General features: G+C 67.7%; 92 protein-coding genes, 1 tRNA gene and 1 pseudogene (1 of these 94 running past the window's edge). 46 read left to right on the forward strand and 48 right to left on the reverse strand.

The window, feature by feature from the left end:
• The 10 genes from P2PM1_RS16390 to P2PM1_RS16435 form a co-directional block, all read right to left on the reverse strand.
• A protein-coding gene (locus tag P2PM1_RS16390) for an MFS transporter (protein WP_186399790.1) crosses the window boundary here: on the reverse strand, positions 1-1,377 show its 5' portion. It extends 207 nt beyond the left edge of the window; only the first 1,377 of its 1,584 coding nucleotides appear in the window; it begins with the start codon at positions 1,375-1,377; the stop codon falls past the left edge of the window.
• A gap of 47 nt (positions 1,378-1,424) precedes the next feature.
• Positions 1,425-3,275 (reverse strand): amidohydrolase, encoded by a 1,851-nt coding sequence (locus P2PM1_RS16395; protein WP_186399791.1) that lies wholly within the window; start codon positions 3,273-3,275, stop codon positions 1,425-1,427.
• Positions 3,276-3,453: 178 nt separating this feature from the next.
• Positions 3,454-4,143 carry a hydrolase gene (locus tag P2PM1_RS16400; protein WP_186395957.1) on the reverse strand — a complete coding sequence of 230 codons (690 nt, stop codon included), beginning with the start codon at positions 4,141-4,143 and terminating at the stop codon, positions 3,454-3,456.
• Positions 4,144-4,183: 40 nt separating this feature from the next.
• Positions 4,184-4,435 carry a DUF1427 family protein gene (locus tag P2PM1_RS16405; protein ID WP_186399792.1) on the reverse strand — a complete coding sequence of 84 codons (252 nt, stop codon included), beginning with the start codon at positions 4,433-4,435 and terminating at the stop codon, positions 4,184-4,186.
• 711 nt (positions 4,436-5,146) lie between these two features.
• Entirely contained in the window at positions 5,147-5,863 is a 717-nt protein-coding gene (locus P2PM1_RS16410; protein WP_186399793.1) for a GntR family transcriptional regulator, read from the reverse strand.
• A gap of 68 nt (positions 5,864-5,931) precedes the next feature.
• Positions 5,932-7,215, reverse strand: coding sequence for a TRAP transporter large permease (locus P2PM1_RS16415; protein ID WP_186399794.1), 1,284 nt, complete (start codon positions 7,213-7,215; stop codon positions 5,932-5,934).
• A complete protein-coding gene (locus P2PM1_RS16420) occupies positions 7,212-7,733 on the reverse strand; it encodes a TRAP transporter small permease (protein WP_186399795.1) in 522 nt (173 codons plus the stop codon). Before P2PM1_RS16420 ends, P2PM1_RS16415 begins: the two co-directional genes overlap by 4 nt.
• A gap of 52 nt (positions 7,734-7,785) precedes the next feature.
• The gene (locus P2PM1_RS16425; RefSeq protein WP_186399796.1) at positions 7,786-8,751 is read right to left on the reverse strand and encodes a TRAP transporter substrate-binding protein; all 966 of its coding nucleotides are present in this window, start codon (positions 8,749-8,751) and stop codon (positions 7,786-7,788) included.
• 65 nt (positions 8,752-8,816) lie between these two features.
• Entirely contained in the window at positions 8,817-9,227 is a 411-nt protein-coding gene (locus P2PM1_RS16430; RefSeq protein WP_186387799.1) for a hypothetical protein, read from the reverse strand.
• Between the two features lie 9 nt (positions 9,228-9,236).
• Positions 9,237-10,565, reverse strand: a complete 1,329-nt coding sequence (locus tag P2PM1_RS16435; RefSeq protein WP_186399797.1) for an aspartate aminotransferase family protein — start codon at positions 10,563-10,565, stop codon at positions 9,237-9,239.
• Positions 10,566-10,702: 137 nt separating this feature from the next.
• Between P2PM1_RS16435 and P2PM1_RS16440 the strand changes: the two genes are divergently transcribed.
• From P2PM1_RS16440 to P2PM1_RS16455, 4 genes are all read left to right on the forward strand, one after another.
• A complete protein-coding gene (locus P2PM1_RS16440) occupies positions 10,703-11,245 on the forward strand; it encodes a putative glycolipid-binding domain-containing protein (protein ID WP_186387797.1) in 543 nt (180 codons plus the stop codon).
• 15 nt (positions 11,246-11,260) lie between these two features.
• Positions 11,261-12,547, forward strand: a complete 1,287-nt coding sequence (locus P2PM1_RS16445; RefSeq protein ID WP_186399798.1) for a ribulose-bisphosphate carboxylase large subunit family protein — start codon at positions 11,261-11,263, stop codon at positions 12,545-12,547.
• Positions 12,540-13,847, forward strand: coding sequence for a four-carbon acid sugar kinase family protein (locus P2PM1_RS16450; protein ID WP_186399799.1), 1,308 nt, complete (start codon positions 12,540-12,542; stop codon positions 13,845-13,847). The genes P2PM1_RS16445 and P2PM1_RS16450 overlap by 8 nt, the downstream gene beginning before the upstream one ends.
• Before the next feature lie 490 nt (positions 13,848-14,337).
• Positions 14,338-14,796 carry a hypothetical protein gene (locus tag P2PM1_RS16455; RefSeq protein WP_186387794.1) on the forward strand — a complete coding sequence of 153 codons (459 nt, stop codon included), beginning with the start codon at positions 14,338-14,340 and terminating at the stop codon, positions 14,794-14,796.
• 545 nt (positions 14,797-15,341) lie between these two features.
• Here P2PM1_RS16455 and P2PM1_RS16460 read toward each other — a convergent pair.
• From P2PM1_RS16460 to P2PM1_RS16470, 3 genes are all read right to left on the reverse strand, one after another.
• A complete protein-coding gene (locus P2PM1_RS16460) occupies positions 15,342-16,358 on the reverse strand; it encodes a fatty acid desaturase (protein WP_186399800.1) in 1,017 nt (338 codons plus the stop codon).
• 10 nt (positions 16,359-16,368) lie between these two features.
• Positions 16,369-17,337: a fatty acid desaturase gene (locus tag P2PM1_RS16465; RefSeq protein WP_186399801.1), complete on the reverse strand. Its 969-nt coding sequence runs from the start codon at positions 17,335-17,337 to the stop codon at positions 16,369-16,371.
• A 114-nt stretch (positions 17,338-17,451) separates the two neighbouring features.
• Complete coding sequence (locus tag P2PM1_RS16470) at positions 17,452-18,558, reverse strand: amidinotransferase (protein WP_186399802.1); 1,107 nt, start codon at positions 18,556-18,558, stop codon at positions 17,452-17,454.
• Positions 18,559-18,715: 157 nt separating this feature from the next.
• Between P2PM1_RS16470 and P2PM1_RS16475 the strand changes: the two genes are divergently transcribed.
• Positions 18,716-19,912 carry a cytochrome P450 gene (locus tag P2PM1_RS16475; RefSeq protein WP_186399803.1) on the forward strand — a complete coding sequence of 399 codons (1,197 nt, stop codon included), beginning with the start codon at positions 18,716-18,718 and terminating at the stop codon, positions 19,910-19,912.
• 32 nt (positions 19,913-19,944) lie between these two features.
• On the opposite strand, the gene P2PM1_RS16480 is transcribed toward P2PM1_RS16475, so the two are convergent.
• The 5 genes from P2PM1_RS16480 to P2PM1_RS16500 all read right to left on the reverse strand — a co-directional run bounded on the left by P2PM1_RS16480 (position 19,945) and on the right by P2PM1_RS16500 (position 39,712).
• The gene (locus P2PM1_RS16480) at positions 19,945-20,760 is read right to left on the reverse strand and encodes a thioesterase II family protein (protein ID WP_186399804.1); all 816 of its coding nucleotides are present in this window, start codon (positions 20,758-20,760) and stop codon (positions 19,945-19,947) included.
• Positions 20,760-23,984: a non-ribosomal peptide synthetase gene (locus tag P2PM1_RS16485; protein WP_186399805.1), complete on the reverse strand. Its 3,225-nt coding sequence runs from the start codon at positions 23,982-23,984 to the stop codon at positions 20,760-20,762. The genes P2PM1_RS16480 and P2PM1_RS16485 overlap by 1 nt, the downstream gene beginning before the upstream one ends.
• A 25-nt stretch (positions 23,985-24,009) precedes the next feature.
• Positions 24,010-30,582, reverse strand: a complete 6,573-nt coding sequence (locus P2PM1_RS16490) for a non-ribosomal peptide synthetase (RefSeq protein ID WP_186399806.1) — start codon at positions 30,580-30,582, stop codon at positions 24,010-24,012.
• 11 nt (positions 30,583-30,593) lie between these two features.
• Positions 30,594-34,553 carry a non-ribosomal peptide synthetase gene (locus P2PM1_RS16495; protein ID WP_186399807.1) on the reverse strand — a complete coding sequence of 1,320 codons (3,960 nt, stop codon included), beginning with the start codon at positions 34,551-34,553 and terminating at the stop codon, positions 30,594-30,596.
• A gap of 62 nt (positions 34,554-34,615) precedes the next feature.
• Positions 34,616-39,712, reverse strand: a complete 5,097-nt coding sequence (locus P2PM1_RS16500) for an amino acid adenylation domain-containing protein (RefSeq protein ID WP_371636812.1) — start codon at positions 39,710-39,712, stop codon at positions 34,616-34,618.
• Positions 39,713-40,102: 390 nt separating this feature from the next.
• On the opposite strand from P2PM1_RS16500, the gene P2PM1_RS16505 reads away from it, so the two are divergent.
• The 4 genes from P2PM1_RS16505 to P2PM1_RS16520 are packed head-to-tail and all read left to right on the forward strand — an operon-like array spanning position 40,103 to position 44,183.
• A complete protein-coding gene (locus P2PM1_RS16505; protein WP_244301561.1) occupies positions 40,103-42,067 on the forward strand; it encodes a SidA/IucD/PvdA family monooxygenase in 1,965 nt (654 codons plus the stop codon).
• Positions 42,064-42,282 carry an MbtH family NRPS accessory protein gene (locus P2PM1_RS16510; RefSeq protein WP_186387783.1) on the forward strand — a complete coding sequence of 73 codons (219 nt, stop codon included), beginning with the start codon at positions 42,064-42,066 and terminating at the stop codon, positions 42,280-42,282. Before P2PM1_RS16505 ends, P2PM1_RS16510 begins: the two co-directional genes overlap by 4 nt.
• A 43-nt stretch (positions 42,283-42,325) precedes the next feature.
• Positions 42,326-43,297: a phytanoyl-CoA dioxygenase family protein gene (locus P2PM1_RS16515; RefSeq protein WP_186399810.1), complete on the forward strand. Its 972-nt coding sequence runs from the start codon at positions 42,326-42,328 to the stop codon at positions 43,295-43,297.
• A gap of 25 nt (positions 43,298-43,322) precedes the next feature.
• Positions 43,323-44,183, forward strand: a complete 861-nt coding sequence (locus tag P2PM1_RS16520; protein WP_186399811.1) for an aspartyl/asparaginyl beta-hydroxylase domain-containing protein — start codon at positions 43,323-43,325, stop codon at positions 44,181-44,183.
• 18 nt (positions 44,184-44,201) lie between these two features.
• Here the strand turns inward: P2PM1_RS16520 and P2PM1_RS16525 are convergent, their stop codons facing one another.
• Together P2PM1_RS16525 and P2PM1_RS16530 are read right to left on the reverse strand one after the other, a co-directional pair.
• Positions 44,202-45,338 carry a hypothetical protein gene (locus tag P2PM1_RS16525; protein ID WP_186399812.1) on the reverse strand — a complete coding sequence of 379 codons (1,137 nt, stop codon included), beginning with the start codon at positions 45,336-45,338 and terminating at the stop codon, positions 44,202-44,204.
• A 53-nt stretch (positions 45,339-45,391) separates the two neighbouring features.
• Positions 45,392-45,925: a cupin domain-containing protein gene (locus P2PM1_RS16530; protein ID WP_186399813.1), complete on the reverse strand. Its 534-nt coding sequence runs from the start codon at positions 45,923-45,925 to the stop codon at positions 45,392-45,394.
• Positions 45,926-46,290: 365 nt separating this feature from the next.
• Between P2PM1_RS16530 and P2PM1_RS16535 the strand changes: the two genes are divergently transcribed.
• Genes P2PM1_RS16535 through P2PM1_RS16560 form a run of 6 tightly spaced genes read left to right on the forward strand, consistent with a single transcriptional unit; the run spans position 46,291 to position 56,488 of the window.
• Positions 46,291-46,983, forward strand: a complete 693-nt coding sequence (locus tag P2PM1_RS16535) for an HAD family phosphatase (RefSeq protein ID WP_186399814.1) — start codon at positions 46,291-46,293, stop codon at positions 46,981-46,983.
• Positions 46,980-47,750 (forward strand): tryptophan synthase subunit alpha, encoded by a 771-nt coding sequence (locus P2PM1_RS16540; protein WP_186399815.1) that lies wholly within the window; start codon positions 46,980-46,982, stop codon positions 47,748-47,750. The genes P2PM1_RS16535 and P2PM1_RS16540 overlap by 4 nt, the downstream gene beginning before the upstream one ends.
• Positions 47,747-49,597: a non-ribosomal peptide synthetase gene (locus P2PM1_RS16545; protein WP_186399816.1), complete on the forward strand. Its 1,851-nt coding sequence runs from the start codon at positions 47,747-47,749 to the stop codon at positions 49,595-49,597. Before P2PM1_RS16540 ends, P2PM1_RS16545 begins: the two co-directional genes overlap by 4 nt.
• Complete coding sequence (locus P2PM1_RS16550) at positions 49,597-54,237, forward strand: non-ribosomal peptide synthetase (RefSeq protein ID WP_186399817.1); 4,641 nt, start codon at positions 49,597-49,599, stop codon at positions 54,235-54,237. The genes P2PM1_RS16545 and P2PM1_RS16550 overlap by 1 nt, the downstream gene beginning before the upstream one ends.
• A gap of 14 nt (positions 54,238-54,251) precedes the next feature.
• Positions 54,252-55,358, forward strand: coding sequence for a hypothetical protein (locus tag P2PM1_RS16555; protein WP_186399818.1), 1,107 nt, complete (start codon positions 54,252-54,254; stop codon positions 55,356-55,358).
• Positions 55,355-56,488 carry a hypothetical protein gene (locus P2PM1_RS16560; protein WP_186399819.1) on the forward strand — a complete coding sequence of 378 codons (1,134 nt, stop codon included), beginning with the start codon at positions 55,355-55,357 and terminating at the stop codon, positions 56,486-56,488. The genes P2PM1_RS16555 and P2PM1_RS16560 overlap by 4 nt, the downstream gene beginning before the upstream one ends.
• 103 nt (positions 56,489-56,591) lie before the next feature.
• Here the strand turns inward: P2PM1_RS16560 and P2PM1_RS16565 are convergent, their stop codons facing one another.
• A complete protein-coding gene (locus P2PM1_RS16565) occupies positions 56,592-57,356 on the reverse strand; it encodes a hypothetical protein (RefSeq protein WP_186399820.1) in 765 nt (254 codons plus the stop codon).
• Positions 57,357-57,610: 254 nt separating this feature from the next.
• Between P2PM1_RS16565 and P2PM1_RS16570 the strand changes: the two genes are divergently transcribed.
• Together P2PM1_RS16570 and P2PM1_RS16575 are read left to right on the forward strand one after the other, a co-directional pair.
• Positions 57,611-58,144 (forward strand): 2,4'-dihydroxyacetophenone dioxygenase family protein, encoded by a 534-nt coding sequence (locus P2PM1_RS16570; protein WP_186399821.1) that lies wholly within the window; start codon positions 57,611-57,613, stop codon positions 58,142-58,144.
• Positions 58,145-58,195: 51 nt separating this feature from the next.
• Positions 58,196-59,020 (forward strand): SDR family NAD(P)-dependent oxidoreductase, encoded by an 825-nt coding sequence (locus P2PM1_RS16575; protein WP_186387770.1) that lies wholly within the window; start codon positions 58,196-58,198, stop codon positions 59,018-59,020.
• Here the strand turns inward: P2PM1_RS16575 and P2PM1_RS25710 are convergent.
• The 3 genes and pseudogenes from P2PM1_RS25710 to P2PM1_RS16590 form a co-directional block, all read right to left on the reverse strand.
• Positions 59,017-59,205, reverse strand: a pseudogene (locus P2PM1_RS25710) (transposase); the annotation flags it as partial. The gene P2PM1_RS16575 and the pseudogene P2PM1_RS25710 sit on opposite strands and share 4 nt — an antisense overlap.
• A gap of 365 nt (positions 59,206-59,570) precedes the next feature.
• Positions 59,571-59,867 (reverse strand): hypothetical protein, encoded by a 297-nt coding sequence (locus P2PM1_RS16585; protein WP_186399822.1) that lies wholly within the window; start codon positions 59,865-59,867, stop codon positions 59,571-59,573.
• Between the two features lie 3 nt (positions 59,868-59,870).
• Positions 59,871-60,479: a TetR/AcrR family transcriptional regulator gene (locus tag P2PM1_RS16590; RefSeq protein ID WP_186399823.1), complete on the reverse strand. Its 609-nt coding sequence runs from the start codon at positions 60,477-60,479 to the stop codon at positions 59,871-59,873.
• 116 nt (positions 60,480-60,595) lie between these two features.
• On the opposite strand from P2PM1_RS16590, the gene P2PM1_RS16595 reads away from it, so the two are divergent.
• The gene (locus P2PM1_RS16595) at positions 60,596-61,609 is read left to right on the forward strand and encodes an NAD(P)-dependent oxidoreductase (RefSeq protein ID WP_186387768.1); all 1,014 of its coding nucleotides are present in this window, start codon (positions 60,596-60,598) and stop codon (positions 61,607-61,609) included.
• A 394-nt stretch (positions 61,610-62,003) separates the two neighbouring features.
• Positions 62,004-62,165: a hypothetical protein gene (locus P2PM1_RS16600; protein WP_244301541.1), complete on the forward strand. Its 162-nt coding sequence runs from the start codon at positions 62,004-62,006 to the stop codon at positions 62,163-62,165.
• On the opposite strand, the gene P2PM1_RS16605 is transcribed toward P2PM1_RS16600, so the two are convergent.
• The 4 genes from P2PM1_RS16605 to P2PM1_RS16620 form a co-directional block, all read right to left on the reverse strand.
• Positions 62,136-62,212: transfer RNA gene (locus P2PM1_RS16605), tRNA-Arg, on the reverse strand. The two genes, P2PM1_RS16600 and P2PM1_RS16605, sit on opposite strands and share 30 nt — an antisense overlap.
• A 199-nt stretch (positions 62,213-62,411) precedes the next feature.
• Complete coding sequence (gene trpB, locus P2PM1_RS16610; protein ID WP_186387767.1) at positions 62,412-63,626, reverse strand: tryptophan synthase subunit beta; 1,215 nt, start codon at positions 63,624-63,626, stop codon at positions 62,412-62,414.
• A complete protein-coding gene (locus P2PM1_RS16615; protein ID WP_186399824.1) occupies positions 63,623-64,315 on the reverse strand; it encodes a phosphoribosylanthranilate isomerase in 693 nt (230 codons plus the stop codon). Before P2PM1_RS16615 ends, trpB begins: the two co-directional genes overlap by 4 nt.
• A 14-nt stretch (positions 64,316-64,329) precedes the next feature.
• Positions 64,330-66,612, reverse strand: coding sequence for an NADP-dependent malic enzyme (locus P2PM1_RS16620; RefSeq protein WP_186399825.1), 2,283 nt, complete (start codon positions 66,610-66,612; stop codon positions 64,330-64,332).
• Between the two features lie 183 nt (positions 66,613-66,795).
• Between P2PM1_RS16620 and mutS the strand changes: the two genes are divergently transcribed.
• On the forward strand, positions 66,796-69,558 hold the full coding sequence (gene mutS / locus P2PM1_RS16625) for a DNA mismatch repair protein MutS (protein WP_371636876.1): 2,763 nt from the start codon (positions 66,796-66,798) through the stop codon (positions 69,556-69,558).
• 7 nt (positions 69,559-69,565) lie between these two features.
• Here mutS and P2PM1_RS16630 read toward each other — a convergent pair whose 3' ends face one another.
• Complete coding sequence (locus P2PM1_RS16630; protein WP_186400060.1) at positions 69,566-70,462, reverse strand: methylated-DNA--[protein]-cysteine S-methyltransferase; 897 nt, start codon at positions 70,460-70,462, stop codon at positions 69,566-69,568.
• A 248-nt stretch (positions 70,463-70,710) separates the two neighbouring features.
• Here P2PM1_RS16630 and P2PM1_RS16635 point away from each other — a divergent pair, with 248 nt between their 5' ends.
• On the forward strand, positions 70,711-72,534 hold the full coding sequence (locus P2PM1_RS16635) for a hypothetical protein (RefSeq protein WP_186399827.1): 1,824 nt from the start codon (positions 70,711-70,713) through the stop codon (positions 72,532-72,534).
• A gap of 37 nt (positions 72,535-72,571) precedes the next feature.
• Here P2PM1_RS16635 and P2PM1_RS16640 read toward each other — a convergent pair whose 3' ends face one another.
• Complete coding sequence (locus P2PM1_RS16640; RefSeq protein ID WP_186399828.1) at positions 72,572-73,114, reverse strand: DUF2244 domain-containing protein; 543 nt, start codon at positions 73,112-73,114, stop codon at positions 72,572-72,574.
• A 22-nt stretch (positions 73,115-73,136) separates the two neighbouring features.
• Here P2PM1_RS16640 and nth point away from each other — a divergent pair, with 22 nt between their 5' ends.
• Positions 73,137-73,904: an endonuclease III gene (gene nth, locus P2PM1_RS16645; protein ID WP_186387761.1), complete on the forward strand. Its 768-nt coding sequence runs from the start codon at positions 73,137-73,139 to the stop codon at positions 73,902-73,904.
• Positions 73,905-74,015: 111 nt separating this feature from the next.
• On the opposite strand, the gene irrA is transcribed toward nth, so the two are convergent.
• The gene (gene irrA, locus P2PM1_RS16650) at positions 74,016-74,426 is read right to left on the reverse strand and encodes an iron response transcriptional regulator IrrA (protein WP_371515084.1); all 411 of its coding nucleotides are present in this window, start codon (positions 74,424-74,426) and stop codon (positions 74,016-74,018) included.
• Between the two features lie 396 nt (positions 74,427-74,822).
• Between irrA and fabA the strand changes: the two genes are divergently transcribed.
• The 3 genes from fabA to fabI all read left to right on the forward strand — a co-directional run bounded on the left by fabA (position 74,823) and on the right by fabI (position 77,662).
• Entirely contained in the window at positions 74,823-75,326 is a 504-nt protein-coding gene (gene fabA, locus P2PM1_RS16655) for a 3-hydroxyacyl-[acyl-carrier-protein] dehydratase FabA (protein WP_186387759.1), read from the forward strand.
• Positions 75,327-75,516: 190 nt separating this feature from the next.
• Positions 75,517-76,734 carry a beta-ketoacyl-ACP synthase I gene (gene fabB / locus P2PM1_RS16660; protein WP_186387758.1) on the forward strand — a complete coding sequence of 406 codons (1,218 nt, stop codon included), beginning with the start codon at positions 75,517-75,519 and terminating at the stop codon, positions 76,732-76,734.
• 88 nt (positions 76,735-76,822) lie between these two features.
• The gene (gene fabI, locus P2PM1_RS16665; RefSeq protein ID WP_186387757.1) at positions 76,823-77,662 is read left to right on the forward strand and encodes an enoyl-ACP reductase FabI; all 840 of its coding nucleotides are present in this window, start codon (positions 76,823-76,825) and stop codon (positions 77,660-77,662) included.
• Positions 77,663-77,763: 101 nt separating this feature from the next.
• On the opposite strand, the gene P2PM1_RS16670 is transcribed toward fabI, so the two are convergent.
• Complete coding sequence (locus P2PM1_RS16670; RefSeq protein WP_371636878.1) at positions 77,764-78,291, reverse strand: SH3 domain-containing protein; 528 nt, start codon at positions 78,289-78,291, stop codon at positions 77,764-77,766.
• 402 nt (positions 78,292-78,693) lie between these two features.
• On the opposite strand from P2PM1_RS16670, the gene P2PM1_RS16675 reads away from it, so the two are divergent.
• Positions 78,694-79,680 carry a D-glycerate dehydrogenase gene (locus P2PM1_RS16675; RefSeq protein WP_186387755.1) on the forward strand — a complete coding sequence of 329 codons (987 nt, stop codon included), beginning with the start codon at positions 78,694-78,696 and terminating at the stop codon, positions 79,678-79,680.
• 37 nt (positions 79,681-79,717) lie between these two features.
• On the opposite strand, the gene dnaQ is transcribed toward P2PM1_RS16675, so the two are convergent.
• The 5 genes from dnaQ to P2PM1_RS16700 all read right to left on the reverse strand — a co-directional run bounded on the left by dnaQ (position 79,718) and on the right by P2PM1_RS16700 (position 83,525).
• On the reverse strand, positions 79,718-80,428 hold the full coding sequence (gene dnaQ, locus P2PM1_RS16680; RefSeq protein ID WP_186387754.1) for a DNA polymerase III subunit epsilon: 711 nt from the start codon (positions 80,426-80,428) through the stop codon (positions 79,718-79,720).
• Between the two features lie 188 nt (positions 80,429-80,616).
• Entirely contained in the window at positions 80,617-81,204 is a 588-nt protein-coding gene (coaE, locus tag P2PM1_RS16685) for a dephospho-CoA kinase (protein ID WP_186387753.1), read from the reverse strand.
• The gene (locus tag P2PM1_RS16690; protein ID WP_186399830.1) at positions 81,201-82,040 is read right to left on the reverse strand and encodes a shikimate dehydrogenase; all 840 of its coding nucleotides are present in this window, start codon (positions 82,038-82,040) and stop codon (positions 81,201-81,203) included. Before P2PM1_RS16690 ends, coaE begins: the two co-directional genes overlap by 4 nt.
• Complete coding sequence (locus P2PM1_RS16695) at positions 82,037-82,633, reverse strand: Maf family protein (RefSeq protein WP_186399831.1); 597 nt, start codon at positions 82,631-82,633, stop codon at positions 82,037-82,039. The genes P2PM1_RS16690 and P2PM1_RS16695 overlap by 4 nt, the downstream gene beginning before the upstream one ends.
• Positions 82,634-82,673: 40 nt before the next feature.
• Positions 82,674-83,525: a pyruvate, water dikinase regulatory protein gene (locus tag P2PM1_RS16700; RefSeq protein WP_186387750.1), complete on the reverse strand. Its 852-nt coding sequence runs from the start codon at positions 83,523-83,525 to the stop codon at positions 82,674-82,676.
• A gap of 455 nt (positions 83,526-83,980) precedes the next feature.
• Between P2PM1_RS16700 and hemE the strand changes: the two genes are divergently transcribed.
• The 4 genes from hemE (at position 83,981) to P2PM1_RS16720 (ending at position 87,790) form a co-directional block, all read left to right on the forward strand.
• Positions 83,981-85,018 carry a uroporphyrinogen decarboxylase gene (gene hemE / locus P2PM1_RS16705; protein WP_186396002.1) on the forward strand — a complete coding sequence of 346 codons (1,038 nt, stop codon included), beginning with the start codon at positions 83,981-83,983 and terminating at the stop codon, positions 85,016-85,018.
• Positions 85,019-85,021: 3 nt separating this feature from the next.
• Positions 85,022-85,447 (forward strand): protoporphyrinogen oxidase HemJ, encoded by a 426-nt coding sequence (gene hemJ / locus P2PM1_RS16710; RefSeq protein WP_186396003.1) that lies wholly within the window; start codon positions 85,022-85,024, stop codon positions 85,445-85,447.
• 327 nt (positions 85,448-85,774) lie between these two features.
• The gene (gene rho / locus P2PM1_RS16715) at positions 85,775-87,043 is read left to right on the forward strand and encodes a transcription termination factor Rho (protein WP_186387747.1); all 1,269 of its coding nucleotides are present in this window, start codon (positions 85,775-85,777) and stop codon (positions 87,041-87,043) included.
• A gap of 135 nt (positions 87,044-87,178) precedes the next feature.
• A complete protein-coding gene (locus P2PM1_RS16720) occupies positions 87,179-87,790 on the forward strand; it encodes a GNAT family N-acetyltransferase (protein ID WP_186399832.1) in 612 nt (203 codons plus the stop codon).
• 9 nt (positions 87,791-87,799) lie between these two features.
• Here P2PM1_RS16720 and P2PM1_RS16725 read toward each other — a convergent pair whose 3' ends face one another.
• Entirely contained in the window at positions 87,800-89,878 is a 2,079-nt protein-coding gene (locus P2PM1_RS16725) for a thioredoxin domain-containing protein (RefSeq protein ID WP_186399833.1), read from the reverse strand.
• Positions 89,879-89,991: 113 nt separating this feature from the next.
• Here P2PM1_RS16725 and mnmE point away from each other — a divergent pair, with 113 nt between their 5' ends.
• The 5 genes from mnmE (at position 89,992) to P2PM1_RS16750 (ending at position 95,965) form a co-directional block, all read left to right on the forward strand.
• A complete protein-coding gene (gene mnmE / locus P2PM1_RS16730) occupies positions 89,992-91,353 on the forward strand; it encodes a tRNA uridine-5-carboxymethylaminomethyl(34) synthesis GTPase MnmE (protein WP_186399834.1) in 1,362 nt (453 codons plus the stop codon).
• Between the two features lie 238 nt (positions 91,354-91,591).
• Positions 91,592-93,511, forward strand: a complete 1,920-nt coding sequence (gene mnmG / locus P2PM1_RS16735) for a tRNA uridine-5-carboxymethylaminomethyl(34) synthesis enzyme MnmG (protein ID WP_186399835.1) — start codon at positions 91,592-91,594, stop codon at positions 93,509-93,511.
• Complete coding sequence (rsmG, locus tag P2PM1_RS16740; RefSeq protein WP_186399836.1) at positions 93,508-94,191, forward strand: 16S rRNA (guanine(527)-N(7))-methyltransferase RsmG; 684 nt, start codon at positions 93,508-93,510, stop codon at positions 94,189-94,191. Before mnmG ends, rsmG begins: the two co-directional genes overlap by 4 nt.
• Positions 94,188-95,015, forward strand: a complete 828-nt coding sequence (locus tag P2PM1_RS16745) for a ParA family protein (protein WP_186387742.1) — start codon at positions 94,188-94,190, stop codon at positions 95,013-95,015. The genes rsmG and P2PM1_RS16745 overlap by 4 nt, the downstream gene beginning before the upstream one ends.
• 53 nt (positions 95,016-95,068) lie before the next feature.
• Positions 95,069-95,965, forward strand: a complete 897-nt coding sequence (locus tag P2PM1_RS16750) for a ParB/RepB/Spo0J family partition protein (protein WP_186396009.1) — start codon at positions 95,069-95,071, stop codon at positions 95,963-95,965.
• A gap of 142 nt (positions 95,966-96,107) precedes the next feature.
• Here the strand turns inward: P2PM1_RS16750 and P2PM1_RS16755 are convergent, their stop codons facing one another.
• Positions 96,108-96,674 (reverse strand): sigma-70 family RNA polymerase sigma factor, encoded by a 567-nt coding sequence (locus P2PM1_RS16755; RefSeq protein WP_305849846.1) that lies wholly within the window; start codon positions 96,672-96,674, stop codon positions 96,108-96,110.
• Between the two features lie 449 nt (positions 96,675-97,123).
• Here P2PM1_RS16755 and P2PM1_RS16760 point away from each other — a divergent pair, with 449 nt between their 5' ends.
• The 3 genes from P2PM1_RS16760 (at position 97,124) to P2PM1_RS16770 (ending at position 99,655) form a co-directional block, all read left to right on the forward strand.
• Positions 97,124-97,633, forward strand: coding sequence for an invasion associated locus B family protein (locus P2PM1_RS16760; RefSeq protein WP_186387739.1), 510 nt, complete (start codon positions 97,124-97,126; stop codon positions 97,631-97,633).
• Positions 97,634-98,002: 369 nt separating this feature from the next.
• Positions 98,003-99,196: a 23S rRNA (adenine(2503)-C(2))-methyltransferase RlmN gene (rlmN, locus tag P2PM1_RS16765; protein ID WP_186400061.1), complete on the forward strand. Its 1,194-nt coding sequence runs from the start codon at positions 98,003-98,005 to the stop codon at positions 99,194-99,196.
• A gap of 3 nt (positions 99,197-99,199) precedes the next feature.
• Positions 99,200-99,655 carry a translation initiation factor IF-3 gene (locus P2PM1_RS16770; protein WP_186387737.1) on the forward strand — a complete coding sequence of 152 codons (456 nt, stop codon included), beginning with the start codon at positions 99,200-99,202 and terminating at the stop codon, positions 99,653-99,655.
• A 64-nt stretch (positions 99,656-99,719) separates the two neighbouring features.
• On the opposite strand, the gene P2PM1_RS16775 is transcribed toward P2PM1_RS16770, so the two are convergent.
• From P2PM1_RS16775 to P2PM1_RS16785, 3 genes are all read right to left on the reverse strand, one after another.
• Entirely contained in the window at positions 99,720-100,502 is a 783-nt protein-coding gene (locus P2PM1_RS16775) for a 1-acyl-sn-glycerol-3-phosphate acyltransferase (protein WP_186399837.1), read from the reverse strand.
• Between the two features lie 104 nt (positions 100,503-100,606).
• A complete protein-coding gene (locus tag P2PM1_RS16780; RefSeq protein ID WP_186396013.1) occupies positions 100,607-101,290 on the reverse strand; it encodes a YdcF family protein in 684 nt (227 codons plus the stop codon).
• A 280-nt stretch (positions 101,291-101,570) separates the two neighbouring features.
• A complete protein-coding gene (locus P2PM1_RS16785; RefSeq protein ID WP_186399838.1) occupies positions 101,571-102,425 on the reverse strand; it encodes a phosphatase PAP2 family protein in 855 nt (284 codons plus the stop codon).
• Positions 102,426-102,554: 129 nt separating this feature from the next.
• Between P2PM1_RS16785 and P2PM1_RS16790 the strand changes: the two genes are divergently transcribed.
• From P2PM1_RS16790 to P2PM1_RS16805, 4 genes are all read left to right on the forward strand, one after another.
• Complete coding sequence (locus P2PM1_RS16790; protein ID WP_186387733.1) at positions 102,555-103,166, forward strand: 2-hydroxychromene-2-carboxylate isomerase; 612 nt, start codon at positions 102,555-102,557, stop codon at positions 103,164-103,166.
• 157 nt (positions 103,167-103,323) lie between these two features.
• Positions 103,324-104,163 carry a thermonuclease family protein gene (locus P2PM1_RS16795; protein WP_186399839.1) on the forward strand — a complete coding sequence of 280 codons (840 nt, stop codon included), beginning with the start codon at positions 103,324-103,326 and terminating at the stop codon, positions 104,161-104,163.
• Positions 104,160-105,653 (forward strand): M48 family metalloprotease, encoded by a 1,494-nt coding sequence (locus tag P2PM1_RS16800; RefSeq protein ID WP_208984733.1) that lies wholly within the window; start codon positions 104,160-104,162, stop codon positions 105,651-105,653. Before P2PM1_RS16795 ends, P2PM1_RS16800 begins: the two co-directional genes overlap by 4 nt.
• Positions 105,654-105,684: 31 nt before the next feature.
• Positions 105,685-106,080, forward strand: a complete 396-nt coding sequence (locus P2PM1_RS16805; protein ID WP_186399840.1) for a GFA family protein — start codon at positions 105,685-105,687, stop codon at positions 106,078-106,080.
• Positions 106,081-106,107: 27 nt separating this feature from the next.
• On the opposite strand, the gene P2PM1_RS16810 is transcribed toward P2PM1_RS16805, so the two are convergent.
• The 3 genes from P2PM1_RS16810 to P2PM1_RS16820 all read right to left on the reverse strand — a co-directional run bounded on the left by P2PM1_RS16810 (position 106,108) and on the right by P2PM1_RS16820 (position 108,814).
• Positions 106,108-107,058, reverse strand: a complete 951-nt coding sequence (locus P2PM1_RS16810) for a glycosyltransferase family 2 protein (protein WP_186399841.1) — start codon at positions 107,056-107,058, stop codon at positions 106,108-106,110.
• Positions 107,059-107,123: 65 nt separating this feature from the next.
• Entirely contained in the window at positions 107,124-108,002 is an 879-nt protein-coding gene (locus P2PM1_RS16815; RefSeq protein ID WP_186399842.1) for an alpha-1,2-fucosyltransferase, read from the reverse strand.
• Between the two features lie 104 nt (positions 108,003-108,106).
• A complete protein-coding gene (locus P2PM1_RS16820) occupies positions 108,107-108,814 on the reverse strand; it encodes an SDR family oxidoreductase (protein ID WP_186399843.1) in 708 nt (235 codons plus the stop codon).
• A 143-nt stretch (positions 108,815-108,957) separates the two neighbouring features.
• Here P2PM1_RS16820 and P2PM1_RS16825 point away from each other — a divergent pair, with 143 nt between their 5' ends.
• On the forward strand, positions 108,958-109,377 hold the full coding sequence (locus P2PM1_RS16825) for a hypothetical protein (protein WP_186387727.1): 420 nt from the start codon (positions 108,958-108,960) through the stop codon (positions 109,375-109,377).
• Positions 109,378-109,397: 20 nt separating this feature from the next.
• On the opposite strand, the gene P2PM1_RS16830 is transcribed toward P2PM1_RS16825, so the two are convergent.
• The gene (locus tag P2PM1_RS16830; RefSeq protein ID WP_186399844.1) at positions 109,398-109,886 is read right to left on the reverse strand and encodes a hypothetical protein; all 489 of its coding nucleotides are present in this window, start codon (positions 109,884-109,886) and stop codon (positions 109,398-109,400) included.
• A gap of 186 nt (positions 109,887-110,072) precedes the next feature.
• Here P2PM1_RS16830 and P2PM1_RS16835 point away from each other — a divergent pair, with 186 nt between their 5' ends.
• Both P2PM1_RS16835 and P2PM1_RS16840 read left to right on the forward strand, forming a co-directional pair.
• Complete coding sequence (locus P2PM1_RS16835) at positions 110,073-110,669, forward strand: GNAT family N-acetyltransferase (RefSeq protein ID WP_186399845.1); 597 nt, start codon at positions 110,073-110,075, stop codon at positions 110,667-110,669.
• Positions 110,666-111,898 carry an MFS transporter gene (locus P2PM1_RS16840; protein ID WP_186399846.1) on the forward strand — a complete coding sequence of 411 codons (1,233 nt, stop codon included), beginning with the start codon at positions 110,666-110,668 and terminating at the stop codon, positions 111,896-111,898. Before P2PM1_RS16835 ends, P2PM1_RS16840 begins: the two co-directional genes overlap by 4 nt.
• A 9-nt stretch (positions 111,899-111,907) precedes the next feature.
• On the opposite strand, the gene ggt is transcribed toward P2PM1_RS16840, so the two are convergent.
• Positions 111,908-113,671 (reverse strand): gamma-glutamyltransferase, encoded by a 1,764-nt coding sequence (ggt, locus tag P2PM1_RS16845; RefSeq protein ID WP_186399847.1) that lies wholly within the window; start codon positions 113,669-113,671, stop codon positions 111,908-111,910.
• A gap of 169 nt (positions 113,672-113,840) precedes the next feature.
• On the opposite strand from ggt, the gene P2PM1_RS16850 reads away from it, so the two are divergent.
• Complete coding sequence (locus tag P2PM1_RS16850; RefSeq protein ID WP_186399848.1) at positions 113,841-114,164, forward strand: cytochrome c; 324 nt, start codon at positions 113,841-113,843, stop codon at positions 114,162-114,164.
• A 74-nt stretch (positions 114,165-114,238) separates the two neighbouring features.
• Here P2PM1_RS16850 and P2PM1_RS16855 read toward each other — a convergent pair whose 3' ends face one another.
• Positions 114,239-115,273: an aspartate-semialdehyde dehydrogenase gene (locus tag P2PM1_RS16855; RefSeq protein ID WP_186399849.1), complete on the reverse strand. Its 1,035-nt coding sequence runs from the start codon at positions 115,271-115,273 to the stop codon at positions 114,239-114,241.
• Between the last annotated feature and the right edge of the window lie 70 nt (positions 115,274-115,343).

Consider the following 115,343-nt stretch of genomic DNA (forward strand, 5'->3'; position numbering starts at 1 on the left):
CTGCCGCGACGACCGGAAATCGCGCAGGGCGGCGACGAAGTCGGCAAGGCGCGCGGGCTCGATCCGATATTCGATCTCGATGAGAACCGGCCCGCGGTCGTCCGCCGGCTGCACGAAGACCACCGGTTCCGCCCAATGGTTCGAGGGCGCCAGGTCGTTGGCCTGCTCCTGCGGCAGGCGCCAGCGGAAGGCCAGGACCAGCGCCGCCGCCTGCCCGGCGGCCGCCAGCAGCAGAGCGGTGGGGACACTGGTCGCGGCAGCGACCGAGCCCCACAGGATGCTGCCGCCCGCCATGGCGCCCTGGAACACCAGGATATAGACGGCGAGCGCGCGCGCCTTCACCCATCCGGGCGAGGCCATCTGCGCCGCGACATTGAGCGAGGTCAGCATTCCGATCCAGGCAAGGCCGGCGGAAAACATCACCGCCCCGGCGATCCAGGCATTGGCGGCAAGCGCCAGCGCCAGGGTCGACAGGGCAAAGAACAGCGTCGCCCCGACGGAGATGGTGTTGGCGGGAACCCTTTTGCGCAGCCGCTTCAGCAGGATCGCGCCGACAACGGCGCCGGCCCCCATGCAGCCGAGCAGGGCACCGTAGCCGGCCGCATCGAGCCCCAGTCCGCGCCGCGCGATCAGCGGCAGCATCGCCCAGAGCGCGCTTCCGAACAGGAAGAAGCCCACCGCCCGCACCAGCACGAGACGCATCGCCGGCGAATGGCGCGTGTAGCGGTATCCCGCCTTCAGCGCGCCGAAAAAGTGCTCGGGCGGCAGGGCGTGAACGGTTCGCGGGCGCTGCCAGGTGTAGAGGACGGCCAGCACGGCCACGACCGAAACCGCGTTCAACGCGAAGACGGCCGGTGTTCCGGCAAGAGCGACGATGACCCCGCCGAGCGCCGGCCCGATCGCGCGCGAGATGTTGACGCCAAGACTGTTCAGCGCGATGGCGTCCGGCAAGGCCTGCTTGTCCACCAGCTCGGGCACGATCGCCTGGAACACCGGCGCACTCAGCGCGGCCGCAATGCCCAGCATGAAGGTGCCCGCCAGCAGCACTTCGGGAGTGACGAGGTCGAACAGGGTCAGGACCGCCAGCAGCGCGGCCGCGAGAAGGCCGAGCAATTGCGCCGCCATCAGCATCCTGCGGCGGTCGACGATGTCGGCGAGGGCGCCGGCGGGAAGCGCCAGCAGGAACATCGGCAGCGTCGTCGCCGCCTGCACCAGCGCGACGAGCAGCGGGCTCGGCGACAGCGAGGTCATCAGCCAGCCGGCGCCGACATCGTGCATCCAGGTGCCGACATTGGAGACGACCGTGGCGATCCACAGCGCCCGGAAGACGGGGAAGCCAAGCGGCCCGACTGTCGTTTCCTGCCGTGTCTCGCTCATGGCGGGTTCCTCGCTCGTCCTGAGGGTAAGGTTCGGTGCGGCCAGGGTCAGACCGCCCAGCAGCCGCATCCAAGGGCGCCCCAGAAGGTGCGGGCGTCCGACGCCGGCACGCTTGCGCCAAGCGCCGCGGCGTGGTCGTGCCCATGCACCGCGCAACCACTCGCGCAGCCGCAGTTCATCATCATCCGGGCGCGGGTTTGCGTTGTCCGGTGGTAGCCGCCGAAGGTCGCGACCGGCGACCAGTCCGGCATCGGCGCGGGAAGATCCGGCGCGAGGCGCCCGTAGTCGCCGTCTCCATGCACGACCTTGCCGCCGAGAATGGTCAGGACCGACCGCAGGTGGACGATGTCGCTTTCCGGGACGGAGAAGTAATCCTCGGACAGCAGGGCAAGGTCGGCGAGCTGCCCCGCCCTGATCTGACCTTTCCTGCCTTGCTCGTTGGAAAACCAGGTGTTCGCTTCAGTCCACAGCCGCAATGCGGTCTCGCGGTCGAGACGATCGTGCTGCGGGTAGAGGGCGAGGCCACCGACGGTCCTCGAGGTCACCAGCCAGGAGAGCGACACCCATGGATTGTAGCTGGCGACGCGGGTCGCGTCGGTGCCGGCGCCCAGCGCCACGCCCGCTTCCATGATCCGGCGGATCGGCGGCGTGCGCTCGGCGGCCTTTGCCCCGTAGCGTTCGACGAAATATTCGCCCTGAAACGCCATGCGGTGCTGCACGGCAATGCCGCCGCCGAGCGCGGCGATCCGGTCGATGTTGCGGTCCGTGATCGTTTCGGCGTGGTCGAAGAACCAGTTGATGCCGGAGAGCGGAATGTCGCGGTTGACCTTTTCGAACACGTCGAGCGCGCGGTCGATGGTTTCGTCGTAGGTAGCGTGCAGCCGCCAGGGCCAGCGGTTTTCCGCAAGGAGACGAATGACGGGCTCCAGATCGGCTTCCATATCCGGCGGCAAGTCCGGACGCTCGGCGCGGAAATCCTCGAAATCGGCGGCGGAATAGACGAGCATCTCGCCGGCGCCGTTGTGGCGATAGACGTCGTCGCCCTGTCCGGGCGAGACCTGTCTCACCCAGCTTGAGAAATCCGCCAGCTCTTCCTTGGGCTTCTGGGTGAAGAGGTTGTAGCTGACGCGAACCGTCATCTGGCCGTCGGCGTGAAGCCTCTCGATGATCTCGTAGTCGTCGGGATAGTTCTGGAAACCGCCGCCGGCGTCGATCACGCTGGTCACCCCGAGACTGTTCAGCTCGCGCATGAAATGGCGGGACGAATTGATCTGGTAGTCCGGGTCCAGCTTCGGCCCCTTGGCCAGCGTCGAATAGAGGATCGTTGCATTGGGCTGCGCCAGCAGCAGGCCGGTTGGATTGCCGGCGCCATCCCTGACGATCTCGCCGCCGGGAGGATTGGGCGTGTCCCTGGTGTAGCCGACGACACGCAGGGCGGCCGCGTTGAGCAGCGCGCGATCGTAGAGATGCAGAATGAAGACGGGCGTATCGGGCGCGACGGCGTTGATTTCCTCAAGCGTCGGGAGGCGTTTTTCCGCGAACTGGTGCTCGGTGAAGCCGCCGACGACGCGCACCCATTGCGGAGCCGGCGTCCGGTCGACCTGCCGCTTCAGCATCGCCATCGCATCGGAAAGCGACGGGACCCCGTCCCAGCGAAGCTCCATATTGTAGTTCAGCCCGCCGCGGATCACATGGGTGTGGCTGTCGATCAGCCCCGGGATCAGCCGCCGCCCTTTCGCGTCGATGATCGCGGCGTCCGGCGCGGCGGCCCGCACCTCCGCTTCCGTGCCCACGGCGAGGAACCTGCCGTCCCGGATGGCCACGGCATCCGCCGAGGGGTTCTGCCGATCGAGGGTCGTCACCCTGGCGTTGACGATGATCAGGTCGCTGGCGGTCATGGCTTTCTCCTTGGCGGCGCGTCCCGTCCGCGAGCAACCGGCCGCAGCCGCATCGCCCAAAAACGTCGCGGCGATGCAGCGGATGGCGTGTGAACGGGGCCGCGATCCTGCCCACAGGCACGGTGGCTGGTTCCGGCGGCTGATCCGGGGGGCGGCCGGTCCAGCCGGCTCGCATCCGTCAGACGGCGGGCTTGGGCGGAACGACCGGGCCGTGCGCCGCGCGCTCGGGAGCCTTGTGGACCATGGTGTAGGCGTAATCGACGCCCATGCCATAGGCTCCGGAATGCTCCCGCACGATGGCCATGACGGCGTCGTAGGTGTCGCGCCGCGCCCAGTCGCGCTGCCATTCGAGGAGGACCTGCTGCCAGGTAACGGGCACGATCCCGGCCTGCACCATGCGGTCCATGGCATAGGTGTGCGCGTCGAGCGAGGTTCCGCCCGAGGCATCGGCCACCATGTAGATGTCATAGTCGGTATCGGCGAGGCAGGAGAGCGCGAAGGTGCAGTTGCAGACTTCGGTCCACAGACCCGAGACGACGATCTTCCTGCGCCCGTCCGCCGCATTGGCTGCAAGCGCCTCGCGGACCTTCAGATCGTCCCAGGAGTTCATCGACGTGCGCTCCAGAATGGGAGCCTCGGGAAACACCGACAGCAGTTCGGGAAAGGTCGGCCCCGAGAAGCTCTCAGTCTCCACCGTCGTGATCGTCGTCGGAATCCTGAAGGCCTTCGCCGCCTTGGCAAGGCCCACGACATTGTTCTTCAGGGCCTGCCGGTCGATGGACTGGACACCGAAGGCCATCTGCGGCTGCTGATCGATGAAGATGAGCTGGCTGTTCGAAGGGGTTAGAACCTGTAGCTTGCTGGACATCTGCATTCGCTTTCGTGTGAGGGGAGAACCGGCCGGCAGCTCAGGCGACGTCGTCTTTCTTCGCTGTCTCGCCGGGGCGCCGAAGGGCGAAGGATTTTTCGTGCAGCACCGTCTGGACGACGTTCGAGTGACCCTTGAGCCACTGCACGCCCGCCTCGCCGGCAAGCATCCCTAAGAGGCCGAGCAAGGCGATGATCGGGGGCGCGGGCGATCGAACGGACACCAGGCCATAGAGCACGCCGATCCCCAGGCCGACGACCAGCGAAAGAGCGTAGGGTTGCAGTTGGCCCATGATCGATGTCCCCGCGCAGGTCCCTTGGTCCGAGTGCCGGCCGGTGCCCGAGGAGACGGGCGCCGCCGCGCCACAACCGCTGCCACGAAGGCGCCGGAAGGGGTGCGGCACAAAGGCAGGTTGGCTTTCGGGCAGGTTGGCTTTGCGGGGCTGACTTTACTGCCCGCGCCCGAGTGCCGCGGCGCAGGGCCTGCGATGACGGTGCCGATCTTGCGGGCTCTTGCCGAGGGAAAGCCGCGAGGCCGTCCAGACCGGGGCTGCCGATGCGGAGTGCCGGGCCGGCGGAAGCGATCCAGACCGGTCCCGCAGCACAGGGAGCCCGCGCGACGCGGTCATCCGCGGCGCCGGCAGCCTGGCTGATGCTCTAGACGCGCTTTCCGATCAGGTGGAATCACCTGATCGATAAGAAATCGCTCCAAATTCAATACCTTGAGCATATTCTTGTCGTTCAGATCGGTTCGATCTGAACGGAATATGCTCTAGACGCGCTTCCTGGCCAGCAAGCAGGGGCCGCTGCGCTCCATTCCTGTTCGCTGCGCGCAACGGAACGTCCGCGCTCGAACAGGCCGCCAGGCGCCTACAGGCCGTTGAACCGAGCCATGGCCGAGCGCCGCCGTCTCTTCGCTGTCTTGCAGAAGGGCGACTTCCCGTTCTCTCGGAGCGCGATACCGGCGGCCGCCTGATCGGACGGCCTCGCCGATCAGGCGGCCGTCATCGGCGAGACCCCGCTCGGCGCAGCGCCTTCCCTTCGGGTTCAGGCGCTTCCGCCGCCATGTGCCGGGCAAGTGCCTTGCCATCCGGATTGTTGTGAATGCTCGACAGTTGCGCCGCCGCGGCCGCATCGCCGCTCAGCACCGCGTCGGCAATTGGCTCGTGGAGCGGGATCATGTCGGCAAACAGATCGCTATGCATGGGTTCGGTGAGGGTCATGAACAGCCGGATCTGGCTTTCCAGAAGCCCGTACATCTGGATCAGTCTCTTGTGCCGCGACATGGCGACGATCTGCCGATGGAAGGCAATGTCCGCCTCCATGCAGGCGCGCTTGTCGCGGCGCGTCACCGCCCGCCGCATGTCCTCCATGGTCTTCTTCAGTCGGCTGGCATCCTCGTCCGTCAGGTTCCGGGCCGCGAGTTCGGCCGCCAGCGCCTCGAGAGAATTGCGCAACGAACACAGTTCGAGGGCGTCCACTGCGCTGAGCCCGGCCACGAACATGCCGCGGCGCGGACGGAACTCGACCAGGCCTTCGTTCTGAAGATGGCGAAGAGCCGAGCGGACGGTTCCATTGCTCACCTCGAACTCCTGCCCCAGATCGGCCTCCACGAGATGCGTGCCGGTGGTCAGCGTCCCGGAGAGAATCTTCTCACGAACCCCCTCCGCGACGACTTCGTCGAGACCGGGACGCCCAGAGACAGCTTTGGTGCGCGCCATGCCGCATGCCTTCCTATCGACAATAATTAATTATTCTAGCCGATTGGCCGGCCAAATGCACCGCGTTTCTACGGCATCCCCAGGGCATTCGGCAGCCAAAGCACGGTGGCCGGCACATATGTGATCAGCAGCAGCACCGCCAGAATGATCGCGATGATCGGCAAGCTCTCCCGCACGACCTGGCCCATCGGCGCGCGCGAAATCGACTGGGTGATCAGGAGATTGAGGCCGATAGGCGGGTGGATCAGTCCGATCATGAGATTGAGCACGACCACCAGCCCGAAATGGACCGGGTCGATGCCATAGGCGAGAGCGGCGGGCAGGAAAATCGGCACCAGGATGATGGTGGCGGGCGTCGAGTCGAGGAAGATGCCGGCAACGAGGAAGATGATGTTGACCAGCAGCAGGAAGCCTTGCGGACCGAGATCGGCCGCCTGCAGATGCGCCTGGATATCCCGGGGAATGCCGTTGACGACGATCAGATAGGCAACAAACGAGCTGATGCCGACGATCAGCATGATATTGGCCGTCTGCAGGGCGGCGTCGGTGAGCATCCCGGGAAACTGGCGCCACTGGAATTCACGGTGGATCACCCAGCCGACGAACAGGGCGTAGAAGACCAGCACCGCGCCCAGTTCGGTGACCGTGAAGAGGCCGCCCTTGGCCCCGAGTGCAAGCAGCAGCGGCATGCTCAGCGCCCAGAGGCTGACCCGGAACTTCCGGCCGATCTCGGTCCAGGCGATGCTCCCGCGCGCCGCCAGCCGCTTGCGCCTGGCGACATAGGTGACATAGGCGATCAGCGCCGCGGCGATGATGAAGCCGGGGATATAGGCGCCGACGAAGAGCTTCATGATCGAGACCTGGGCGATCACCCCGTAGATCACCAGTGGAATGCTGGGCGGGATGATCGGGCCGAGCACGGCCGCACCCGCGGTGAAGGCCGCCGCGAAGGCGGGCGAATAGCCTTCCTTCTTCATCTCCGGGATCAGCAGGGCGCCGCTCGCCGCCGCATCGGCGACCGAGGAGCCGGAAATGCCGGAGAGAAACACGTTGGTCCCGACATTGACCACGCCGGAGCTTCCCCGCACCCGCCCGAGCGCGCTGGCGAACAGGTCGATGACGCGCGTGGTGACGCCGCCGCTGTTCATGATCGCCGCCGACAGGATGAAGAAGGGGATCGCCAGCAGCGGAAAGGAATCGATCCCGTTCACCAGCTTCTGGGCCAGCAGGACGCCCGGCGTTCCCCACAGGGCGACAATGACGAGCGCGGCAACGCCCATGGAAACGGCGATCGGCACGGACAGCAGCGTGAGGACGAAGAAGACGGCGGACAGTGCCGCGAGCATGGTCATGGGCGGATTTCCTCAGGTGACGAGGGCGGAAGGGACGCGGCCGGGGAGACGAGACGGCGCGTGAACAGGCGCTCGATGATGAAGAACAGGCCAAGCGCGCCAAAGACGATCGGTGGCAGATAGAACCACCGATAGGACAGCCCCGTCGCCGGGGCGATCTTGCCGGAGGCCATCTGGATCAACTGCCAGGCGTAGTGGCTGAGGAAGACCAGCAGCAGCGCGGTGAGCGCATCCGTTCCCAGCCCGAGCGCGCCGCGAGCCCTTGGGCTCATCCGATGCTGGACGACGTCGATGAGGATCAGGTCGCGCATCGAGACCAGCAGCGCGGCACCGCAAAAGACCATCCAGATCATCAGCAGGCGGCAGATTTCCGCGAGCTGATGGGTGGCGCCGTGAGTGACATAGCGTGCGACCACCTGAAAGGAGACCAGCACGATGATGGCGAGCAGCATCAGCGCGAGCCCCTGCCGCAAAATCCAGCGCAGCATAGCGCCGACGCGAATGATGATGTGAGACATGAGTTCCTCCCGCGCGGCTCCCGGCAAGACGACGCCGGGAGCCGCCGTTCAATCAGTTCACCAGGCGGAACCGGTCGATGATGGGCTGGAGCGCTCCGTCGTGCCTGGCTTCGGCCGCGCGCCTGGCGAACTCCTCGAGATCGGGTGCGTGGACGACGAGGCCGTTCGCCTGCAGCTCGCCGATGAGCTGCTGGCTGCTCTCCTGGGTATAGGCGCGATACCAGTCGGCACTCGCATCCGCCGCCGTCTCGAACGCCGCCTTCACGGGAGCGTCGAGCCCGGCGTACCAGGGGGCGTTGCAGATGAACGCCATCGTCTCGGCCATGTGGTTGGTGACGACGAGGTGTTTCGCCACCTCGAAGAAACGATGATCCTTGATGGCGACCAGCGGCTGCTCAAGACCATCGACCACCCCCTGCTGGAGCGCGGCATAGGTTTCCTCAAAGGCGATCGACGTCGGGTTGACGCCGAGTGCTGCAATGGAGGTCACATAGGCCGGAATGCCGGGCGCGCGCACCTTCATGCCCTGAAGGTCGGCGAGGCTGTCCGCCGGCTTCTTGACCAGAAACTGCCGGAACCCGCGGAACCCCGGACCGACGACCTGGAAGCCCGAGTCCTCGGCAATGGACTCGATCACCGCCTTGCCCGCCGGCCCGCGCCAGATGCGGAAGAAATGGTCCTCATCGCGATAGAGATAGGCGACGCCTTCGATGTTGGAGATCGGGCTGAACGAGCCGAGGACGCCGACGCTCTCATACATGCATTCGAGAACGCCGCCCTTCACCTGCTCGACCATCTCGCTCCAGGTGCCGAGCTGCGAAGCCGGGAAGATCTCCACCGAGACGCTGCCGCCAAGCTCCTTCTCCAGGTTGGCCTTGAACAGCTCGATCACCTTGGTGTCCGGCCCCTCGGGCGTGCCGGTGCCGCCGATACGGATGCGGGTCTGTGCCTCGGCCGGCAGCCCGGCCGACAGGGCGAGGGCGCATGCAACAACGAGTGTCTTGAGCTGTGACTTCATAACTATCCCCTTCCGGTTTTGCTTTGTCTTTGAGATCAGCCGCCGCTGGGGCGGGCATGTTCGGGTCAGTTCGTCCGGCGCTCTGGCGCGACGAGCTCGCTCAGCACCGTTTGCAGACGGGTCCCGGGGCGCAGCCCGAGCTTCCTGGCCGCCTGGTTCACGTCGGAGATGACGCCGTTGTCCCAGGTGTCCCGGGAATCGCCGATGCGGGCGCTGGTGTGGGCGATGACGCCGGCGGCGATCCCGCGCTCGTCGAGCATGGCGAGCGCCACGGCTCCGGCGTTCTCCTTGCCGAAGCCGGCATCGTTGAAGAACACCGCGCCGACCGGGACGGCGAGGGCGAATTCTCCCGAACTCGCCCCGCCATGCGAGGCGGAGACGACGATGGCGCCTTCATCATCCGGCGTCAGCTTGGTGATGGAGTCCATCACGACGACACGGCCCTTCGAGCCGTGGCAGACTTCAGCTTTCAACATGGCTTTTCCTCATGCGTCGGTTCGGGCGATGGCCGTCAGGGAGCCGTCGAGGGCGTCGACGATCTGGTCGATCTGGTCTTCGGTGATGACGAACGGGGGGCTGATCTGGATATGATCGCCGCCGCGCCCGTAGTTGGCGCCTGCAACACCGGGATTGATGATGACGTTTCGCAGGCGCATCTGCGCTGCCAGGCGCGCGGTGAACTGCTCGCTCTCGGCGAAGGGCCGGCGCGAGGCGCGGTCGGCCACGAATTCCAGGCCGGCGAACAGCCCGCGTCCGCGCACCTCGCCGATGCAGGCGTGGCGCTGCTGCAGCGCTTCCAGCCGCGCGAACAGATAGGCCCCCGTCTTGCCGGGCCTCTCGAACAGGCTCTCGCGGGTCATGATCTCGAAGACCTGCTGGCCCATGAAGCAGGCGGCGGGGTGGCCGCTATAGGTGAAGCCATGCACGAAACGGCGTTTGCTGGTGCGGAAGAATTCGGTGATCTCGTCGCTGATGATCGTCGCGCCGAGGGCGGCGTAGCCGCTGGCGATCGCCTTGCCGGCGGTGATCATGTCGGGTGTCACGCCCCATTCCTGGATCGCGAAGGGCCGGCCGGTGCGGCCATAGCCGGTGAGCACTTCGTCGGCGACGAACAGCACGCCGTAGCGGTCGCAGATCTCGCGGATGCGCCGGTAATAATCCGCATGCGGCACCACGCCGGAGCAGGTGGTGCCGACGATCGGCTCGGCAAAGAAGGCGGAGACGGTCTCCGGCCCTTCCAGCAGGATCGCCTTCTCCAACTCGTCGGCGCAGGCAAGCGAACAGCCGCCGTGCCTGGCGCACAAGCCGCACCGATATTCGTAAGGCGGCGGAATATGCACCACCGGCAACAGATAGGGATCGTAAGGCTGCCGCCAGCTCGTGCGGCCGGAGATCGAGAGGGTGGCGATGGTGACGCCATGATAGCTCTGCCAACGCGCGATGATCTTGTGACGGCGCGGCTCTCCCCGTTCGATGTGGTACTGCCGGGCAAGCTTCAGCGCCGTCTCGTTCGCTTCCGAGCCCCCCGACGAGAAATAGACCGATCCCATCCCGGGCGGGGCGACGGACAGTATCGAAGCCGCGAACCGCTCCTGCCACGGATTTGAGAAGCCGGCGTTGTAGACGAAAGTGACGCGATCGCCGGCATCGGCCAGCGCCTCGGCGATCTCCGTGCGGCCATGGCCGATGCCGACGACACCCGCGCTTCCCATCGCATCAAGGTGGCGATTGCCCTCTTCATCGAAGAGGTAGACGCCGGATCCGCGCGCGATGCGCAGCGGTGCCGTCGCGAAATCCCTCAGGAATACCGTCAATTTCTCAACTCCCTCGCACTCGGCCGATGGCTGTGGCGCAACATCAGGCATGACCAGATCATGCCCATCGCGATTTTTCCTTGTCAATAAAAAATAATTAATTATTGTGCAGTGAACCGATCGACAGGGAGACGGAAATGGTTACGGCACGCTGGAGAGCAGAGGACGGGCTCGGCATCGAACATGCCGACGTCGCCGTCGGGGCTTCTGAGATACGCGTCGAGAGCGTGGTGACCGGAGACCGGTTCGGTCCCTATGGCGCGCGCTACCGGTTGCACTGCACGGGCGACTGGACGGTTCGAAGCGTCGAGATCGATGTCGTCGGCGGAGCGTCTCTGCGGCTGGCGAGCGATGGCGAAGGCAATTGGAGGGACGGTGCCGGCTCGCCATTGCCGGAGCTCCAGGGGTGTATCGATGTCGACATCTCCGCCACCCCGCTCACCAACACGCTGCCCATTCGCCGGCTTCGCCTTGCTGAAGGCGCGCGTCGCGAGATCCGCGTCGTCTATATCGCAGTGCCGAGCCTCACCCTCGCGCCGGCGCTCCAGGCATATACCTGTCTGATGTCCGATCGGCGCTATCGCTACGAAGGTCTGTTTCGGCATTTCGAGACGGAGCTGGACGTCGATGGCCACGGGCTGGTGACCGACTATCCGACGCTGTTCCGCCGCGTGCTCTAGGATCGAGCCGAGACCATGAGCGACGAAAGACTTCACTGCACCTATCTCATCGAAAGCCCGATCGACGTCGAAAAGGCAGCCGAACTGCTTGCCAGCGAACAGTCGATCGGATCGTTCGTGCAGGTCCCGGGCGAGACCGACGATGTCCTGCGGCGGCACGGGGCCAGGGTCGAGGCGGTGGATCGGGTCGAGGACGGCGCATTGCCCAGCCTCGCGACCTCCTTGCCGGGGCTCGCAAGGGATGTCCGCACAACCCGTGCCGTGGCACGCGTGTCATTTCCCGTCGAGAACTTCGCACCTAACCTGGCTTCGCTCTTCGCGATCCTGCTCGGCAATCTGTTCGAGCTTCAGGAACTCACCGGAATACGTCTCGAGGACGTCGAGCTTCCCGCAAGCTTCTCCGACCGCTTTCCCGGTCCCGCCTTTGGCGTAGCCGGCACGCGCTCGCTCACGGACATCCCGACCGGCCCGATCATCGGCACCATCGTCAAGCCGAAGCTGGGCCTGCCGCCGGAGCAGATCGCCGCGCTGGTCGAGACGCTCGGCGACGCCGGTATCGACTTCATCAAGGACGACGAGTGCCTCACCGACCCGCCATCGGCTCCGTTGGCCGCACGCGTGGCGGCCGTTTCCCGCGCCCTTGACCGCGTCGCGGACCGAACCGGACGCAAGCCCATGTTCGCATTCAATGTCAGCGGAGAGTCCGACGACATGCGCCGCAGCCACGACCTTGTCGCCGCCGCCGGTGGAACCTGCATCATGGTCTCGCTCAACGCCTGCGGCCCTTCCGCGATCGGGGAGCTGAGACGCCATTCCACCCTTCCTCTCCACGGTCATCGTGCCGGCTGGGGAATGCTGACGCGCCATCCCTCGCTCGGCATCAGCTTCACCGCCTATCAGAAACTGTGGCGTCATGCGGGCGTCGATCACCTCCATGTCGGCGGGCTGCAGAGCAAGTTCTTCGAGGAGGACGCCTCGGTCGCGGCCTCGGCACGGGCGTGTCTGGCGCCCCTGGGCCGGCACGCGGCTGTCATGCCGGTGTTCTCCTCGGGCCAGTGGGGCGGCCAGGCCCCGGAGACGTTCCGGCAGGTCGGCAGCGACGACCTTCTCTATCTGGCGGGCGGCGGGATCCTCGGCCATCCGCTCGGCGCTGCCGGGGGTGTTCGCGCCCTTCGCGAGGCCTGGGAGGCGGCGAAACTCGGCATTGCGCTCGATGACCATGCAGCCACCCATCCTGCTCTGGCGGCTTCAATCCGGACATTCGGACAGATCAGAACAAGACGGGGAACGGGCAATGGCTGACCTCTCACCCTCGCTCTGCTTCTATGGCGACGATTTCACCGGCTCGACGGACGCGCTCGACGCTCTCACCTCGGCGAACGTGTCGGCTGCGCTGCTCCTGGAGCCGACGGACGAGGCCATGCGCCTGCTGCCGGACGTGCAGGCCGTCGGGCTCGCCGGCATGAGCCGGGCCATGTCGCCCGATGACATGGAGGCACACCTGGCGGATGCCTTCCGTTTCCTGGCCGATCTCAATCCCCGGGTCCTGCATTACAAAGTCTGCTCGACATTCGACTCCTCGCCGACGAAGGGCAGCATCGGCAAGGCAATGGAAATCGGCCGACGCTTCTTCGGCGATCGGGCGACGCCGATTGTCGTCGGCGCCCCGGCGCTGGGTCGCTATGTCGCCTTTGGTCATCTTTTCGCTCGGGCGGGACATGCGCCCACGGTTCACCGCCTCGACCGCCATCCCGTCATGAGCCGGCATCCCGTGACGCCGATGACGGAGTCCGATCTGCGGCGCCATCTGGCCTGTCAAACCAAGCTTCCCATCGACCTTGTTTCGCTCGCCGACCTCGAAGCCGGGCACTATCCGGCTCTGGAGGCAAACGGCCGTGCCGTCCTGTTCGATACGACGTCTCCCGGTCACCTCGCCGATATTGGCGGATGGCTCGATCGCGAAAGCGCCGAAGCGCCGATCTTCTGCGTTGGGTCGAGCGCAGTGGAAACGGCCCTCGCTCCCAGGATCGGCGCTGGCGGCACGTTTCGTTCCCCACCACGCCTCGCTCAGGGGCCATGCCCGGTTGCGGTGGTGTCGGGCAGTTGTTCGCCGGTGACCGCTCAGCAGATGGACGCCGCAGCGCGCAACGGCTTTGCGCTCATTCGCATCGAACCGGCGGAGCTCATGGAGGATCGTTCGATGATGGCTGCCTGTCACAAGGCTGCCGACACCGCGACAACGGTATTGCAGACAGGCCAATCCGTCCTGGTCTATTCGGCCCGCGGACAGGCGGACTTCGGTGTCGCGGTCGACGAACGCCAACGCGGCGATCTGGAGCGCCGCATCGGCATGGCGCTTGGCAAGGTGCTCGCAACGCTCGTCGAACGCGCCGCGCTCCGCAAGGTGATCGTCGCCGGCGGCGATACATCAGGGCGTGTCGCGCGCGCCCTCGACCTCGTGGCTCTGCAGGTGGTCCACCCCCTTGCACCCGGAGCTCCCCTCTGCCAGGGCTCAAGGCGCGACGGCTCCAGGATCGAAATCGCTCTCAAAGGCGGGCAGATGGGCGGTGAGGACTTCTTCGCCCGCGTCAGAGACGCCTGAGCTTCTGAAAGCTACATGACGCTCGCGCCGGATCGGAAATCGGCCCTGACCGACGGGAGCTTTCCTTTCATCCGAATCTGAAGTTCGTCACATGGAGCGGCGTGCTCTCAACGAACTTCAGATTCAAAAGGGTGACTGGCAAGCCTATGTTTCTAGCGTGGTTTTCGAGTCTGAAACATGCTCGCCGGCCCGCTGCAAAACGAGGCGTATTTCAAATTCACCACACTCGTCAAAACCGGAGGAAACGACCCGTGGCAGGCCACCCCGCGGCCAAGGGCCCGGGCCTGCCGGTCGGTGACCCGGGGCACCCTCTGGCGGCCGGACACCCCGAACGATGCTGCTCCGCACCATGCCGGAAGTTGCATCTCGTAACGGAATTTCCCTGAAAAATACAACATTACGTTGCAACCATAGGATTTTATCGCTAGAATTTCAGACGTTGGAATGTAGATCTGAAATTAGTTCTTTTTGTCTGGAAGGGAGTCGGACTATGATTCTCAGCAGCTTGGTGCGCGATGATCCCAACGGATTCATCGACTTGGACAAGAACCTCGGCCGCCACATTGGCGACAAGAATGTGCAAGCCTTTCATGAAGAGGCCGGCAACCTCGCCGCGGACGTGCTGTTCGAAGACGAGTCCATGGTGAAGGAGCTCCTTCGGGACGAAGTCATCGTGACGGAGCTCAACGCCGCGCTGTATAACGTGCGCGCCAAGGCCTATGGTTTGCGGACCTTCAACGCCGACCGGGACCGGGCGATGTTCGCGGACACCCTGCACAGCGTCATGGGCAAACGCGACCAGAGCCTCGAGCGCGACATCATCCAGGCCGAACTCGTCCAGAACTCGGCCATCAACGACCGGACCATGCGCAATCCGACGGTGATGAAGGTCCTGAACGAGCGTGTTTCGGACCTGTACGAACAGTACAAGAAGAAGAAGAAGAGGTAACCGGACGGCGCTGTCGCCGAACCGGCTCTGCGAGGGCAACGAAACACCGCAAGCCATTGGCTGTCGCAAGCCGATGGCTTGCGGGTTTGCGGCTTACAGCGAGCCAGGTCGCCATGCAAAATCGCCGGCCATGTGGCCGGCCATGTCTTTGGTCATGGCGTTGACCTCGTCGTTGGGCATGTCGCTGACCATGGCGCCAGTCGCATCGCCAATGGAGGCCAGCGCGCCCGGACGCCCCGTCTCTTCCCCCGTTTCTTCCTCGCCGCCGCCGCGCGTCTGCGTCTTGCGTCTGCCTCCCGCGCCCGCGCCTCGGCCTTCCCGGCTGCATCTTTCCCCTGGCCTCTGTTCTCCCCGATTTCGTTGCTCCCGGCCTCGTTCTCTCGGTCTCGTTCTCTCGGTCTCGTAGTTCCCCATCTCGTTGCGACCCGTCGCATCTGGCGCCCGTCTCGACTTGCTCGGCAAGGCGGGTCCAAAAAGGTCGCTCGGGCAGGGGCGCCCGGGCACGAGCCGCCGGCGCTCCGACGAGCGCGGCCGGCGGCGATCCGTCAGCCTGCTGCCTGTTTTTCGCGGATGGACGACACCGGCCCGGACGGGAGGGCATTGTAGATGGCCTGGAACGCCTTGACCGGATTTCGCGGCGTTTCCAGCGCCGCATAGGCCGGATCGGATTTCAGGAGCTCATGCACGCGGGACAGCCGCCACTGCGGCACCCTTGGAAACAGGTGGTGGACCAGATGATAGCCCTCGCCGTGCTTCTCCCCGACCACGAGATCCCACAGCAGGCCGAACTCCCGGTTGCGGGACATCTGGATGTCGACGGGCTCCTCGGGCTCCATCAGCGGGTAGTGCTCCAGCAGTTCCGCGATCGAGCCGATCCAGGCATGGGTGGTGACCAGCGGCACCAGCCAGTAGGCCAGCAGGACCCAGAAGACGCCGGTCCACAGGGCGACGCCGATCACGAGCGCATAGGTCGCCAGCCGGACGGCGGTCTCCCACCGGTCCTCATCGGCCGGCAGGATCCGGTGCCGGATCAGGAAGGAGATATAGCGCAACGTTCCGGCGGGGCTGACGACCCGGAAGAGATACCGGCGTAGCGAGGCCTTGCACCGCCCCGCGCCATAGAGGCCGGATGTCACGAAGAACTGGTAGTCCGGATCTTGCTCCGGATCGCCGAACAGGCTGTGATGGGCGCGAAGATGCGAGGCGACATAGCCGGTGTAGCTCTGCAGCACCGGATGTCCGCCGAACACCGCCCCGAGGACGGTTCCGGCGCGGCGGTTCTTCATGAATGTCCGGTGGCAGGCCTGGTGCAGGACGCCGGACAGCGCCCTTTGCCGACCGCCGATGAGGAAGATCGCGCACAGATACGCCGGCAGCGCCAGATAGAGCGGCAGCGAAACCCAGGCCCAGTAGGAGCCGGCCGCCGCCAGCAGGATGACGGACCAGTGTTCGAGCAGTTCCAGCGGCCCGTGCAGGTTGTCGAGCGCGTAATACGCCTGGACCCGCCGCCGCAGGTCGGCGGAAAAGGCATGCCGCCTGACCTGTTTGACCTCGCCCGCCATCGCCGCCTCCTCACGCCGACTTTCCGCGCGGCCGCGCCGGCGCCGCGTCCCGCGGCACCCGGTCGATCCGGTTCCGGCGCCGGTCGAGGAAGCCCAGGATGGCGGGTACCGGGCTGACCACATGGCGGTTGTCCGCCAGGGCCGCGCCGTAGCGCCGGCGCACGTCTTCCATGCGGCTCCAGTGCTCTTGCGGGCACAGGTGGTGTTCCTGATGATAGCCGTCGTTGAAGGTGACGAAATTGTAGAGCCGTCCGTAGTGGCTGACCGAGTTGGCGAAGCGGTTCTCGGGGCAGGCGCCGAAGTGCTCGAAATAGTTCTGGACGTTGACGAGAACCAGCGCCGCGAAAAAGGACGGCAGATAGGCGAACAGCACAAAGGAGGGCCGCACCGCCAGCAGGCCGAGCAGAACCAGCGTCAGGACGATCAGTTCAAGGCGCATCTGCCGCCGTTCCCCGTCCCGCAGCCGGGCGCCGACCACCTGGTCCGGCGAGCGGGCGCTGTCCGCCGCCGCCAGGGCGGGGACGAAGGCCGTCAGCCGCAGCCATGCCTCGTTGCGCGAGGTGGCGACCGCACCCGCGAACGCATAGCGCCAGATGCTCAGATGCGTGCCGTCGCTCGCGCCGGCATAGGTCGACGACAGGTCGCGCGGCGGGCCGTTCGGACCTGGGCGATCATTGTGATAGCGGTGGTGATTGCGCACATGCGAGACGTGATAGGCCTGCATCGACTGGCCGATGGTGACCGAGTTGAGCACCGAGGCGGCGGCGTTCAGACGGGGATGGCGAAACCACGGATTGTGGGTGAACAGATGCGCGACGATGACGATGCTGTAGGTGGTGAGCAGCGCCAGCATCGGCACGATGCCGAGCTTCCAGCCGATGGAGACATGCGGCCATGCATAGGCGCTGCAGAAGAGGGCGCAGGCATGCGCCAGGCTCAATCCGGCCAGCCAGGCATCCTTTGCTGAACAGCGCCACATCGCGTCGCACCTCTCGGCGTTATCCGGGCATGTCGACGCGCTTGGCTCCCGACACTGCCGGCACGTCCTCCCTCCGCGAACGCCGCGCTCAGCAGGAAGGTCGGAGTCGATCGGTCAAAAATAGCTCTCCAGGCCCCCCGCGCGGCGCACGTCGAGCGTTGCGCAATGGAACGACCCGCCAAGGGCATGAAAATGCCGGAACGGGCACCGGATCGCCTCGAAGCCCCAAGCTTCCAGCGCCTCGGCCATCGGATCGTCCTGCGCCTCGACAATTACACGTTGTGGATCGAGCATCAACACGTTCATATTGATCCAGCCGCTGCACAGGAACAGCGGCTGCGTGCGCGGCGGTGGCGGCGGGGCTGCGCGCACCTCCCACGCCTTGAACAGCTCCGGCACGATGCGCACCCGTTCCGGGTTGATCAGCAGTTTGCCGGGGGCGAGCGGCATCAGGCTGGCGTCGATATGCATCGGGCGGTCGTCGTCGAACGCCACCTCGTGCACCCGGTAGGCGCCGCCGAGATGCCGGCGCAGCCAGTCCACGCCCATCCGGTTCGTCACATGGCTGAGCTGGACGAAGATATCGCGGCCGCAGCGGATGAAGTCCGCCGCGTCGAAGGTCGGCTCGAACTCCGAGACCGCGAGGCGCGGCGGCAGTTCGCCCCCGGCCTGCCTCCAGCCGTCGTCGTAAAGCCGGTCGGGGAGCTCGGGCCTGGGGGCCGCGCTCCAGCGCGCGCCGGCGGCGAAATATTCCTTGAGGAGGGGGCGGTAGGCCAGAACCTCGAAATAGCGCGATCGCCAGGCCATCGGGCACTCGATCAACTCGTCGCCGACGACCAGGATCACGTCGCGCGGCATCGCCTCATAAAGGCCGGTGCTGGTCCAGCCGGGACCGCCGAAGCTCGCCTGCTTGTCGCGCGGATCCGGCCGCCTGACCTTGATGCCCTCGCGCTCCAGAAGGGCCGAAAACAGGTCCAGCTCGCGGCGGGCCCCGTCGACGATGTCCGCCGGAAAGGCCTGCCCGGCATGGGCACGTATGTGGTCCGCCTTGGCGGGCGGCAGCACCGCTTCCACGGCGGCATGCCAGGGAGGGAAGCGGGCGCCGTCGGCGATGCCGACGATCACCTCTTCGAGCGGGTCCCACTCGTTGTGGGAGCTGACCGGGGTGACAAGGTCACGCGCCGGAGCAAGGCCGACGCCATGATTTGAAAGTCTCTTCATCGGCGTCAATTCGACCAATTAACTTTTGGACGGTCGGTTTTATTGCGATTAATATACATCCTATAGTGGCACTCTAGCAGATCGTCATGGTGCAGCCAAATCCAAAAATCCCGATCCTTGACCCGACCCTTGCCCCTGCCATGACGACCTCTGCGGCATGACCGGCGCGACGGGCGCAATACAAGCCGCGGCCCTCGCCGATCCGGAGACTTTTGCCCGCGGCGACGCCTGCCGCGTCTTTCGCCATCTTCGGACCCAGGAGCCGGTGGCGTGGACGCCCGAGCCGGACGGGCCGGGGTTCTGGTCGGTGACGCGTTACGCCGAGGGTGCATGTGTCCTGAAGGATGCTTCAACCTTCAGTTCGGTTGAAGGAACCACCCTGGAAGGCAACCGCTGGCAGGACGATCCGGCCGCCGGCAGGATGCTGCCGCTGATGGCCGCCCCGGCCCACACCGCCTTGCGTCGCATCCTGATGCCGCATGTCTCCGGGCCGCGCGTGGACGCCCTGCGGCACGACACTGCCGGATTTCTGGCCCACGTGCTCGAGGAGTGCACGGAGCGCGGCCGTTTCGAGGTAGGCGACGGGCTCGCGACGCGGGTTGCGATGCATGTCGCCTTCCGCCTGCTCGGCCTGCCGCCGGAAGACGAGGCCGGCCTGCTGCCGGTCGTCCGCGACACCCTGTCCTGCAATGAGAGCCGCCGGCATCTCGCGGATGCCGAACTGCTGATCTATGTCAGCGAGGCGGTGGAGGTGCGACGGCGGCACCCCGCCGACGATGCGATTTCCGCGATAATGGGCGCCGAGATCGACGGCCGCCCGCTGGACGACGAAACGGTCCTCTTGACCGTGCTGAACGTGATGTCCGCCGGCCTGACGACGACCCGGCTGGCGATCACCGGGGCGATCCATGCCCTCATGCATCATCCGGACCAGTGGCGGTGGCTCCAGCGCCGGCCCGACATGCCGGGCACGGCGGTCGAGGAGGTCCTGCGCTGGACATCGCCGGCCGCGGCGGTGGTGCGCACGGCGCATGCCGACACGGTGCTGGCCGGACGCCGGATCCGCCGCGGCCAGCGCGTCGCGGTCTGGATTCCCTCCCTCAATGCCGACGAGGCGGTGTTCGCCGATCCGGACCGCCTGCGGCTCGACCGCGCGCCCAACCGCCATCTCGGGTTCGGGACGGGCATGCATGCCTGTCTCGGCATGATGCTCGCCCGCCTGGAACTGCGATTGCTCCTGTCCGAGATCCGGCGCGCCTGGGCCGGGATCGAACCCGACGGACCGGCGGAGCGTCTGACCTCGCTCGTTCTGCAGGGCATCGACCGCCTGCCGGTCCGGGTTGGCCCGTCGTGACGCGGTCTCCGGCGCCGGGATCCTGCGATGGCTCACGACAACGACAGTCGCGCAAGGTCGCCGACCAGGGTCAACACCGGTTCGGGATCGGACTGCAGGAAGAAATGGTCGCCCGCCGCCTGGCGGATGACGGCGGCGCCGGTGCTGTGGTGCCGCCAGGCGTCGAGTTCGTCGGCGGTGACATAGGGGTCCGCCCGACCGCTGATCGCCCCGATCGGGCACGGCAGGGGCGCGGCGAACCGGCTGTCCGCCCCCGCCCGCCACTCTTCCGCCATCCGGCAGCCGGCCCGCAGCGCCGGCAGCAAGACGTCGACGAGCTCGCTGTTCGCCAGCACGTCCTCGGGCAGGCCGCCCAGATCCGCCAGAGCCTTCAGGAACTGCGGGCGGTCAAGATGGGCAATGGCCCGGTTGCGCGCGTTCATGGTCGGTGCCGGGCAGCCGACAACCACGAGCGCGGCCGGACCCGCGCCGGACCTTGCCAGCAGGTGCGCCGCCTGCGCGGCGATCATGGCTCCCAGACTGTGGCCGAGAAGAATGAAAGGCCTGTCGCGCAGGTGGACGGATGCGGCGATGAACTCCTGCGCAACCTCGTCGACGCTGCGGGCCAGCGGCTCGTTGAACCGGGTCTGATGGCCAGGAAGCTCGAAAGCGCAGACATCGGCGGCCTGCGCCATCAGGCCGGACCACGCGCGGAAGACGGTCGCGCCCGCCCCGGCGGGGGGAAAACAGAACAGCCGGTAGCGCGCGCCAGGACGCGCGATCCGGTGTGGAAAGAACCGGCGGAGGTCGCCGGCCGATGCCTGCATCCGGCCGGCAGTGGCGCCGGCGTCCTCGCTCCGGCCGTCCATCACAGGTCCCCGACGACGCTGCCGCCGTCCCCCTCCGTCTCCGGGATCGAACCGCGCAGCCAGAGCAGTTCCTCGATCGCCTCGGCGATTTCGGCGATCGTCGGTTTCTCGAAAAAGTCCCGCACCGTGAACTCCACCGCGAACGCCATGCCGATCCGGGCGACCACCTGAAGCACGGTCAGCGAATGTCCGCCGAGGACGAAGAAATTGTCGTGGACGCCGGGTCCGTCGATGAACAGCACCTCTTCCCAGATGGCGGCGAGCGTTTCCTCGACGGGCGTGCGGGGGCCGACATGGGCGATTCCCGACAGCAGATCTTCGCGCCGCGGCGGCGGCAGCGCGGCGTAATCCGGCTTGCCGCTGGGCAGCAGCGGAAGCTGTTCCAGGGCCACCAGCGCCGCGGGAACCATATAGGCCGGGAGCCAGCGCTCCAGATGATCCCGCCAGTGGTCGATCGCCTCGCCGGACGTCTCGGAGCTTTCCACATAGGCCGTCAGCAGCCTCTCGCCGGCCTCCGTTTCGCGAATGTCGACGAGGCAGCGCCGGACCTGCGGCAGGCGTTCGAGAACGGTTTCGATTTCGCCCGGTTCGAGCCGCTGGCCGCGCAGCTTGATCTGCCGGTCCCGCCGTCCGGCATAGTCGATGCGACCGTCGTCGCGCAGCCGTCCAAGATCGCCGGTCCGGTACATGCGCGCGCCCGGTATCGGGCTGAACGGGTCCGGCACGAAAGAGCGCGCCGTCAGCGCCGGCTGGCGCCAGTAGCCGTCGGCGAGGCTGCCGCCGCCGATGCAAAGCTCTCCCGGAGCCCCGAGGGGAACATGGTTGAGATGATCGTCGAGCACATAGACCGCCGTTCCCGAGACCGGCCGGCCGATCGACGGTGCCCCGTCGCCTTCGGGACCGACCGTCCCGGCCGTGGCGACGACGGAACACTCCGCCGGTCCGTAGTGATTGACCAGCGTCATGCCGTGGGAGGGATCCGGCCGCCGCCGCAGCCGGTCGCCGCCCGTCAGCATGACCTCCAGATGCGGCGGCAGCGGTTGCCCGCCGGCCAGCATGGCTTCGGCCAGAGGCGTCGGCACGAAGGCATGGGTGACCCGATTTTCCGACAGGTGCCCGATGAGGCGGTCGATATCGCCGCGGGTCGTGTCGTCCACGATGACCAGGGTGGCGCCGGCGGTCAGGCAGGCCCAGACGTCCCAGGTGCAGGCGTCGAAGGACAGGCTGGCGATCTGCGCCACCCGATGACCCGGCCCGAGCCCATAGCGGTGCCGGTGCCAGTCGACGAGTTGGCGGAGGCCGCGATGCGGAACAATGACCGTTTTCGGACGGCCGCTCGTTCCGGATGTGTGGATGCCATAGGCGGGAAAGACCGGCGCAACCTCCTCCGGCCCGTCGCGCCCCCGGTCGCCGGCCGCCAGCACCGGGGAAACCGGCACGATCGTCAAGCTCTCTGCGGGAAAGCGCCCGCCGACATCCCCGGCGACGACGACATGACCAAGACCCAGGTCCGCGGCCATGCCGGCGAGCCGGTGGGGCGGAAGCTGGGAATCCAGCGGAACGAAGGCTGCCCCGGCATCCAGGATGCCCAGCATGCCGATGGTCATGGCGGCGGAGCGCTCGACGCACAGGCCCACCATCTCCCCGCGCCGGACCCCAAGCTGCCGCAAGCGGTCGGCGAGATGGAGGGCATTCGATGCGAGGTCGCCATAGGCGAGATCCGTGGCCGCATCGCGAACGGCGAGCGCGTCCGGCTGACGTTCTGCCTGGCGGTGCACCAGATGGTGAGCGCCGTCCTGCGGGACCTGCCTTGAAACCGTTCCGGAGAGCCGCGAGAGCGCGGCGCTTTCCCTCTCTCCGATCACCGGCAACCGGGAGATCGCCGTTTGCGGCCGTTCGACGATGGCCCGCAGGAGCGCCGGGAACCGCTCGGCCAACCGCTGGGTGGCGGCAGCGCCGAACCGGTCGGTGCTGTACTCGAACCCCCCGGACAGCGCCGCGCCGGGCCGATCCGACAGGAACAGGGTCAGGTCGAACTTGGAGGTCGTGCCCTCTACCGTCACGGCGGCAGTCTGCAGGCCCTGCAAGGCCAGGTTTCCTGCACTCCCCGCCAGCGTTACGGCGGTCTGGAACAGGGGATGGCGCTCGTTCCCGCGCTCAGGCTGGAGCTCCTCCACCAAGCGTTCGAAGGGAAGGTCCCGGTGCTCCTGCCCGGCAAACACGTCTTCCCGGACCTGGCGGACGACGTCCGTGAACGGCATGTCCGGTCTCAGGCGGCTGCGCAGCACGAGCGTGTTTTGAAACAGACCGACCACGCCGCTCAGGTCCGGATGGTCGCGGCCGGTGACGGGATACCCGATGAGAAAGTCCGCTTGTCCGCTCGACCGGTAGAGCAGCACCGCGAAGGCGGCCGAAACGGTCATGAAGAGGGTGGCGCCGAGGCTTGCGCTCAGCGTTGTCAGCGCGGCCCCAAGCGCCGGGTCGAGGTCGATATCGATCCACCCGCCCCTGCCGCTTTGCGCCCGTCTGCGCCGCCCGCCTTCGGTGGGAAGCGCAATGTCGTGGGGCGCACCGTCCAGATACCGGCGCCAGTGGTCGACGAGCGGCTGCATGTCGGCGGCGCGCAGCCGCTCGGCCTGCCATGCCGCGTAATCGGCATACTGGATCGGCAGCTCCGGAAGATCGACCGGCCGGCCGCCGAGAGCCGCGTTGTAGAAGGCCGAAACGTCCCTTGTCAGGATGTCCAGGGACTGGAGATCCGCGACCGCGTGATGAACGGTGATCACGAGCACATGGTCGTCGCTCCCGAGAGCGCCGAGCCTGGCGCGGGCAAGCGGCCCGGCGCGCAGGTCGAAAACCCGCTCCGCCTCGGTGCGGACGAAGTCCCGGATGTTATTGTCCGGCTCCTCCGCAGGCAGCAGGGCAACGAGATCGAGCGGAAACCCGGCCCGGTCGGCGACGATCTGCACCGGCTTGCCGTCCTCGACATCGAAGGTCGTGCGCAGGCTTTCGTGCCGCGCGGCGGTCTGGTCCAGGGCCTGCCGGAGCGCCGGTATGTCGAGCGGTCCCGTGATCCGCCAAGCCGCGGGAATGTTGTAGAGCGGCGAGTGCGGCTGGAGGCGGTCGAGGAACCAGAGCCGTTCCTGCGCGAAGGACACCGGTGCCGAAAAGGCCGTGCCGGTGTCCTGCGGGGAGTCGGTGCTCGATAGGCCGGCGTCGGTCATGATCGGACCCTGTTTCGTCTCTTTCTCAAGAGGTCGCGGCGCCGATGTCGGTCGACCGGACGCGCCGCGAACGGTCGAGACGCGGGATCGGCTGAAGGCGGGCGTCCGTGTCCACGTGCTGCGCGCCGCTGTCCAGATAGGCGGCCAGTTCCGCGATTGTGGGATGCTCGAAGATCGCCCGCAGCGGCACGACGAAACCGGTCGACTGCGCCAGGCGCGCCGACATCTGGATCGCTGTCATGGAATGGCCGCCGAGACTGAAGAACGAGCTGTGAATGCCGACAAAGGACAGGTCGAGCACCTGCCGCCAGACAGCGGCCAGCAACAGTTCGGTCGGCGTTGTCGGCGGTGTGCCCGGCGCGTCGCCGCCGTGCTCCGTCGCGGCCGGCGCGAGGCGCAAGGCGCTGCGGTCGATCTTGCCGTTCGGCAGATGCGGCAGGCTGTCGACGATCGTCAGCGGCTGCGGAACCAGGCTCCTCGGCAGCAGTTTCGCAAGCTCGGCGGCAAGCAACCTTGCGGACAGGCCCTCGTCCGGGGCGACCGTGACGAAGCCGGCGAGACGGTCCGTGCCGTCCGCCTCCGTCAAGACAGCCACCGCGGCCTCGCGCACGCCGGGACACGTCAGCAGCGCATGCTCGATCTCGGTGAGTTCGATCCGGTTGCCGTGAAACTTGACCTGATGGTCCGTGCGTCCGCGGAACTCGATGTGACCGTCGGCAAGAAACCGCGCGCGGTCTCCGGTCGCATAGATCCGGCTTCCCGGCGGCCCGAACGGGTCGGGCAAGAACCGCTGCGCGGTGAGGCCGGGGCGGCCGAGATAGCCCCGCGCAAGACAGGGTCCGCCGATATGCAGATGGCCGCTGACGCCGATCGGCACCGGCTCCAGCCGGTCGTCGAGGATATAGACCGCCGCGCCGTCGACCGGCCGGCCGATCGTTACCCGGTTGTCGGCGCCGATCTCGGTGAAGGTGGCGTAGGTCGTCGCCTCGGTCGGGCCGTAGAGGTTGAAGATGCGCGCGCCGGGCACCGCGACCCGCAAGACCGTCACCAGGCTTGGGTCGAGCGGCTCGCCGGCCAGGTTGATGGTTCCGGCCGATGTCGGCACCGCCCCGGCGGCGGCAAGTGCGCTCATCGACGAGGGCACCGTGTTGATCAGGGTCGGCGCCCCGGCGGCGGCCAGCGAGATGTCGTCGACGAGCACCACTGTCCCGCCCCGCATCAGGGGGAGGAAGATCTCGAAGACCGACAGGTCGAAGCAGACCGACGTCGCCGCGAGCATGCGCGCTGTCTCCCGCGCGGAATAGACGCGCGCCGCCCAGGCCAGCAGGCCGATGGCGCTGCCATGGCTGATCGCCACCGCTTTCGGATGGCCGGTCGACCCCGACGTGTAAAGGCAATAGGCCAGGGTCTGCGGGGCGATGCTGGTGCCGAGGTTGCCGGACGGCTGGCGCGCGAGGAGGCCCGGATCCGCGTCGATCAGGACGGTACGCCCGGAAAACGGCGGCAGGCTGGCGGCGTCCGCCTTGCGCGTCAGCACGATGCCGGCGTGCGAATCCTCCAGCATGTAGGACAGGCGTCTGGCCGGATAGCCGGCATCCAGCGGAACATAAGCGCCTCCGGCTTTCAGGACGGCCAGCAGGCCGATCACCAGATCCGCACCGCGTCCGAGGAGAATGCCGACCAGGCTTTCCGGCCCGACGCCCAGGCTCTGCAAATGGCGCGCGAGGCGGTTCGCCCGCTCGTTGAGGTCGCGGTAGCTGAGGGTCTCTGACCCGACCTCGACCGCAACGTCATTCGGCGTCCTGGCAACCTGGCGTTCGAACGCCTCATGCAGGCTCGCCGGCCCGCCGTCCGGCCGTGCCGTCCGGTTCCAGTCCACCAGGATCCGGTGCCGCTCCGGTTCGCTCAGCAGCGCCATGTCGCCGACCGGCCGGCCCGGATCGCGGACCAGCTCACGGCAGAGGTGGCGGACCTGGCCGGCCATCCGTTCGACCGTGGCGCGGTCGAAAAGGTCCGCCGCGTATTCGAGATCCGCCTTGAGCGCATCGCCGGTCTCGGTGACGAACATCGACAGGTCGAACTTGGCCGTCCGGTCCGGCACCTCGATCACCTCCGCCTCGAGCCCCGGCAACTCGACGTCCCGGTCACATTCGGCACCGAAGCCTCCCACCCGCCCCGTTGCCGCGGCCCGGGTCCTGGCATGGCTGCACCAGACCTGGAAGATCGGATGATGGGACGGGTCCCGGACAGGCTGAAGATCCTCCACCAGTTTCTCGAAGGGGTAGTCCCGGTGCCGGTCGGCCGCCAGGACATCGTCGCGCACGGCCGTCAGCAGGTCCGCGAACGGCATGTCGGCGCGGGTGGCGATCCGCATCGTCAGCGAGTTGACGAACAGGCCGATCAGGTCCTCCGTCTCCCGCCGCGTCCGGTTGCCGGAGGGATAGCCGATGCAGAAGTCGCCTTGCCGGCTGTATCGGAACAACAGGACGGCGAAGACGGCGGACATCAGCATGAACATCGTCGCGGCCTGGCTGTGCGCAAGGCTTCTCAGGTCCGCGGCCAGCGCCGCGTCGAACGTGAACGACACGCTGTCGCCGCGAAAGCTCGCCGTCGGCGGGCGCGGCCGGTCGCTGTCGAGCCGAAGCTCCTTGGGGATGTTCCGCAGGCGCTCCCTCCAGAAGCGTCTGTGGCCGTCGAGCACATCGCCGGTGAGCTGCGCGCGCTGCCACCGGGCGTAATCGCGGTACTGGATGGGCAAGTGCGGCAGGGGCGAAGGCTTGCCGGCGCGAAAAGCCATGTACAACGCGGCGAGTTCCCGCATGAGGATCTCGACGGACCAGCCGTCGAACACGATATGCGGGATCGTGACTTGCAGGACATGCTCCGTCCGCGCGACCTCGATCAGCAGCGCCCGCAAGAGCGGGCCTTCCGCGAGATCGAACGGCGTTCGCGCGTCCTCCGCCAGCAGGTCGAGGGCGGCCGAGCGGGCGTCGCCGGAGGTCGGCGGCGCCGTCACGGGAAGCTTCAACCCGCACTCCGTGGAAACGATCTGGATCGGCGGGCCGCCATCGTCGGCCGCGACGAAGCGGGTCCGCAGGCTCTCGTGCCGGCGCAGGATCTCCTTGAGCGCCAGCCGCAGGGCGTACCGATCCAGGCCTCCCTTCAAGCGCCAGGCGACAGCGATGTTGTAGAGCGACAGCCCCGGTGTGAACTGGTCGATGAACCACAGGCGTTCCTGGGCGAAGGATGCCGGAACCTCGTCGGCGGCCGGCGCCGGCCTCACGGGGGCGACGGGCGCGTCGTCCCGGCCATCGAGACGCGCGGCGAGCTGCCGGATCGTCGGCGCTTCGAAGATGTCGCGCAGGATCAGGCCGCGCTCCGGCTCCGTCCGCAGCCGGGCGATGATCCGCGACGCCAGAAGGGAGTATCCGCCAAGCGCGAAGAAATCGTCGTCGATGCCGACCCGTTCGACCTCCAGCACCTCGGCCCAGACGTCCGCGATGTGCTGCTCCGCCGCCGTTCGCGGTTCGCCGCCCTCCCCTTGGTCGGCGGGTGCCAGCGGCGCCAGGGCCGCCAGTCGCGCCCGGTCGATCTTGCCGTTTGCCGTCAACGGCAGCCGGTCGCGGATCTCGAAGGTATCGGGGATCATGTAGCCCGGCAGGCTTGCGGCCAGCTCGGCGCGCAGGAAAGCCGCATCGACGGCCTGTCCGCCGGCTGGGGCGACATGGGCGATCAGTTTCGTCGCCCCGGAGGGGCTCGTCCGGGGCAGGACGGCCGCCTGGGCGCCCCCGCCGATGCGATGCAGGCGGGCTTCGATCTCGCCGGGTTCGATCCGGTAACCGCGGATCTTGAGCTGCTGGTCGATCCGGCCGAGAAAATCCAGGCTGCCGTCCGCCCGGAACCGGCCCTTGTCGCCGGTGGCATACATGCGACTGCCCGGCGGGCCGAAGGGGTTGGGAACGAACCGTTCCGCGGTCAGGCCAGGGCGACCCCGGTAGCCGCGGGCAAGGCCCCGGCCGGCGAGGTGGATCTGTCCCGGCGCGCCCGGAGGGACCGGTTCGTCGTCATCGTCCAGCAGATAGGCTTGCGTGCCGGCGATCGGCCGGCCGATGCCGACATCGGCCAAAGGATCGGAGCGGACATGACACCAGGTGCTGTAGGTGGTGTCTTCCGTCGGACCGTAGAGATTGAGCACCCGCGCCCGGGGCGCGGCGGCATACAGCGCCTCGACCAGACCGCGCGGCAGCGGCTCGCCGGCAAGGTTGATCGTCCGCACCCCCGCCGGGATGGCGTTCCGCTCGAGCAGCGCCCGCGCCGCCGAGGGAACCGTGTTGAGCAGCGTCGGCTCCACCGCCGGCGGCGTGTCGGCGAGGGACAGGGAATCTTCGACCAACACGATGGTGCCGCCGGCGGTCAGCGGCAGGAACAGCTCGAACACGGAGAGGTCGAAAGACAGCGAGGTCGCCGCCAGGGTGTGGCGGGTGTCCTCGCGGCCGAAGACCGTGCCGGCCCAGGCCAGCAGGGCGGCGGCGCTGCGATGCTCGACCATGACGCCCTTCGGCAGGCCGGTCGAGCCCGACGTGTACAGGACATAGGCGAGATCGGACGGGCGCGGCGGATCGCCCGGCGGATCGGGCGCGAACCGCGCGATCCGCTCGCGATCCCGGTCGAGGCAGACGGTGCGGACCCCGGCCATGCCGAGCGACAGCAGGCGCTCCCCGCGCCCCAGGACGACCCGCGCGGAGCACTCGGCGATCATGTGGTGCAACCGGTCCGCCGGGTAGTCCGGGTCGAGCGGAAGATATGCCGCCCCGGCCTTCAGGATGCCGAGGAGAGCGGCGACCATGTCCGCCGACCGGGGCATGGAGATCCCGACGACATCCTCGCGGCCGATCCCCATCGACCGCAGACAGCGGGCCACCCGGTTCGACAGGCGCTCCAGTGCGGCATGGCTCAAAACGGTGTCGCGATGGAGGACGGCCACGGCCTCGCCGGAGGCGGGCGAGGCGATCATCGCGGTCAGCGTCCCGTCGGCGGCCGCGGCCGCAGTGGCGGCGGTGTCCGCCCCGGCCGCCGGGGCGTCGCGGCGCGCGCGTCCCCCCGGCAGCGGCAGGTCGCCGATCCGAACGCCCGGCTCGTCCGCGATCGCCGCCGCGATGCGCTCGAAATCGGCCGCCGCGCGCGTGATCGTCGGGCGGTCGAAAAGCGCCGTGTCGTAGTGGAAACCGCCATGCAGCCGGCCTCCCTCCAGGGTCATGGTCAGGCCGAGATCGAACAGGGCGGTGGTCAGCTCCGTCATCTCGCGTTCGGTTTCGAGGCCAGGCAACGACAGGTGCCCGCCAGCCCCGCTCTCGAACGCGAACAGGGTCTGGAACAGGGGAGAGGCCGTGCGTCGGACGGTCGGCCCAAGCTCGGCAACGAGCCGGTCGAACGGCAGCTCGCGGTTCTGATAGGCCTCCAGCACACGGCGCCCGGTCTTCTCAAGGAAATCGGCGACGGTGACATCGGCGCGGGGCCGCGCCCGCATGACCAGGGTGTTCAGGAAATTGCCGATCAGATGCTCCGTGCCCCGCCCGCGATAGGCGGCGACGGGCGTGCCGACGCACAGGTCGGACTGTCCGCTCCAGCGGGCGAGGAAGATCTGATAGGTCGCCAGCACCAGCATGAACGGCGTCAGGTTGGCGCGGCGGGCGGTTTCCAGCATCCGGCCGGTGAGCCGCTCGGACCAGGCGAACTCGACGAGCCCGCCGGCAAGGCTCGGCAGCCCGCGTCGCGGCCGGTCCACCGGCAGGCGCAGGCCCTCGGGGGCATCCTCCAGGCGCCGCCGCCAATAGGCGAGCTGGGCGTCCAGTTCCCCTGTCTCAAGCTGCCGGCGCTGGGCGAGAGCGATGTCGGCATATTGCAGCGCCAAGGGCGGACGCCGGGGCACCCGGCCATCACGCCGCGCGGCGTAGAAGTCGCCAAGGTCGTCCGCCAGCACCGCGAAAGACGCCTCGTCGCCAGCGATATGGTGCAGGACGATGACCAGGACATGCTCGTCGGCGCCCCGCCGGACCAGCCGCACCCGGAACGGGCTTTTCGCCTCCAATGGGAAGGGCTGTTCCGCACCGTCCTGAACAAACCGCCTTGCGTCGGCGGGATCGGCCCTGGAGAAATCCGCAAGCGCGATATCGAGCGCGCCCGGATCGAGAATGTCCTGCCGTGGCAGGCCTTCGGCGGCGGGATAGCGCGTCCGCAGGATCTCGTGCCGGGCTTCCAGGTCGGCAAACGCACCCATGAGCGCCGGAACGTCGAGCGCGCCGCGCAGGCGCAGAACGAGCGGCAGGTTATAGGCGGCGGTGCCGGGATGGATGTGCTCGATAAGCCACAGACCTTCCTGTGCCGAACTCAGCGGCAGGACGGACGGGCGGCGCGCGGCGGCCGGCGGACTGTCGGCCCGGTCCAGATGCGCGATGATTTCGGACTTGCGCCGCCGGAGTTCCGCAAGCGTGTCGCCGTCCAGTCCATCGGGCGGGCGGTACCGCAACCGGCCGTCGCGCACCCAAAGCTGGATGCCGGCTGCCCGGATCTCGGCCAGAACGTCTTGCAGATCGCGCATACGGCCTCCTTTCAGATCTCCAGGCCGACAAGGCGCGTGTCGACGATCCGCTGTATGGCCGCGGCGAGCACGGGAGCCTTGTCCGCCTCGACCATGGTGAAATGCGTGCCGTCGACCGTGTGCGGGGCCAGCGAGCGGAAGACCTGTCGCCAGCCCTCGGACCTGAATTGGTGCTGGACGGAGACGGGGTCCGAATCGGCGCGGTCGAACGGCTCGGCCGCGCCGAGATAATCCGCATCAATGGCAAGCGGCCGGGGCTCATAGCGATCGAACGCCCGAAAGTCGCGCTGAATGAGCTGGTCGAGCTCCGCCAGAAGGGCCGCATCCGGGGCCTGATGCGGCTCCGCGTTGCGGCGCGGAATGTCCAGTCCGTCGAGAAGCGACCGCATCTGCAGGGCCTGCGGCGCGCTCAGCAGCTTCGGCGGCGTCCAGGTGTCGAGCAGCAGCAAGGCGGCAATGTCCACGGTCCGCGCGATCCACTCCCGCGCCATTTCCAGGGCGATGCACCCGCCCATCGACCAGCCCGCAAGGATCACCGGGCTCACCCCCCGCACGGCATCGACTTCGGCGACATAGCGCGTGGCGAGGGCCTCGATCGTGCAGGTCGCAGGGTCGGTGCCGATGCCGGGTGCCTGCAGGCCCCAGCAGGACAGATCGGTGCCCATCCGTTTCGCAACCTCGACGAACGGCATCACCGAACCGCCGGCGCCATGCACGAACACGAGCAGCGGCCGGCCCGGCCGAACGGCGAGCGGCACGAGGCACGAGACGCCGCGCGCGCCGGTTTCCAGCCGCGCGGCCAGGTCTCGAACGCTCGGGCAGGCAAAAACGTCGGCCACCGACGGCCGCAGGTTCAGCTCGGTGTCGCAGGCGTCGATCAGCTTGAAGATCAGCAGCGAATGGCCGCCGAGATCGAAGAAGCTGTCGGTCGCCCCGATGTCGGTCTGCCCGAGGAGGTCCTGGTAGATCCGCAGGAGACGCTCTTCCAGGGGCGTTTCCGGTGCCGCCCGCTCCCGGCTGTCGCACCGGGGCGCGGTCCACTCGAGAGCCGCGAGGGCCTGGGCATCGACCTTTCCGTTCACGTTGGTCGGGAGTTCGCCGAGGATGACGATGGCCGGCGGAACCATATGGCGGGGCAACAGACGGCGCGCATGGGCAAGCAGGACGTCCGGCGTCGCCTGCGCCCTCTCCCTCAGCGTCACGAAAGCCGGGATCCGGGGTCCGGTTCGCGGATCGTTGCGCACCAGGACATGGCACTGCGCCACGGCCGCGTGCTCGCACAACACCGCTTCGATCTCAGCCAGTTCGACCCGCATGCCGCGCAGCTTGACCTGCCGGTCGATGCGTCCGAGATGTTCGAGAGTGCCGTCGCCGCGCCGCCGGCACAGGTCTCCGGTGCGGTACATGCGCTGCCCCGGCGGCCCGAACGGATCGGGCAGGAACCGCTCGGCGGTCAGGCCCGGCCGGCGGTGATACCCGAGCGCAAGACCGACCTCGCCGCCGATGTAAAGCTCGCCGGGCACGCCGAGCGGGCACAGGCGCCCCGACGGATCGAGCACGTAGCAGGTGAAATTCGCCGCCGGATGACCAAGCGGCACATAGTCGGTCCCCGACGTATTGGGCAGGGGACAGTCCGTCACGGTTCCGCATTCGGTCGGCCCGAAGCAGTTGACGAGCAGGGCCTGCGGCAGTTTTTCGTAGAAGCGGTCGCGCAGACGGGGGCTGACCGGGGCGCCGCCGCACAGGACGCAGGCGAGGCTGCGGCAGGATCCGTCCGGCAGGACGTCCAGCATCAGTTCCAGCATGCCCGGCACCAGGAAGATCTGCGTGACGGCGTGTTGGTCGATCAGCGCGACCAGCCGCTTCGGGTCGCAGTTTTCGCCGGGCTTCGGAACCACCAGCCGGGCGCCGAAATAGAGCGTCCAGAAGATCTCCCAGATCGAGACGTCAAACCCGTAGGAGGTCTTGAACAGGTTCGCCCCGCCCGAGGTCAGCGGATAGCGCCCGTGCAGCCACAGGATTTCGGCCAGCGCCGCTTCGACCGAATAGACCACCCCCTTCGGCCGTCCGGTGGAGCCGGAGGTGAACAGGATATGGACCGGCCGTCCCGCCGGCGCCATGCATGGCGGATCGTCGGGGGGCCAGTCGTTAGGGGACCAGTCGTCGGGGGCCTCGGTGCCGCCGACGACGTGAACCGCGCAGGAGGCCGAGGCGACGAGCGGTGCGGTCGCGCTGTCGGCCAGCACCAGCAGCGGCGCGGTGTCCTCCAGCAGGACGCGGATCCGTTCGCCGGGCAGAGCGGGATCGAGCGGGACATAGGCGGCTCCGGTCTTTGCGACGGCCAGGAGCGCCATGACCAGATCGAAGCCGACAGTCATGCACACGGCAATGTAGCAGCCGGGGCCGGCGCCTTTGGCGAGAAGATGCCAGGCGAGCCTGTTGGCAGCGGCATTCAGCTCGCCATAGGTCTGCTGGCCGCGCTCGCCGACCAGCGCGACGGCATCCGGCGAGCGCCGGACCTGCTCTTCGAACGGTTGCGCCAGGGTGCGGTAGGGACTGCCGGGCCGCATGTAGGGCTCGAACGCGTGAAGGAGATGCGCCTCGTCCCGCGCGGACAGCAGCGGCGCGTCCAGGATGGGCAGATCGGGATCCCGCGCGAAGGCGGCCGCGAGCCGCGCGAACATCGACACGAAGCGCTCCGCCGTCGCCCTGTCGAAGAGATCGGCCGAATATTCCAGAGATCCGACCATTCCCCCGTCGCGCTCGTCCAGGAACAGCGACAGGTCCCATTTCGCGGCCTCGGAATCGGCGAAGGCCGCGGCGGTGTCCAGCCTGCCGTCAGGGGTGGCCGGCAGGCCGCCGACGCTGAACATGGTCTGGAACAGGGGGCTGATGCTTGCATCCCTCGGCAGGTTCAGCGCCGCGACAACGGACCCGAAGGGAACCGTGCCGTTGTCGTGCGCTTCCAGAACGGTGGTTCGCACCTGGCGCAGGAGGCTGCGGAAACGCGGATTGCCGGCAAGATCGCTGCGCAGCACCACCGTATTGACGAACATGCCGACCATTGTCTCGACAGCGGGATGATCGCGCCCGGACAGCGCGGTTCCGACCAGCATGTCGGTCGCGCCCGACACGCGCCGCAGGAACGTCTTGTAGACCGCCGCCAGGACAACGAAGAGGGTGGTGTTTTCCGCCTCGGCCAGCGCCTTCAGCGGCCGCAGGCCCTCGGGGGCGATCCGGCAGGGAACCACATGGCCGCGTCGGCTGGGCACGGGGGGACGCGGACGGTCGGAGGGAAGATCGAGGACCGGAACCTCGCCGCGCAGCTTGGTCCGCCAATAGGACAGTTGCTCCTTGGGATCCGCCCCGTCGGCCCGCCGGCCCGCATGGGCGGCATAGTCGATGAAGCGGACGGCCGGTGCGGGGCCGGGCGCGTCGCCGGCCAGAAGCGTCAGCAGGTCGCCATACAGCGTTTCCAGCGAATGGCCGTCGACGGCGATATGGTGAAACACCAGGAAGGCGACGGCCGCCCCGCCCGGCATGCGCACCACGTCCATGCGGTAGAGCGGTGCCGTCGCCAGGTCGAACGGTTCCCGGTAGCACCTGTTGCCGATGACCTCGATCCTCGCTTCGGCCTCGCCGGGAGACAGCATGCCCGCGTCGTGCCAGCGCAACGGGCAGGGGACGTCCTCGCACAGTTCCTGCAGCGGTTCCCCGTCCTTTTCGTAGATCCGCAGGCGCAGGGCATCGTGACGCTGCATCAGGTTGCGCAGCGCCTCCCGCACGGCCTCGTCCGACGGACAGGAGGGCAGCCGGAGGATGCCGATCTGATTGTATTCCGGACTGTCCGGAAAAATACGGCTCTGGAACCAGACGCCGGACTGGTTGGGCAACAGCGGAATGTCGCGAACGGTGTCGCTGCGCGGGATCTCCGCCGCCGCCGGGGGGGCGCCAATGTCCCGATGCGTCATCAAACGCTCGAGCAATTGCCGCTGCGCGGGACCCAGGTCGGCGCGTCCGGCTCCCGCTTCGCTCATGACCGCAAGCCTTCGAGCATCTGCCGTGCCTCGTCCTCGGACAGGGCGGCCACCCGATCGATCAGCCCGGCCTCCACCAGCCTCGCCAGCCCTTCGACGGTCGGCTCGGCGAAGAAATCGCGTACCGAGATGCGCACCGCGAACCGGGTTTTCAGTCGGGCGATCACCTGGATGGCGGTGAGCGAATTGCCGCCGATGGAAAAGAAGGTATCCCGCCGGCCAACGCCGGGCAGGTTCAGAACCTCGCGCCAGACGGCTGCGATCTCGCATTCCAGCGGCGATGCGGGCGGCGCCGAGCCGCCGCGGGAGGCGAAATGATCCGGACCGGGCGGCGGCAGCGACAGGCGGTCGAGCTTGCCGCTCGCCGTCAGCGGCAGCCGGTCGAGCACGACATAGGCCGCCGGCAGCATGTAGCTGGGCAACAGGAACTCGGCCTGCGCCCCGAGCCCCGCAGGGGTCAGGCCGTCGCCCTGGACATAGGCGATCAACTGATCGGATCCGGACGCGTCCTGCCGGGCGATAACAGCGCAGGCAGCGACCCCGCGCAAGCCGCGCAGCACCTGCTCCACTTCCGCGATCTCGACCCGGCAGCCGCGGATCTTGACCTGCTCGTCGAGCCGGCCGAGATACTCCAGCGCTCCTGTCGATGTGACGCGTCCCAGATCGCCGGTGCGATAAAGCCGCTCCCCCGGTTCGATCGGCCAGGGGTGGGGAACGAATTTCTCGGCGGTCAGGCCCGCGCGCGCCCGATAGCCGCGCGCCAGTCCGCCGACGCCCGCGACGCAGATCTCGCCGGGCATGCCCGGTTCCACCGGCTGCAGCGACCGGTCCAGCAGAAAGACCCGGTAGAGCCCGATCTGGCGGCCGATCGGCGCCCACAGCCGGTAGCTGCGCGCGTCGTCCTGCCAGTAGGCCACTTCGGACGTTTCGGTCTGGCCATAGCAGTTGTGCAGCGGGATCGGGACCCGCGCCCGGTAGCGCGCGAGCAGGTCCGCCGACAGGCCCTCGCCGGACACCTGCACCCATTTCAGGTCGGGAGCCTCGTCCCAGCCGCCGGCGCTCAGGACCGCATCCAGCATGGACGGCACGAAATGGGCAAAGACCGTGCCGGGCCGGGCCAGCAGCGCGCGGATGTGATCGACATCGGCTTCGCCGCCCGGATCGGCGGCAAGGACAGTCGCTCCGGACATCAGGGGACCGAAGATCTCCCAGATCGCCACGTCGAACACCAGCGGCGTCTTGTGCAGGACCCGGTCGCCCTCCTGAAGCGGATAGCGGTCCCGAAGCCATGCGATGCGGCCCATGACGCATCGATGGTCGAGCAGGACGCCTTTCGGCTCGCCGGTGGAGCCGGAGGTGTAATAGGCGCAGGCAAGGTGATCGGGACGGGCGGGAACGCTGCCGCGCGTCGCACCGACCGCGGGATCGAGCCGGTCTTCGCTCCACAGGCGCAGGCCCGGCAGGGCCAGCCGGTCCCGGTTCGCGGCATCGACGATCAGATGTGAGACGCCGGCGTCGAGGAGGATTTTCCGCGTGCGGGCGAGCGGATAGCCGGGCGACAGCGGCACGAACCCGGCCCCGGCCTTCAGCACGCCGAGAAGAGCGACGATCAGCGCGAGCGAACGGTCCTGGCAGACGCCGACCAGGTCTTCCGGGCCGATACCGGCAGCCGCGAGGGCATTCGCCACACGGTTGGCGCGCGCGTCCAGCTCGCCATAGGTGATCCGCTCCGACAGGGTTTCCGCCGCGATGGCATCGGGCGTGCGGTCGGCCTGCTCTTCGATGTAGCGGTGGATCGGGCGCAGGTCCGGATAGACCGCGTGGTCCGCATTGATGGCGCGAAGGCGCGCGTCCCGCTCCGCACCGGTGCTCAGCGCCAGCGCGTCCAGCGGGCGGTCGGGCGCGCGCGTCGCCGCCCGCAACAGGCCGAGGAAATGCGCCCGCAGGAGGCCGGCCTCCGCCGCGTCCAGCGCGCCGGCCGCATATTCGAGCTCTCCCTGAACGGTACCGTCGGCGAGGCGCAGCATGCAGGAGAGGTCGACCTTCGCCGTTCCGGTATGGACGAGCACCTCCTCCAGCCGGGCGCCGGGCGGAGCGAAGCCGAAATCCGCCGGCGTCGACTGCATGACGAACATCGCCTGGAACAGCGGATTGCGGCTGGAGCGGCCGGGCAGGTCGAGAAGGTCGACGATCTCGTCGAACGGCAGGTCCTGATGCGCCAGCGCTTCGGCCATGCGCCCGGCGACATGCGCCACCAGATCGCCGAACGAGCGCTGCCGGCCGGCATCGACGACGATCGGAAGCGTGTTGGCGAAATAGCCGACCGTGGCCTGGTCGGCGGGCGACATGCGGCAGGCGGCGGGGACACCGATCACGATCCGGTCCTGAAGGGTCCACCGGTGCAAGGTGGCGGCGAAGGCCGACAGCAGGACGACGGGAACCGTGGTTCCGTGGCCGGCCGCGGCGGCCTCCACCTGCGCCGCCAGGGCCTCGTCCATCGACAGGTCCGCGACGCCGCCGGCATCGGAGGGGTCGCGGCGGGTGCTGGCGCCGTGGTTCAGCGCAAGCACCGGGAGATCGCCGGCAAGCTGCCGCCTCCAGTAGTTCCGGTGGTCTTCGAAGGCGGGCGAGGCGCGCAAGGCCTCGAACCGTGCCACATGGTCCGCGAATTGCGGGGCGGCGGGTCCGGCGGTCTCCCCCGTCCACGCCGCCTGCAGGTCGCGCAGCAGCAGGCCGTGCGACCAGGCATCGCACACCGCATGGTGGATGTTGAGCACCCACAGCCACGCCTCCGGCGCGTAGCGGATGCACAGCGATCGCATGAGCGGCGGCGTTCCCAGATCGAAGGGCAGGCGGACCTCCGCCTCGGCCATCGCCATCGCCGCGTCCCAGCCGGCCGCCTCAAGCACCTTGCTCGCAATCTCCAGCGGCGGCGCGATCTCCTGCATCAGGTGGCCGTCCCGCATGACCAGCGCCGTTCGCAAGGCCTCGTGGCGGGCCGTCAGCGCGGTGAGGGCGCGGTCGAGATCGGCGATCGCGAACGCGCCGCGCACCCGGAAGCCGAGCGGCACGGAATAGGCCGGCGAGCCCTTCGCGTAGTCTGACAGGAACCACAGGCGCCGCTGTCCGTTCGACGCCGGGGCGAGGTTGGTTCGGAGCGCCGCCGCGTCGGGCACCTCGGCGAGTCGGGTGTCCGTCGCCGCCCGCCGCGCGTCGACCGCCGCCGCAAGGCCGCGCGGCGTCGGCCGGGCGAACAGGTCGGAAAGGGAGAGGTCGACCGCAAGGTCGGCGCGCAAGCGCCCGATGAGCTGCACGGCCTTGAGCGAATCGCCGCCACTGAGGAAAAAGTCGTCGTCATCGCTCCCCGGAGGCAGGCCGAGGACGTTTGCCCATTGGCGGGCGATCACCGCATGCGGCGGTTCGTCAGCTTCAGGCCGATCCTGGAGGCTGTCCGGATGCGGCAGGCGCTTGCGGTCGAGCTTGCCGCTGACCGCCCCCCGGGGCAGGGCATCGAGCACGATCAGTTCGGCCGGGATCATGATCTGCGGCAGCCAGTCGCGCAGTTGCGCCCGCACCTTGTCCGGGTCCGGCGCCTCGCCGACCAGATATCCGACCAGCAGCGGATCGGCGGAGGTGGGGTCGTGCAGCGCCGCGGCCGCTTCGCGAACCCCGTCGCACCTGACAAGGCAGCTTTCGATGGCACCCAGCTCCACCCGGTGCCCGAGGATCTTGACCTGCTCGTCCCGGCGGCCGCGGAAATGCAGGACGCCGTCGGCGGATCGCAGCCCATGGTCGCCCGTCCGGTACATGCGGCTGCCCGGCGGTCCCCACGGATCGGGGCGGAAGGCCTCGGCCGTCAGCGCCGGCCGCTTGACATAGCCGCGCGCGGGCGGCACTCCGCCGATCCAGATCTCCCCCACCGTGTCGTCGCCGACGGGGTCCATGCGCTCGTCCAGCAGATGGATCGCCGCGCCGTCGATCGGATGGCCGATCGGCACGATGTCGTCGTCGACCATCGCAGGCGGGCGATAGGTGGCGCAGGTGATCGTCGCTTCGGTCGGACCGTAGTCGATCACCCAGTCGACATCGTGGGTCCAGCCCAGCGCCCGCCACTGGCGCAGCTTTTCGCCGAAGGCCGTCTCCCCGCCAGTGAAGACGAGGCGCAGGTCGCGCGGCTTGTCGCGCGGCCCGCACCCATTCTCCAGTCCGGCGGTTTCGCTGTCGACCCAGCGATGCCAGAGCGAGGAGGCCATGCTGGCGACGCTGATCCGATAGGCGTCGAGCGCCTCGCGAAGCGCGGGGCCGGGCATCGGCACCTTGCCCGGCAGCACGACGGTCGCACCGGCGATCCAGGCCGGCAGCAGTTCCTCCAGCGCCGCGTCGATCGACAGCGGCGTCATGTGAAGAAACCGGTCGGCCGGCCGCAGGTGAAGATGGCCGCACATGAAACGGGCATGGCTCAGCAGCGAGCGGTGACTGACCGCGACACCTTTCGGCACCCCCGTCGTCCCGGAGGTGTAGATGCAATAGGCGAGGGCGTCGGGCCCGGCCAACGGCTCCGGATCGGCGTCCGGCCAGTCCGCAAGGGTCTCGTCGCCAACCAGCATCAGCGGCACGTCCATGTCCGAGAGCATGTCCGCGAAAGCGGCTCCTCCGGCGGCATCCGCGAGCAGCAGCAGGGCGCCGGTTTCGGCAAGAACGTGACGGGTCCGGCTGGCCGGGTGCCCCGGCTCGATCGGAACGAAGGCGCCGCCCGCTTTCCAGATGCCGAGGACGGCAAGGAGCGTCCAGGCCGACCGGCCGGCGCTGACAGCGACCACCACGTCCGGCCCGGCGCCCATGGACCGCAAACAATGAGCCAGCCGGTTGGCCGCGCGGTTCATCTCGTCGAACGTCAGACTGGCCTCGTCGGTCACGAGCGCGGTCGCGTCCGGCGTGGCTGCCGCTCTCCATTCGAACCAGCCCGCAAACGAGCCCCCCTTCGCACCTCCGGGGCCTGCGAGACGGGGGTCGGAACGAGCCTCATCTTCCAAATCGAGCACGGGGTCCCAATCGAGCACGGACGTCGCTCCAATTCGCGGCTTGCGCGCCACGCGTGTCTCAGAGCCTGCAGGACAATCATGTTAGATCGACACTCTCAAGTTGTGAACCCGAATCCGGAACCGGACGCGGACAACATGAAAGGTTGCCGTTTTCCCTTGCGGCACGTTTTGCCAGAAAGGCCTCCTCTTCTCCGCTCCGCAAAAGCACAAACCTGATCCCGGCGACCGGTTTCGCACCGGGATGTCGGTGAAAACCAGCGCTTTTCATATGAAACCCGTCTTACCGAACGCCAAAACCGTCGCCGGCGCCTTCGCGGCGAGGGAACTGATTTTTGCCTGGGACTTTGTCTTGCAAGGTGATAGCGTTTCCTTGCACGCCAGTGTTTCGCAGGAGGGGTTTTCTTGACGTCTGCGAAGGTTGCCGAAGAGTTTTTTGACTTTGTGGGCCTGGGTTTCGGGCCTTCCAACCTTTCCTTTGCCGTCGCGGCCCGCGAACTCGCGCCTCATCTCGACGGAGTTTTTCTGGAGCGCAACCCAGAGTTTTGCTGGCACGCGAACATGATGTTCGACCGCTCCAACGTGCAGATTTCCTTTCTCAAGGATCTCGTCACCTTGAGGAATCCCTCGAGCCCCTTCAGTTTCCTGAACTACGTCCGCGATTGCGGCCGTCTGGAGCGGTTCGTCAATCTGCGCAGCTTTCACCCGACCCGGGAGGAGTATCAGGACTACCTGTGCTGGGCGGCCGAGCGGTGCGGGGCGGATGTGCGCTACGGGACGAGGGTCGTGTCGGTAAGGCCGGGGCCCGGCTCGGCGCCGGACCATTTCGAAATCCGCGCGCAGGCGGCCGGCAGCGGGGCGCCCAGCCGGTTCCTGGCGCGCAACATCGTCATCGCGACCGGCGGCGCGCCGCGGATCCCGGCCGGATGCGAGATCGGCGGGCGGATCCTGCATGCCGGCGAGGTGCTGTCCCGTCTCGGCGACACGGCCCCGGATCCGGAGGCGCCGCTGCGCTTCGTCGTCGTCGGCGACGGACAAAGCAGCGGCGAAGTCGTGCTCGCGCTGCTGCAGACCTATCGCAGGGCGGAGGTGCAGGTGTGCGTCTCGGGATACTCGCTGCGCCCGGCCGACAGTTCGGTCTTCCTGAACGAGGTCTACGGGTCGTCCGAACTCGACACATTTTACGGGGCCGACGAAGCGCGCCGGCACGCCATCCTGCGGGACGTCCGCAACGCGAATTACGGCGTCGTCGATCCCGACCTGCTGGAGGAGATCTATCGGATCGCCTATGCGTCGGAGGTGCGCGGCCGGACCCGGTTGCAGATCCGCCCGTTCACGCGGCTGACGGCCGCGCGCGAGGACGGCGAGCAGGTGCGGCTGACCCTTGTCGACAGGGTGTCCGGTCAGGCCGCCGACATGACCTGCGATGTCCTCGTGCTGGCGACCGGCTTCAAACGCCGTCTCGATCCGGAGGTTTTCGGCCCGGTGCTGCGTCTGCTCAAGCAGCGCGAAGACGGCGGCGTCGCGGTGTCGCGGCACTATCGCGCCCTCGCCCGCGAGGCGCTGTCCTGCGGCGTCTATCTGCAGGGATTCAACGAAGCCAGCCACGGGCCTGGCGATACGCTGCTGTCGCTGCTGCCGTTCCGCTCCGCCGAGATCGTCGAGGACATCCTCGCCCACCGGCCGGCGGAGCCGTTGCCGCGTCCGGCGGTGGCCGAGCCGGCCTATCCGCCGCGCCGTCATGTCGACCATGACGAAGACCGGCAATTCGCCCTTATCGAGCGCAATCCCTTCGCGACCCTGATATCGGCACGGGACAGGGACGATGCGCTGGTGACCCAGTTGCCGCTGATCCTCGACCGGCGGCGCGGGACCAGAGGCATTCTCTTCGGTCACATGGACCGCTCCAACCCCCAGGCCGCGCTGCTGGAAGGCCGAAAGGTGCTGGCCGTCTTTCACGGCCCGGACTGCTACATCTCGCCTCACGTCTACGGGTCGCATCAACTTCCGACCTGGAACTCGATTTCGGTTCAGGTGCGGGGACGGGTTCGGCCGATCGAAGACAGAGACACGCTGGTCCGGGGCCTGCAGAGCATTTGCGAGCGGGCCGATCCGGGGGATGCAAGCTACCGGCTGGCCGCCGACGACCCGCGGATAGACCAGCTCATCGATTTCATCGTCGGCTTCGAAATCGAGATCGACCACATGATCGGCCGCTTCAAGCTGTCCCAGGACAGGGACGCGGCCGACCGACAGCGCGCGGTGTCCGAAATGCTGCGCCACGCCCGCGCCCGCGACCGCGACCTGATCGAGAAGATCGCCGGTATGGACCTGTCCTTGGCGCCCCGGTCGGCCGGCATGCAGCAACCGATGCCTTCGATGGGCCAATTTCCAGGGAGGGAGCAATGACCGCGACAGACGATGACGCCGAAAGCGACGAGCAGTACTACATCGTGCGCAACCACGAGGAGCAGTATTCCATCTGGGTTGTCGGACGCCCGGTCCCGGCTGGATGGGAAACGGTCGGAGAGCCGGGGACCAAGTCCGACTGCCTGGCGAGGATCGAGACGCTGTGGACGGACATGCGCCCGGCAAGCCTGCGCCGGGCCATGGACGGCGCCTGAGCCCGCCTGCCGACCGCAGGTTCACGACAAGGAGAGCCTCGACATGCAATTCGTGAGCGCCGCACAGTTTTGCGGCCGTCCGATCGGCGGGATGTCGCGGCACTTCGAGCCGCTTCTGGAAACGCCGGCGGACGCCGGCACGGACGAGTTGCGCGCCGTCTTCGGCACCCATGGCTATGTGTTTGTGCGCGGGCTGCTGCCCCCGGATCTGGTGCGCCGCGCCAGGGAGGACATCCTGAGCGTTCACGCCATCATGGGCGAGGTCGACGACCGCTATCCACTTGCGGAGGGCCGGGCCTCGCACCGCTCCAACAGGGCCGACATCAACGTTCGCGCGGCGCGGCGCGCGATCCTGCGCAGCGATGCCCTTCAGCAGGTCGTCCGGTCCGAGCGGATCGGCCAGGTGATCGGCGCCCTGCTGGACGGACCCGTCCGGCCCTGGGACTTCATTTGGCCCCGGGTGATGGGCAAGGGAAGCGGCAGCGGACTGCATCAGGACGCCCCCTTCCTGCGCGGACCGGCCCCGGAGGCGGTCATGTCCGTCTGGACCCCGCTCGGCGACATCGATCCGCACCAGGGCGGGCTGGTTCTGCTCGACGGCTCGCAGGACTGCCAGCTCTACAGGACCGAATACGGCGTTCTCGACGCCGATGCCGACGCGAATTTCGGCTGGTATGCCGACCGTCTCGACGGGATCCGGCAGGACGCTTGCGGACCCTGGCGGACGACGTCGTACCGGATGGGCGACGTCGTCATCTTCGGCCTGTTCATGCTGCATGGGGCGCTGGACAACACCACGGACTTCCTGCGTGTCTCGGTGGATTCCCGCTGGCAGCGATCGGACGCCGTCGTCGATCCGCGCTGGATCGGGCCCGCGGCGGTCGGCCGCCATCCGGACCGGATCTTCCTGCCGGGCGTGTTCGTCGACGACACGTTGAACGAGGGCCTGCGATCCGAATTCCACTGGATCGGCAGCGACGGTCGCCCGGTGGACGCGCCGGATCGGGACAGGTGACGCCACGCGGCGCAGGTGGGATGACATGCAAGAGACGACGACCGACACATCGATGGACAGGCTTGTGCGCCAGATCGCCCAAATCGGCGAGGTCGACCTGGGTGAGGTCGCCCGCGCCGCCCGCGAACTGGCCGGAACCGATGCGGGCTACCGGAGCCAGTATGTCGGCTTCAACGACGGCCACTGGCACTCGGCGGTGCTGGTCAATCCGTCCGGGCGGCACGACGACCACCTCATCAGCGACGGAACCGGCCGACCCACCGAACTCGCCGCGCATCTGCCGGGCGCCATGCAGATCATCAACGACCTAGCGGCGCGGTTCGGTCTCAACGTCTGTTGGGCCCGGCTCGCCCTGATGGAGTCGGGCGCGCGCGTGTGGGAGCACCGGGACTTCCTGGAACTGCAACAGCAGGACAAGGTCCGGCTGCACGTGCCGCTGATCACCAACGACCGGGCCACGCTGCATTTCGCCGAAGGCGCCGTGCACCTGGCTCCGGGATTCGTCTGGCATCTGGCGACCGACATTCCCCATGGCGCCAGCAACGACGGCCCGGACCGGGTGCATCTGATCATCGACTGCGACGATGCAGAGGGGTTTCACGCCCGCGTCGGCCGGCGGCGGCTCGACCCCTCGCTGGCGACGCTGTTCCCGGTGCTCGACGACGTGTCGCTGGAGGCCATCGAGGCCCGCTTCCGCAAGACCGTGGCGGCGGGGGATGCGGCCGCAGCGGAGCGGGACGTCCTGTCGCTGTTCGGCAGTTGGGATCTGCGGCACCGCACCACGTTCGGGCTGCTGGCGCGGTTTTTCGACGCGCTGGGGCAGCGGGAAAAGGCCGACCACTGGCGGACCGAAGAGAAGGACAAGCTGTACGAACGGGTCTATTGACCGGGCCGGCGGCGGTCCTCAGACGGCCGCGTCGACGAGTTCCGCGAACTTGCGCGTATCGACAAGCCGTTCGAGCCTGTCGAACCGCTCGCTCGCCGCATGGCGCCCGACCGCCGCCATATGCGCCCGCCAGGAAAACCGGCCGGGTTCGCCAGTGCCGAGCGCGGCGTTCACCCGCCTCTGCCGCGCTGTCAGATAGCCGGCATACTGGACGGCGAGATCCGCGGCCCGGCGCGCCGCCGCCCTTGCCTCGGGCGTATCCGTCTTCATCAGCGGAAGGAGCCGGTCGAGCGGGATCCGGCCGGCTCCCTCGCCCGGCGGCGCGAGCCGCAAGCCCGATTGCCGGTTGAGCGATTGCAGGGACTGGTGGGACAGGTTGTCCGATCCCGGATCGGTCAATCCGAGGACATCGTCCAGATACGCATCGAACACCCATTTCGCCATTTGCGCCTGGGTCGTCAGTTCGCAGTAGTGAAGGGCCGCCTGGGGCGCTGCCCCCGCCAGTCGGCTCGCGTCCGGCGGCGCCCCGGCCCCCGTCTTGCGACCGCTGATGGCGCGGTCGACGAAAGCCCGGATCATCGCCGGCGAGCCGGCGCAGACCCTGCCCTCGTTCAGATAGATGCCGCGCTCCTCCGTCGCCTTCAGGACATCGTCCACCCGCGCCGGCTCGAAAGCGACCTCCGGCGGACCGGCGAGCATGACCGCGTTGGCGGTCAGGTACAGGCCCTGCGCCACCTTGAACAGCGTGCTCAGCCGGCGCGGCACCGCGTTCCACGCAAAGGCCTTCCTGCGCGCGAGAAACCCCGGCACGGTGGTCAGGAAATTCCCGAGCCGCGACAGCAGCAGATAGTTCATCTCCATCGGAAAGGACTGCATGTAGATCGCGCGCAAGGCGTCGAAATCCTCCAGGCACTCCGCCCAGCACGACGTCACCTGCCGGAGCGCCGAGACGTTCATCGGCGCGCCGAGGCGCGAGCCCGGATAGGGGCACGTTTCGAACCGCAACTCGACGCCGTGCAGGAGGCCGGCGGACGCATTGGCTTCGGCCAGCGGCCGGCCGTCCTCGTCGATCAGATACTCGCAAAAGCCCGGCAGCGCGGTCTCCAGAAAGGGGTAGCGGAAGATCTCGCCTGCAAGCTTGCCATCGCTGTCCATCGAATCGCTCCACTGCGCGCGGGCGGAAGGGTCTGAAGCCACCTGCGCCGGCGTCAGTCCGTCCCAGTGGACTCGCCGCCCGTCATCGTCAGGATCAGGGGCGGTTCCGGCTCGCCGTCCATGAACTCCGTTTCCGCGAGCCGGCCTTTCAGTTTCAGGCCGCGGATATGGATCTTGCCGCTGTCGGGAAAGACGCAGACCTCGTTGGCGCTGTTGCGTCCGATGCCGATATAGACGAGGTCTTCCTTGCCCGTGTTCGCGATCTGGTGGGCGGTGCGGGTGCCGGCCGGGCAGGAAATCATGTCGCCGGGACGGATCGGATAGCAGTCGTCGCCATAGCGCAGCAGGCCGGTCCCCGAGACGACGAAGAACAGTTCGTCGTCCAGCATGTGATAGTGGTGCGGACAGCCCACCCGCCCCGGCGGCATCCGGCTGAGATTGGCGCAGAGCTCGCCGCCATTGTCTTCCATATAGGGCGTCAGGACCTTGTAGGTGCCGCCCCAGTGGTCGCCGCTGGCGGACTCGCACTCCTCGGCCTCGTCGATATTCAGGACAGGACCCCGGCGCGGTGCGGGTGGGTTCGACATCGGGGTTCTCCATTCTGCGCGGTCGACCCCGGCGCAGCACGAGGCGCCGTGCCGCAGCGCGCCGCGCGACACGTCAAGGTTTAGCAAATCGGATTATGCACCATAATCCTGTACTTTTCGGTTTTTTCGGTGATACACTTCTCTTGCGAACCTGAAGTTCGTCACAGGTCGCAGCACGCTCTCAACGAACTTCAGATTCGAGAGGGGGACTAGCAAGTTTTTGTTTCTAGTGTGGTTTTCGAAATTGAACGACGCTTCTACGGTTTCTGCCGAGAACAGGGCGTATTTCAAATTCCCCACACTAGGCCGGCCGACATTAGGCCAAAAAGAGCCCGCAAGCCATTTCTCTCAACGCGCCGATTTGATTGAGTGATCTGATGACGCAGCGTTCAAGCCTCGAAGACATCGTCGCCGTTGTGTTCGACAAGGATGGCGTTCTTGCGGATTCAGAACCCATCAATCTGAAGTCTTTGCGCCAAGTGTTCGCCAGTCATGGATACCGGTTCGGCTCCGAGATCGATCGGCAGGTCGTCGGCCGGCACCCGAAAGACTATTTTCCGGCCATCGCCCGGCAGTTCGGACTGAGCACGGCCCGTCAGGAGACCATGTATGCCGAAAAGGAGGCCCTCTACGCCCGCATGTGGGAAGAGGACGGCAGCCTGTTCGACGGTGTCCATGAGGTGCTGGCAGATGTACGGAGCCGTGTCTCGCGTCTGGGCATCGCGACCAGCGCAACCCGCGCCGAGTTGGACGCCTTCCTGGCGCGGTTCGAACTGGCGGGGTTTTTCGACCTGACGCTGAGTCGGGATGACGTCGCGCGGCCAAAGCCTGCCCCGGACATCTATCTCAGCGCCGCGCGCGCGTTCGGCACCGATCCGCGCAACATCCTGGTGGTGGAGGATTCGGAACCCGGCGTCACGTCGGCCCATGCCGCCGGTACGTTCTGCATCGCGGTCGGCGGCGCCCATCTTGCGCCGGGCACCCGGGTGCTGGCCGACAGGACGATCGCGACCCTGCGCGACCTTCCGGCGCTTCTCGGCGACCTCGGGCGGGGATGATGGTCCCCCGCTCGCCCCCCTTGCGGATGCCGGGCGCGCGCCTCGGGTTGGTGCCGTTTACCGTACCGGGCTGGCCGAGCAATGCGGGCTATCGCGAGGCCCTCGAACGAATTGCCGACCGGCAGCCGGCCTCCTTCGAATTCGCCCTTCCCTCCGACAGGTGGTCCTTTCGCACAAACGAGGCGATCGCACGGGCTCTCGCCGGCTCCGATGCCGATCTCGGCGCCGTCCTGCAGGTGGCCGCCCGATACCGGCCGAACGTTGCCGTCGTCTACGAGGGCAGCGCCGGGACCCAGGGGCGCGCGGCGCTGCTGGCGCGGCTGGCGGGGGCGGTCGATCACATCATGCTGGAATGGGAGCCCGAGACGCAGACCTGCTGGGCGGACGAGGCCGCGCGCCACGGGATCGGCCTGGTGACCATCGCCGAGGCCGACGGCCTGTCCGCGGCAAAGGCGGGCGACATCGGCCGGACGGCGCCTCCCGGCGCCATCGTCTACCTGAAATGCGCCGACACGACCGCGGGAACCGCCGTCGGCACCGGCGTGGTGCGCGCGGCGAGCGAACGGCTCAAGGCCTGCCGGGAGGATCTCTTCGTCATGGCCGGGTTCGGGATCCGCGAGCCGGACCAGGTTCGCGCGCTGGCCGCCATCGACACGCTGGATGCCGTCGCCGTCGGCACGGCCCTGCTGGACCGCTTCACGCAAGGCGTCGATGCGGTCGCAGCCTTTTACGGCGCCTTGAGCGATGCCGCGGAGGGGACCGCATGACACAGGATGTCGGACAAGCCGACAGGGCCGCCTATCCGCACCAGGCGCTCCACCGGCTGTTCGAGCAGCAGGCCGTCGCGACGCCCGATGCCCCTGCGCTGCTGCATGACGACGGGCAGACGAGCTTTCGCGACCTCGACCGGCGTGCCAACCGGCTGGCCAACCATCTTGCCGCACGCGGGGTTGGGCGGGGCTCACGGGTCGGGATCTGCCTTGCCCGCTCGCCGGACTCGATCATCGCCGCCCTCGCCGTGATGAAGGCGGGCGCTGCCTATGTGCCGCTCGACCCGACCTACCCGCCCGCGCGCCTTGCCTTCATCGCGAGCGACACTGCCATCGAGTGCGCGGTGACGGCGACCCGCTTCGCCCACCTCCTGCCCGACGGCGTCGATCGCGTTTGCCTCGACCGCGACGCCGGCGAGATCGCGGAATGCAGCGGCACGTCCCCTGCCGTCGACAATTCGCCCGACGATGGATGTTTCGTCGTCTACACGTCTGGTTCCACCGGCAAACCGAAGGGTGTCGCCTCGCCGCACCGGTCAACGGTGGTCATGCTGTCGTGGCTCTGGGCGAGCTATCCGTTCGGACCGGACGAGCGGTTCTGTCACCGCACCACGCTCAATTTCATCGTCTCGGTCTGGGAGGTGTTCGGCGCCCTTCTGCGCGGCGTGCCGGTCGCGCTCGCGCCCGAGGACGCCAGCCGCGATCCCCATGCGCTGATCGCGTTCCTTGCGCGGCAACGGGTGACGCGGCTGCTGCTCGTGCCGACCCTGCTGCGGGCGCTGCTGGATGCCGCGCCCGGCGCCGGCGGGCTTCCCGCCGCGCTGACGATGATCATCACCGTCGGCGAGCCGTTGCACACCAGCCTGGCGCAGCGCCTGCTCGACCGCTATCCGGGCATCAGCCTGCTGAACCTGTACGGCTGCTCGGAGACCCATTCCGCCCTGTGCCACGAAGCCCGGCTGCCGCTGCCCGACCTGCCGATCGTTCCGGTCGGAACGCCGCTGTCCAACCGCAGGGTCTACCTGCTCGACGCGGTGGGCGAGCCTGTCGCCGACGGCGAGACGGGCGAGATCGCGATCGCCGGCGACGGCATCTCGACGGGCTATATCGAGCGCCCGGACCAGACCGCGATGCAGTTTCGCGCCATGCCCCGGCTCGGCGAGGCCCTGGTCTACCGGACCGGCGACCTTGCCAGGCGCCTTGCCGACGGCTCGATCCACTTGCTCGGCCGGATCGACAATCAGGTGCAGATCCGGGGCCACCGGATCGAACCGGAAGAGGTCGAGGCGGTGCTGCTGACCCATCCGGGCGTCCGGACCTGCGCCGTCGCCCCGCGCGACATCGGCGGCGAAACGGTGCTGTCCGCCTATGTCGTCGCGAAGGGCGGCGAGGCGAGCGTGGCGGAGTTGCGGCAGCATGTCGGCACGCTGCTGCCGGCCGAGTTCATCCCCTCGACGATCAGCTTCCTCGACACGCTGCCGACGACCGCCAACGGCAAGCTGGACCGGCGCGCGCTGCCCGATCCGGTGACCGCCCGGTCGCTCGCGACGCCCTGCGTCGCGCCCGCAACGCCGACCGAGGACGCCATTCGCGCGATCTGGGAGCAGATCCTTCTCGTCAGCCCGATCGGCGTGACGGACAATTTCTTCGATCTCGGCGGCTATTCGAACCGGGCGGCGAACTGCCTCATCAAGATCCGCGATGCCTTGGGCGTCGAGTTGCCGCTGGAGCGGTTCTTCCGGTTGCAGACCATCCGCAAGATCGCGGAAGAGGTCGACGTGCTGCGCGCGATCTCGGACATGCCCGGTGACCGCGAGCAGGATACCGAACAGGGGGTCATCTGATGATCGGAGACCTTGTCAGAGACCTCAGACAGCGGAAGATCCGGATCTGGGCCGATGGCGGACGGCTCCGGTACGAAGCTCCCCGCAACGCCTTGACGCCGGAGCTGACGGAACGGCTGCGGGCCAACAAGGCCGAACTGATCGAGTGGTGCAACCGGGCGCGCTCCACCCGGCTCGAGCCGATACCGGCGGTCGACCGGAGCGCGCCGCTGCGTCTGTCGCGCGGCCAGATGCGGATGTGGTTCCTGTGGCTGCTCGATCCCGACAGCGCGGCCTATTGCGCCCCGGTGGGCTTCACGATCTCCGGTCCCTTCGACACCGCCGTCTTCGCCGCGGCGCTCGAGCGGGTGCGCGGCCGGCACGAGAGCTTGCGCACGCGGTTCGGCGAGCGCGACGGCCGGCCCGTCCAGATCATCGACGACGGCCCGCTGTCGCTGGACATTACCGACCTCTCCGACCGGCCGCCGGCGGTCGCAGGCGAGATCTCCAGGGAGCGGCGGGACGCGCTCATGCTGCGGCCCATGGACCTGCGCGCAAGGCCGCCGTTCGAGGTGCATGTGTTCAAGGTCGGCACCGAGCGGCACGACGTGCTCATCCGGCTGCACCACATCGTCTATGACGGCTGGTCCAATCACCTGTTTCTGACCGAGCTGTGGACGGCCTACAGCGCCCTTTCGCAGGGGACGGAGCCGGATCTTCCGCAGCTTGCCATCCAATATGCCGATTTCGCGGCCTGGCAGCACGAGCGGCTGACCGGCAGCCGGCGCGACGAGTTGCTCGGCTACTGGACCCGGCACCTGCGCGGCGCGGCAGCCACGATCCGCCTGCCGGTGCGGCGGGACGGCGCCGCCGACGGCCTGGCCGAGGTGGAGGCCGTCCCGATCGCGGTCGCCCAGGACACGCTGAGCCGGCTCGAGGCGCTGTGCCGCGAGACCGGCGCGACCATGTTCATGCTGTTGGCCGCTGCGCTGCGGGTCGTCCTGGCCCGCTATGGCGGCGACGGGGATTTCATTATCGGCACGCCGGCGATGCGGCGGGTTCATCCGGATGTCGAGAACCTGATCGGCTATTTTGGCAACACGCTCTTGCTGCGCACGCCGATTGCCTTGTCGCACAGCTACCGCGAGGTGCTCGCCCTCGAACGGGAGACCGCGCTTGCCGCCTATCAGCATCAGGAACTGCCGTTCGACATGCTGGTCGAAGCGCTGGCTCCCGACCGGTCCGACGCCGGCGCGCCGCTGTTCCAGGTCATGTTCCTGTTCGGCGAGAAGGCGCCCGCCTCCGTCTCGGTCGGGCCGCTCGAGATCGCCTATCTCGAAGACGCTCCCACCGGCGCGAAATCCGACCTCGGAGTGTGGATCAAGCATGCGCCGTCCGGCGGCCTGAGCGGGCATTTCGACTTTGCGCCCAGACGCTACGAGCGGCGCATCATCGAGGGGTTGGCCCGCCGTTTTCACCTGGTCCTGGAGGCCATGGCCAGCCGTCCGGACGAGGCAATCGGCGCGACCCAGGTGCTCTCCCGGCAGGAACTGGACCAGCTCCTGCGGGACTGGAACCCGCTTTTCCAGGCTGCCGACGACAGCCTGATTCCGGAGATGGTCCGGCGCGCAGCGGCGCGCGCGCCCACAGCGACCGCGATCCTGCACGGCTCGGCCGCCGTGACCTATGGCGAGCTCGACCTGCGCGCCAGGGCGCTGGCGGAGCGGCTACTGGCGCTGGGGGTCTCTCCGGGAGACACGGTGCTGGTATGCCTGCCGCGCGAACCGACACTGGTGGCCGCCCTGCTTGCGGTCATGGCCGTCGGCGCGGCCTATGTGCCGGTCGATCCGGCCTATCCGCAGGACCGCAGGCACATCGTGCTGGAAGACAGCGGCGCCCGGGTCATGATCTGCCTGCCGGATCGGCTTCCCGGCGATGTCCCGTCCGATGTCGCGCTGCTCGATCCCTCGGCCCTGCGCAGCGGGGCGCCGGCAGAGTGGTCGGAGCTGTCCGCCGACACGGGGCCGAACGATGTCGCCTGGGTCCTCTATACGTCGGGGTCCACCGGCAGGCCGAAAGGCGTCGAGATTCGCCATGGCGGAGCGGCCGCGCTGGTCCATTGGGCGCGTCAAGCCTATTCGGAGCGCGAACTGGCCGGCGTTCTCGCCGGAACCTCGGTGTGTTTCGATCTGTCCGTCTTCGAGCTCTTCGTTCCCCTGTGCGGCGGCCACACGGTCATTCTCGCCAACAGTCCTCTCGACCTGTTCGACCTGCCCGGCCGCGACCGAGTGACGCTGATCAACACCGTGCCCTCGGTCATGCGCACGCTGCTGGCGGTCCAGGGGGCGAGGTTTCCCGCCGGCCTGCAGACCGTCAATCTCGCCGGTGAACCGCTGAGCACCGAGCTGGTGAACGCGGTCCAGGCCCGGACCGGCGCGGCCAGGGTCTATGATCTGTACGGGCCGACCGAGGCGACCACCTATGCAACGCGCAAATTGCGGACAGGAACCGGCCCCCCGTCGATCGGCACGCCGATTGCCGGAACCCGCGCCTATGTGCTGGACCCGTCCGGCATGCCCCTGCCGCCGGGGGCGACGGGCGAACTCTTCCTTGCCGGCGAGACCCTGGCACGCGGCTATCTCGGCCGGCCGGACCTTACCGCGGAGCGGTTCGCCGCCCCGGCCGCGGACTGCATTCCGGAGGCGCGCCTGTACCGGACCGGCGATCTCGTCCATTACACAGGCGAGGGCGAACTGGTCTATGTCGGCCGGTGCGACGACCAGCTCAAGATCCGGGGCTATCGCATCGAACCCGGCGAGGTGCGGATGGCGTTGCTCGCCGTCGACGGTGTCGAAGACGCCATCGTGACCGGTTCCCGCGACGACGGCGGCAACCTTTTCCTGGTCGCCTATGTGATCGGAGCGCCCGAGGCCGTGACCGCGCGACGGCTTCGCAGCGAGCTTGCCGGGGTGCTGCCCGATTTCATGGTTCCGAGCTTTTTCACGCGGGTGGATCGGTTTCCGCTGACGCCCAACGGCAAGGTCGACCTGGCGCGCCTGTCGCCGGACACGCGCCGTCCTGAACCGATTGCCGCCGCACCGCAAACCGCGACCGAACAGACGATCGCCGAGATCATGACAGAGCTGCTGGGCCGCGAGGTCGGCCGGCACGACCACTTCTTCGAGAGTGGCGGCACGTCGATGTCGGCCATGTTGCTGATCGGCCGGATCAATGCCCGCTTCGAAACGCAATTGCCCCTGCGCGCGCTGTTCGAGCAGCCGAGCGTGGAGGCCCTGGCACGGCTGGTGGAGCATGCACCGCGCCGCAACTCGCTGCGTTCCGACGGGTCCTTCGAGGCCGCGAACGTGCCGATGACCTTGCTGCAACGTCATCTCTGGCTCGTTCACCGGGCCGCCGTCAATCCTGCCTTCCTGAACCTCTGGCAGACGATGCCGCTGTCGGGACCGCTGGACCGCGAGGCGTTCCGGAAGGCGCTGGCAACGGTCGTCGAACGGCATCCGATATTGAGCGCCCGGTTTCCCGTCGTCGAGACCTACGTGCGCCAGTCCTACCAAGGCACGGTTCCGACGCCGAGCGAACTCGACCTGTGCGGGATTGCCGATGAGGAGACCCGCCGCAAGCGGTTCGACGATTTCTGCTACCGGCTCGGGGCGCCGTTCGACCTCGAGGCGGGGCCGTGCCTGCGTATGGGGATCGTCGAGCTGTCGCCGGACCGTCAGCTCGTTCTGATCATCGTTCATCACATCATCGTCGATGAATGGTCGCTGGCCCGCCTTGCCGGCGAGATCCGCGATCATTATCTCGCCGGCCGCGAGGGCCGCCCGGCGCCGCCGGCGAAATCCTCGGTGAGGTTCGCCGACCATGCGCTCTGGGAGAGCCGGAGCCGCGCCGAAGGCCGCTTCGAGGACGAAATGGCCGCCTGGGCCGCCTATCTCAAGCGGCCGCTCGCGCGCCTTCCCCTGGACTGGACGCAAGAGGCCGATCCGGCCCTGGGCGGAACCTACCGGTTCGCGGTGCCGGCCGAGCTCTGGCAAGACCTCAAGGATCTCGCCGCCCGCGAGCGCTGCTCGCTGTTCGTTCTGACGCTCGCCATGCTGATGCTGCTCCTGCGCAGGCGCACCGGCGAGGCGGATATCCGCGTGTGCACAAACATCTCGCGCCGGCATCAGCATGACTTCGAGGGCACGATCGGGCCGCTCACCGATTCCCTGATCGTTCGCGGTATGCTGGAGGGTTCCGAGGCGCCCGAGGCCCTGCGTCTGGTGCGCGACAGCCTGCTCGACGTCTATACGATCCTGGCCATCCCGTTCGAGGAGATGGCGACCCGGCTGGCCCGGCAGCACGGGATCGCCCGCAGCGAGTTGGCGCAGGTGTTCTTCCTGCTGCACGAGGAGGACACGCCGGTCTCCTCGATGGCCTCCTCGCCGTCCGCGGACGACACGCCCGCGCTGCGCATGAGCCCCGATTTCTTTTCCAGTGCCGACCACGCCTATGACCTGGTGCTGTATCTGTCCCGGCTCGACGACAGGGTCGAAGGACATTTGACGCTGAAGGGCGGCGGGCTGGCGGTGCACGAGGCGATCGCGGCCGACTATCTCGATCTGCTGCGCGAACTGGTTCGGACCAAGGGACCGGGATGATGTTGCGGGAGCCCTTGACCGACAACGGAGTGGCCGGCCGAGGACTGGCGGATACGGCGGTGTTCCACGAGCGCCTGATGTCGGCCAGCCAGGAGGATCGCGGCCTGCCGCAAGCGGTGGCGGAGCTCTTCGGCGTGGCACCGGACGACACGCTCGACTATCGGGACTGGCGCCGGATCTCGGCGGGCTACACGCGCGAGGCCGGCGGCGACATGGACCCCTGCCAGGCGAGCCGACATGCCGCAGCCGTGTTCGACGCCCTGCGGGCCCCGCCGATGCCGGCGACCGTGGCGGATCTGGTGCACAAGACCGAACAGCTTTATGCCGCAGCCGCCGACGATCTGTCCGATCTGGCGATTGCCTTCGTGAAATGGGCAATGGAGACGAGCGACAGGCAACGGGCATCGGATCTGATGTTTCTGGCCCGCGACGCCATTCCCTTCTACGTGGTCGCCTGCCAGTTACAGGCCCGTGGCGTTGTCTGCGGCCGGCTGTCCCTGCTGGCGCTGAACCGGACCATGATGCCGCGCTCGCCTCTCGACGAGGCGTTTCCCGGCGACCTGCGCGGCACCGATGTCGAGCAGTTTCTGGCCGCCGCCTTCGCCACCCGGCACCGGCCGCTCCTCATCGACACCGGTCTCTACGGAACGCTGATCCAGCCGATCCTTGGATCGGCGGCCTTACCTGATCCGTCCGTCGTGTTCCTGGCTTCGAAAAATCCGCGTATCGCCGGCTACTTGAACCACCTTGACGCGCCCGACAAAAAGACGGGTCACGCCCCCCTCGGGCCGCTCGGCGAAGCGTGCTGCGATGTGCTGGAAAACTGGCCCAAACCCTATACCCGGCCGCGCCTGTGGGAGCGCGACGGGGGCTGGGTCGCGGCTGCGCGGCTGACGGACCCGGTCTCCGCGACAGCCGCGCTGGTGCTCTACCGCACCCTTGCCCGGCGCGCCCGGACGCGCGATCTCGAGACGCTGGATCCGCACGCAGCGCTGCGGCGGGTCGCCGCGCTGTCCGGCCCGCGATTCCTGACCGAGAGCCTGCCCCGCTGGCCCCATGCGGACAGGTGGCAGGCGGCATGGTCGCACGGGTCCGTCGCCCCCCTGGGATCACGGTCGTGACCGGCTTCGACCTTGGCGAAGCCCTTGACAGACTCGACGCAGATCTCGCCGGCGCCCCTGCCGCCGCGAGGCACCTCCTTCGCGCCCTCGGATCGGGCAGCATCGGACCGCCCGGCGCGTGCCGGCCCGACCGCGCCGAGGCGGCCCGGATCGAGGATCTCGAGGACGGTCTGCGGACACGGTATGGCGCCGAGTTCGCCGATCCGGGCTGGCACGGACCGACCTCATTTCAGCGCCTTGTCTGGCAGGACACCCAGACGGCGGCGACATTCGCCCGCTCGGGCGCGGTTCGGGCGCTGCTGCGGCGGCGCGCGGACGGTTCCGAGCCTGTCCTTGCCCCAGGCATGACCCTGAGCAGGGCACTGATCGGTGGCCTTGCGCGCAATCGCCCGTCCTATCTTCTGTCCGCCTGCCCCAATTGGCGCAGCCGCCCGGCGCTGCTCCCGTTCGATCGCCTTGAGGACATGGCCGTCGGCGACCGGCTCCAGCACGCGCCCTACATGGTCGAGGCGGAGCGGCTGGACGTGGCACGCGCCCTGGCCCGTTGCGTCGTGGCCTGCTCCTGGGGCGAAGAGGAGGGGGCGGGGGCAGGGATCGAAGACGGCGAGGCCGAGGCGGGTTTCGGGAGGGCTTTGCGGTCGGCTTCGACCGCCGCCGTGCTGTCGGCGCTGGAGCGGCTTTGCACGCCCCGGATCGCCGCAAGGCTGATGACGGGGGCGGACAACCCCAGCGTGACGCTGCCGCGCATGAACGGCCAGTGCCTGGAAGTGATGGCGGAGTATGACGCGCTTGTCGCGGCCTGCGGCGGCGACCACGCAAGAGCACTGGGCTACGGCCTCGTCTCGCACGCCCTCGACGCCAAACATCTCATCGCGGTGCTTGCGGCGGCATCGGCCGGAGCGACGGCCGCAGGCGCCACGGGCGGCACGGCCCATGCCCATGCCCGCGATAGCGTGCAGCGGCTCCTGCGTGGGGCGGCGCAAGGCACGCTCGGCGCGCAGGCCGGAGCGCTGATGCGGGCCCGCCTGCAGCAGGGCCTGTTTCTGCTGTGGCAGGACAGGAAAGACCTCGGCCTGCCGCAGGCCGATCTGGAGGACGCGCTCGCCTTGCCCGTCGGTAAGCCCCTGTGACGCGAGGCAACAGCGGCCGCCAGCAACGGCCGGGCGGCGCGAGGCACCCGCCGACCTATCCCAAGGCGCGACGGCCGTGCCTCATCATGCGCTGCGCGGTGCCTCAGGACAGCGGCGCGGCAGCGGCCATCACCCGGTCGAGATGGGCGATGGTGGCATCCGCGAAACGCTCGCAGCCCGCGACCCGGTCGGCATGGGTGCAATGGTCGCTCATGGACTCGATCAGCGCGTCCACGATCTGGATGTGCTGGTCTTCGGACTCGCCCCCCTCCGTCATCAGGTGTTCGCACAGATAGGGCCACCACAATTCGGTGAAGCTCTTTCCGGTGAGCACCGCCCATTGGGCGACGAATTCGCCGATCCAGGCGGTTGTGAGCGGAGCGATCGACTCGATCATCTCGCAATAGCCCAGCACCTGCCCGACGCCGTTCTGATCAATGCCGAGATCGTCCAGATACCTGCGCTCGACAAGTTGATCCGCGGCCACCGCCCGGCCGGTGACGGCCGCCACGGTGCGCAGATAGGACTCTGCGTGATTGACTCCGGAAAACAGTTCCACGAACGCGTGGTCGCCGTTTTCGATTTCCTCGATCTGGCCCGCAAGTTTTTTCGCGTCCATGTAACCGTGATCGCTGGCGAAGGTCGCGACCCTGCCGAACGCCATCGGAGAGGACCGCGAAATCGGATGGAAGCCGTTCACGATAGCCTCGATGAAGCGTTGCTGCCGGTCTTCCGGCCCCTCCAGAACCGTCTTGAAATAGGTGTTTCCCTTCGGGGCGATCCGCATCAAGGACCAGAAAGGATGAGACAGAATACGGCCTGCTTCGGTTCCGACGTTTGCGTCAACGATGGCGGCTGTCTGCGGCATTACAGAACTCCTCCTCAAAGCAGCAAAACTATACTCCGGCAACTTAGAGTATTTGATTTCGGCGAGCCAGAGAAAACTCCCGATTGCAGGTCGCAGGCGATACTCGCGTGCCCGCAGGGGCGGCGACCGAACACCTGGAGGCGAAAAATTGCTCGAGAACAATCTTGCCGCGTCATTGCGGATGGTTCACGTTTGGGTAGGCGCGGGGTTCCCGATGCATCGCCAGGCCTGGATGAAACCACGTGGAGGTTGAGATGCCCGAAGCAGCCTCAGGGGAATTCTGGAGCGACATCAAGCCGATCGAGGTCAATTTCAAGCCGGATGCCTTGCCCGCGCTGTTCCTGCGCGACCCGGCCGGCTATGACGAACGCTATGCCTTTCCGATCAGCGAAACCGTCTCAGCCATCCCCTTGTGGATCTCGCTCGACCGGAACATGTGGTCCAACATCCTGATTGCCCGATCCGCCGGCCTCGTGAACCGGCATTATCATCCGCACCCGGTCTTCGCCTATACGATTTCCGGAAAGTGGGGCTATCTCGAACATGACTGGACGGCCCAGAAAGGGGATTTCGTCTACGAGCCTCCCGGCAGCAGCCATACGCTCGTCTGCTACGAGGCCGAGGAACCCATGCGCACACTGTTCATCCTGACCGGACCGCTGATCTGGCTCGACGAGGACGGCCGGACCATCGGTCACTATGACGTCCACGACTTTGTCAGCGACGCCCGCGCGCATTACGAGGCGAACGGACTGGGGGCGAGCCATGTCGAGTCCCTGTTCCGGTGACGGGCGCGCGCCACCCCCTGGGCGCGGCCCGGTGGGGACAGGGCGCCCGCAATGAGCACGCTCGGGCAGTTCGATATCGCCGGCCGCTCGGCGCTTGTCACCGGCGCGGCGTCCGGCTTGGGACTGGCCTATGCCGAGGTCCTTGCCGAGGCCGGCGCGGCTGTCACTCTGAGCGACATCGACGGGGCGAGGGCCTTTGAGGAAGCCGAGCGGCTCCGCAGCGAGGGCCGCGAGGTGCGAGCAGCAACGCTTGACGTCGCCGACCGCCGGGCCACGCAAGCGGCAGTCGCGGCGCATGTGGCCGCCTATGGCGGCCTCGACATCGCCTTTGCCAACGCGGGCATCGATTCCGGCGACGGCTTCTGGAACCCGGATGGACATCGCAATCCGGACGCCCAGATCGACACGCTCGACCCGGCCTGGTGGGACCGCACCCTTGCGGTCAACCTGACCGGGGTCTTCAACACCCTTCGCGAGGCGGCGCGGGTCATGAAGGATGCCGGCAAGGGCGGATCCATTGTCGTCACCTCGTCGAACGCGGCGCAGATCAACGTGCCGGTCGTCGGGCTGGCCTATATGCCGGCCAAGGCCGGCCTTGCCCATCTGGTGCGTCATGCGGCGCTGGAACTCGCCGAATTCCGCATTCGCGTCAATGCGATCGCCCCCGGTCCCGTCCTCACCAATATCGGCGGCGGCAAGGTCAAGACCGATCCCGCCGCAAGGGCCTTCTGGGACCGCCAGATCCCGCTCGGCTCCATAGCCGTGACCGAACAGATCAAACCGCTCGCCCTCTTGCTGGCCTCGGACGCCTCAAGCTACATGACGGGATCTCACGTGGTCATAGACGGCGGCATGCAACTCGGCAATTTCCGCTAGGCGGCATCCTCTTGCCGGACACCGGCGAAAGGCTGCACCGGTGTCGCTTGATGAGAGTTCCGTGGCAGGTTACCCCATTTGCGCAGCACAGTCTCGCGAACGTCGAAGTCACAGGCGGCCTGGGCCACCGCAACACCTCGCTCCTTGACCAACTTCACCGCCTGAAGCTTGAACTCGCGGCTGAACTAGCTTCTTCGCATTCCCCCTCTCCAGTTCCGTCAAACACTTTATCTCGATGTTCACGAAACCGGCAGCAGGCCATTCCTCCCGAATCTACCAAGAAGCTTCAAGAACAAACGCCAAAATCAGTTATGAGTGGGGCGTTTGTGGCCGCTTCGCGATCTCCCATAGCGTATTGATGCTCCAGAAGGCGCTCAGTCCTTCCATTCGCTGCGGCGCGTCGCCCGGGGTGCTGAGGAGAACTATGTCTACGCCATAGCCCTCCTTCCGCCAGCTTCGCACCCAGGATTTCAGCAAACCCGCGAAGTGTCCCGCTGCATAAAGCGGCCGGCGAAGGGGGCTCCACGCAGACGGGCAAAGTTTGAAGGTCTTAGACCAGCACTCGATGAGCTTGACTGATTGAGTGCTGGTCAAGCCCGTGCGGCGCATGAGCAATTTCAAGGCGTGATGCGTCCGCATCGAAAGCCTTGGTATTGAATGGCGCCGGCTGCGGAGTGCCCGCTTCAGGACGAGACGGCACGAAAGCTGCCGCTCGAATTCCCGCCCCGCGCGCAGATGCCTGCATGGCCGCCATGAGTGAGGCCACGGAGGAATGCCCGCCCCCTGCAAGCACCTGCCAAATCGGCAGCTCCCACTGAGGGATTGCGGGCAGTTGAACGATCTTCATTGCCTACATATCCGGCTGGCTGGCTGCCGCGAAAGCCGTGACCACTGTATCGATCACCGCCTGAAGTCGCGGCTCCAGATCCAGACCAGCCGCGACGGCCTGCTCCACATGAGCAGGATGGACGAAGACCGTAACCGCGTCGCGCACCACACCGGCAGCCATGTCGAGGTCGGGGATACGGAACTCGCCCCGCGCTATCCCGTCTTGCAATATCTGCCGCACGAGTCCGGTCATGCGTCGCGCATAGTCGCCGACGAGGTCCGGGCGCTCGGCCATGATCCGGCGGTAGAGACCGTGGATCTCCGGATCGTCACCCAGCTTGGCCCGCTTGCTGCGGTGGAGCGCCAGGACAAGGCCGCGAAGCCGCTCTGCCGCCGGACCATCGGCCATTGCAAAGCGGGCCGCCAGATCGGCCTCCTCGGCCATCGTCCGCGCCGCAAGGGCGTCGAAGATCTCCGCTTTCGACCGGAAGTGCCGATAGAGCGCCGAATGCGACAGGCCCATGGCCTTGGCGATGTCGACGACGTTTGTCTTGGCCTCGCCGAACCGGCGGACCTGTTCGGCGGCGGTGTCCAGAATGCGATCGCGATGATCGTGGGCGTCGTTCGTCATGCGCAGCTTTTAGCCGACACATCGCAGGCGCACAACATGTAACAGATTTCATATTTTGTATTGTGTAACACCTTTGGATGTGACAGGTTGGGACAACCGACGTTCAGGAGACAGTCATGAGCCAGTTCCCTTCCCCGCATGCGCCCCGCCTCGCTCTCGTCACCGGAGGCTCCGGTTTCGTCGGCGGGCATCTCATCCGCCGCCTGCTGTCCGACGGCTGGCGCGTCCGCGCGCCTGGCCGCAGCGCCGAGGCGCGGGCGGAGGTTGAGGCGCTCGGCGCCGAACCGGTTGAAGGCGACCTCCTGGACTGCGCGGCGCTGGCCCGCGCGATGGACGGGGTCGAGGTGGTGTTCCACGTCGCGGCACATTTCAAGCTCTGGGGGCCGATGTCCCTGTTCCGCCGGATCAACGTGGAGGGCACGCGCAACGTCGTCGAGGCGGCGGAGCGGGCCGGCGTGCGCCGTATCGTCTATGTCAGCGCCGCCGCGGTCGTCATGGGCCGCCCCGAACCGATGCGTGGCGTGACCGAGGACATGCCCCTGCACAAGATGCCGTTTGCTCCCTACGCCGCATCCAAGGCCGAAGCGGAGGAAGTGCTGCTGGCGGCGAATGGCTGCCGTGCCGGCTTCTCCACGGTGGCCGTCCGGCCGCCTTTCATCTGGGGTCCGGACATGCCGGCGCTTGACCGCATGGTCGAGACCGTTCGCGCAGGGCAGTTCCAATGGGTTGCCGGCGGCGAACAGGCGCTTTCCACCTGCCATGTCGACAACCTGTGCCACGCGCTGATCCTCGCCGCCGATCGCGGGTCAGGCGGAGAGGCCTTCTTTGTGAGCGATGGCGAGGACACGACGCTGAAGTCGTTCCTGACGCGCCTGCTTGGCAGCCGCGGCGTGACGCCCAAGGACCGCGCCGTGCCGTTTGGCATTGCCTGGACGATGGCGGGTGTGATGGGTGCGGTCTGGCGGGTCTTCCGCCGCAAGGGCGAGCCGCCGGTCACCCGGCAGATGCTGCGGTTCATCGGCAAGGATTTCACCATCGACGTGAGCCGTGCGCGAAATCAACTCGGCTATGCTCCGGTCATCTCGACGGCTGACGGCATGCGCGCAATGCAGGCGAACAACCTTCGCTGACCTCAGCTTGCACCCTCGTCCCGAAACGGATGCTGCCTCTCCAATTCCGATGTTTCCGATCTTCCGGTACATCCCTTCGCGGATGGGCAGGGGCCCTATAGCAATTCTCGATGAGCTTGACTGATTGAGTGCTGGTCAAGCCCGTGCGGCGCCTGAGAAAATTCAAGGCGTGGTGCATCAGCAGCGACAGCCATGGCCTCACATCGTAACGAGCCGGAAGTTCGGGCCGGGCCGGTTAGCCACCTCTGTCAGCCATACATGCGAATGCGCAACACGCTGGAAGCCCCATCGCACTTGTGTCTTCTCACCAGCATGGCGAGCGGCCTTCGCCCGCTCCGCGCGCGAACGACTTCGGCTGGGAAATGACGGCTATCGCCGCGATCACCTGCGCGCCTTGGCGCAGCGCGTCGAGGTCGCCGACGACGAGGTTCGCATCATGGGATCGAAGTCGGAACTGCTGCGAACGCTCGTCGCCGCTTCAAGCGGGCAAACGGCGGCGTTCGGCGTTCAGAGTTCTGTACTGAAATGGCGCACCCGACAGGATTCGAACCTGTGACCTCTGCCTTCGGAGGGCAGCGCTCTATCCAGCTGAGCTACGGGTGCTTCCGGGCGCAAGGCCAAGAGCGGCGCGCGCAAGGCGCGGCATCTGGCGAACCGATAGCCGATCCGCCGGCGGGAGGCAATCGTTTTGTCCCGCCCGGCGAGGCCGCCGATGACATCGCCAGCGATCGCATGGGACAGAGCAAAAGGCCCCGGCGACGGTCTCGCCGGGGCCTTTTTTTTCAAGGAACGATCAAGGGGATTACAGGTCGAAGCCGAGCAGCTTGCCGACCGTGAACACGTCCTTGTCGCCGCGCCCGCACAGGTTCATGACGATGATCTGGTCCTTGTCCATGGTCGGCGCCAGCTTCATCACCTGGGCCAGCGCATGGGCCGGCTCCAGCGCCGGGATGATCCCCTCGACGCGGGTCAGCAACTGGAAGGCCGCCATCGCCTCGTCGTCGGTCGCCGGCACATAGGTGACGCGGCCGGTGTCGCGCAGCCAGGAATGCTCCGGCCCGATGCCAGGATAGTCGAGGCCGGCGGAGATCGAGTGTCCCTCGAGGATCTGGCCGTCGTCGTCCTGCAGCAGATAGGTGCGGTTGCCATGCAGCACGCCGGGCTTGCCGGCATTGAGCGAGGCGCAGTGCTCCTCGCCGTCCAGCCCCTTGCCGCCCGCCTCGACGCCGTAAATGGCGACGGCGGACTCGTCGAGGAAGGGATGGAACAGGCCGATGGCGTTGGAGCCGCCGCCGACGGCGGCGACGAGAGCATCCGGCAGCCGGCCTTCCGCCTGCAGGATCTGCTCGCGCGTCTCCGTGCCGATCACCGACTGGAAGTCGCGCACCATCTCCGGATAGGGATGGGGCCCGGCGGCGGTGCCGATCAGGTAATAGGTGTCGGCGACATTGGTCACCCAGTCGCGCAGCGCCTCGTTCATCGCGTCCTTCAGCGTGCCGGCACCGGCGGTGACCGGCACCACTTCCGCGCCGAGCAGCTTCATGCGGAAGACGTTGGGCTTCTGCCGCTCGACATCGGTGGCGCCCATATAGACGACGCAGGGAAGGCCGAAGCGGGCGCAGACGGTGGCGGTGGCGACGCCGTGCTGGCCGGCGCCGGTCTCGGCGATGATGCGGGTCTTGCCCATGCGCCGGGCGAGCAGGATCTGGCCCAGGCAGTTGTTGATCTTGTGGCTGCCGGTGTGGTTGAGCTCGTCGCGCTTGAAATAGACCTTGGCGCCGCCGAGCTCGGCCGTCAGCCGTTCGGCGAAATAGAGCGGCGAGGGCCGGCCGGTGTAATAGGTGTTGAGATGCTCGATCTCGGCGTGGAAGGCGGGATCGGCCTTGGCGTCCTTGTAGGCCTGCTCGAGATCGAGGATCAGCGGCATCAATGTCTCGGCGACATAGCGGCCGCCGAAGATGCCGAAATGCCCGCGCTCGTCCGGACCGGAGCGAAAAGTATTCTGCTGGATCGTCATGCGCTCCGTCCCTGTTCGGCGGCGGTCTCCGCCGCGCCCGGCACCGCCCGGCGCGCAGCCGCGACGAACGCCCTGATGAGTTCCGTATCCTTGACGCCGCGCCCGCACTCCACTCCGGAAGAGACGTCGACGTCGCGGATGCCGCCGATGCGCATCGCCTCGCCGACCGTCGCGGCATCCAGCCCACCGGAAAGCATGAGCGGAACGCCGAGGTCAAGGCCCTTGAGCAGGCGCCAGTCGAAGCTGACGCCGTTGCCGCCCGGCAGCACCGCGCCCCGAGGCGGCTTGGCATCGAAGAGCAGCCGGTCGACATGGGCGACATAGGGCGCCGCGGCGGCAATGTCCTCAGCCGCCGAGACGCCCAGCGCTTTCATGATCCGAATGCCGTGCCGCGCCTTCAGCTCGGCGCAGCGCGCCGGGCTCTCGCGGCCGTGCAGTTGCAGCCAGTCGGGCCGCACGGACGCCACGATGGCATCCAGCAGCGCATCGTCCGCATCGACCGTCAGCACGACGATTTCGGCCCGGCCCCGCGCGCGCTCCGCCAGCCGCGCGGCAACCGGCATCGGCACGTTGCGCGGGCTCTTGTCGAAGAAGACGAGGCCGATCATGTCGGCCCCGGCCTCAAGCGCGGCCTCGAGCGTCTCCTCGGTCGACAGACCGCAGATCTTGACGAGGCCGCGTTCGCTCATCGTCTCCGGGATCCTTACGTCACGTTGTAGGCAGCGATGGCCGCCATGTTGACGATGTCGCTGTCCTTGGCGCCGATGGGCAGGATCTGCACCGGCTTGTCGAGGCCGACGAGCAGCGGGCCGATCACCGTCGAGCCGCCGAGCTCCTGCAGCATCTTGGTCGAGATCGAGGCGGAGTGGAACGCCGGCATGACCAGAACGTTGGCCGGGCCGCTGAGGCGGCAGAACGGATAGGCCGCCATCTTGTCCATGTTGAGCGCGACATCTGCGCCCATCTCGCCGTCATACTCGAAATCGACCCGGCGCCGGTCGAGGATCTTCACCGCCTCGATGACCTTTTCCGAGCGCTCGCTGCGCGGATGGCCGAAGGTGGAATAGGCGAGCAGGGCGATGCGCGGCTCGTAGCCGAGCCGGCGGGCGACATGGGCCGCCTCCTCGGCGATGTCGGCCAGTTCCTCGGAGGTCGGCATGTCGATCACCGCCGTGTCGGCGACCAGCACGGTGCGGCCCCGGCACAGGGCCAGCGACACGCCGATCACCCGGTGGCCGGGCTTGGTGTCGACGACATTGCGCACCGTGTCGAGGGCGACGGAATAGTTGCGGGTAAGGCCGGTGACCATGGCATCGGCATCGCCCCGCGCCACCATGATCGCGCCCCAGTAGTTGCGGTCGTTGTTGACCAGCCGCTGGCAATCGCGCAGCAGGTAGCCGCGGCGCTGCAGGCGCGAGTAGAGATACTCGGCATAGTCGGAATTGCGCGTCGACAGGCGGGCATTGAGGATGCGGATGCCGCCGCGCTCCAGGTCGACGCCGGCGCTGGCCGCGACCTCGCGCACCTCGTCCTCGCGGCCGATCAGGATCGCCTCGCCGAGCCCTTGCGCCACGAAGCTCGCCGCCGCACGGATCATCGGCTCCTCCTCGCCTTCCGCGAAGACGACGCGCTTGGGCTGCTGGCGCACCTTGGAGAAGATCCGCTGCAGGGTGCCGGCGACCGGATCGCGCCGGGCCGAAAGCTGGTGGCGATAGGCCTCCATGTCGACGATCGGCCGGCGGGCGACGCCGCTGTCCATCGCCGCCTGGGCGACCGCCGGCGGAATGGTGGCGATCAGCCGCGGGTCGAAGGGCACCGGGATGATGTATTCGGGGCCGAACTTGGGACGGTTGCCGCGATAGGCGGCGGCGACCTCGTCCGGCACCTCCTCGCGCGCCAGATCGGCCAGCGCGCGGGCGCAGGCGACCTTCATCTCGTCGTTGATCGTCGTCGCCTGCACGTCGAGCGCGCCGCGGAAAATATAGGGGAAGCCGAGGACGTTGTTGACCTGGTTGGGATAGTCGGAGCGGCCCGTCGCGACGATGGCATCCTCGCGCACCGCATGGGCCTCCTCCGGGGTCACCTCCGGGTCCGGATTGGCCATGGCGAAGATGATCGGGTTCGGGGCCATCACCCGCAGCATGTCCTCGGTCAAGGCGCCCTTGACCGACACGCCGAGGAAGACGTCGGCGCCCTTCATCGCGTCATAGAGGCTGCGCGCCTCCGTCTCCACCGCATGGGCGGACTTCCACTGGTTCATGCCTTCCGTGCGGCCCTTGTAGATCACGCCCTTGGTGTCGCAGAGGATGACGTTGTCATGCGGAACGCCGAGCGCCTTGATCAGCTCGATGCAGGCGATGCCGGCCGCGCCGGCGCCGTTGCAGACGACGCGGGCGGAGGCGAGATCGCGGCCGGTGAGGTGCAGCGCGTTGATCAGCCCGGCGGCGGCGATGATCGCGGTGCCGTGCTGGTCGTCGTGGAAGACCGGAATGTCCATCAGCTCGCGCAGGCGCTGCTCGATGATGAAGCAGTCCGGCGCCTTGATGTCCTCCAGGTTGATGCCGCCGAAGGAGGGGCCGAGATAGCGCACGGCGTTGACGAAGGCGTCGACCTCTTCCGTATCGATCTCCAGGTCGATGGAATCGACATCGGCGAAGCGCTTGAACAGCACCGCCTTGCCTTCCATCACCGGCTTGGAGGCGAGGGCGCCGAGATTGCCGAGGCCGAGGATCGCGGTGCCGTTGGAGATCACCGCCACCAGATTGCCGCGCGTGGTGTAGTCGAAGGCGCGGGACGGGTCCTCGGCAATGGCGCGCACCGGCACGGCAACGCCGGGCGAATAGGCCAGCGACAGGTCGCGCTGGGTCGCCATCGGCTTGGTCGGGTTGACCTCCAGCTTGCCGGGCCGGCCCTGCTGGTGAAACTGCAATGCTTCCTGATCGGTAAAACTGACGTTGCTCTTGCCCGATTTGTCCGTCGTCGGCATGCGGTTTCCTCCAGTTCGTTGCACCGTCGCGACGGCGGAGGCAGACCTTATCCCCGGAGAATTCAAGGCTCAAGCGGGGTTGACGGCACATGCGACGAAAGCGGGGAGGACCGGCACCCGCGCGCGCGCAGCCTCTTCCGTCGCGCGCTTCGCCGCATTAGGGTCGGCCGCATGGCCGACGACATGCAGATCTCCCACAGGACAACGCCGCCGCGCGAGGACGTCTTGGCGTCGGACAGCGCCGGCGCGATCACGCCGGCACCCGACTTGTCCGCGATGACGCCGATGATGGCGCAGTATATCGAGATCAAGACGGCCAATCCCGACTGCCTGCTGTTCTACCGCATGGGCGACTTCTACGAGCTGTTCTTCCAGGATGCGGAAGAGGCCTCGCGGGCGCTGGGCATCACGCTGACCAAGCGCGGCAAGCATCTGGGCGAGGACATCCCGATGTGCGGCGTGCCGGTGCACGCGGCCGACGACTACCTGCAGAAGCTGATCTCGCTGGGCTTCCGCGTCGCGGTCTGCGAGCAGACCGAGGATCCGGCGGAGGCGAAGAAGCGCGGCTCCAAGTCGGTGGTGCGGCGGGAAGTGGTGCGGCTGGTGACGCCCGGTACGCTGACCGAGGACCGGCTGCTGGAGGCGGCGCGCAACAACTTCCTGCTGACGCTGGCGCGGGCACGCAGCGGATCGCTGGAGGACGAGGCGAGCTATGGCCTGGCCTGGGCCGACATTTCCACCGGCGCCTTTCGCGTCGCCACCAGCGACGCGCGGCAATTGGCCGGCGACCTTGCCCGCATCGATCCGCGCGAGATCGTCGTTGCCGACGCGCTGCTCGACGAGCCGGAGCTGCGCCGGCAGCTTGCCGAGACGGGGGCGGCGCTGTCGCCGGTGCCGCGCAGCCTGTTCGATGGGGCCACCGCCGGCGACCGGCTGGCGCGCTATTACGGCGTTGCGACGCCGGAGGCCTTCGGCAGCTTCTCGCGGCTGGAGCTGACGGCGGCGGCGGCCGCCATCGCCTATGTGGAGCGCACGCAATATGGCGAGCGCCCGCCGCTCGACCCGCCCTCGCGCGAGGCGACTTCGCGGCGGATGCTGATCGACCCGGCGACGCGGGCCAACCTGGAACTGATGCGCACGCTTTCGGGCGAGCGCGCCGGCTCGCTGCTGTCGGCGATCGACCGCACCGTCTCCGGTCCCGGATCGCGGCTGCTGGCCGCCCGGCTCTCCGGGCCACTGACCGAGGTGGAGGAGATCCGCAAGCGGCAGGACGCGGTGGCGCGGCTGGTCGGCGACACCTATCTGCGCGAGCGGCTGCGCGAGAGGCTCAAGGCCGTGCCCGACATGGCGCGGGCGCTGTCGCGCATCGCCATGCAGCGCGGCGGCCCGCGCGATCTTCTCGCCCTCGCCAGCGGTCTCGGCGCGGCGCGCGACATCGCCGGCCTGTTTCCGGACGCAGGCGGCGAGGGTGAGGAGATCGGCGCGGCGCTGGCGCGGATTGCGGCGGCGCCAGCGGAGCTTGCCGGCGAGCTGGAGCGGGCGCTGGTCGACGAGCCGCCGCTGCTCGCCCGCGACGGCGGCTTCGTTGCCGAAGGCTATCTCGCCGATCTCGACGAGATCCGCCGGCTGCGCGACGACAGCCGCAAGGTGATCGCGCAGTTGCAGGGCGCTCTGACCGACGAGCTGGCGATCCGGACGCTGAAGATCAAGCACAACAACGTGCTCGGCTGGTTCATCGAAGTGCCGGCGACCCATGCGGAAAAGCTGACGGCCGATCCGGCGCGCTTCATCCACCGGCAGACGATGGCCGGGGCGATGCGCTTCACCACCACCGAGCTCGCCGATCTGGAAAGCCGCATCGCCAATGCGGCCGGACGGGCGCTGGCGCTGGAAAGCGAGGTGTTCCGCCGGCTGTGCGAGGCGGTGACCGAGGCGGGCGAGGCCATCAAGGGCGCCGCCGACGGGCTGGCCGTGCTGGACGTGGCGGCGGGGCTTGCGCATCTCGCCGAGGCGGAGAGCCAGTGCCGGCCGGTGGTCGACGACAGCCTCGCCTTCGACATTCGCGGCGGCCGGCATCCGGTCGTCGAGCAGGCATTGAAGCGCGAGAGCGGTGGCAGCTTCGTCGCCAATGACGCGGATCTGGGGCCGAGCGAGGGCGAGACGGGCGGCCGCATCTGGCTGATCACCGGCCCCAACATGGCCGGCAAGTCGACCTTCCTGCGGCAGAACGCGCTGATCGCCATTCTGGCGCAGATGGGCGCCTTCGTGCCGGCGGCCTCGGCCCATATCGGCGTGGTCGACCGGCTGTTCTCGCGCGTCGGCGCGGCGGACGACCTGGCGCGCGGACGCTCGACCTTCATGGTGGAGATGGTCGAGACGGCGGCGATCCTCAACCAGGCGGGGGCGCGGGCGCTGGTGATCCTCGACGAGATCGGCCGCGGCACCTCGACTTTCGACGGACTGTCCATCGCCTGGGCGGCGATCGAGCACCTGCACGAGGTCAACCGCTCGCGGGCGCTGTTCGCCACCCATTACCACGAGCTGACCGCGCTCGCCGGCCGGCTGCCACGGCTCGCCAATGCCACGGTGCGGGTGCGCGAATGGCAGGGTGACGTGGTGTTCCTGCACGAAATCGTCGCCGGCGCCGCCGACCGGTCCTACGGCATCCAGGTGGCGAAGCTCGCCGGCCTGCCGCCGGTGGTGATCGAGCGGGCGAGGGCGGTGCTGGCGCAACTGGAAGAGCAGGACCGGCGCGCACCGGGCGAACAACTGATCGACGACCTGCCGCTGTTCGCCGCCGCAGCGCCGAGGGCGAGCGCGCCCGCCGCCAAGGCCGCGCCCGATCCGGTGCTCGAGGCGCTCGATGCCATCGACCCGGACGACCTGACGCCGCGCGCGGCGCTGGAGGCGCTCTACAAGCTGAAACAGGCGCGCAAAAAGACCTGAGCCGCCTTTACAGGCTCTCCAGCACGGGGCCGGCGAGCCCGGCCTCCCAACCGAGAATGGCGCGCTTGCGCGTCAGGCCCCAGTGATAGCCGCAGAGCTTGCCGGTGCTGCCGAGCACCCGGTGACAGGGCACTACGAAGGAGATCGGATTGCGCCCGACCGCCCGGCCGACAGCGCGCGAGGCGGTCGGCTTGCCGAGCCGCTCGGCGATGTCGCGATAGGTGGTGGCGCGGCCGAGCGGAATGCGCAGCAGGGTTTCCCAGACGCGGATCTCGAAATCCGTGCCGATCAGCACCACCCGCAGCGGCTGTTCGGCCGACCATTGCGAGGGCGCGAAGATGCGCTGCGCCAGCGGCGCGGTGAAGGCGACATCTTCGACATAGGCGGCGCGCGGCCAGCGGCCGGTCATGTCCTCCAGCGCGGCGCGCTCCTCGCCCGGATCGGCGAAGGCAAGGCCGGCAAGGCCGTGCTCCGTCGCCATCACCAGCGCGAGGCCGAAGGGCGAGGGGTGGAAGCCGTAGCGGATCTCGACGCCCTCGCCGCGCGCCCGGTAGACGCCGGGGGTCATCGCCTCGTGGGTGACGAAGAGATCATGCAGGCGCGCCGGACCGGACAGGCCGACTTCATAGCTGGCGTCGAGCACGGTGGCCGACTGGCGCAGCAGGGCGCGGGCATGGTCGAGGGTGATCGCCTGGACGAACTGCTTGGGCGTGATGCCGGCCCAGCGCGAGAACACCCGCTGCAACTGGATCGGGTCGAGGCCGGCCTCGGCGGCCAGCATCTCCAGTCCCGGCTGCTCGCGCCAGGTCTGCGTGATCACCTGGAGGGTGCGGCGGACGGTGTCGTAATCCTTCGCCGCCTCGGGAAGGTTCGCCCCCGGCACGGCCGGCAGGACCTCTTCCATGTTGCGCATCACCGTCATCGCCGGATCTCCTGCCACGCTCGCTGGTCGTTGGCTCATGAAACCATCGTCATCAAGCGGCGAGCCTAGCCACGCGGGGAGGAGGCCGCCACCCGATTTGCGAGGAGCTTCAGATTCGGGTGATTTGCGGGGCGGGTGCGCCGTCTTGCTTCGGCCAAAAACGCGGGCCAGTGTGCCGCCGCCAGCGACGCCGTTGCGCCGCCCGCGACGAGACCCACAGGGACATGCCGATGCACCAGTTCCGACCAGACGCCAGCCAGCCCATGACCCGTCATCTGCCCCGATCGGCCCTTGCCGCCGGGCTGGCGATGCTGTTCGCCGCCCTGCTGCCGCCCCTGCCCGCCGGGGCGCAAGGCAGCGGGCAAGAGGCCGGCGGACAGTCCAGCCAGCGCATGCAGCGCCGGCTGGTGATGATCCAGACCGACGATGACACCGCGATCCGCGAGGTCGAGATGGACGGCAAGCCGATGCAGGTTCGCCGCCGCGCGCAGGCCCGGGTCTTCGTCGAGGTCGAGGGCAACCCGAAGAATGACGGGCAGATCGACTGCCGGCGGTCGCTGCGGCTGGTGCTGGCCGACGGGCGGATCCTGCGCGACACGGTCGACATCTGCGGTGACTGGAAGGTGACGATGGCAACCAGCGGGCCCGCCGCGCGGCAGGCCGACGCGAGCCGCGGGGTGCGGCAGGCGGTGCCGACCGGCGAGGGCCCGGGCGCCCCGCCGCGCGCCGGCGGCATCCGCCGTCCCACGGTCAACGGGCAGCAGGACGGCGGGCAGCAGGACGGCGGGTTGCGCGGCAGCCGCGACGAGACCCGCCGGGAGACCGGCGGTGCGGAAGCGGCGGCACGGCCAGAGACGAGGCCGGAGACCCGGCCGGAGACGCGACCAGAGATTCAGCGAGAGACGCGGCCTGAGGTCGCGCCCGAGGCGATGGCACGGGCGGAAGCCCGCCCCTTGCACGACCTGCCGCTGTTCGAGGGCCGCAGGTGGTATGTGGAGGAGCGCGGCGGCGACCGGCTGCACCTGGTCTACGGCCTGCGCGAGACCGACGACCGGGCGCTGAGGGCGAGTTGCCGGCGCGGCTCCGACCGGATCGAGTTGCAGCTCGCCGCGACCGGCGACCGGCTGGCCGAAAACCAGCCGGTGGTGGTCGATCTGGCGGCGCGCGACGTCCGCCGCAGCTACACCGCGCGCGGCTCCAGCACCAATACCGAGTCCGGCCAGTCCGAGCCGGTGCTGACGCTCGCCGCCGACGATCCGATCTGGACCGGCATGATCCGCGGCGACACGCTGAGCGTCGGGGTTTCCGGCAACTGGCGCTACCGCATATCGCTGTCGGGAAGCGCCCAGCCGGTGCGCGCCTTCCAGCAGGCCTGCGCCACCCCGGCGCCCGTGGCAACGCTGCCGCCCGCCGAGCCCCTGCCCGGCCCGCCGGCCGCAAGCGGTGGCCTGAGCTGCCGCGAGGAGGGCGAGATCACCTCGCTGCCAAGCAGCCAGCCGGCCCGCATGATCTTCGTCAACGAGCGCAACCAGCCGGTGGTGGTGCACTGGCTCGACTTCGCCGGCCTGCGCCAGACCCAGGCCGGCGTGCCGCCGGGCGGGCGGATGATCCAGGACACGCTCGCCGGCCATCCCTGGCTCGTCGCCACCCAGGACGGACGCTGCCTCGGCATCTACGTGGCCGGCGGCGGCACCCGCACGGTGACGATCGGCCGGGGCGGCGGACTGGCGGCCCCCGACCCGGTCTTCCCGCCGGCACCGCCGCCGCAGATCCTGCCGCAGCCCCTGCCTCCCGCGCCGCTGCCACCCTCCGGCGACCTGCTGTCGCTGTCCTATGATTGCGACAGCGGCACCTATCTCGACGTGACCATCGACAACGCGCGCGGCACCGCAACGGTGCGCGAACGTGGCCTGTCGCCGGTGACGCTGGCCGACCGCTCGGGCGGCGGCGGCGAACTGAACTATGTCGGGCGCGGTTACGCGCTGAGCGGCACCGGCAACACCGTCACCTGGCAGCGGCCGGGCGCGGCGCCGCAGTTCTGCCGGATCTTCTGATCCGGCAGCCGGCGCCTTCGCGCCATGCGAAGAGGGGTCAGGCGGGTTCCGGCAGATCCGGACGCGGACCACCCGCCTTCGCCAGCGCGAGGGCGCGCCGCAGCGCGTCGGCAAAGCTGGTGCGGTCGTCCGGATTGAGGAAGCCGCCGATGTCGACCGACATGTCGCGAGCCGTCAGGGTGATGCGCAGGACGCCCTCGTCCTCCTCCTCGCGCACATGCAGCCGCGCCCAGAACGGATTGCAGGAATAGAGCTGCTCGCGCCCGGAGGCGAGCACCTTGCGCACGCGGATCTCGGTGCGCGAGACCTGCACCTCCTCGAAGGCCCGAGCCGCCCGGTAGTTCCAGCGGAAGGCGAGGAAAATCAGCAGGATATCAAGGCCGAGAAAGCCGAAGACCGGCCAGGCGCCGAGCGACAGGAAAACCAGGCCCGCCACCAGGCAGATGGCACAGACCACCAGCATGAGAACGCGGAATCCCGCCGGCCCCAGCGACCGGTAGGGGGTCAGCAGGGCCGCGAAGAAGGGGGCGTCCGGATCCGGGAGATCGGGGGACTCGGTTTTCGGATTGCCGCTCGTCATGAGCGGTGATTATAGAGGAGGAATGACCGCGAACCAGCCTGATCCCCGCAAGACGCGCAAACCTGCCGCAAAGCCCGTTGCCAAAGGCGGCAAGGCTGCCGCCAAGCCGAAGCCGGCAAAGCCGCGCGCGCCGGTGCGCCCGCGCTACAGCAAGGACGAGCTTTACGCGATCTTCGCCCGCTTCCACGCCGCCAACCCGGAGCCGACGGGCGAACTCCACTATGTCAATCCCTACACCCTGCTGGTCGCGGTGGCATTGTCGGCGCAGGCGACCGATGTCGGCGTCAACAAGGCGACGCGGCCGCTGTTCGAGATCGTCGACACGCCGCAGAAGATGGTCGACCTCGGCGAGGAGCGGCTGCGCGAGGCGATCAAGACGATCGGCCTCTACCGCAACAAGGCGAAGAACGTCATCGCCCTGTCGCAACTGCTGATCGACCGCTTCGGCGGCGAGGTGCCGCAGGACCGCGAGGCGCTGGAGACGCTGCCCGGCGTCGGCCGCAAGACCGCCAATGTGGTGCTGAACATCGCCTTCGGCCAGCCGACCATCGCCGTCGACACGCATCTCTTCCGCCTCGGCAACCGCATCGGCGTCGCGCCGGGCAAGACGCCGCTGGAGGTGGAGAGGGCGCTGGAAAAGGCGGTGCCGCCCGAGTTCCTGCTGCACGCCCATCACTGGCTGATCCTGCATGGCCGCTACATCTGCAAGGCGCGCAAGCCGGCCTGCGAGAAATGCCTGATCGCCGACCTGTGCAAGAGCCCGGACAACACCCGGCGACAGGCGGCATAGCCAAGCGGGCGCGATGACCGCGCCCGTCACTGTCTGGATGTCGTGATCTGAAGGTGTCCGGATCTGAAAGTCCGGAACGGGAGGCGGCAGGCCAAGGGCGCCGCCCCGCGCTCAGTCCTTGCGGCGCAGGCGGATCACCACGTCGACGCGGACGATCTCCATGCCTTCCGGCGCCTGGGGAAGCCGCGCCATGGCGACGCCGGAGCCGGGAATGTCGATCACCTTGTTGTCGCCTTCGATGAAGAAGTGATGGTGGTCGTCGGTGTTGGTGTCGAAATAGGTCTTGGTGCCCTCGACCGCGACCTCGCGCAGGAGGCCGGCCTCGGTGAACTGGTGCAGCGTGTTGTAGACCGTGGCCAGCGACACCGGAACATTGGCGGCTTCCGCCTCTTCGTGCAGGAGTTCCGCCGAAACGTGCCGGTTGCCCCTGGAATAGAGCAGCTCGGCCAGCGCGACACGCTGACGCGTCGGCCTCAGGCCGGCGGAGCGCAGCATTTCCTGAACTTCGATATGCCGGTGCAATTCACCCACGTGCGTGCGCTCGCTTTCCGTTTCCGTGCCTCCGCGGCACCGCCGCGGACTCTGATGTGGGGGTTCGACCCGCCGGGACGCAAGGTCCTTGGCTGTTTTCTGCCATGGATCGCGTCCGATTGGCAAGGTCGGGCCTTCCCCTACCCCTTAGCCTTGCCGGAAAAAGGGTCAAAAAAACGTCTGCCGAAGCCGCGGAAGGCGCAAAATGTCGGCCACCGACCTGAAAGCTTGCGAAAAAGCTCATTCAGAGAGCCACTTCACGGGTTTCCGCGGGCCAAGATGCTATGTTAGTAAGCGCGGCAGAACCAGATCCCGGTCCGGCAGGACGGCCAAGTCGGCTGCTTCGCGCATACGGGACACACCGACAACTGCGGGAATGGGAAGAACGTGCGGCAATCGAGCTACTCCTACGATGAATTGCTGGCCTGCGGACGCGGCGAGCTGTTTGGCCCCGGAAACGCGCAACTGCCGCTTCCGCCGATGCTGATGTTCGACCGCATCACCTCGATCTCCGAGGACGGCGGCGAGCACGGCCAGGGCCAGGTGCGGGCGGAGCTCGACATCCGCGACGACCTCTGGTTCTTCCCCTGCCATTTCCAGGGCGATCCGGTCATGCCGGGCTGCCTCGGCCTCGATGCGCTGTGGCAGATGACCGGCTTCTTCCTCGGCTGGCTCGGCGAGCCGGGCCGCGGTCGGGCGATCTCCACCGGCGAGATCAAGTTCTCCAAGATGGTCACCCCCGAGACGAAGCTTGTCGAGTACGGCGTCGATCTGAAGCGCGTGCGGCGCGGCCGCCTGGTGCTCGGCATCGCCGACGGCTGGCTCAAGGCCGATGGCGAGACGATCTACCAGGCGAAGGACCTCAAGGTCGGCCTGTTCAAGGCCGAGTGAAGCCGGTCGCGCCGACCCCGCAGCCGGCGAACGCGGGCGATTGATCGCCGCCGCGGTTGCGCCTATTTGGTGGGGGCAGGTCCCACCGTGCAGGCGGCGCGGGACCGCCGGACGGCGGGTGCCGCCCGCGGACAATACGCACATACCGAGCCGGCCGCAGCCGGCTCCGAAGACAGCATGGGAGACCGCGATGAGGCGGGTGGTGATAACCGGAATGGGCATCGTGTCGTCGCTGGGCGGCACCACCCAGGAAGTGACGGCGAGCCTGCGCGAGGGCAAGTCCGGCATCGTTCCGGCCGAGGACTATGCGCGGCTCGGCTTCCGCTGCCAGGTCCACGGCGCCCCGACCGTCGATCCCTTCGAGGTGCTCGACCGCCGCACGACCCGCTTCATGGGACCGGGCGCGGCCTGGACCTACATGTCGATGCAGCAGGCGATCGCCGATGCCGGTCTCGAGGAGAGCGACATCAGCAACGAGCGCACCGGCATCATCATGGGCTCCGGCGGCCCGTCGACCCGCACCATCGTCGAGGCGGCCGACATCACCCGCGACAAGGGTCCGCGCCGCATCGGACCGACCGCGGTGCCGAAGGCGATGAGCTCCACCACCTCGGCGACGCTGGCGACCCCGTTCAAGATCCACGGCGTCAACTATTCGATCTCCGCCGCCTGCGCGACCACCAACATCTGCATCGGCAACGCCGCCGAACTGATCCAGTGGGGCAAGCAGGACATCGTCTTCGCCGGCGGCGGCGAGGATCTCGACTGGACCATGTCGAACCTGTTCGACGCGATGGGCGCCATGTCGAGCAAATACAACGACACCGCCTACAATGCCTCACGCCCCTTCGACAAGAATCGCGACGGCTTCGTCATCGCCGGCGGCGGCGGCGTGCTGGTGCTGGAGGAGCTGGAGCACGCCAAGGCGCGCGGCGCGAAGATCTATGCCGAGATCGTCGGCTACGGCGCGACCTCGGACGGCTACGACATGGTCGCCCCGTCGGGCGAGGGCGCCGCGCGGTGCATGAAGCTCGCCATGGCCAATGTCCGCGAGCCGATCGACTACATCAACCCGCACGCGACCTCGACGCCGGTCGGCGACGAGCGCGAGGTGGAGGCGATGCGCAGCGTGTTCGGCAAGAACCTGCCGCGGATCTCGGCGACCAAGTCGATCTCCGGCCATTCGCTGGGCGCAGCCGGCGTGCATGAGGCGATCTATTCGCTGATCATGATGCAGAACGACTTCATCGCGCCCTCGGCCCATATCGAGGAGCTCGATCCGATCTTCGCCGACGTGCCGATCATGCGCGAGCGCGTCGACAATGCCGGCCTCAATGTCATCATGTCCAACGGCTTCGGCTTCGGCGGCACCAACGCCACGCTGGTCTTCCGCCGTTACGGCAACTGATTTCACGCAAACCAAATCCGGCCGCTTGCGGCAGAACCGGACGGAGCGGGGCGAAGCGCCCCCTCCGTATCTCGCACAGGAGTTGTGAATGAGCGGGCTTATGCAAGGCAAGCGCGGTCTCGTCATGGGCGTCGCGAACGATCACTCCATCGCCTGGGGGATCGCCAAGGCGCTCGCGGCGCAGGGGGCGGAGCTTGCCTTCACCTATCAGGGCGAGGCGTTCGGCCGCCGTGTCAAGCCGCTGGCCGAGAGCCTGGGCGCAGACCTGCTGATCCCCTGCGACGTCGAGGACATCGCGACGGTCGACAAGGTCTTCGAGACGCTGAAGGCCGAGTGGGGCAGCATCGACTTTCTCGTCCATGCCATCGCCTTTTCCGACAAGTCGGAACTGCGCGGCCGCTATGCCGACACGACGCGGGAGAACTTCACCCGCACGATGCTGATCTCCTGCTTCTCCTTCACCGAGATCGCCAAGCGGGCGGCTGGCCTGATGCCGAACGGCGGCTCAATCGTGACGCTGACCTATGGCGGCTCGACCAAGGTGATGCCGAACTACAACGTCATGGGCGTCGCCAAGGCGGCGCTGGAATCCTCCGTGCGTTACCTCGCCATGGATTACGGCCTGCAGAACGTGCGGGTCAACGCGATCTCCGCCGGGCCGGTGCGCACGCTGGCCGGGTCCGGCGTCTCCGACGCGCGGGTGATGTTCAACTATCAGAAGCAGCATTCGCCGCTCGGCCGCACGGTGACCATCGACGAGGTCGGCGGCTCGGCGCTCTACCTGCTGTCGGACCTGTCGTCCGGCGTCACCGGCGAGGTGCATTTCGTCGACAGCGGCTACAACACCGTGTCGATGCCGCGCCTCGACGCGCTGAAGACGCAGGAAGCGGAGGCCCAGGCCGCGCGGCACGCGCACGAGGACGTCTGACCGGCAGGTCATACCCCCTGCACGATGCGCAATCACGGCGGTCACGCGACAGCGCGGCCGCCGTTTCTTGTGCTTTCTTCAGAGGATCGCGGCCCCGACCGCTATTCGATCGTTTCGTCCGGATAGACGCCGAACAGCCGGGTCTGGTCAATCCAGCCGGAGAAGCGGTCGCCGCTGACGCGGCACCACCCCTGCCGGCAACTCCCGACATTGACCAGCACATTCGGTCCGAGCTCGGCGGCGAGGCGGGCATCGGAGCGCGGCTCGGCGCGCAGAGGCGTGGTGCCTGACTGTTCCCACGGCGTCACCAGCGCGGTCCTGCGCCCGCTCAGCAGCGAATGGAACACCCAGCCTTCCTCGCCCTGCCAGTCGCGGATGCGGCGCCAGTTCTCGAATTCCTGGACGATCTCCACCGGCAGGCCGGCGCGGACATAGGTCCAGCCGATGCGATGCTCCAGCGTCGGGCCGACGCGAACATTGACGCGTTCCGACTTCAGGCTGACGAAGCGCGGGACCGGAAAGCCGCTGGGGCCGCGCGCGGTGTTCTGGGCAAGGGCCGCGCCCGGCCCCGCCAGGCCCTGCAGCAGCACAAGCAGCCCGGCCGCGAGCACGCCAAGGAGGCGGACCAGGCGCCGCACACGCGGCGGGTGCGCGCGCGTGTCGCAGCTCGGGTCACTGCGGTGGTCGCGGTGGGCGCCGCCAGCCGCCGGCCGTCCGCCGGGATCTCCGCACCGCCTTGCCAGTCCACGCATCGAAGCCCCGTCCTTTCCGCCACGCCCCGTTATGCCCGCCTTCGCCAGCCCCTCCGCCAGCCTGGCAGGCGGGTCCAGCGAAAGACCGAGAATCGCACATTTTCAAGGCAGGCCCGCCCTGAGCCCGTCCTCCGGCGCCGAACGGCATTCCGATCCCTTGTTTTGACCGGACCATCTGGTAATGAGAACTGACGCGTCGGATCGACCGCTGCCGCGACGACGCAATTTCTGACAGGTAGGGTTAAGGAGCCCTCAACAGAGCGCGAAAAGGCGAGGAGCATGCCCAGGAAGAAGCCGCTGGTCGTCGTGACACGCAAACTGCCGGACGTCGTCGAGACGCGGATGCGCGAACTGTTCGAGACGCGCCTCAACGAGGCCGACAGGCCGCTGAGCCAGGCCGAGCTGGTCGAGGCGGTCAAGACCGCCGACGTGGTGGTGCCCACCGTCACCGACCGGATCGATTCCGCCGTACTGTCGCAGGCCGGCCCCAATCTCCGCTTGATCGCCAATTTCGGCAATGGCGTCGACAATATCGACGTGATCACCGCCAACAATCGCGGCATCACCGTCACCAACACGCCGGGCGTGCTGACCGAGGACACGGCCGACATGACGATGGCGCTGATCCTCGGCGTGCCGCGGCGCATCGCCGAAGGCATCAAGGTGCTGGAGCATGGCGAATGGGCCGGCTGGTCGCCGACCTGGATGCTTGGCCGCCGCATCTGGGGCAAGCGGCTCGGCATCATCGGCATGGGCCGCATCGGCCAGGCGGTGGCCCGCCGCGCCAAGGCCTTCGGCATGTCGATCCATTATCACAATCGCCGAAGGGTGTCGGAAGCGGTGGAGGAGGCGCTGGAGGCGACCTACTGGGACAGCCTCGACCAGATGCTGGCCCGCATGGATGTCGTGTCCATCCACTGCCCGCACACGCCGGCGACCTATCACCTGTTGTCGGCCCGCAGGCTGAAGCTGATGAAGCCGGAGGCCTATATCGTCAACACCGCGCGCGGCGAGGTGATCGACGAGGCGGCGCTGATCCGCCAGCTCGACGCCGGCCAGCTCGCCGGTGCCGGCCTCGACGTGTTCGAGCACGAGCCGGCGGTCAATCCGAAGCTCATCGCCTCCACCAAGGTGGTGCTGCTGCCGCATATGGGATCGGCCACCGTCGAGGGCCGTATCGATATGGGCGAGAAGGTCATCATCAACATCAAGACCTTCATGGACGGTCACCGGCCGCCGGATCGCGTCCTGCCGTCGATGCTGTGACCGGGACAGCCCGCCTCAGGCTCAGCTCTCCCGGGGCTCAGGCCTCGCCCGGCTCGTAGCGTTTCCACAAAGCCTTGTCGCCGATGCCGGAAATGAAGGCGGCATGGGCTTCCCGTTCGGCCGCTGTCAGGCGCGGGGGGAGCGGCACCGGTCGCGGCTGCGCGCGCGAGCGCTCGCGCGGAACCGTGCCGACGGCCGGGCCGGCGTCTTCCTCCACGGCGAAGGCCAGACCCGCCTGCTTGCCGCCGATCAGCTCGATATAGACCTCGGCCAGGATCTCGGAATCGAGGAGGGCGCCGTGCTTGGTGCGGCGCGAATTGTCGATGCCGTAGCGCGAGCAGAGCGCATCCAGCGAGGCGGGCGAGCCGGGGTGCTTGCGCCGGGCGATCGCCAGCGTGTCGAGCACCTGGGCCGGGGGGATCGGACCCATCCCGACCCGCGACAGCTCCATGTTGATAAAGCCCATGTCGAAGGAGGCGTTGTGGATCACCAGAACCGCATCGCCGACGAACTCCAGGAACTCCTGCGCCACCTCGGCGAATTTCGGCTTGTCGGCGAGGAACTCGGTCGACAGGCCGTGCACGTTGAACGCCTCCAGCGGCACGTCGCGCTCCGGATTGAGATAGACGTGATAGGTGCGGCCGGTCGGCACATGGTTGATCAGCTCGACGCCGCCGATTTCCACCAGCCGGTCGCCGTTCCTGGGATCAAGACCGGTCGTTTCCGTGTCGAAGGCGATTTCGCGCAAGGGCAGGTCCCCGTCTTTGGTGCCCGGCAGCCTTTCGGCCGGCCGGTCGTCAGTGTCTCAGATCGTCACCCGCAACGACAGCAGGGGCGGCGGCAACACCGCCTTCGCGGCCGGTTTTCCCCAGACCATCCCCGTGCGATCCCCAGGCAGCCCACCTGGTCGGTCCCAACTTGTGCCCGCGGTTTTCCTCAGCCGAGAAACGCCGCCGCCCGCAGCACCGCGCCGACGGTGCGGCGCGCCGCCTCCAGTCCCCTGCCGGTGTCGACCAGAAAATGGGCGCGGCGGCGCTTGTCCGCATCCGGCATCTGCTTCGCCAGAATGCCCTCGAGCCGCGCCTCGCTCATGCCGGGCCGGGCCAGCACCCGCTGGCGCTGAACCTCAGCCGGTGCAGTGACGACGACGGCGGCGCGGACCCGGCGCTCGCCGCCGGTTTCGAACAGCAGCGGAATGTCGAGCACGGCGACGCGGCAGCCCTGGCGCCTGGCGTCGTCAAGAAAGGCGGTTTCCGCCTCGCGCACCAAGGGATGCACGATCGCCTCCAGCCGCCGCATCTCATCTGGCTTGCCGATCACCCGCTCGCCGAGCCGGGCGCGGTCGACGGCACCACCCGTGACAGTGCCGGGAAACGCCGCCTCGATCAGCGGCGCGGCCTTGCCCGAATAGAGCCGGTGCACGGCGGCATCCGCATCATAGACCGCCGCTCCGGCTTCGGCGAACATGCGCGCCGTGGTGCTCTTGCCCATGCCGATGGAGCCGGTGAGGCCGAGAACGATCACGCCGCCACTCCGAGATCGGCCAGCAGCAGGGCCCGCAATTCGTCGGTGACCTGCGGGCGCACGCCGAACCAGCGCTCGAAGGCGGGCACCGCCTGATGCAGCAGCATGCCGAGCCCGTCGACCGTGACATTGCCGCGTGCCCTGGCAGCGGCCAGCAGCGGTGTTTCCAGCGGTGCATAGACCGCGTCGGTCACCAGCGCGGAAACAGGCAGCGGCGCCAGGTCGATCTGCAGCGGCGGCTGGCCCTGCATGCCGAGCGAGGTGGTGTTGACGAGGAGACCCGCTGTCCCCAGCAGATACGGGATTTCTCCCCAGCCGGCGGCTTTCGAGTCGGATCCGAAACGGGCGCAGAGTTCCTCGGCCTTCGACCTGGTCCGATTGACGATGGTCACGGTTTTCACACCGCGCGACAACAGCGCCCAGACGATGGCGCGGGCCGCGCCGCCGGCGCCCAGGACCACCGCCTCGCGCAGGCCGCTGTCCCAGCCCGGCGCCATCTGGTCGAGATTGCCGAGAAAGCCGAGCCCATCGGTGTTGGCGCCGTGTACCCGGCCGTCCTCCTCCACCCACAGGAGGTTCGCCGCGCCCATGGCCCGTGCCGCCTCGTCCAGCGTGGCGCAGGCGGCGGCGGCCGCTTCCTTGTTCGGCACGGTGACGTTGCAGCCGACCAGCCCCTGATCACCGAGCGTCCGGTAGAAGCGATCCGCCATCTCCGGCGGCACGGCGATGCGCTCATAGACACCGTCAATGCCATGGCTCGCCAGCCAATGGGTGTGGATGAGCGGAGACCGCGAATGGGTGACCGGATAGCCGGTGATCGCCGCGCGCCGCGTCATGCCTCGATCGCTCCCATCTCGCGCAATTGCTGGAGAAGCGGCAACAGCGGCAGGCCGAGGACCGTAAAATAGTCGCCCTCGATCGCCTCGAAAAGCTGCACGCCGCGCCCCTCGAGCTGATAGGCGCCAACGCTGGACAGCACCCCGTCGCCGGTGGCGGCAAGGTAGCGGCCGACAAATTCGGGACCGAAGCGGCGCATCTTCATGTGCACGGTGGCCGCGCCGCACCACAGGGTCTCGCCGTCACGGGCAATCGCCGCCGCCGAATGCAATTCGTGGCTCTGTCCCGACATGGCGAGGAGCTGGCGGCGCGCCGCCTCCATGTCTTCCGGCTTGGTCAACCGCTCACCGCCGAATTCCAGCACCTGATCGGCGCCAATGACCAGCGCGCCGGGATTGCGGGTGCTGGTTTCCTGCGCCTTGGCTTCGGCAAGGATGCGGGCGATATCGGCCGGCGGAAAGCCGCTTTCCAGCAGCGGCGCCTCGACGGCGCGCTCGTCCACCTGCGCCGGGTCGACCCGGAACGACAGGCCGGCATTGGCAAGCAGCTCGGCGCGGATCCGGCTGCCGCTGGCGAGAATGATGTCGGTCATGAACCCATCCGCAAGCTGTTGAAGGCCGCTTCAGGCGATATCAGGCCGCGCCCTCGTTTGCCAGAGCACTCTTGTGCGCGCGGTAGAGTGTCAGGATCTCCGCCGCCGTCTCCTCGATGGAGCGGCGGGTGACATCGATCAGCGGCCAGCCATGCTCGGCGCACAGCTTGCGCGTCACCGCGATCTCGCGGGCGATCACCCGGCGGTCGACATAGGTCTCGTTGCCGAAGGAACCGGCGCTCAAGGCGAGGATGCGGTTCTGCCGCACCTGCTGGATGCGCTCGACCGAGGCGATCACGGCAACGACCATGGCCCGGCGCAGTTCGGTGAGCTGACGGGGCAGGGGAATGTCCGGCACGATCGGGATGTTCGCCGCCTTGATGCCGCGATTGGCCAGATAGATGCAGGTCGGCGTCTTCGAGGTGCGGCTGACGCCGAGCAGCACCACATCCGCCTCGTCGAGGTTTTCCGGGATCTGGCCGTCGTCATGCAGCATGGTGAAATTGAGCGCCTCGATCCGGTGGAAATAGTCGGCGTCGAGCGCGTGCTGGCCACCGATCCGGCCGGTCAGGCGGACATTGAGATAGGACTGGAACACCGCAAAGACGGGCGAGAGGATGTTGACGCAGGGAACGCCATGGGCGCGCGCCGCCTGCTCCAGCCGTTCGGCAAGCTCCGGATCGACCAGCGTATAGAGGATGATGCCCGGCGCATGCTCGATCTCGTCCAGCACATGGTCGAGCTGCCGCGTCGAGCGCACCAGCGGATAGACGTGCTCGATCGCCTGGACATCCTCGTACTGGGCGCCGGCAGCGCGGGCAACGGTCATCAGCGTCTCGCCGGTCGAATCCGAAACCATATGCAAATGGAAGAAGTTGCGAGTCTTACCCAAGCTGTTATCCCCTGCCGGCGGCGCATCTGCTGGTGAGTGTGGTCAAGTCGGCCATTTTGGCGCCTCGCCCTCGAAACCATGCCCGAAGCGCGAAAACAATCAACACTGCACAGGCGCGGGGGAACCGGCAGCGGAAGGATCGCCGATAACGGGGAAAACCGGTTTGTTCCTGAACGGTCCCCAGCCTGTTCAACCCCGCCTTAAAGGTTAACAGATGGTTAACAAACGTCCATATGCCTGTTTTAATTGACGGATCCGGGTTATCACCGAAGGCGGGGAAGACACTTATGCCCGAAACCCCTCGACAGGACGGGGGCTAACAGGTCATGTGGAGCCGTGTCGACAACCGATAATCCCGGCTGTCCAGTGACAAACAAAAACAACAGAATCCTCTTTCAAGGATTCTTTTCTTTTTTAAAGGGGGTCTCGTGTCTCAGACCGCGTCGCGACGGATCATGCAAGTTCTGGCTGGCGAAAGGCTGTGGCCACCACCGATCTGGATGATGAGGCAGGCAGGCCGCTATCTCCCCGAATATCGCGAGACCCGTTCAAAAAGGGTTAACTTTCTTGAATTTTGCTACGACGTGGAGCTTGCCACGGAAGTGACATTGCAGCCGATCCGGCGCTACGGCTTCGACGCGGCGATTCTCTTCTCCGATATTTTCGTCGTTCCCGACGCGCTCGGATATCCCGTGCGCTTCGAGGAAGGGCGCGGTCCTGTGCTGGAGCCGCTGCGCGACGCGCTGGTCGGCTCCCTCGACCAGGCACGAGCCACCCGGCATCTCGACCCGGTGATCGAGATCGTCGGCCGGCTGCGGCGCGAACTGCCCGAGGAGGTGACGCTGCTGGGCTTCTGCGGGGCGCCCTGGACGGTCGCCTGCTACTCCGTGGCCGGTCACACCACCCAGGAGCAGACGGCGGCCAGGATCGGCGCCTATCGCGATCCGGAGCTGATGCAGGCCTTCATCGACCAGTTGGTCACCGCGTCCATCGGCTATCTGGTGCGCCAGCTTGAGGCCGGGGCCGACGCGGTGCAGATCTTCGACACCTGGGCCGGCGTGCTCGACGACGAGGGCTTCCGGCGCTGGTCGATCGCGCCGACCCGCGCCATCGTCGAGGGCGTGCGGGCGGCCGTGCCGGGAGCGCGGATCATCGGCTTTCCGAAAGCCTCCGCCGCCCGGCTCGCGGACTATATTGCCGGAACGGGCGTCGATGCGGTCGGGCTCGACTGGACCGTGCCGGGGGCGCTCGCCCGCGAGGTGCAAAAGCTGGTTCCGGTGCAGGGCAATCTCGATCCGATGCGGCTGGTCGCCGGCGGCCGGGCGCTGGAGGAGGGCGTCGACCAAGTGCTTGCGACACTTGGACAGGGTCCGCTGGTCTTCAACCTCGGCCATGGTGTGACGCCGGACGCCGATCCGGAGAATGTGGCGCGGATGATCGCCCGCGTGCGACAGGCGCCCGATCCCCGCGAAGGTTCTCTGGAGACCCGGTGACCCATGCTCTATCTCTGGCTGAAGGTCCTGCACATCATCTCGGTGATCGCCTGGATGGCCGCGCTGTTCTACCTGCCGCGGCTGTTCGTCTATCACGTCGAGGCGGGACCGGGCACGCCGCAGAGCGAGACCTTCAAGGTTATGGAGCGGCGGCTGCTCAAGGCGATCATGACCCCGGCGATGATCTCGTCATGGATCTTCGGGCTCTGGGTCGCCTATGAGGGCGGGTTCTTCTCGTCCGGTTGGTTCCACGCCAAGCTGACGCTGGTTCTGGCGATGAGCGCTCTGCACGGTTATCTGGCGCGCTGTGTGCGCCAATTTGCCGCGGACACCAACGTCAGGAGCTCGCGTCACTACCGTATCGTCAACGAGGTGCCGACCCTACTTATGGTGCTGATCGTGATTCTGGTGGTGATCAAGCCATTCTGACTGGTTGATCTCGGCTAACCCTGCGTCCGAATGACGTGGCTAACCTTTCCGGGCGCATGACAATATTGCGAGCACTCGCCGAATGGCGCTTGCTCTGGTGAATTTAAAAATGTAGATTCCGGCAACCTCACATCCTGCGGGCATGGTGTTGGCGACGTTCCGGGGCGACGAGTTTGGCCGCGCATCCGGGAACCGCAAAAGCACCAGGTCGGATCGGAAGGTCCGATTGTCGATCCGCAGCCACTCCCTTCCTTCCTGATCCAGGTTGCCAAGACGGCGACGCGGGATCATACGCATCCACCCCTAGCAGAAGACCATCCATTGCCCATGCGGGAAATGAAACTCTCAGATCTCAAGATCAAGACGCCGACCGAACTCCTCGCCTTTGCGGAGGAGCATGAGGTCGAGAACGCCAGCACCATGCGCAAGCAGGAGCTGATGTTCGCCATTCTCAAGCAGCTCGCCGCCCAGGACGTCGACATTATCGGCGAGGGCGTCGTCGAAGTGCTGCAGGACGGTTTCGGTTTTCTGCGCTCGCCGGACGCCAACTACCTTCCCGGCCCGGATGACATCTACATCTCACCGTCGCAGATCCGCCGCTTCTCGCTGAGAACCGGCGACACGGTCGAAGGCGAGATTCGTAGCCCGAAGGAGGGCGAGCGCTATTTCGCGCTGCTCAAGGTCAACAAGATCAATTTCGAGGACCCGGAAAAGGCGCGGCACAAGGTTCATTTCGACAATCTCACGCCGCTCTATCCCGACGAGCGGCTGAAGATGGAAGTCGAGACGCCGACCGGGAGCAAGGACCTGTCGTCGCGGGTCATCGACCTGGTCGCTCCGCTCGGCAAGGGCCAGCGCGGCCTGATCACCGCTCCGCCGCGCACCGGCAAGACGGTGTTCCTGCAGAACATCGCCAAGTCGATCACCACCAACCACCCCGAATGCTATCTGATCGTGCTGCTCATCGACGAGCGGCCCGAGGAAGTCACCGACATGCAGCGCACGGTGAACGGCGAGGTGGTGTCCTCCACCTTCGACGAGCCGGCGGTTCGCCACGTGCAGGTGGCCGAGATGGTCATCGAGAAGGCCAAGCGCCTGGTCGAGCATGGCCGCGACGTGGTGATCCTGCTGGATTCGATCACCCGGCTGGGGCGCGCCTACAACACCGTGGTTCCGTCCTCGGGCAAGGTGCTGACCGGCGGTGTCGATGCCAACGCGCTGCAGCGGCCGAAGCGCTTCTTCGGTGCGGCCCGTAACATCGAAGAGGGCGGGTCGCTGACGATCATCGCCACGGCCCTGATCGACACCGGCAGCCGCATGGACGAGGTCATCTTCGAGGAGTTCAAGGGTACGGGCAACTCCGAGATCATTCTCGACCGCAAGATCTCCGACAAGCGCGTCTTCCCGGCCATCGATATCCAGCGATCCGGCACCCGCAAGGAAGAGCTTCTGGTCGAGCCGGTGAACCTGAAGAAGACGTTCGTGCTGCGCCGCATCCTCAACCCGATGGGGACGGTCGACGCCATCGAGTTCCTGCTCGACAAGCTGCGCCAAACCAAGTCGAACGACGATTTCTTCGACAGCATGAACACCTGACGGCGCTGCGCGGCATCGCCGCGACGCGGATACGAGATTCACGTGAAACACCCGCGGAGGTCCGAGATCTCCGCGGGTGTTGCTTTTTGCAGGACGGGTGTTTCACGTGAATCAGGTCGATTCGGAGGTGCAACGATGGCAGGCGAGGGCGGGGCGGGCCCGGTGATCGAAACCGCGAGGCTGCTGTTGCGTCCGTGGCGGGAGGAGGACAAGGTGCCCTTCGCCGCGATGAACGGCGACCCTTGCGTGATGCGCTATTTTCCCTCGGTGCTCACCCGCGATGAGAGCGATGCGATGGTCGATCTGGCACGGGCCCGGGCGGCGGCGGATGGGATCTGTTTCCAGCCGGTGATCGAGAAGGCGGGCGGGTCGTTCATCGGTTTCGTCGGCCTCAACCGGCCGAGGCATCCGCTGCCCTTCCTGCCCTGTATCGAGATCGGTTGGCGGCTCGCCCGTTCGGCGTGGGGACAGGGCTATGCCAGCGAGGCCGCGCGGGCATGGCTTCGATTCGGTTTCGAAACACAGGGTCTCGACGAGATCGTCTCCTTCACCGCCGTGCTGAACGCTCCGTCGCGGCGGGTGATGGAGCGGATCGGCATGCGGCGGGACACGGCCGCGGATTTCGCTCATCCGGCAATCGATGGCGCAAGCCCCCTATCGCCGCATGTGCTTTATCGCCTCGGCGTGAAGGATTGGGCCTCTCACCGGGGCGGCGGATCTGGCAGCGCCGGCGACTGCCCGGACTGAGGCTGGGCCTTAATGTCGGGACGCGAAGTGGGCAAGCACTGGTCCGACATCGGCGGCGCTGGTTAGCGGTGCGCTGCAGGCTCCCCGCCGGCAGAGATAGAGGGTGGGGCGCCCGGCGCGGGCGGTCTTGCCGTGCAGCGGGTGGCTGGCCGGGAAATCGTGGCCGTCCGAAACTTCCAAGCGGATGATGGCGGGATCGGCGAGGCCGGCAACGGCCCGGCGCAACGCCATCGCGCTCTCGGACCGGTCTCCCTCGAGCGGCGTCACCAGCACCGCGAGCACTGCGTTTTCGGCGGTGTCCAGGGCGCTCAACAGGCTCGCCGTGCCGAAAACGTTGCCGACGATGTCGGCGGCGAAACCAGCAAGGATCGCCTCTGAGGTCTCCGCCAGCCTATCGTCGCCGAGGAGGTGCGACAGGCGCAGGAAGGCCTCAGCCGCCAGCCCGTTGGCATTGGGAACGGCCTCGTCCATTGGCGAGAACGGCCGTATGATGATGTCGTTCGCCTCGCGTGAGGCGAGGTGGTAGCCGCCGCCCTCATGGGCAAAGTCCCGATCGAGCCGGCGGCCGAGGTCGAGGGCGTCGGCGAGAAATCGATTCGCCTCCGACATGGACCACGAGGTTTCGGCGAGGGTGACGGCGGCCTTCATCATCGCCGCAAGGTCGCTGGCAAATCCCGGCCGGGTGAGGCGACCTCCGCACCAGGCGTGGGCGAGGCGACCCTCGTTGTCGCGCATGTGATCCATGACGAAGCCATAGGCATCGATGGCGAGCCGGCGCCAGGATTCACGTGAAACACCTTCCAGGCGGAAGAGATACTCGGCCTCCGCCAGCGCGGCGATGGTCAAGCCGTTCCAGTCGGCGAGGACCTTGTCGTCTCGCGCCGGGGGCACCCGGTTTTGACGGGCGTTGAGCAGCGCGGCGCGGGCGGCGGGATAGGGCGCGGCGCCCGCGCCTGGGCCGGCGCGCGGTGGCGACAGGCGGTTCGGAATGCTTGCGCCCTCGAAATTGCCGCAGGCGCTGATGTCATAGGCCTGGCAGAAGGCAAGGCAGGCATCGCGGTCGAGGACCCTCGCCACCTGATCCGGCGTCCAGACATAGAAGCGGCCCTCCTCGCCCTCGCTGTCGGCATCGAGGCTTGCGGCGAAGGCCGGCCCGTTCATCATCTCCCGCTGCAGCCAGCCGACGGTCTCATCGAGTCGGGTCCGGAACAACTCGGTGAGCGGTGGGGAAAGATCGGCGAGGGCGAGCGCGCGGGCGAGGTGAGCGATGTATTGGGCGTTGTCATAGAGCATCTTCTCGAAATGCGGGACCAGCCAGCGCTCGTCGACGGAATAGCGGGCAAGGCCGCCACCGACATGATCGTAGATGCCGCCGTTGCTCATGCGCTCCAGCGTCAGCACGCAGGCATCAAGAGCCTCGGCAGAGCCGCTGCGCAGGGCCGCGCGCCAGACGAGTTCGCTGACGCAGGCCTGGGGAAATTTGGGTGCGCCGCGGATGCCGCCATGGGTCGTGTCGTAAAGGCCGGCGAGGCGCAGGCCGGCGGTGACGGCAAGGTCCGGCGGCAGGGCGCCGGCCGCTTGGGGGCGGGCCGCCGCCAGATGGGACATCAGAGCCTTGCGGTTGGTCTCGATTCGGCTCCGATCCATTCGATAGGCATGATTGACCGCCTCCAGGACCTCGATGAAACCAGGCCGCCCCCAACGAGAGGTTCTTGGGAAATAGGTGCCGCCCCAGAAGGGCTCTCCCTCGCTGGTGAGGAACATCGTCAGCGGCCAGCCACCCTGCTGGCCAAGGGCATGCAGCGCGGTCATGTAGATCTGGTCGATGTCCGGGCGCTCCTCCCGGTCGACCTTGATATTGACGAAGAGGCGGTTCATGACCGCGGCGACGTCCGGATCTTCGAAGCTCTCATGGGCCATGACATGGCACCAGTGGCAGGCGGCGTAGCCGACCGAGAGGAGGATGGGCTTGTCGGCGGCGCGGGCCTCGGCCAGCGCTTCCGGTCCCCAGGGACGCCAAGCGACCGGATTGTCCTTGTGCTGCAGCAGATAGGGGCTGGTGGCGCCGGCCAGACGGTTGTCGGTCATGGGCCTCTCCGATATCAGGGCGTGGCAGGCTCCGGCCGGGGAAGCGGGCGGAGCCGATGATGGTTGTTGAGGAAAGGCTAGGTCAGTCGATGTCTGGAGCCAAGGGAAAGCGGATGGGGGGAGGCAATGAGACGCTGCCCGGACGCGCTACGATCTTTGCCCTGTCCAGCGGGGCGGTGCCCGCTGGTGTGGCGGTGATCCGCCTGTCCGGAGAGGGGACCCGATTCGCCCTCGAAACGATGTGCGGGACCTGCCCGGCGCCGCGCCGCGCCTCCGTGCGCGAGCTGCGCCGGCCGGCGGATGGCTCTGTCCTCGACCGGGCGCTGGTGCTGTGGTTTCCCGGCCCCGCCAGCTTTACCGGAGAGGACGTTGCCGAGTTCCATTGCCATGGTGGACGCGCGGTGGTTTCCGCGGTGCTGGAGGTGCTTGGCAGCCTACCGGGATGCCGGCCGGCCGAGGCGGGGGAGTTTACCCGCCGGGCTTTCGACAACGACCGGATGGACCTGCTTGAGGTCGAGGGCCTCGCCGATCTGATTGCGGCGGAAACGGAAGCGCAGCGGCGGCTGGCGATGAGCCAGGCCGGCGGTGCGCTGGCGGCGGTCTATGACGGCTGGCGCGGCCGGCTGACCCGCGCGCGGGCCCTAGTGGAGGCGGAGTTCGATTTCGCCGACGAGGAGGACGTGCCCGACGATGTCTCCGTCGTGGTGTGGGAGGAGGTTGCTCGCCTGCGCGAAGAGATCGCCGGGCATCTTGCCCGGTCGCAGCGGGCCGAGCGGCTGCGCAGCGGTGTTCAGGTGGTGCTGCTCGGTGCGCCGAATGCCGGCAAGTCGAGCCTTTTGAACGCGCTGGCGCGGCGGGATGTCGCCATCGTCACGGAAGAAGCGGGAACCACCCGCGACGTCATCGAGGTGCATATGGATCTCGACGGTTATCCGATGACGTTGGTCGATACTGCGGGGCTGCGCGAGGCGGCGGGACTGGTCGAGCGGGAGGGCATCCGCCGGGCGCTTGCGCGGGCCGAGGATGCAGACCTGGTGCTGTGGCTTGTCGCGCCGGAGACGGACCCTTCCAGCGGACAGTCATCTCCGCCGCCGCATGCAACGACTGCCCTCTGGCGGATCGAGACCAAGGCCGATACGGGAACGGGGTGGCCGGCGGCAGCAGCGGGGGAGCGAGACTTCCGCCTGTCCGTGCGCAGCGGCGAGGGGGTCGATGCGCTGCTTGCTGCGCTGGCGACGTTTGCGGCACGACATGTCGGCGGGGTGGACGAGCCGCTGGCCGCGCGGGAGCGGCACCGGCGGCATCTGGAGGACTGCCTGGCGGCGCTTGGTGAGGCGCTGGCGGAGTGCCGATCGCTGGAAATCCGCGCCGAGGACCTGCGCCGGGCTGGGGAGTCGCTGGGGCGGATTGCTGGACGCGTCGGCGTGGAGGACCTGCTGGACGTGATTTTCCGAGAATTTTGTATCGGAAAGTAAACGAGCGTTTCACGTGAAACAGCGGGAATCGAGGATCGATTCAAACCCGTAATGAAGACTCATCCGAAACAGATGTCAGACAGAGGCTGGTAACGCTGCTTATCTTTGACCGCTGCGCCGGTTTTCGGGTATCACCGGCCGCAAGAGGTATCCACGCAAGGCGGATCGCGGACCTTTCCCGTGTCGCCTGCAGGCCCCGAGCGCGATCTTCGCCGGCGCGGGCAGAGGCTGAAAGCACATGACCAGGACAAAGGGCGGCAATGTCGCCAAGCCTGTCTTCGATGTGATCGTCATCGGCGGCGGCCATGCCGGCTGCGAGGCCGCGAGCGCCAGCGCACGGCTGGGCGCCCGCACTGCGCTGGTCACGCATAGCTTCTCCACCATCGGCGTGATGTCCTGCAACCCGGCCATCGGCGGCCTCGGCAAGGGACATCTGGTGCGCGAGGTCGATGCGCTGGACGGATTGATGGGCCGAGTGGCCGACCGGGCCGGCATCCAGTTTCGTCTACTCAACCGGCGCAAGGGCCCGGCGGTGCGCGGGCCGAGGGCTCAGGCCGACCGCAGGCTCTATCGCGAGGCGATGCAGGAGGCGATCCGCGAGACCGCCAATCTGGAGGTCGTCGAGGGGGAGGCGGCGGAGCTGACGGTCGAGGCCGGACATGTCGGCGGGGTGGTGCTGGCCGACGGGCGGCGGCTGGTCACCGGTGCGGTGGTGCTGACCACCGGCACCTTCCTGCGCGGGGTCATTCATATCGGCGAGCGCAAGATCGCCGCCGGACGGGCCGACGAGGCGCCGTCGAACCTGTTGTCAGCCTCGCTGCTCTCGCATGGGTTCGAGCTCGGCCGGCTCAAGACCGGCACGCCGGCACGGCTGGATGGTCGCACGATCCATTGGGATCGGCTGGAGGAGCAGAAGGGCGATTCGGATCCGGAACCATTTTCGGAGCTGACGAGTGTCATCACCACGCCGCAGGTGTCCTGTCACATCACCCGCACGACCCTGCGGACCCACGAGATCATCCGCGACAACCTGCATCGCTCGGCGATGTATTCCGGCGAGATCGTCGGGCGGGGCCCGCGCTATTGCCCCTCGATCGAGGACAAGGTGGTTCGCTTCGGCGACCGCGACGGCCATCAGGTTTTCCTGGAGCCGGAAGGGCTGGACGACCCGACGGTCTATCCGAACGGCATCTCGACCTCGCTGCCGGAAGATGCGCAGCTTGCCTTCCTGCGAACCATTCCGGGGCTGGAGGATGTCGCCGTGCTGCGGCCGGGCTATGCCATCGAATACGACCACATCGATCCGCGGGAGTTGGGTCGTACGCTCGAGACGCGCCGGGTCGGGGGTCTGTTCCTGGCCGGCCAGATCAACGGCACGACAGGTTACGAGGAAGCGGCCGCGCAAGGGCTGGTCGCGGGGCTGAACGCGGCGCTCAAGGCGGGCGGCCGGGCGCCCGTCGTCTTCGGCCGGGACCAGGGCTATCTCGGGGTGATGATCGACGATCTCGTGACCTGCGGCGTCAACGAGCCCTATCGGATGTTCACCTCGCGGGCCGAGTACCGGCTGTCGCTGCGGGCGGACAATGCCGACCAGCGGCTGACGCCGATGGGCATGGAGATCGGCTGCGTCTCGGCGGAGCGTGCCTCGCGGTTCGAGGCAAAGTGCCGGGATCTGGCGCGGGCACGCGAGGTGCTTTCTGGCCTGGTGCTGACCCCGGAGGAGGGGCGACGCGCCGGCCTGCCGATCAACCAGGACGGGGTGCGGCGCTCCGCCTTCGAACTGCTGTCCTACCCCGATATCGACCTCGACAAGCTGGCCGTCGTCTGGCCGCAGGAGATCGGAGCGCTCGCCCCGAAGATCGCGGCGCAGGTGGCGATCGACGCGCTCTACGCGGTCTATCTGAAGCGGCAGGAGGCGGACATCGATGCGTTGCGCCGCGACGAGGATCTGCTGCTGCCGGCTGGCCTCGACTATGCGCTGGTCAAGGGCCTGTCCAACGAGGCGCGGCAGAAGCTCGAAGCCGCGCGGCCCGAAACGCTGGGCCAGGCGGCACGCATCGACGGGGTGACGCCGGCGGCGCTGACGCTGCTTTTGTCGCATGTGCGCAAGGCGCAGAAGGCCGGGTCGCACGCGGGCGGCCGGGAGGCCGTGGCATGAGCCGGCCGGCGCGGCTGACCGTCGATGATGGACCGGAAGTGCTTCACGGATTTTTCGAAGTTTCACGTGAAACAGTGGAGCGTTTGACCACTTACGTGAATTTGCTCCTGCATTGGCAGAAGGCGCAGAACCTCGTGGCGCCGTCAACCTTGCCCGAGGCCTGGCGGCGGCATGTCGCCGACAGTCTGCAGGTGGTGGCGTTGGCGCCGGAGGCCGCCCGCTGGGTGGATCTCGGCAGCGGCGCCGGCTTTCCCGGCCTGGTGACGGCGATGGTGCAGATGGAGCGCCTGCCCGGTGCGCATGTGCATCTGATCGAGAGCAACAGCCGCAAGGTCGCCTTCCTGCGCACGGTGATCCGCGAGACGGGCTGTCCGGCGACGGTTCATGCGGCGCGTATCGAGGACGTGTCGGGGGACCTAGCCGGCGAGGTCGAGGCGGTGTCGGCGCGGGCGCTGGCCGATCTTTCCGAGCTGCTGGCCTATACGGAGCCCTTCTCGAATCACGGCGCACCTGCGATTTTCCACAAAGGAAAAAATTTCCGCGACGAGGTCGCGCGTGCCGCTCACGCTTGGGAGTTCGATCTGGTAGAAAGGGAGAGCCTCATCGATCCCGACAGCCGGCTCCTCAAGATCACGGGGATCCGGCCGCGCGGTGCGACAGGGAAAGGCCAGACCGGATGAGCATGCTTCCTCAGTCTCCGCGCGTCCTCGCGCTCGCCAACCAGAAAGGCGGCGTCGGCAAGACGACCACCGCAATCAATCTCGGGACCGCGCTCGCAGCGATCGGCGAGCGGGTGCTGGTCGTCGATCTCGACCCGCAGGGCAACGCCTCGACAGGCCTCGGCATCGACCGGCGCAGCCGCGACATCTCGACCTATGACGTACTGATCGGCGATTGTTCGCTGGCCGAAACGATCCAGGACACGGCGGTGCCGCGCCTGTGGGTGGCGCCGTCCACCATGGATCTGCTCGGCGTCGAGCTGGAGATCGCCAGCCGCCCGGATCGGGCGCACCGGCTGCGCAAGGCGATCCATGAACTGGCGGGGCAGGGGCGCCAGGCGGCGCCGGCGGACTTCACCTATGTGCTGATCGACTGCCCGCCCTCGCTGAACCTGCTGACGATCAACGCCCTGTCGGCCAGCCACTCGATTCTGGTACCGCTGCAATGCGAGTTCTTCGCGCTGGAGGGCCTCAGCCAGTTGCTCAGCACGGTCGAGCAGGTGAAGGCGGCGCTGAACCCGGAACTGTCGATCCACGGCATCGTTCTGACGATGTATGACAGCCGCAACAATCTCTCGGCCCAGGTGGTCGCCGACGTGCGCGAGACCATGGGCGATGCGGTGTACGAGACGATCATTCCGCGCAATGTGCGGGTGTCCGAGGCGCCGTCCTACGGCAAGCCGGCGCTGCTCTACGATCTGAAGTGTTCGGGCAGCCAGGCCTACCTGCGGCTGGCCTCGGAGATCATCCAGCGGGAGCGGACGCTGCGCGGCGTCGCGGCGTAACGATTCGGATGCGCAACGGTGCGCGCGGCCGACAACAAGAACAGGCAGTGACGATGGCGGATGACGACGGTGGAAAGAAAAAGCGGCTGGGCCGGGGGCTCGCCGCGCTGATCGGCGAGGTGGGGACGGAACCGCCGGCGGATCCGCGGCCACCCCGCGACACGCGGCGGGTGCCGATCGAGTTCCTGACCGCCAATCCGCGCAACCCGCGCAAGACCTTCACCGAAAAGGATCTGGAGGATCTGACCAACTCGGTGCGCGAAAAGGGCATCGTGCAGCCGCTTCTGGTGCGTCCGGTCGCCGGCCGCGACAACGCTTATGAGATCATCGCCGGCGAGCGCCGCTGGCGGGCGGCGCAGCGGGCGGGCCTGCACATGGTGCCGGTGGTGGTGCGCGAGGTCACCGATCAGGAAGCGCTGGAACTCGCCATTATCGAGAACGTGCAGCGCGCCGACCTCAATCCGATCGAGGAGGGGCTTGGCTACGATCAACTGGTGCAGGACTTCTCCTATAGCCAGAGCGAGCTGGCCAAGGTGATCGGCAAGAGCCGCAGCCATGTCGCCAACACGCTGCGCCTGCTGAAACTGCCGAATTCGGTCAAGGACTATCTGGCGGAAGGCCTGCTGACCGCCGGTCACGCGCGAGCGCTGATCACCGCGGAAGATCCGGCGGCGCTGGCCGAATTGATCGTCGAGAAGGGGCTGAATGTTCGCGAGGCGGAAAAGCTGGCGCAGGACCCGCAGGCACTGACCCGCTCGCGCGCTGCGAAGACGGAAAGGCCGGACAAGGACGCGGATACCAAGGCGCTGGAGAAGCGGCTGACCGATACGCTGGGGCTGAAGATCGCCATCGCCCACAAGCCGGACAAGGGCGCCGGTGAGCTGAAGATCAAATACGCTTCGCTGGAGCAGCTCGACGAGATCTGCCGGTTGCTCGGCGTCCAGGGCTGAACGATCGATTCGGCTGCGGTCCGATCCCGCTCACCTGCGAAGCGAAGCCTGGCGGCGCCCCGAACGTCAGCGGGTCTTGCATTTAACTCATTGATTTTCAAATCATAATGGAGATTGTTCCACCTCCGGTGGAGGTCTTGCGTCAGTCGGTGTCGACCGCCTCGTCGGCTTCCAGGATGCGCCGCAGACGGGAGAAGGCAAGGCGGATGCGCGATTTCACCGTGCCGAGCGGCAGACCGGTTTCCTCGGCGATCTGGCTGTGCGACAGGCCGGAGAAGAAGGCGCGACGGATCAGGTCGGCCTGCTCCTGCGGCAGCGCCTGCATGGCCTCGCGGACCCGATCCTCGCGCTGACGGGCATCGAGTTCCTCGTCCTGGTCTTCCGGCGCGGGGGGGCGCAGGGTCGGGTCTTCGGCATCGATGAGGGCGGAGCGGTCGCGTCGCAGGGAATCGATGCGCCGATTGCGGGCGATGCGAAACAGCCAGGTCGCGGCGGTGGCCCGGCTTGCGTCAAAAAGTCCCGCCTTGCGCCAGAGGGTGATCATCACCTCCTGGGTCAGCTCCTCGGCAGTCGCGGCATCGGAGCCGAGCCGCATCAGATAGGACTTGATGCGCGGGGCGAAATGGTCGAACAGCGACGCGAAGGCAGTCCGGTCGCGATCTCGGGCCACCTGCAGGATCAGAAGCGAGAACCGGTCCTCAACGGCCACGATCACGCAGCTCCCGTCCGCATCGAAGGGATGCGCATCCGGTGTGTCGGGTCGGTCTGGTCCATGTGTCCTTCTTCGTTCGAAACTGCGAGGCGGTTCGGGGAGGCCCCCGGCAGGCGACGTCGGCAACTGTCCAAATAGCCCATGTCGCGCGTCCCGTCGACGTGCGCGTGCCGCTGCGACGCGCTCCTGCAACATCAGACCGGGCCGGGCGGTTTCGTCAATCCCCGGAAGGGGTAAAGACAGCTTGGCAAAAGTGTCACACTCTTGCCCGATTTGTACCGGCAGCGTGCGCCATCCAGCGATCGTAGCGGGTTTGCGAAGCCGTCTGACGGCTTTTCGAGAATATCAACCCTTTCGTAACCTGCTGGGCGATAACCTTAAGACAAGGTGACGATTGCTCAGCAAATTCGATCCATTCCGGATGGTTAGCAGTAGCGGTTTAGGAGATGATGCAAGCAAGAACGCTCTTCCCGGCTCTTCTGGCACTCGTCCTCACGGGTGTGTCGGCGCACGCCCAGACGCCGACCCTTGTCAGTCAGCACAATAACTGGGACGCCTATTCCTATGGTGGTTCCAAGGGCAAGGTTTGCTATGCCTTGTCCAAGCCGACCAAGCTCTCGCCGAGCGATCGCAATCACGGAGACGTGTTCTTCTTCGTGTCGAACCGACCCGGCGAGAACGTCAACAACGAACCCAGCGTGATCGTCGGCTACGCCTTCAAGGAGCAGTCGTCGGTGTCCGTCGACGTGGACGGCCAGAAGTTCACGATGTTCACCAAGAACGACGGCGCCTGGATGGCCAATGCGACCGAGGAGCGTCAGCTCGTCGCCGCGATGAAGGCCGGTCGTGGCATGGTCGTTACCGGCGTTTCGGCGCGCGGCACGCAGACCACCTACGACTTTTCGCTGTCCGGCGTGACGGCGGCGATCACGGCGGCGGATCGGGCCTGCCAATAAGGCCCGCCGCCACGCGCTGATCGCACCCCGGGATCTGCTCCCGCCGAGCCTGCGCTGCGAAGCGGAGCGGCTCCGCGCGGGGCGCATGTGCTTTGGGGCTCACAAACGGCCCGGCTTGCTGTATAAGATGCCGTGATCCGAACCGTCCCGCCCCGACAAGGCGCGGGACGGTTCGGGCTTTTCGGGCGGTGGCCGCATTGGCGCCGCCTTTTCGGCGTTTCCCTTTCGGGATTCGTTCTTTCGGGGTTTGCCCTTTGGGAATTTGCGCCGGGCGGCGGTTTGAACTGTGCCCCGCAAGGCCGCGGCGCCCCTGTCTCACGGACCGACGACATGAGCCTGATGCAGCACTACACCGCAACCAGCAGCCTGATGGCCGCTCCGGCACCGCAAGCACGACCTGCGGCGCTGGCGGGCGAGGACAAGCCGGTTCTGGTCGGTCTCGACCGGGAGGAACTGGCCGAGGCGCTGGCCGGCATCGGCGTGCCACAGCGGCAGTTGCGCATGCGCGTTGCCCAGCTCTGGCACTGGCTCTATGTACGCGGCGCGTCCGACTTCGCCGAGATGACCAATATCGCCAAGGACCTGCGCGCACAGCTTGCCGAGGCCTTCAGCATCCGTCGCCCCGAAATGGTGTCGGAGCAGATTTCCAGTGACGGCACCCGCAAGTGGCTGTTCCGCTTTCCCCCGCGCGGGGCCGGGCGGCCGGTCGAGATCGAGACCGTCTATATTCCCGAGGAAGGACGCGGCACGCTCTGCGTCTCCTCGCAGGTCGGCTGCACGCTCACCTGCACCTTCTGTCACACCGGCACCCAGCGGCTGGTGCGCAACCTGACGGCGGAGGAGATCCTCGCGCAGATCCTGGTCGCTCGCGACCGTCTCGGCGACTTCCCCAAGGGCGAGACGCCTGCCGGGGCGGCGGTGCCGAGCGAGGGCCGGCTCGTCACCAACATCGTGATGATGGGCATGGGCGAGCCGCTCTACAATTTCGACAATGTCAAGAAGGCGCTGCTGATCGCTTCGGACGGTGAGGGGCTGTCGCTGTCGAAGCGGCGAATCACCCTGTCGACCTCGGGCGTGGTGCCGATGATCGAGCGCACGGGCGCCGAGATCGGCTGCATGCTGGCGATCTCGCTGCATGCGGTGCGCGACGACTTGCGCGACGAACTGGTGCCGATCAACAAAAAGTGGAACATCGCCGAGCTGCTGGACGCCTGCCGGGCCTATCCGGGGCTGAACAATGCCCGCCGCATCACCTTCGAATACGTGATGCTGAAGGACGTCAACGACAGCCTTGCGGATGCACGCGAACTGGTGCGCCTGCTGAAGGGCATTCCCGCCAAGATCAACCTGATCCCGTTCAATCCCTGGCCGGGCTCGCCCTACGAATGCTCCGACTGGGAGCAGATCGAGGCCTTTGCCGAGGTGGTCAACCGGGCGGGCTATGCCTCGCCGATCCGCACGCCGCGCGGCCGCGACATCTTCGCCGCCTGCGGCCAGCTCAAGTCGGAATCCGAGCGCATGCGCGCCCGCGACCGGGCCGCTGCCGAAACCGCTGCGAGCTAGGTGATGATCGACGGCGGCAAGCTTCTTGCCCAGTGCATCCGGATCGTCGTGGGGCTGGTTCTGGCCTTCGTGGCCGCCGCCGCCTTCGTCGCGTTCGGCCTGTTGCGCGGGCTGCAGGATCCCGCCGGCGATCCGGTGGTGATCGGCCTTAGCTTCGGCTGGTCTCTGGTTGGGGCCAGCCTCATCGGTGGACTGGCCTTCGCCCCGGCGCTGGCCGCCGTGGTGCTGGCGGAGGCGTTGCGGCTGCGCGGAGTGGTCTTTCATCTGGCGGCTGGCGGCGCCATCGCGACCGTCCTGTGGTGGTCCGGCGAGGGCCCGGCCCACTTGCAGGCGGATGTCCGGCCCGGCACGATCGTTGCTGCGGCGACGGGCTTCCTGGCGGGCTTCGTCTATTGGGTGGTCGCCGGGCGCCAATCGGGATGCTGGCGGATCTCGGCGCGGGACACGCGCGAGGACTGACGCCGCAATCGGTTTTTGATCACATCGCCTTCAATCACACCGTTTTCAATCACGCCGTTCTCAATCAAACTGGCAGGCCGCGCGCCGCGCGGCGCGCGCGGACCTGGCGCAGGGTCGGCAGGGCGGGCGACGTCCTCGCCGTCTCGTCGATCAGCCGGTCGGAGGTGTTTTCGATCGTCTCGACCATATGTGTGTGGAACGTCTCGATGTCGAGGCCGGGTGCGATCGGCGGCAGGAACTCGACAAGCACGGTGCCGGGATAGAGTCGCCAGCCGCGGCGCGGCCAGAACAGGCCGGAATTCAGCGCCACGGGCAGGACCGGCGCCTCCAGCGACCGATAGAGATGGGCGACGCCGTGCTTGTAGCGCGGCTCCTCGCCGGCTCCTCGCCGGGTGCCTTCCGGAAAGATCAGGATCTGCCGGCCTTCGGCCACCGCCTCGCGGGCCCGCTGGGTCATGGCGGCTAGCGCCAGGGCGCGCTTGCCCCGGTCGACCGGGATCTGGCGGAATTTCGCCGTGTACCAGCCGAAGATCGGAATGTAACGCAGTTCCCGCTTCAGCACATAGGTCGGCGAGGAGAAGAGCGGCAGAAGCGCGAAGGTCTCCCAGGCCGACTGATGCTTGGCGGCGACGATGCAGCCGCCCCGCGGAATGTTCTCCAGCCCGCGGAACTCGACCTTCATGCCGACGATCCATTTCAGCAGGAACAGCTCGACCCTGGCCCAGAATGGCACCAGCGGCCAGCCGCGCCGCCGCGGCATCAGGAAGACCGGCAGGCCGGCGATCATCAGGACCAGGGTGCTGATGTAGAATAGCGCCTGAAACAGCAGCGAGCGAAGAAGCAGCATCGATCTCAACCGGTTGCGGTGTGGAACTACCGGACGCGCCGCAAGCGGCGCCCGCCAGGATCCCGTGCGACTTGCCTCCGACGCAAGCCGCATGGACGGCACTGTTACGGCGCCGACGTTTCCATAACCGCGATCCGCAGCCAGGCAAGCAGATATTTCAGGTGCTCGCGCGCCAGCAGCAGCGCCGTGCGCGGCTCTTCATGCCAGCGCTCGGGGGCGAGATCGGCTGTCTGCACCGGCACGGGCACGAGGTCGAAGTCGCTCATGGTCGAGCGGAGCTCGAGCAGGGCGCGCGGCATGTGATAGGCGCTGGTAACGACGAGAAGACGGGCAAAGCCGTTCTCGCGAGCCCATTTCGCCGTCTCGGAAGCGTTTTCCAGGGTGTTGTTGGCGTTCCTGTCGAGGTCGACGCAACAGGAGAACAGCGACAGGTCGCTGGCGGTGGAGATGACGATCTGCTGCGGCGTGGTTTCGGGATGGACGCCGGAAATCAGCAGGCGCTCGGCATTGCCGGCCTGCAGCAGGGCCAGTGCATGCTTGACGCGCTCGCTGCCGCCGGTAAGGACGACGATGGCGTCGGCGCGGGCCGCGTCGTTGCTGTCATAGCCGGCGACGGTGGCGGCGAAGCGTAGGAAGGAGCCCGCATAGAAGCCCAGGCCGGCAACGAGAAGGCCGCTTGCCAGGATGCGCAGCAACCGTCGGCCGCGCGAGCGGGCTCGCCCGTCTGCCGGCGGCGTTGCCCCGGCCGTCCCACCGGCCGTGGTCTGCTGGTCGTCCTGCGAACTCATCGGCTGAGCCTGCCCCTCGGCCTTCCTTTCACGCGGTCTGATATCCGCCCGGTCGGCGGATGCAAGAGGGCGAATCGCCTGCATGCGTCTCTCGGCTAACTAAGGCGCAAGCCGGCCGGTTTTTCCACCCCCGCGCGGTACGGTCGGACGGGGCAAAGGTGGCCGGTGGCCGGTGGCCGCTGCGCTGGTTCACCCCGCATGGCAGATCTTCGCGGCAGCAAGATGTTGCAAACGCGGCACGGCGATGGGCAGGCACGGTATCGGTCTTTCCCGGGCAGCTTCAGCGCATCATTGCGGCGAAAGCACGCAGCGAGGCGGCAAGACGGCGGCGCAGGCCGGCGGCCCGGCGGCGGACGGTGGCCGAGAGCCGGTCATAGCCGTCGCGCCAGCGCCGGGCGCGGGCTTCGGCGCCCGGCAGCCGCCAGAGCAGATGGCGAACGCCGAGGATGACCAGAAGGGTCAGGCACCAGGAAATCAGCGTGTCGGACAGGAAGTGGCCGCCGAAAGCGACGCGGTTGGCGGACAGCACAAGGACCAGCGGCAGGATCACGGCGAGGACAGTGCGGCGCCAGGCCGGGGGAGCGAGAATGGCAAGGGTGATCAGCCAGAGGCTGGAGGAGGCCTCGCCAGAGACGAAGGAGCAGTTGCTGCCGCAATGGTCGCTGATCCGCCAGACGCTCACATAGGGCGCGTCCCCGCCGAACAGGTCCACCGCGTTGGGGCGCGGCCGACCCCAGTTGTCCTTGAGGAGGGCGTTGACCAGCAGGCCGGGGCCGAGCGCCAGGGTTGACAGCAGGAAGACGGGCGCCCGCAGCGGCAGGCGTTCGGGCAACGGGCCGGCGACGAAGGGCCACAGGAGGACGGCAAGACAGAGGCCGGCGATCAGCTTGACGAGGAAGGGGCCGAGCTCGCGCAGGCGCTGCAGGAACGGGTCCTGCGCCAGGATGAAGCCGGCGTCGGGATGGTGGAAGAGCCGGGAGGCGGCGATATCGAGGCCGGGGAAGGCAAGGAAAAGGCCGGTGACGATGAGGAGACAGGTGCAGACGACAAGGGCGAGGGCGCCCGTTTCGCCGGCGGCAAGGCGCGCCGGGAAGCGGAAGCCGCGCGAGGCCGTGGAGGGGGGGTTGTCGGTCATCGCGCCTGCATTAGCGGTTGTCTTGCGGGTCCGGTTGAGGGGTTATAGCGATCTGGCTCCTCCTGTCCAAGGGCGGCGCCGTGCCGATGCGGCTGCCGGTCGCAGCCGCCGCGAGGAAAGGAAGCCGTCATGTCGCGTCCGATCGTCCAGTTCTGGTACGAGTTCGCCTCCACCTACAGCTATCCGGCCGCCATGCGGATCGAGGATCTGGCGGAACGGCGCGGCGTCGAGCTGCGCTGGCGACCGTTCCTGCTCGGTCCGATCTTCGCGCAGGTCGGCTGGACCACCTCTCCCTTCAACCTGCTGCCGGCGAAGGGGGCCTATATGTGGCGCGACTTGGAGCGGATCTGCTCTGCCGCGGGACTCCCGTTCCGCCGGCCCGAGCCGTTTCCGCAGAACGGTCTCAAGGCCGCACGCATTGCCACGGCGCTGGCACCGGAGCAGGTGGCGCGGTTCTCGCGGGCGGTCTATCTGGCGCAATTCGGCGAAGGCTGGCGGATCGACAATGAGACGGTGCTCGCCACTCTGGCCGCCCATGCCGGGGCGGAGGCGGATGCGATCCTCGCGCGTGCCGCCAGCGACGACGTCAAGGCACGGCTGCGCGGCAGCGTCGAGGAGGCGAAGAGGCTCGGCATTTTCGGCGCGCCGAGCGTCACCTGTGCGGATGGCGAGCTGTTCTGGGGCAACGATCGGCTGGAACAGGCGTTGGACCATGCGCTGGACACCCATGCGGCCGGCTGAGCCCCACCTCGTGCACCCGGCGGTGCCCCGGTTGTCCGCGGCCATGGCCGCGACATCTTCCCGCCACCATTTTCGGCAAGATGACAGCATCCCGGGAACGGGAACGAGGATCGGAAGGACGTGTCCCGCAGCGATGGCGATACGCAGTGACAATGCAATGGCGGCAGGATCCGCGCCGCGCGGCGCGGACCGGCTTGCCTTTGCCCTTGGACTTGCCTGTGCCTTGGGGCTGGCTGGAACCCTTGCCGGAGCGTTTGCCGCGGGACCTGCCTTCGCCGAGGGGCGGGACGGTCTTCCGGACGCCTGCCGGAACACGGCGGGCGACGAGATCCTGGACGCGCGCGCCGAACCCGGCGAGCCGCATGTGTGGCGCAGCGCCAGTGGTGAACTGCTGCGTCAGGCCGAGCTTGTCATGGTGACGGATGAGGCTCCAGCCACCGGTCAGGCCGGCGCGCGGTTGCGCTTCGTGGCGCTTGGCGAGGGGACGGATCGGTGGGAGCGCCGCTCCGGCCATCTGGTGCTCGATCCCGGCGAGCGGTGGCTCGCCCGCGAACTGGTGCGCGCCGGACAGGCGATCGTCGGTCCCCGGCTTGCCGGGCGCGACTGTCTCGAATACCTGCTGCGCGAGGAACAGACGGCACGCCGTCGCAAGGTTGGTCTCTGGCGGCACGAAAGGGTGTGGTCGGCGCATGACCCGGACGTGCTGTTGGCCGAGCGCAACGGCCGCTATACGTTGGTGTCCGGCCGCGTGGCGTCGGTCGGGGAGACCCGTTCGATGATCTACCTGAATTTCGGCGGCCGCTGGAGCCGCGATTTCACCGCGACGATCCGCGCGGAGCGCAAGGCTGTCTTCGCCGCCGCCGGGCTTGACCTTGCGTCTCTTGGCGGGGCAGCTATTCGCTTGCGCGGGATTATGCGGCAGTCGGGTGGCCCGTCCATCGATCTGGAGCATCCCGCGCAGATCGAGCGGCTCGACAGGAATGGCGATCGGCGGTGAAGAGGCTCTTCAGAACAGCAACGCGTCCGGACCGATCCCGGCGGCCGCGCCCCCTGCGGCTCGCGGCGGCGCTGGCCTCGGCGCTGCTCCTGTCCGCGTGCCAGTTTTCCGGCACCACCCCGATCGAGATCGGTACGCCGGCGCCGGGCAGCCTGCGGCCGGGAGTTGCCTCGGATCTGGGCGCGCGGGAACACCCGCGCGTGGTGGCGACTTATGGCGGCGTTTATGAGGATCGCGGGGCGGAGCGCGCCGTGGCGCAGGTGGTCGGCCGGCTGGTCGAGGCATCCGACGACCCGTCGCAGAGCTATCGCATCACCATCCTGAATTCGCCGGCGGTCAATGCCTTCGCGCTGCCGGGCGGCTATCTCTACGTGACGCGCGGCCTGCTGGCGCTGGCGACCGATACGTCCGAGGTGGCGGCGGTGCTGGCGCATGAGATGGCCCATGTCACGGCCAATCACGCGATCAAGCGTCAGCAGCGAGCCGAGGCGACCGAACTGGCCGGGCGGGTGCTCGGCAATGTGGTGCGCGACCCCGACCAGCAGCGCGCGGCCATCGTCTCCTCGCAACTGTCCTTCGCCCGCTTCTCGCAGATCCAGGAACTGGAGGCCGATGCCGTCGGCGTCCGCACGCTGGCCAAGGCGCGCTACGATCCCTTCGCCGCCGCGCGATTCCTCACCGCCATGGGCCAGTTCGCCGCCTTCCAGTCCGCGCAAGGGGCGGGCAAGGGCGCGCCCGACTTCCTGTCCTCGCATCCGACGACGCCGGAGCGGGTGCAGACGGCGGTACGCGCGGCGCGGCAGGTCGGGGCTCCCGGTCTCGGCGAGCGCGACCGCGATGCCTATCTCACCAAGATCGACGGCATGCTCTACGGCGACGATCCGCTGGAGGGCTATATCCGCGGACGCTCGTTCCTGCACAAGGCGCTGGGCATCAGCTTCACCGCGCCGCCGGGCTATGTGCTGGAAAACTCTCCGGAAGCGGTGCTCGCCAGCAATCCGAACGGCACGGCGCTGCGCTTCGACGGCGCGGATCTGACCGATTTCCCCTCGCTCACCGCCTATATGACCAGCGGTTGGATCAACGGTCTGATCCGCGACAGCGTGCGCGAGGAAACGGTGAACGGGCTGCCGGCGGTCACGGCTTCGGCGGTGACCGAGGGCTGGTCCTTCCGCATCGCGGTGGTCCGCATCGGGCGTACCGGCTACCGCTTCATCTTCGCCTCGCGAGCCGGCGGCGAGACGTTTACCCGCGACTACGAGGCGACGATCAGGAGCTTCCGGCAGCTCACGCCGACGGAGATCGCGCGGCTGCGGCCGCTGCGCATCAAGGTGATCCGGGCCGATGCCGGCGATACGCCCGAGCGGCTGGCGGTCGGCATGAGCGGTATCGAGCCGGCGCGCCGGCTGGAGCTGTTCTCGATCCTCAACCAGACGCCGCCGGGCGAAGTCATTCCGGCCGGCACGCCGCTGAAGCTGGTGGTCGACTAGGCGGAGGCGAGCCGGGCAACGGGAGACGCAGATGCAGCAGCAACATGCAGGCGGATGCCTGTGCGGCAATGTGCGATTCACAGCGCTGGGAGAGCCCTATCGCGTGGGCCTGTGCCATTGCCTCGACTGCCGCAAGAGCCATGGCGCGCTGTTTCATGCCTCGGCGATCTTTCCGGCCGATGCGGTGACCACCGAGGGCGAGACCGGCGACTATCAGGGCCGGTTCTTCTGCCCGCGCTGCGGATCTCCGGTCTTCGGGCGCAGCGGCGACGAGGTGATGATTAATCTCGGCGCGCTCGATGCGCCCGACCAGTTCACGCCGACCTATGAATTGTGGACCGTGCGACGGGAAGCCTGGTTGCCGGCGTTTCCGCTGAAACACCGCTACGAGCACGACCGTCCGGCCGACAGCCGCACCGAGGATTAGACAGCCAAGCGCGTCGTCTCCCTACCGCTAACCGCCGTCGACCTTGGCGTAGGGCTGCTGCTGGTGGCCGGTGAGATAGGCGAGGGAGCCGAGGCCGGAGGCGATCTGCTTGGCAGCTTTGAAGGCGCGGCGGCGCCCGCCTTCGGGCGAGACGGCAAAGCTTGCGGCGGCCGGCACGAACAGGAACGTGCCGCCGACGATACGGCCTACGCCCTTCAACAGGCTGCGCAGGGCGGCTTTCTTCTTGCCGGCGCGCTTTTCGTGCAGGCGCGAGATGTTGCCGGCGACGCGGAAGGTACGGCTGAGTTGCCAGCGCAGGGTGGTGCGGTTGACCGGGACGAGTTCCTCCACCAAGGCGTCGGGGATCCAGACGATGCGCCCGCCGGCATCGTGGACGCGGGTGAAGAAATCCGTATCGCTGCCGCCGGTAAAGCGCATGGACCCGTCGAAATGCAGGCCGAGGCCGCCGGCCTCGCGCGCCCGGAACACCTTGGTGTCGACCAGCGTGTTATGGCCTTCCGCCTTGGTCAGCACCGTGCCGGAGGGGCGCTTGTTGACCTGCGTGGGCACCATCCATGAGGGCGTTTCGGGTGGCCAGGTGTAGAGGACACGGCCATAATGGACTTCGGCAGGGAGGGCGCGGGTCGCCTCGACCATCGTCTCCAGCCAGCCGGCATGGGCGATCTCGTCGTCGTCGATATAGAGCACCCGGTCGAATCCGGCGTCTTCGGCGAAGGTGCCGCAGCGGTCGCGCGCGAAGGGAATGCCGAGCTCGCGCTCCAGCACATAGTGGATGGTCCAGCCGGTCTCGGCCGCGACCTCTTCCGCAACAGAGCGCGACGTCTCGCGGTCATGGTTCTCGACCACGACGATTTCGGCTCGGACCCAGTCCGGCACGGCCTGTGCGCAGACGGAGGCAAGGCAGGCCCGCAGCATCTTCGGCCGTTCTCTCGTGCAGATGGCAACGCAGAGTTTCATCAGCGCGCAGGTCCCCGTATCCCGGCCCGAGAAGGGCCTGTTCCCGTCAGGGGAGTACCTGTTTCTCAGAGCAGAATCCAGCCGGCGGGAAAGAGTTCGTCGACATAGACCCGGCGCAGCTCGTCGCGGGCGAACCATTTACGCGGGGCGATGACGTGGCGGTCCGGGTTGCGACTGAGCCACGCGCCCCACCAACTGAAGCTCGAATTGGCGATGACATGATGGGCGCAGCGGCTCATCAGGTGAAGATCCTGCTCGCGGCTCTGGCCCTCGATCAAGATGCGGCGGGGCAGGGTGCGCGTCAGATCATCGGCAGCCGAAATGTCGTCGGAAAAGACCAGCCAGGTCGCCTCCGGCACCAGGCGCGCCATCAGCCCGGCCGCGCGGCTGTAGTGCTCGGTGCCGAGCAGGCCATGGGTGGCCGTGGTCTTTGCGTTGGCGGCGTAGTCGCCGCGCCGCACATGCAGGCACACGCTGGTGGGCAGGTCGGCGAGCGCAAGGCGGGCAGGGTCCAGGGTCGCGGCGACGTGGTCGAGCGAGAACAGCGCGCGGATGTCATCCCGGCAGTCGGCGAAGAACTGCTCCGACTGGAAATATCCGGACAGATAGGTGCCGGGGCCGAGGCCGGAAAAGCCGTCGCCGTGGCAGAAGTCCTTCTGGACATAGCGCGGACCGGCCCACAGCTTCTGCCGCTTCTTGCCGCTGCTGCGCCCCAGTGCGCCCAGCACGCGCGCCTTCAGCGAGGTCGTGTCGGGCTGCCAGATCCGTGGTGCGAGGCCGAAAACGTCGAGGCCGAAGGCGGCATGGGCCAAGTCCAGCTCCAGCGGATCGACGAGCAGTTCGACGCCGAGGCGCTTGGCCAGCGCATGGCCGGCGGCATATTGAAACATCTGGTTGCCGAGCCCGCCCCAGATCCGAACGCAGACCGGGGCGCCGTCTTGCACCTTGCCCGTCTCCGTCCGTTTCGTGCCCCCGGCCGCCATCTCTCGCCCCGCTGCTGCTGCATCGCTCTTGTTAGTCGGCATCGGGACGTCGAACAAGCGGGCTCCTACCAGGGATGTATCTCGCCGTTCCATTGCAGGAAACTGCCAGTGTCCGCCATCGACAGGCGGGTGGCGACGGAAAAGATGCCGGCGGCACTCTCCTGCGGGTCGATCTCGGCGCTGCCGCCGCCCATGCTGGTGCGCACCCAGCCCGGATGCATCACGACGACGCAGATGCCATCCGCTTCGAGATCGATGGCCAGTCCCTGCATCGCCTTGTTCACCGCCGCCTTGGAACTGCGATAGGCGTAGCTGCCGCCTCGCGGACGGGCGAGCGATCCCATCTGGCTGGAAATCGTGACGATGCGCGGATTCGCTGCCCGCCGAAGCTGCGGCCGCAACGCCACTGCCATGCGCATCGGCGCCAGCGTGTTGACCTGCAGCTCGCGCTCCCAGGCGGCGAAGTCGAGATCGTCGAGCGCCTGGTGCGGATTGAGCACGCCAGCATTGTTGATCAGCAGGTCGACGGGCGCCTCGCCAAGCGCCTCGGCAAAGGCGACGACGGATCCGGCATCGGTCACATCGAGCGGGTGGACGGTCAGGCGATCCGGATGGCCGGCCGCGAGGTCGGCCAGTGCCATGGCGCTTTCGGGCGCACGGCAGGCGGCATGGATACGCCAGGCCCCGTCGGCGAGGAAACGGCGCACGAGCTCCAGTCCGATGCCGCGATTGGCGCCGGTGACGACGAGTGTGGAGGTGGCAGGGGAGGTCATGGGCGGGACTCCGGCTGGCGGCGCTGCGCGCGCGGGCGCAATGGCGAGACGATGACAGGCTTGGTAAACGCGGCTACAAGGTCGCGCAAGCAGGCGTTGGCCCCAACGGTCGGCGCAAGAGGCCTTCAAGACGGATTGCAGCGATGAGCAGCGAGCGGATAGCCCCTTTCCTCGGAACCTGGATCCTTGATCTCGACGAGAGCGAATTCGATCAGAGCGAGTTGCCGCAAGCCGCTACCTGCCGCATCGAGGAGGAGTTCGGCCTGGTGAGCATCCGCATGTCGATCCTTTCGGCGAGCGGTGAGGAGATCGGCGGCGAGATCACTGGTGTGCCCGGTGCGCCGGGCGCGCGCCTGTCGGAAAGCGGGCTCGCCGACAGGCTGCTGCTCTATTTCGAGGACGAGTACACGCTCACCTCGGAAGCGAAACGCGGCGATCTCACCTTGATGACGGCCCGGAGACGGCTTTCCGATGACGGGCAGAGCCTGGAGGTGGAGCAGAGCGTGGTGGTGCCCGGCCAGGGGCCGGTGATCAATACCGGCATCTATCGCCGCGCCCAGTAGCAGCGGCAGCATCGGCGCGGTCAGATCAGGTCGGGCCAGCGCATCAGGGCGAGAATCGCACCCCAAAGCAGCAGCGACAGCAGGCCGGCAAGGCGGAAGCGGGAGATGGTGCCGCGCGAATCAACCTGATCGAGCAGCCGCCAGGCCGGAACCAGACGCAGCAGCAGCGCGTTGACGGCCAGAGCGGCCAGCAGCCCGGCCTTGACCTGGAACGCAGGATCGGCAGCGACCGCGAACGGGCGTGTCGACATCAGCGCGATTCCGCTCGCCAGCGCAAGCAGAAGGCCGACGAGGGCGGTCTGGCCGAGGACGCGGGCAAGATCGGCCAGCGGCGCATTGCGCCAAAACCCGATCAGCCGCAGGTTGAGCGGCAACAGGGCGCCGACCAGCACCAGCGCGCCGAAGAGGTGTACGGCGGCGGCGGCTTCGCGCAGCTTCGCGGATCCCGCCATGGTGCGGGCAAGCTGCGACGAGCCGAGAAACTCGAGAAATGGGGCGATGTCGGGCATGTCCCTTTCCACTTTCCGCGAAACCGTCGATCCTTCGCAATAGCCTGATTCCGTGTCCGGGTCCTGTCGACGGACGGGATTTCGGCGGGCGAGGGCGATTTTTGTTGCAAGGCCGGGCAGGGCGGATACGCATCGAAGGTTGCAATAGACCTCTGGCCGGCAGTCGGACGAAGCGGAGGACTGGCGATGAACGTGCTTTCGCATGTGCGCCCAGGCGACGAGATGGCGGCAACGCGGATCTATGCGGCCGGCCTGATCCAGAAGCTGCGGCCGTTTTTCGGCAGCGTCGACGCGGCGGCGGAGTTTCTGGCACCGCATCTGCAGCGTGACCGGGGTGTGATCGCGCTGGTCGATGGCCGGGTCGTCGGCATTGCCGGCTATCGTCTCGACGGCCACGGGTTGTTCGAGCCGAAGTGGCGGCATTTCCGCAGGCGTTTCAGCCTGCTCGGCACGGCGATCCGGATGACGGGTCTCGCCCTGCTCGACAAGGAGGAGCAGGAGGATGTACTGCCTATGGACGGGATCGCAGTGGCCGAGGAGGTGCGTGGCATGGGGGTTGGCAGCGCGTTGCTGGCGGAGATTGTCGCCATTGCCCGGCGCGCGGGCAAGCGCGCGGTGCGGCTCGACGTCGTCGACACCAATCCTCGGGCGAAGGCGCTCTATCTTCGCCGCGGCTTCGTCGTCGAGGGGCGGCGCCGGCTCGATCTGCTGCGACCGGTCTTCGGCTTCGCCACCGTGACGGTCATGCGGTGCCATCTCGATAGGGATACGGGACCCGTATGAGCGCGGCGGATGAGGAGGCGACCTGCGGACAGCCGCAAGCGGCAATCGCGAGAGCGCCCGGCCAACTGGCGCCGGAGGCGGCCGAGCGCGTGCCGCAAGCGCTGGACCGGGCGGCGATGGCGGTGGTGCTGCTGCTCGTCGCGGTCTTTGGGCTGGCGCAGGGCCTGACCTATCCGTTGCTCTCGTTCATCCTGGAGCGGCAGGGAACCCCGGCCTGGCTGATCGGCAGCAATGCCGCGATGATGGCGCTGGGCCTCATCGTCTCCGCCCCCTTGGTGCCACAACTGGCGATCCGCTTCGGCGCGGCGCGGCTGGCGATCGCCTCTGCGCTGCTGCTGGCGGTGCTGTTCGCGCTGATCGGCGCGGTGCAGTCGCTGTGGCTGTGGTTTCCCGCCCGCTTCCTGCTCGGCGTCGGCATCAACGGGCTCTACATCTCCAGCGAGACCTGGGTGAACCAGTTGGCGCCCGACCGTATCCGGGGCCGCATGCTCGGCCTCTATGCGACGTCGCTGGCCGGTGGTTTCGCGCTGGGTCCGGCGACGCTGGCGGTGACCGGCACACAGACCCTTGCACCCTTCGTCGTCTGTATTGCCGTCTGTCTGATCTGCGCGGTGCTGATCGCCTCGATCCGCCACCGGCTGCCGCGCTTTGCCGCCGGCGAGAGCGGGTCGATCCGCATGGTCGCGCCGCTGATCCCCTTCCTGCTGGTGGTGACGGCCATAGCCGCCGCCTTCGACCAGGCGATCCTGACGCTGTTTCCGGTCTACGGTCTCGGCCATGGCCTTGACGAGACCTCTGTGGCGACGGCGCTGGCGGTGCTGATCGTCGGCAACATCGTCTTCCAGGTGCCGATCGGCACGCTCGCCGACCGCTGGGGACCGCGCCTCGTCATGGTGGTGCTGTGTCTGCTGACCATTGCCGGCGCGATGCTGCTGCCGGCGCTGATCGACACGACGTGGCCGCTGTGGGCGATGCTCTTCGTCTGGGGCTCCTCGGCCTATGGGGTCTACACGATCGCGCTGATGGAGCTCGGCCGCCGCTTCACCGGCGCGATGCTGATCGCCGGCAATGCCGGCTTCGCCGTGATGTGGGGCGTTGGTGGCTTCACCGGACCGGCGATTTCCGGTCTTGCCATCGATTTCGTCGGTCTTTCCGGCTTGCCGATGCTGCTCGGCGGCGTCTATGTGCTGCTGCTGGTCGCGACGTTGATGCGGCGGCGCCCGGCCTGAACGGTCTGCTCAGTGGCCAGCGGCCAGCGCGCCCTGCACCCGCGTGTCGGAAGCCCCGGCCAGACCGTTCTCCACCGCCATCACCGACTGGGTCGACCCCATGGTGGCGCGCTCCTCCACCGTGTGGCCAAGCCCGCGCAGGATCGCCAGCGTGTCGGGCGAGAACCCTTCCTCGATGCGGATCTCGTCGGGCAGCCACTGGTGGTGCATGCGCGGGGCGGCGGTCGCCTCGGCGATGTTCATGCCGTGATCGATGACGTTGAGGACGATCTGCAGCACCGTGGTGATGATGCGGCTGCCGCCGGGCGAACCGGTGGCCAGCACCGGCCGGCCGTCGCGAAACACCAGCGTCGGGCTCATCGAGGAGAGAGGCCGTTTGCGGGGGGCGACCGCGTTGGCGTCGCCGCCGATCAGGCCATAGGCGTTCGGCACGCCGGGCTTGGCGGAGAAGTCGTCGAGCTCGTTGTTGAGCAGGATGCCGGTGTCGCCGGCCATCATGCCGACCCCGTAGGAGAAATTCAGCGTGTAGGTGTTGGACACCGCGTTGCCCTGACCGTCGACCACCGAATAGTGCGTGGTCTCCTCGCTCTCGTACGGAGCCGGCATGCCGGGGGCGAGGCGGTCGGCGGGCATGGCTCGCTCAGGGTCGAAGTCGGCCATGCGCGAGGCCGCGTAGGCCTTCGAGGTCAGGCCCTTCACGGGAATATCGACGAAATCGGGATCGCCGAGAAATTCCGAGCGATCCGCATAGGCGCGCTTCATCGCCTCGGCCATCACATGCAGCGTGGCCGCCGACCCGGCGCCGGAGGCGGCAAGGTCGAACGGCTCCAGCATGTTGAGGATCTCGATGAGATGAACCCCGCCGGAGGAAGGCGGTGGCATGGAGACCACCTTATAGCCGCGATAGGTGCCGGAGACCGGCTCGCGCCATTTCGCCTCGTAGGCGGCAAGGTCCTCCGCCGTCATCGATCCACCGGCCTCGCGGACCCGCGCGGCGATGGCCTCGGCGACGGCGCCCTTGTAGAAGCCGTCCGGCCCCTCGTCGGCAATCGTCTGCAACGTGGCCGCAAGCTGTGGCTGGCGCAGGGTCTCGCCGGGCTCATAGAAGCCGCCGTCGGCCTTGTAGAAGGTCGCGAGCGCGGCGGGGTCCTTCGACAGGCGCGAGTGGACCTGCCTCAGCGAGCCGGCAAGGTCGTCGGAGACGGGAAAGCCGTCGCGGGCCAGCCGGATCGCGGGAGCGAGGAGTTCGGCGAAGGCGAAGCGGCCGCTGCCGTAACGGGCATGGGCGGCATGCAGGCCGGCGACGGTGCCGGGCACGCCGATGGCAAGTCCGGAATAGCGGGACTTCTCGCTGTCGGCATTGCCGTCGGCGTCGAGGAACATGTCACGCTCCGCAGCGGCCGGGGCGAGCTCGCGATAGTCGAGCGCTTGCGTCTCGCCGCTTTCGGCCATATGCAACAGCATGAAGCCGCCGCCGCCGATATTGCCGGCGCGCGGCAGGGTGACCGCAAGGGCGAAGCCGACCGCGACGGCGGCGTCGACCGCATTGCCGCCGGCGGCGAGAATGTCGCGGCCGACGCGGGTTGCCGTCGCCTCCTGGCTGGCGACCATGCCGCTGCGGGCAAGCACGGGGTGAAAACGGTCGGAGCCGGACAGGATCGGGGCCGGGGCCGCGTCCTGGGCGAAGGCCGGGCCGGCGGCCAGGCCGATCGCCGCGACGGCGGCAAGCGCGAAGCCGGCGAACCTGCCGGTGCGTCTGGTTACTGCGCGCATGTCAGCCTCCGGATACAGTAAGGGAAACACCAGTCTGTCGCCAAAAGCGGCGGAGAGCTACCCTTGACAGTTCCCCGGTTGGCAGTTCCGTTGGGGCAGAGTGAAGGCAGCGGAGGTGGGCAGGATGGCGAGAGACAGGTCGCGGACGCGTCGCGGCGCGATACGGGCGATGGCCCTTGCCGGGATTGCGGGCGCCGGTGTGGCAGGCTTGTGCGCGGCAGCGCAGCCCGGAGTGACCTGGGCGGCGGATGCCGGGACGGGACTCGAACTCTCCCGCACATGGTGCGCGGCGTGCCATCTGGTGGAGGAGGGCCAGGCGGGGCCGGGCAGCGACATCGCACCTTTCACGGAAGTCGCGCGCGATCCGGACTTCGATCCGGACCAGCTCGCGGCCTTTCTGGCCGCGCCGCATCCGAAAATGCCGGACATGTCGCTGACCCGGCGGGAGATCGCCGATATCGGCGCCTATATCGCGAGCCTGCGCCGGCCGTGACGGCCGTGCCCCGGTAAGGGGACGCGGCCGTTTCCGGCCGCGTCAGAGCGATGCCTCGCCCGCCTAGGGCCGCGTCAGGCGGCGGCCTTCTTCGGGGTGATCAGACCGCGATTGACGAGCACTTCCGCGATCTGCACCGCGTTCAGCGCCGCGCCCTTGCGCAGGTTGTCGGCGACCACCCACATGTTGAGGCCGTTCTCGATGGTGGCGTCCTCGCGGATGCGGCTGACATAGGTCGCGTCCTCGCCGGCGCTCTCGTAAGGCGTGACGTAGCCGCCGTCCTCATGCTTGTCGACGACCAGCACGCCCGGCGCCTCGCGCAGGATGTCGCGCGCCTCCTCGGCGGTGATCGGACGCTCGAACTCGATGTTGACGCTCTCCGAATGGCCGATGAACACCGGCACGCGCACGGCGGTGCAGGTGACCTTGATCTTTGGGTCGAGCATCTTCTTGGTCTCGGCCAGCACCTTCCACTCTTCCTTGGTGTAGCCGTCCTCCATGAAGACATCGATATGCGGGATGACGTTGAAGGCGATGCGCTTGGTGAACTTCTCCGGGGTGATCGGATCGTTCACGAAGACCGAGCGGGTCTGGTTGAACAGCTCGTCCATGCCGTCCTTGCCGGCGCCGGAGACCGACTGGTAGGTGGAGACGACGACGCGGCGGATGGTCGCCGCATCATGCAGCGGCTTCAGCGCGACGACGAGCTGGGCGGTCGAGCAGTTCGGATTGGCGATGATGTTCTTGCGGGTGAAGCCGGTGATGGCATCGGCGTTCACTTCCGGAACGATCAGCGGCACATCGGCGTCGTAGCGCCAGGCCGAGGAGTTGTCGATGACGACGCAGCCCTTGGCGGCGATCCTCGGCGACCACTCCTTGGAGACGGCGCCGCCCGCCGACATCAGGCAGATGTCGACATCGGAGAAGTCGAAATGGTCGATGGCCTGGCAGGTCAGCGTGCGGTCGCCGAAGGAGACGTCGACACCCTGCGACCGACGGGAGGCGACAGGCACGACCTCGCGGGCCGGGAAGCCGCGCTCGTCCAGAATGTCGAGCATCTCGCGGCCGACATTGCCGGTCGCACCGACCACTGCGATCTTGTAAGCCATTGGTATTCAGTCCTCTCTTGCCGCTCCCCGCCAACCCGAAGCCGCCATCCATGCGGGAGCCTCAGGTCCG

Source organism: Stappia sp. P2PMeth1 (genome assembly GCF_900185735.1).
Taxonomy (GTDB): Bacteria; Pseudomonadota; Alphaproteobacteria; order Rhizobiales; family Stappiaceae; genus Stappia.

Coding starts and splice junctions, on each gene's coding strand:
- P2PM1_RS16395 (WP_186399791.1), bottom strand. CDS start 3,275: ATGACCGCCAGCGACCTGATCATCGTCAACGCCAGGGTGACGACCCTC.
- P2PM1_RS16400 (WP_186395957.1), bottom strand. CDS start 4,143: ATGTCCAGCAAGCTACAGGTTCTAACCCCTTCGAACAGCCAGCTCATC.
- P2PM1_RS16405 (WP_186399792.1), bottom strand. CDS start 4,435: ATGGGCCAACTGCAACCCTACGCTCTTTCGCTGGTCGTCGGCCTGGGG.
- P2PM1_RS16410 (WP_186399793.1), bottom strand. CDS start 5,863: ATGGCGCGCACCAAAGCTGTCTCTGGGCGTCCCGGTCTCGACGAAGTC.
- P2PM1_RS16415 (WP_186399794.1), bottom strand. CDS start 7,215: ATGACCATGCTCGCGGCACTGTCCGCCGTCTTCTTCGTCCTCACGCTG.
- P2PM1_RS16420 (WP_186399795.1), bottom strand. CDS start 7,733: ATGTCTCACATCATCATTCGCGTCGGCGCTATGCTGCGCTGGATTTTG.
- P2PM1_RS16425 (WP_186399796.1), bottom strand. CDS start 8,751: ATGAAGTCACAGCTCAAGACACTCGTTGTTGCATGCGCCCTCGCCCTG.
- P2PM1_RS16430 (WP_186387799.1), bottom strand. CDS start 9,227: ATGTTGAAAGCTGAAGTCTGCCACGGCTCGAAGGGCCGTGTCGTCGTG.
- P2PM1_RS16440 (WP_186387797.1), top strand. CDS start 10,703: ATGGTTACGGCACGCTGGAGAGCAGAGGACGGGCTCGGCATCGAACAT.
- P2PM1_RS16445 (WP_186399798.1), top strand. CDS start 11,261: ATGAGCGACGAAAGACTTCACTGCACCTATCTCATCGAAAGCCCGATC.
- P2PM1_RS16450 (WP_186399799.1), top strand. CDS start 12,540: ATGGCTGACCTCTCACCCTCGCTCTGCTTCTATGGCGACGATTTCACC.
- P2PM1_RS16455 (WP_186387794.1), top strand. CDS start 14,338: ATGATTCTCAGCAGCTTGGTGCGCGATGATCCCAACGGATTCATCGAC.
- P2PM1_RS16460 (WP_186399800.1), bottom strand. CDS start 16,358: ATGGCGGGCGAGGTCAAACAGGTCAGGCGGCATGCCTTTTCCGCCGAC.
- P2PM1_RS16465 (WP_186399801.1), bottom strand. CDS start 17,337: ATGTGGCGCTGTTCAGCAAAGGATGCCTGGCTGGCCGGATTGAGCCTG.
- P2PM1_RS16470 (WP_186399802.1), bottom strand. CDS start 18,558: ATGAAGAGACTTTCAAATCATGGCGTCGGCCTTGCTCCGGCGCGTGAC.
- P2PM1_RS16475 (WP_186399803.1), top strand. CDS start 18,716: ATGACCGGCGCGACGGGCGCAATACAAGCCGCGGCCCTCGCCGATCCG.
- P2PM1_RS16480 (WP_186399804.1), bottom strand. CDS start 20,760: ATGGACGGCCGGAGCGAGGACGCCGGCGCCACTGCCGGCCGGATGCAG.
- P2PM1_RS16485 (WP_186399805.1), bottom strand. CDS start 23,984: ATGACCGACGCCGGCCTATCGAGCACCGACTCCCCGCAGGACACCGGC.
- P2PM1_RS16490 (WP_186399806.1), bottom strand. CDS start 30,582: ATGCGCGATCTGCAAGACGTTCTGGCCGAGATCCGGGCAGCCGGCATC.
- P2PM1_RS16495 (WP_186399807.1), bottom strand. CDS start 34,553: ATGACGCATCGGGACATTGGCGCCCCCCCGGCGGCGGCGGAGATCCCG.
- P2PM1_RS16510 (WP_186387783.1), top strand. CDS start 42,064: ATGACCGCGACAGACGATGACGCCGAAAGCGACGAGCAGTACTACATC.
- P2PM1_RS16515 (WP_186399810.1), top strand. CDS start 42,326: ATGCAATTCGTGAGCGCCGCACAGTTTTGCGGCCGTCCGATCGGCGGG.
- P2PM1_RS16520 (WP_186399811.1), top strand. CDS start 43,323: ATGCAAGAGACGACGACCGACACATCGATGGACAGGCTTGTGCGCCAG.
- P2PM1_RS16525 (WP_186399812.1), bottom strand. CDS start 45,338: ATGGACAGCGATGGCAAGCTTGCAGGCGAGATCTTCCGCTACCCCTTT.
- P2PM1_RS16530 (WP_186399813.1), bottom strand. CDS start 45,925: ATGTCGAACCCACCCGCACCGCGCCGGGGTCCTGTCCTGAATATCGAC.
- P2PM1_RS16540 (WP_186399815.1), top strand. CDS start 46,980: ATGATGGTCCCCCGCTCGCCCCCCTTGCGGATGCCGGGCGCGCGCCTC.
- P2PM1_RS16545 (WP_186399816.1), top strand. CDS start 47,747: ATGACACAGGATGTCGGACAAGCCGACAGGGCCGCCTATCCGCACCAG.
- P2PM1_RS16550 (WP_186399817.1), top strand. CDS start 49,597: ATGATCGGAGACCTTGTCAGAGACCTCAGACAGCGGAAGATCCGGATC.
- P2PM1_RS16565 (WP_186399820.1), bottom strand. CDS start 57,356: ATGCCGCAGACAGCCGCCATCGTTGACGCAAACGTCGGAACCGAAGCA.
- P2PM1_RS16570 (WP_186399821.1), top strand. CDS start 57,611: ATGCCCGAAGCAGCCTCAGGGGAATTCTGGAGCGACATCAAGCCGATC.
- P2PM1_RS16575 (WP_186387770.1), top strand. CDS start 58,196: ATGAGCACGCTCGGGCAGTTCGATATCGCCGGCCGCTCGGCGCTTGTC.
- P2PM1_RS16585 (WP_186399822.1), bottom strand. CDS start 59,867: ATGAAGATCGTTCAACTGCCCGCAATCCCTCAGTGGGAGCTGCCGATT.
- P2PM1_RS16590 (WP_186399823.1), bottom strand. CDS start 60,479: ATGACGAACGACGCCCACGATCATCGCGATCGCATTCTGGACACCGCC.
- P2PM1_RS16595 (WP_186387768.1), top strand. CDS start 60,596: ATGAGCCAGTTCCCTTCCCCGCATGCGCCCCGCCTCGCTCTCGTCACC.
- trpB (WP_186387767.1), bottom strand. CDS start 63,626: ATGACGATCCAGCAGAATACTTTTCGCTCCGGTCCGGACGAGCGCGGG.
- P2PM1_RS16615 (WP_186399824.1), bottom strand. CDS start 64,315: ATGAGCGAACGCGGCCTCGTCAAGATCTGCGGTCTGTCGACCGAGGAG.
- P2PM1_RS16620 (WP_186399825.1), bottom strand. CDS start 66,612: ATGCCGACGACGGACAAATCGGGCAAGAGCAACGTCAGTTTTACCGAT.
- mutS (WP_371636876.1), top strand. CDS start 66,796: ATGCAGATCTCCCACAGGACAACGCCGCCGCGCGAGGACGTCTTGGCG.
- P2PM1_RS16630 (WP_186400060.1), bottom strand. CDS start 70,462: ATGGAAGAGGTCCTGCCGGCCGTGCCGGGGGCGAACCTTCCCGAGGCG.
- P2PM1_RS16635 (WP_186399827.1), top strand. CDS start 70,711: ATGCACCAGTTCCGACCAGACGCCAGCCAGCCCATGACCCGTCATCTG.
- P2PM1_RS16640 (WP_186399828.1), bottom strand. CDS start 73,114: ATGACGAGCGGCAATCCGAAAACCGAGTCCCCCGATCTCCCGGATCCG.
- nth (WP_186387761.1), top strand. CDS start 73,137: ATGACCGCGAACCAGCCTGATCCCCGCAAGACGCGCAAACCTGCCGCA.
- fabB (WP_186387758.1), top strand. CDS start 75,517: ATGAGGCGGGTGGTGATAACCGGAATGGGCATCGTGTCGTCGCTGGGC.
- fabI (WP_186387757.1), top strand. CDS start 76,823: ATGAGCGGGCTTATGCAAGGCAAGCGCGGTCTCGTCATGGGCGTCGCG.
- P2PM1_RS16675 (WP_186387755.1), top strand. CDS start 78,694: ATGCCCAGGAAGAAGCCGCTGGTCGTCGTGACACGCAAACTGCCGGAC.
- P2PM1_RS16690 (WP_186399830.1), bottom strand. CDS start 82,040: ATGACGCGGCGCGCGGCGATCACCGGCTATCCGGTCACCCATTCGCGG.
- P2PM1_RS16695 (WP_186399831.1), bottom strand. CDS start 82,633: ATGACCGACATCATTCTCGCCAGCGGCAGCCGGATCCGCGCCGAGCTG.
- hemE (WP_186396002.1), top strand. CDS start 83,981: ATGCAAGTTCTGGCTGGCGAAAGGCTGTGGCCACCACCGATCTGGATG.
- hemJ (WP_186396003.1), top strand. CDS start 85,022: ATGCTCTATCTCTGGCTGAAGGTCCTGCACATCATCTCGGTGATCGCC.
- rho (WP_186387747.1), top strand. CDS start 85,775: ATGCGGGAAATGAAACTCTCAGATCTCAAGATCAAGACGCCGACCGAA.
- P2PM1_RS16720 (WP_186399832.1), top strand. CDS start 87,179: ATGGCAGGCGAGGGCGGGGCGGGCCCGGTGATCGAAACCGCGAGGCTG.
- P2PM1_RS16725 (WP_186399833.1), bottom strand. CDS start 89,878: ATGACCGACAACCGTCTGGCCGGCGCCACCAGCCCCTATCTGCTGCAG.
- mnmE (WP_186399834.1), top strand. CDS start 89,992: ATGGGGGGAGGCAATGAGACGCTGCCCGGACGCGCTACGATCTTTGCC.
- mnmG (WP_186399835.1), top strand. CDS start 91,592: ATGACCAGGACAAAGGGCGGCAATGTCGCCAAGCCTGTCTTCGATGTG.
- rsmG (WP_186399836.1), top strand. CDS start 93,508: ATGAGCCGGCCGGCGCGGCTGACCGTCGATGATGGACCGGAAGTGCTT.
- P2PM1_RS16745 (WP_186387742.1), top strand. CDS start 94,188: ATGAGCATGCTTCCTCAGTCTCCGCGCGTCCTCGCGCTCGCCAACCAG.
- P2PM1_RS16750 (WP_186396009.1), top strand. CDS start 95,069: ATGGCGGATGACGACGGTGGAAAGAAAAAGCGGCTGGGCCGGGGGCTC.
- P2PM1_RS16760 (WP_186387739.1), top strand. CDS start 97,124: ATGATGCAAGCAAGAACGCTCTTCCCGGCTCTTCTGGCACTCGTCCTC.
- rlmN (WP_186400061.1), top strand. CDS start 98,003: ATGGCCGCTCCGGCACCGCAAGCACGACCTGCGGCGCTGGCGGGCGAG.
- P2PM1_RS16770 (WP_186387737.1), top strand. CDS start 99,200: ATGATCGACGGCGGCAAGCTTCTTGCCCAGTGCATCCGGATCGTCGTG.
- P2PM1_RS16775 (WP_186399837.1), bottom strand. CDS start 100,502: ATGCTGCTTCTTCGCTCGCTGCTGTTTCAGGCGCTATTCTACATCAGC.
- P2PM1_RS16780 (WP_186396013.1), bottom strand. CDS start 101,290: ATGAGTTCGCAGGACGACCAGCAGACCACGGCCGGTGGGACGGCCGGG.
- P2PM1_RS16785 (WP_186399838.1), bottom strand. CDS start 102,425: ATGACCGACAACCCCCCCTCCACGGCCTCGCGCGGCTTCCGCTTCCCG.
- P2PM1_RS16790 (WP_186387733.1), top strand. CDS start 102,555: ATGTCGCGTCCGATCGTCCAGTTCTGGTACGAGTTCGCCTCCACCTAC.
- P2PM1_RS16795 (WP_186399839.1), top strand. CDS start 103,324: ATGGCGGCAGGATCCGCGCCGCGCGGCGCGGACCGGCTTGCCTTTGCC.
- P2PM1_RS16805 (WP_186399840.1), top strand. CDS start 105,685: ATGCAGCAGCAACATGCAGGCGGATGCCTGTGCGGCAATGTGCGATTC.
- P2PM1_RS16810 (WP_186399841.1), bottom strand. CDS start 107,058: ATGAAACTCTGCGTTGCCATCTGCACGAGAGAACGGCCGAAGATGCTG.
- P2PM1_RS16820 (WP_186399843.1), bottom strand. CDS start 108,814: ATGACCTCCCCTGCCACCTCCACACTCGTCGTCACCGGCGCCAATCGC.
- P2PM1_RS16825 (WP_186387727.1), top strand. CDS start 108,958: ATGAGCAGCGAGCGGATAGCCCCTTTCCTCGGAACCTGGATCCTTGAT.
- P2PM1_RS16830 (WP_186399844.1), bottom strand. CDS start 109,886: ATGCCCGACATCGCCCCATTTCTCGAGTTTCTCGGCTCGTCGCAGCTT.
- P2PM1_RS16835 (WP_186399845.1), top strand. CDS start 110,073: ATGAACGTGCTTTCGCATGTGCGCCCAGGCGACGAGATGGCGGCAACG.
- P2PM1_RS16840 (WP_186399846.1), top strand. CDS start 110,666: ATGAGCGCGGCGGATGAGGAGGCGACCTGCGGACAGCCGCAAGCGGCA.
- ggt (WP_186399847.1), bottom strand. CDS start 113,671: ATGCGCGCAGTAACCAGACGCACCGGCAGGTTCGCCGGCTTCGCGCTT.
- P2PM1_RS16850 (WP_186399848.1), top strand. CDS start 113,841: ATGGCCCTTGCCGGGATTGCGGGCGCCGGTGTGGCAGGCTTGTGCGCG.
- P2PM1_RS16855 (WP_186399849.1), bottom strand. CDS start 115,273: ATGGCTTACAAGATCGCAGTGGTCGGTGCGACCGGCAATGTCGGCCGC.